Below are 115343 nucleotides of genomic sequence, written 5' to 3'. Positions count from 1 at the left end.
GCTCGGCGGCCTGCTTCGGGCTCGCCTTCAACACCAAGATGCTCCAGGGGTACATCGCGCTGCCCGCCGTGTTCGTGGTCCATCTGTACGCGGCGAAGCCGGCGGTGGTGAAGCGCATCGTCCATCTGCTCCTCGCCGGAGTGGTGCTGGCCGTCTCCAGCTTCTGGTGGGCCGCGGCCGTGTCGCTGGTCCCGGCCTCGGAACGGCCGTACATCGGCGGTTCGACGGACGGCACCGCCTGGAACCTGATCATGGGCTACAACGGCCTCGGCCGGATCCTCGGCGGCGAGGGCAACGGCGGGGGCGGCGGGGGCGGAGGCGGAGGCTTCTCCGGTACCGCGGGCCTCGGGCGGATGTTCAACGACATCCTCGGCGGCCAGATCTCCTGGCTGATCCCGTTCGCGGGCATCGCGCTCGTCGGCGGCCTGGTGCTGTGCGGCCGTGCCGCGCGTACGGACCTCACCCGGGCCGCGCTCGTGCTGTGGGGCGGCTGGACCGTGCTGCACTACCTGACCTTCGCCCTGGCGGAGGGCACCATGCACCCGTACTACACGACCGCGCTCGCCCCGGGCATCGCGGCGCTGTGCGGAGGCGGCGGGGTGCTGCTGCTGCGGGCGTTCCGAGCGGAACGGCGGTGGGTGTGGGTGCTGCCGCTCGCACTGGGCGTCACGGCCGTCTGGGCCGCGGTGCTGCTGCGGCGGGCCTCCGGCTGGAACTCCTGGCTGTGGCCTGCCGTTCTGGTCGTCATGGCGCTGGCCGTGGTGGGCCTGTTCGTCTTCCGCTCCGGCACCTCGGGGCTGCGGCTGCGGCTGCTGGCGGTGTCGGTGGCGGCTGCCGTCGTCGCGGCGGTGGCGGGCCCGGCGGCGTACGCCTGGTCGGTTCCGTCATCGGGAGCGAGCGGCGGCATGGGCGGTACGAACCCGACGGCGGGGCCGTCCACGGGCAGCGGCTTCGGCGGGCCCGGGGGCGGCCGGGGCTTCCCGGGAGGGGGCTCGGACAGTCCCGGCGAGGGCGGCCGGCAGGGCGGCGACGCCCGGGCCGGGGGCGGCTTCCCCGGGGGCGGGATGTCTTCCGGCGGGCAGGGCGGGCAGGCTCCCGAAGGCGCGGGCGCCCCTGGGGGCACGCCCCCGAACGGCGGCGGCACGTCCTCCGACGGCGACTCCGGCACCGGCCGGTCCGGCGGTGCGGGCGCTCAGCCCGGCGGTACGGGCGGGGGCCCCGGCGGCGGCATGGGCGGTGGCGCGAGCAACGAGCTGATCGCGTACCTGAAGAAGCACCAGGACGGCGCCGAGTGGCTGCTGGCGGTGTCGAGTTCGCAGGGCGCCGCCCAGCTCATCCTGAGCAGCGGTGAGCCCGTCATCTCGATGTGGGGCTGGTCCGGCAGCGACCGGGCGATGACGCTCGCCAGGCTCAAGGAGCTGGTGAAGAACGGCGAACTGCACTACATCCAGCTCGGCGGCGATGGGGGCGCCCCCGCGCGAGCGGATTCGAGCGTGGGGAAGGGCGGCGGCTCCAGCGTCAGCTCCGAGGTCACGGCGTGGGTGCGGAAGCACGGCACGGCGGTGAAGGGCAGCGACTACGGCGGGAGCACGAACTCGGACACCGGCTCCGGCTCCGGCTCCTCGGCGCAGTCGAGCCAGTCGGCCGTCTACCGTCTCGACCCGTCCGACGTCAGCTGATCCCGCACAACCACGCACGAACGGACGGCCCCCGACCCCTCGGTCCGGGGCCGTTCCCCCGTCCCGGATCATGGACACCGGTGTCCGGTGAACGGGTGAAGGGAAACGCAACGGTGGGCTACTGCCTGGAGATGAGCACCGGCGACATGAGAACGGTGGTGCGGCTGCTGACGGCGGTGGAGCGGACCGAACAGCAGGAGCGCACGCTCGCCCGTGTGCGCACGGAGTGCGAGCGGACCGACGCCCGTTTCCAGGAGCAGGGCATCGACCTCGACGTCTCCATCAGCCAGGCCCTGGACGAGCTGATCGACGGCACCCCGAGCACCGACCTCTGCCCCGCCTACAGCTACGCCTTCTACCAGGCCGTCGCGGCGCACTTCTCCGACCCCACCGACCTCGGCGCCTGGCGCCGCCCGGCGTGGTTCTACGCCATGGACGACGAACTGGCCCGGCACGGCGTACCGACCGACCTGCTCCCGGGCACGTTCCTGTTCAGCGGTCCGCCGTTGCGGCTGCCCCACCCCGGCGACGCGGTGCCCGCGATCGGCACGCTGCCCGCCCAGCGGGCCGCCGCCCTCGCCGACGCCTACACCCGTGTACTCGACCGCCTCGACCCCGAGTTCCGCGGCCCGGCCCGCCGGTTCGCCCACGCCATGCGGTTCGAGGCGGAGGAGTGGGAGAGCGCCCGGAAGCTCGGGACGAACCCTGACACGCTGCTCTTCTGGCTCCACTGACACCCGCTCGAACTCTTGACGCCGGCTTTCCCGCCGGAATACTTGCGGTCGACAGCGCGCCAACTGCCGTGTCGTTCAAAGGCTTTGCGTGAACGGCGGCAGCACTGTCCGAGATCCCGAACGTCGTGCGAAGTCTCGCAAGTTTCGTGACGACCACCCCCCACTGGAGGATCCGCACATGAGCCCACGCAAGGCACTCATAGCCGCTCTGACCGCCGCACTGCTGGCCGGCCCCGGCGTCGCCCAGGCCGCGACTCCCCAGGCTCCGCCCGCCCCCGCCCGGGAACGCGCCGCGGCGGCCACCATCACCTGGTCCCTCGTCCGCGCGAGCAACCCCACCGCGGACCAGCGATCGGCCTACGACCAGATCACCAAGGCCATGAACGCGGCGGTGGCCCGCTACAACAACCTCAGCGACCTGGGCAAGACCATCACGGTCCGCTACGAGCCGGGCGTCCCCACCGCCGACGGCAACATCAACGGCACCATCCGCTTCGGCAGCAACCGCAGCTACATGAACGAGCGGACGGCCCTGCACGAGATCGCCCACACCATCGGCGTGGGGACGAGCTCGGGCTGGTCCCGCCTGGGCGGCAGCGGCACCTGGACCGGCGGGCAGGCCACCGCGCTCGTCCGGCAGTACGACGGCTCCGGCGCCAAGATCTCCACCGGCGGCGGCCACTTCTGGCCCTACGGCCTGAACTACGACAACGAGTGGTCGGGCACGGCGGCCGACCGCCACGTCCACATCGTCGCCGCGATGGTCCGCGACGGCCTGTAGACCACCTCGCGGGGCCGGCCGGCGCTCAGTCCAGATGCGTCGGCGCGAACATCCGCAGCACGGCCGGGAGCAGGACCACCGAGGGCCCGGGCGCCTGGAGCGCCTTCGCCAGGTCCTGCTCCAGGTTCTCCGGGGTCGTCCGCACCCCGGGGACTCCGAAGGACTCCGCCAGGGCCACGTAGTCGGGCCGGGTCAGTTCCGTCGCGGTCGCCTCGCCGAACGCGTCGGTCATGTACTCGCGCAGGATGCCGTAGCCGCCGTCGTCGACGATCAGCCAGGTGACGTTCAGGTCGTACTGGCGGGCCGTCGCCAGCTCGGCGATGGAGTACAGCGCCCCGCCGTCGCCGGAGACGGCGAGGACCGGCCGGGTCGGGTCGGCCGCCGCCGCGCCGAGTGCCGCCGGGAAGGCGTAGCCGAGGCCGCCCGCGCCCTGCGCGGAGTGCATGTGGTTGGGGCCCTTGGCGTCGAAGGCCGACCAGGCCCAGTACGCGAGGATCGTCATGTCCCAGAAGGACGGGGAGTCGGCCGGCAGCGCCCTGCGGACGGACGCCAGCACGTCCTGCTCCAGGGTGAGTTCCTGGGCGGCGATGCGGCCGGCGACTTTGGCGAGCACCTCCCGGACCCGGTCCGCCGCCGCCGCGTCCTCGCGTGGCGACACCGTCTCCAGCAGGGCCATCAGCGCCAGCCGGGCGTCCGCGTGGATGCCCAGCGCCGGATGGTTGGACTCCAGCTTGCCGAGGTCGGCCTCGATCTGGACGACCCGGCCCCGAGGCTTGAACGTGTGGTAGTTCGAGGAGAGTTCACCGAGGCCCGAGCCGACGACCAGGAGGACGTCGGCGTCCTCCAGGAAGTCGGTGGTGTGCCGGTCCTCGATCCACGACTGGAGCGACAGCGGGTGCGTCCAGGGGAACGCGCCCTTGCCGCCCGGGGTGGTGACGACCGGCGCCCGGAGCCGCTCCGCAAGCTGCTTCAGCTTGCCGGAGGCGTCCGCGCGGACCACTCCCCCGCCCGCGATGATCGCCGGACGGGCGGCCCTGGACAGCAGGTCGGCGGCCACGGCCGTCAGTTCGGGGCGGGGCGGCAGTTCCTCGGGGAAGGCGTCGCCGCCCGTCACCACCGGGATCACCGTCGGCGCGAGCAGCACGTCCTGGGGGATCTCCACCCACACCGGGCCGTGCGGGGCCGTCAGCGCCGACTTCCAGGCCGCCTCGAGCGCGGAGGGGATCTGCGACTGGGTGCGGACGGTGTGGACGGACTTGACCACCCCCCGGAACGAGGCCGCCTGGTCCGGAAGTTCGTGAAGGTAGCCGTGCCGGCCGCCACCGAGGCCCGCCGTCGGGACCTGGCTGCTGATCGCCAGCACGGGCGCGGAGGCCGCCGCCGCCTCCTGGAGCGCGGCGAGCGAGGTCAGCGCCCCCGGCCCCGTCGACAGCAGCAGCGGCGCGGCCTCACCGGTGATCCGGCCGTACGCGTCCGCCGCGAAACCGGCGTTGTTCTCCACCCGCAGGCCGATGTACCTGAGGTCCGAGCGGCGCAGCGCGTCGAACATGCCGAGGGCGTGCTGGCCGGGCAGCCCGAAGACGGTCGTGGCGCCCAGCCCGGCCAGTGTCTCCACGACCAGGTCTCCGCCGGTGCGGCCGGGAGGAGGGTTCAGGGCGGCCTCCGTCTGGGCGGGCGTGGGGCGGAGCACCAGGTCGTGGTCGTGAGTCACTTCGCTTCCGAGTCCTTCCGGGCCGCGGCGATCTGGCGCGACATGATCGTGGTCAGTTCGTACGCCGTGTGGGACGCGGCCACCGACGTGATCTCGGCGTGATCGTACGCGGGGGCCACCTCGACGACGTCCGCGGAGACCAGGTTGCAGGACGCCAGGCCGCGCAGGATCTCCAGCAGTTCGCGCGAGGTCATGCCGCCGGCCTCGGGGGTGCCGGTGCCGGGGGCGTGGGCCGGGTCGAGGCAGTCGATGTCGATGGAGATGTACAGCGGCCGGTCGCCGATGCGCTGGCGGAGCTGGTCGGCGACCTCGTCGGCGCCCCGCCGGTAGACGTCGGCGGAGGTGACGATGCCGAAGCCCATCTTCTCGTCGTCGGTGAGGTCCTGCTTGCCGTAGAGCGGGCCGCGGGTGCCGACGTGGGACAGGGCGGAGGTGTCGAGGATGCCCTCCTCGACCGCGCGGCGGAACGGGGTGCCGTGCGTGTACTCGGCGCCGAAGTAGGTGTCCCAGGTGTCGAGGTGGGCGTCGAAGTGCAGCAGGGCGACCGGGCCGTGCTTCTTGGCGACCGAGCGCAGCAGGGGAAGCGCGATGGTGTGGTCGCCGCCGAGGGTCATCAGACGGGCGCCCGTGCCGAGCAGGTCGTCCGCCGCCGCCTCGACGGTCTCGACGGCCTCGTTGATGTTGAACGGGTTGACGGCGATGTCGCCGCCGTCCGCGACCTGGGCGAGGGCGAACGGGGAGGCGTCCTGCGCCGGGTTGTACGGGCGCAGCAGCCGGGACGCCTCACGGATCGCGTTGCCGCCGAAGCGGGCGCCCGGCCGGTACGAGACACCGGAGTCGAACGGCACGCCCACCACGGCGACATCGGCCCGGCCGACCTCGTCCAGCCGGGGCAGCCGGGCGAAGGTCGCCGGGCCCGCGTACCGCGGGACGCGGGAGGAGTCGACGGGCCCGCGCGGAGTCTCGTTGCTGCTCATGAAGAAATGCCTTCTTTCCTACGCTTCATCGCGTATGTACTGCTTGCTCTACGACTCTACTGGGGAGCCGCGACCGGTTCGGACGCGAGTTCGGGAGACCGTCCGGCGAGCCGCTCGCGCCAGGCGGCGAGGACGGCGGTGTCGGTGGCGGGGGTGGCCAGGGAGACGACCAGATAGGCGGCGAGGGAGGCGAGCAGGCCGTAGTAGACGGGCTCGTTGGCGAGGATGCCGTACGTCGCCATCAGCGTGATGACCGCGAGTCCGCCGACCACGACCGAGGCGAGGGCGCCATGGACCGTGCCGCGCTTCCAGACCAGCCCGCCGAGGATCGGCACCAGCAGGCCGCCGACGAGCAGGTTGTAGGCGACGGTCAGGGCCTGGACGACGTCGTCGATCGCGATGGCCGTGGCGATGACCGCGACGCCCATGAGCAGGATGAAGGCGCGGTTGCCCTTCACCTCGTCGTGCTCTGCCGAGGGCGCCGCCTTGCCGATGCGCCGCAGCCGGGACCAGATGTCGTTGTTGGCGACGGTGGCGCAGGCGATCAGCGCGCCGGAGGACGTCGACATCACGGCGGCGAGGGCGGCGGCCAGCACCAGTCCGCGCACACCGACGGGCAGTTCGTCCTTCACGATGGTCGCGAAGGCATCGTCGGGGCTGCCGAGCTTCGGGTACAGCACCTTGGCCGCGGTGCCGATGACGGCACCGGCGAGGGCGTAGACGAGGCAGTAGGTGCCGGCGACGGTGCCGCCCCACTTGGCGGTCCTGTCGCCGCGGGCGGTGAAGACGCGCTGCCAGATGTCCTGACCGATGAGCATGCCGAAGGTGTAGATCAGCACATAGGTGAAGATCGTTTCGCCGCCGATGCCGAGCGGGTCGAAGTACCCGGTGGGCAGCTGCGCCTTCATCTCGCCGAACCCGCCGGCCTTCACGACGGCGATGGGCAGCAGCAGGAGCAGCACGCCGATGGTCTTCACGACGAACTGCACCATGTCCGTCAGGGTGATCGACCACATGCCGCCGAGGGTGGAGTACGCGACGACGATGGAGCCGCCGAGGACGATCGCGACCGCGCGGTTCATGTCGAACAGGACGTCGAAGATCGTGGCGTACGCGATGGTCGAGGTGACCGCGAGCATCAGCGTGTAGGCCCACATGACGACACCGGAGATGATCCCGGCGCGGCCGCCGCCGTAACGCAGGTCGAGCATCTCGGAGACGGTGTAGACCTTCAGCCGGGCGATGCGGGCGGAGAAGAAGACGGACAGGGCGAGCAGGCCGAGGCCGATGGTGAAGACCATCCAGGCGCCGGACAGGCCGTACTGGTAGCCCAGGCCCACACCGCCGATGGTGGAGGCGCCGCCGAGGACGATCGCCGCCATGGTGCCGGAGTACATGGCCGGGCCGAGGCGGCGGCCGGCCACGAGGAACTCGCTCTTGGAGCGGGCGCGGCGCATGCCCCACCAGCCCATCGCCAGCATGCCGGCCAGGTACACGACGATGACGGTGTAGTCGACGGCCATGGGGCCCCCTTCGCTCGGTGTCGCCGGCGGGTGACTGAGTGACGAGGACTGACCTTAGGTGGCCGGAAAGCGACTGCGAAGTGTACGTTTCATCCATTCGAGCCGCTGCTTGATGGAGGGAACGCACACCATGCCGGACCCGGCGGCCCCGCCCACTCCACCCGTACCGCTGACCGCGCTGCTGGCCCGCGAGGACCTGGCGCTGCGGCAGATCGCGGGGCCGCCCGCCGGGGGCGTCGTCGTCCACTGGGTGCACACCTCGGAGATGGCGGACCCGTATCCGTATCTGCTGGGCGGGGAACTGCTGCTCACGGCCGGCGTGCACATTCCGGAGGCGGCGGGCCCGGGGGCGGCGTACTTCGACGACTACGTCTCCCGGATCGTGGCGGCGGGCGGCGCGGCCCTGGGCTTCGGGCTGGCGCCGGTCCACGACACGGTGCCGGAGGCGCTGGTCGCGGCCTGTGCGTCGCGGGGTCTGCCGCTGCTGGAGGTGCCGCCCCGGACCACCTTCTCGGGTGTGGCCCGCGCGGTCTGGCAGCTGATGGCCCGGGCCCGCCTCGCCGAACTCCGCCGCGTGACCGAGGCCCAGCAGAGCCTCGCCGCCGCCGCTTCCCGCCCCGACCCGGTCCCGTCGGTGCTCCGGCAACTGGCGCAGCGGCTGGGCGGGTGGGCGGTGCTGTACGGGCCGGAGGGGGCGGAGATCGCGGGGGCGGGACGCAGGCCCGGGGAGGAGGCCCGGGCGGCACTGACCCGGCTGACGGAGGTGGTACGACCGGTCCGGTCGACGCCGCGGGCCAGTGCGGCACCGGAGACGACCGGGGCCCGGCCGACCGGACCCGCGGCCCCGGCACGACCGGACCGCCCCACGCCACCGGCGAGCGCGACACCACGGACGGGCGCGGTCGGGGCCCGGCCGACCGGACCCACAGCCTCGGCACAACCCGACCGCCCCACGCCGCCGACGAGCGCGACACCATCCCCCGGCCCCACCTCACCAGCAGGCACGACCGCGCAGCCGGCCGAACCCGCGGACCCGGCACAACACCGCCCCACGCCACCGGCGAGCGCGGCGCCTCACCCCGACCCGACCTCACCAGCAGGCACGACCGAGGGGCAGCCGGCCGCACCCGCGGACCCGGCACAACCCGACCGCCCCACGGCGCGGGCGGGTGCGGCGCCACGGACGGGCGCGGTCGGGGCGTGGCCGGCCGGGAGCGGGGCGGTCCGCTCCGGCGTGTCCCCCCGGCCGGACGCGGGCCCCGATCGCTCCGCCCCGGCGTCGGTCACCGACCCCGACCGTCCCGCCCCCTCCTCCGCCACCGACTCCGTCGCCGGGCTCCACCTCGCCGCCTACAGCCTGGGCGCGGGCCACGGCTTCGTGCTCGGGGTCGCCACCCCGCAGCGGGCCCCGGGCGACCACACCGTCGCCTCCGTCGCGGCCGTGCTGCTGTCGCTGCTCACCGGCGAGCAGCAGAGCGGTACGGGTGCGGCCCGCTCCTCCGCGCTGGTGCGGCTGCTGCTGGGCGCGCCGCCCGAGGAGGTCGCGTCGCTGCTCGGCGACGGGCCGTGGATCGTCGTGCACGCCCGGCCGGACGGGGACGGCGCCCCCGACCCCGTGGCGGCCTCCGCGCTGGGCGCCGCGCTCGGGTCCGCGCTGGTCGACCCGGCCGGGGAGGTCGTACGGGTCCTGGTCCCGGCCGACCGGGCACCGGCCGCCCCGCTGCCCGGCTGGACCCTGGGCGTCAGCGCCGCCGTCGCCCCGTACGACTGGCCCGCAGCCGACACCCAGGCCGCCCGTGCCCTGGCCCGGGCCCGCGCCACCCGCGCCCCGCTGCTCGGGCACGCCGCCCGCCCCGCCCTCGCCGACCTGGTCCCGCCCGGTGAGGCGGCGGCCCACGCCCGTACCCTCCTCGCCCCCGTCACGGCCCACCCCGCGCTCACCGAGACCCTGCGCACCTGGCTCTCCCTGCACGGCGGCTGGGACCGCACGGCCGTCGCCCTGTCCGTGCACCGCAACACCGTGCGGCAGCGCATCGCCCGCTGCGCGACCCTGCTGGAGACGGACCTCGACGACCCGGACGTCCGCATGGAACTCTGGTTCGCGCTGCGGCAGCTCTGAGTATGTGAGCGGTGTCCCGCTGAGTACGTGACGCACATCCCAGCGTTCGATACGCCAGGGACGCCCACAGTCGGCTGCCTCACAATGGATGCCATGCCGATATCCGGGACACCCAGCCGCGCCGAACTCGTCGAACACCTCGTCAGGACGCGCATCGCGGGCGACGTCGCCACCCCCCGCGAGAACAACCTCTCCCACTACCGCAAGCTGGCGAACAGCGACCGCCACTACTGGTTCGGGCTGGAACTCGGCGACCGCTGGAGCGACGAGCAGGACGTCCTCGCGGTGATGGCGGAGCGGGTCGGTGTGAACGACGACCCCGAGTACCGGTACGGCCAGGACACCATCGACCCGGAACTGACCGTCGACGGTCTGGAGCGGATGGCCGGGCGGCTGCGCAAGGCGGCGGACGGGCAGCAGCGCGTCCTCTTCGCCACCGGCCACCCCGGCGGCCTCCTCGACGTCCACCGCGCGACCGCCTCCGCGCTGCGCGCGGCCGGCTGCGAGATCGTCGTCATCCCGGACGGGCTGACGACCGAGGAGGGCTACGTCATGCAGTTCGCGGACGTGGCGGTGCTGGAGCACGGCGCCACCCTGTGGCACACCCACTCGGGCGAACCGATGAAGGCGATCCTGACGGGCCTGGAGCGCGAGGGCCGCCCGCTGCCCGACCTGGTCGTCGCCGACCACGGCTGGGCGGGCTACGCCGGACAGCACGGCGTCGACTCCGTCGGCTACGCCGACTGCAACGACCCTGCCCTGTTCATCGCCGAGGCCGAGGGCACCGTACAGGTGACGGTGCCCCTCGACGACCACGTCATCAGCCCCCGCCACTACGACCCGATGACGGCGTACCTGCTGTCGGAGGCGGGCCTCAGCTAGTCCCCCGCTCGCGCGGGACGCGGACCACACCCTCCTGGATCACGGTGACGGCCAGCCGCCCGTCCTGCGTGTAGATGCGCGCCTGCCCCAGTCCCCGGCCGCCGTACGCGGACGGGGACTCCTGGTCGTACAGCAGCCACTCGTCGGCGCGGAACGGCCGGTGGAACCACATCGCGTGGTCGAGCGAGGCCCCCACGACGTCGCCGACGGCCCAGCCGCCGCGGCCGTGCGCGAGCAGCACGGAGTCGAGGAGCGTCATGTCGGACACGTACGTGGCGAGGACGACGTGCAGCAGCGGCTCGTCGGCCAGGCCGCCCAGTTTGCCGTTGGTCCGGAACCACACCTGCGAGTGCGGCTCGCGCGGCTCGCCGAACTTCCCGTACGGCGGCTCGTCGACGTAGCGCAGATCGACGGCGGCGCGGGCCTCCAGGAACTTCTCGACCACCGGGGGGTCGATGTGCGCGTACCCGCGCAGCCGTTCCTCGCCGGTCGGGAGGGTCGCGGGGTCGGGCGAGGCGGGCATCGGCTCCTGGTGATCCAGCCCGTCCTCGTACGTCTGGAAGGACGCCGACAGATGGAAGATCGGCTTGCCGTGCTGGACGGCGACGACCCTGCGGGTGGTGAAGGAGCGGCCGTCGCGGATCCGGTCGACGGTGTAGACGATGGGAGCGCCGGGGTCGCCCGGGCGCAGGAAGTACGCGTGCAGGGAGTGCGCGGGCCGGTCCTCGGGGACCGTGCGTCCGGCGGCGACGAGCGCCTGGGCCGCGACCTGCCCGCCGAAGACCCGGGGGACGACGGCGGAACGGGACCGGCCGCGGAAGATGTCCTCCTCGATCTGCTCGAGGTCGAGGAGATCGAGGAGGTCCTGTAGTGCCTGGCTCATGGGGTAGTTGTACCGGCCAGTGATCGCTTATCGGTGTCGGGGGCCTTACAGGCCCATGTCCTTGGCGATGATCGACTTCATGATCTCGCTGGTGCCGCCGTAGATGCGGTTGACGCGGTTGTCCGCGTACAGGCGGGCGATCGGGTACTCGTTCATGTAGCCGTAGCCGCCGTGCAGCTGGAGGCAGCGGTCGATGACGCGGTGGGCGACCTCGGTGCAGAACAGCTTCGCGGAGGCGGCCTCGGCGGGGGTGAGCTCGCCGGCGTCCAGGGCCTCGGTCGCGCGGTCGGCGACGGCCTCGGCGGCGTCCACCTCGGCCTGGCAGGCGGCCAGCTCGAACTTGGTGTTCTGGAAGTGCGCGACGGGCTTGCCGAAGACGGTGCGCTCCTGCACGTACTGCTTGGCGAACCGGACGGCGGCCTTGGCCTGGGCGTACGCGCCGAAGGCGATGCCCCAGCGCTCGGACGCCAGGTTGTGGCCGAGGTAGTAGAAGCCCTTGTTCTCCTCACCGAGGAGGTCCTCGACGGGCACCTTGACGTCGACGAACGCCAGCTCGGCGGTGTCCGAGGTCTTCAGGCCGAGCTTGTCGAGCTTGCGGCCGACCGAGTAGCCCTGGGACTTGGTGTCGACGGCGAACAGGGAGATGCCGTGGCGGCGGTCCTCGGCGGTCGGGGCGGAGGTGCGGGCGCAGACGATCACACGGTCGGCGTGCACACCGCCGGTGATGAAGGTCTTGGCGCCGTTGAGGACGTAGTGGGTCCCGTCCTCGCTCAGCTTGGCGGTGGACTTCATGCCCGCGAGGTCGGAACCGGTGCCCGGCTCCGTCATCGCGATGGCCCACATCTCCTCGCCGGAGACGAACTTCGGCAGGAACCGCTTCTTCTGCTCGTCGGTGGCGAGCATCTTGAGGTACGGCAGGGCGAGCAGCACGTGCACACCGGAGCCGCCGAACTGGACACCGGCGCGAGCGGTCTCTTCGTAGAGCACGGCCTCGAACTTGTGGCTCTCAAGGCCCGCGCCGCCGAACTCCTCGGGCACGTTGATGCCGAAGATGCCCAGCTCGCCGAGCTTGTAGTAGAAGTCGCGGGGCGCCTGGCCCGCCGCGAACCACTCGTCGTACACCGGTACGACCTCGGCCTCGATGAAGGCGCGGATGGTCTCCCGGAACGCCTCGTGATCCTCGTTGAACACCGTACGGCGCACGCCGCCACCTCCACGACTTCGCATGTCTAAGCGCTTGCTCAGCCAAAGATACCGGCGAGTATCGAGAGGCGTCCAGGGTGGGGGCGGGCCGGGTGGGGTAACGCTCGTCACGCCGGTCGCCCCGGCGGAGCGCCGAGGGTCTGCGCGTCAGCCCCCCGCCGCCGCGAACGCCCCCCGGGCCATCCGGTGCAGCAGCTCCGCCGTGGCCCCCCGCCCGGGCAACGACCCCGCCCTCCCCAGATGCGGCGTCGAGTTCAGCAGCCCGAACACCGAGTGCACAGCCGACCGGCCCGCAGGCTCCCCGAGCCCCGGGTACACCTCCCGCACGACCCCCACCCACAGCTCCACGTACTGCCGCTGCAACTGCCGCACCATCTTCCGGTCACTGTCCCGGAGGCGATCCAGCTCCCGGTCGTGCAGGGTGATCAGAGGCCGGTCATCGAGCGCGAAGTCGATATGCCCCTCGATCAGCGAGTCGAGCACCGCCTCCGCACCACCCCCGTCCGCCTCGGCCAGCCTCCGCTTCGCCCCCGTCAGCAACTGGCCGCTGATCCCCACCAGCAGCTCCGCGAGCATCGCGTCCTTGCCCGCGAAGTGCCGGTACAGCCCGGGCCCGCTGATCCCGACCGCGGCACCTATCTCGTCGACTCCGACCCCATGGAAGCCCCGCTCGGCGAACAGCCGCGCGGCCTCCTTGAGGATCTGCTCACGGCGGGTGGGGGCGTCGGTTCTGGTGGCCATGGAATCAATTCTAGACAGGGAGGTTAGCGGTCGTTAACCTGAAGGAAATGCGTTAACGCTCATTAACAAGGTGAGGGGACCCGCAGGATGCACGAGGCACCGGAGCTCACGAGCGCGGCAGACCCCGCGTCGGAGGCCTTTCGGGCCAACGAGGAGGCGCACCGCACCCTCGTCGAGGAGCTGCGCACCAAGCTCGCCGCAGCCGCACAGGGCGGCGGCGAGAAGGCCCGCGCCCGCCACACCGCGCGCGGCAAGCTGCTCCCCCGCGACCGGGTGGACACCCTCCTCGACCCGGGCTCGCCCTTCCTGGAGCTGGCCCCGCTCGCGGCCGACGGGATGTACGACGGCCAGGCCCCGGCCGCCGGCGTCATCGCCGGCATCGGCCGGGTCGGCGGCCGCGAAACCGTCGTCATCGCCAACGACGCCACGGTCAAGGGCGGCACCTACTACCCGATGACGGTCAAGAAGCACCTCCGCGCCCAGGAGGTCGCCCTCGACAACCGCCTCCCCTGCGTCTACCTGGTGGACTCGGGCGGCGCCTTCCTCCCCATGCAGGACGAGGTCTTCCCCGACCGCGACCACTTCGGCCGCATCTTCTACAACCAGGCCCGCATGTCCGGCGCCGGCATCCCCCAGATCGCCGCGGTCCTCGGCTCGTGCACGGCCGGCGGCGCGTACGTCCCGGCGATGAGCGACGAGGCGGTGATCGTCCGCAACCAGGGCACCATCTTCCTGGGCGGCCCGCCCCTGGTGAAGGCGGCCACCGGCGAGGTCGTCACCGCGGAGGAGCTCGGCGGCGGCGAGGTCCACTCCCGCGTCTCGGGCGTCACGGACCACCTCGCGGAGAACGACGCGCACGCCCTGCGCATCGTCCGCACCATCGTCTCCACCCTCCCCGCGCGCGGGGCGCTCCCCTGGGCGGTCACGGAGGCGACGGAACCCAAGGTCGACCCCCACAGCCTCTACGGCGCGGTCCCGGTCGACTCCCGCACCCCCTACGACGTACGCGAGATCATCGCCCGGGTCGTCGACGGCTCCCGCTTCGCCGAGTTCAAGTCCGAGTTCGGCCAGACCCTGGTCACCGGCTTCGCCCGGATCCACGGCCACCCCGTCGGCATCGTCGCCAACAACGGCATCCTGTTCTCCGAGTCCGCCCAGAAGGGCGCCCACTTCATCGAGCTGTGCGACCAGCGCGGCATCCCGCTGGTGTTCCTCCAGAACATCTCCGGGTTCATGGTCGGCAAGGACTACGAGGCGGGCGGCATCGCCAAGCACGGCGCCAAGATGGTCACGGCGGTGGCCTGCACCCGCGTCCCGAAGCTGACGGTCGTGGTCGGCGGCTCGTACGGCGCGGGCAACTACTCGATGTGCGGCAGGGCGTACTCCCCCCGCTTCCTGTGGATGTGGCCGAACGCCAAGATCTCGGTCATGGGCGGCGAGCAGGCCGCGTCGGTCCTCGCGACCGTCAAGCGGGACCAGCTCGAGGGGCGCGGCGAGTCCTGGCCGGCCGAGGACGAGGACGCCTTCAAGGCTCCGATCCGCGCCCAGTACGAGCGCCAGGGCAACGCCTACTACGCGTCGGCCCGCCTCTGGGACGACGGCGTGATCGACCCGCTGGACACCCGCCAGGTCCTGGGCCTGGCCCTGACCGCGTGCGCCAACGCGCCCCTGGGTGACCCCCAGTTCGGCGTCTTCCGGATGTGAGGGGACGGACGACGATGTTCGAGACAGTACTGGTGGCCAACCGCGGCGAGATCGCCGTACGCGTCATCCGGACGCTGCGGTCGATGGGCGTGCGCTCGGTGGCCGTCTTCTCCGACGCCGACGCCGACGCCCGGCACGTCCGCGAGGCGGACACTGCGGTACGGATCGGCCCGGCCCCGGCATCCGAGAGCTACCTGTCGGTGGAGCGCCTCCTGGAGGCCGCGGCCCGCACGGGCGCGCAGGCCGTCCACCCCGGCTACGGCTTCCTCGCCGAGAACGCGGCCTTCGCCCGCGCGTGCGCCGAGGCCGGCCTGGTCTTCATCGGCCCTCCGGCGGACGCGATCGCGCTCATGGGCGACAAGATCCGCGCCAAGGAGACGGTGCAGGCGGCCGGAGTCCCCGTGGTCCCCGGCGGCCGCGACCCCGACCTGGCCGAGGCGGCCCGCGGGCTGGGCGCGCCGGTGCTGCTGAAGCCGAGCGCGGGCGGCGGCGGCAAGGGTATGCGCCTGGTGCGGGACCTGACCCGGCTGGAGGAGGAGATCGCCTCCGCCCGCCGTGAGGCCCGGGCCTCCTTCGGCGACGACACGCTGCTCGTGGAGCGCTGGATCGACCGCCCCCGCCACATCGAGATCCAGGTCCTGGCGGACGGCCATGGCAACGTGGTCCACCTCGGGGAGCGCGAGTGCTCCCTCCAGCGCCGCCACCAGAAGATCATCGAGGAGGCGCCGAGCGTGCTCCTCGACGAGGAGACGCGTTCCGCGATGGGCGAGGCGGCGGTCCAGGCGGCCCGCTCCTGCGGCTACCGGGGCGCGGGCACGGTGGAGTTCATCGTGCCCGGCACCGATCCGTCGTCGTACTACTTCATGGAGATGAACACCCGCCTCCAGGTGGAGCACCCGGTCACGGAGCTGATCACCGGCCTGGACCTGGTCGAGTGGCAGCTGCGGGTGGCGGCCGGGGAGCCCCTGGCGTTCGCCCAGGAGGACGTACGGCTGACCGGCCACGCCGTGGAGGCCCGCATCTGCGCCGAGGACCCGGCCCGCGGCTTCCTCCCCTCCGGCGGCACGGTCCTGAGGCTGCGTGAGCCGCAGGGCGACGGTGTCCGCACCGACTCGGGCCTCACCGAGGGCACGGAGGTCGGCAGCCTCTACGACCCGATGCTCTCCAAGGTCATCGCCTACGGCCCCGACCGGGCGACCGCCCTGCGCAGACTCCGGGCGGCCCTGGCCGAGACGGTCACGCTCGGCGTGCAGACGAACGCCGGGTTCCTGCGCCGCCTGCTCGCCCACCCGGCGGTGGTGTCCGGCGACATGGACACCGGTCTGGTCGAGCGTGAGGTGGAGGACCTGGTCCCCACGGACGTACCGGAGGAGGTGTACGAGGCGGCGGCTGCCGTACGCCTGGAAGCCCTGAAGCCGGAGCCGGGCGGCTGGACGGACCCCTTCTCGGTACCGAGCGGCTGGCGGCTGGGCGGCGCCCCGAAGCCGCCCGCCTTCCACCTGCGGGTGCAGGAAGCCCTGGAGTACACCCCGCGCGGCACGGCCACGGTCAACGACGACCGGGTCGCGGTGACACTCGACGGCGTCCGCCACACCTTCCACCGCGCCGCCGGCTGGCTCGGCCGCGACGGCGACGCCTGGCACGTACGCGACCACGACCCGGTGGCCGCGTCCCTGACCCGGTCGGCGCACGCGGGCGCGGATTCCCTCACCGCGCCCATGCCCGGCACGGTGACAGTCGTCAAGGTCGCCGTCGGGGACGAGGTGAGCGCCGGTCAGAGCCTGCTGGTGGTGGAGGCGATGAAGATGGAGCACGTCATCTCCGCGCCGCACGCCGGCAAGGTCGCCGAGCTGGACGTGGCACCCGGCAGCACGGTCGCCATGGACCAGGTGCTGGCGGTCATCGCACCTCACGAGGAGGCGGAATGACAGTCCCAGGGCTCCCGATGGCCGTCCCGAGCAGGGACCTCCCCACCCGCGTCCGCATCCACGAGGTCGGTGCCCGTGACGGCCTGCAGAACGAGAAGGCGACGGTCCCCACGGAGATCAAGGCGGAGTTCATCCGCCGCCTGGCCGACGCGGGCCTGACCACGATCGAGGCGACGAGCTTCGTCCACCCCAAGTGGGTGCCGCAACTGGCGGACGCGGAGCAGCTGTTCCCTCTCGTCGGCGACCTCCCGGTGGCGCTCCCCGTCCTGGTCCCGAACGAGAAGGGCCTGGACCGCGCCCTGGCCCTGGGCGCCCGCCGGGTGGCGGTCTTCGCCAGCGCCACGGAGTCCTTCGCCAAGGCCAACCTCAACCGCACGGTGGACGAGGCCTTGGCGATGTTCGAGCCGGTGGTGGGCCGGGCGAAGACCGAGTCGGTCCACGTCCGCGGCTACCTCTCCATGTGTTTCGGCGACCCGTGGGAGGGCGCGGTCCCCCTCCCCCAGGTGGTGAAGGTCTGCCGGGCCCTGCTGGACATGGGCTGCGACGAACTGAGCCTGGGCGACACGATCGGCGTGGCGACCCCGGGCCACGTCGTCGCGCTCCTCGCGGCCCTGGACGAGGCGGGCGTCCCGCCCACCACCCTCGGCGTCCACTTCCACGACACCTACGGCCAGGCCCTCTCCAACACCCTCGCGGCCCTCCAGCAGGGCGTCACCACGGTCGACGCCTCCGCGGGCGGCCTGGGCGGCTGCCCGTACGCGAAGTCGGCCACGGGCAACCTCGCCACCGAAGACCTCGTGTGGATGCTGCGGGGCCTCGGCATCGACACCGGAATCGACCTCGGCCGCCTCGTCGCCACGAGCGCGTGGATGGCCACCCACCTGGGCCGACCCAGCCCGTCCCGCACCGTCCGAGCCCTGTCCCACGAGGACACCGAGGAGCACTGATCACCATGGACTACCGTCTCTCCCCCGAACTGGAGGAACTCCGCCGTACGGTCGAGGAGTTCGCGCACGAGGTGGTGGCGCCGAAGATCGGCGACTTCTACGAGCGGCACGAGTTCCCCTACGAGATCGTCCGGGAGATGGGCCGCATGGGCCTGTTCGGCCTGCCGTTCCCGGAGGAGTACGGCGGCATGGGCGGCGACTACCTGGCCCTGGGCGTGGCCCTGGAGGAACTGGCGAGGGTCGACTCCTCGGTGGCGATCACCCTGGAGGCCGGCGTCTCACTCGGCGCGATGCCGGTCTTCCGCTACGGCACCGAGGCCCAGAAGCAGGAGTGGCTCCCCCGCCTCTGCTCGGGCGAACTCCTGGGCGCGTTCGGCCTGACGGAGCCGGACGGCGGCAGCGACGCGGGCGCGACCCGCACGACGGCCCGCCTGGACGAGTCGACGAACGAGTGGGTCATCAACGGCACGAAGTGCTTCATCACCAACTCGGGCACGGACATCACGGGCCTGGTGACGGTCACGGCGGTGACAGGCCGCGCGCCCGACGGCAAACCGCGGATCTCGTCGATCATCGTCCCCTCCGGCACCCCCGGCTTCACGGTGGCGGCCCCCTACTCCAAGGTCGGCTGGAACGCCTCCGACACCCGCGAGTTGTCCTTCACGGACGTCCGGGTCCCGGCGGAGAACCTCCTGGGCGAGGAGGGCCGCGGCTACGCCCAGTTCCTCCGCATCCTCGACGAGGGCCGCATCGCCATCGCGGCCCTGGCGACGGGCCTTGCGCAGGGCTGCGTCGACGAATCGGTCAAGTACGCCCAGGAACGCCACGCCTTCGGCAAGCCGATCGCCGCCAACCAGGCCATCCAGTTCAAGATCGCGGACATGGAGATGAAGGCCCACACGTCCCGCCTCGCCTGGCGCGACGCGGCGGCGCGCCTGATCTCCGGCGCCCCCTTCAAGAAGGAAGCGGCCCTGGCGAAGCTCCACTCCTCCACGGTCGCGGTCGACAACGCCCGAGAGGCCACCCAGATCCACGGCGGCTACGGCTTCATGAACGAATACCCGGTCGCCCGCATGTGGCGAGACTCCAAGATCCTCGAAATCGGCGAGGGCACGAGCGAGGTCCAGCGGATGCTGATCGCACGGGAGTTGGGGCTGGCCGACTGAGGGACGGGAGCGGGGCCGCAGGCCCCCGGCCGCACGGGCGCGGTGACTCGGATCACTGCGCCCGTTCGCATGTCGTCGCCTCCGCCGGGCACGCCCCCGAGGGCCCTACTGGACACGACCTGAGGTTAGGCTAACCTAATCCTGATCCCAGCCAAGCGGCTGTCAGCCGTGCCCGCAGTGGCTCCGTACGCACGAAAGCAGACCCCGTCATGTCGAACGCCAGAACCGCCCGTTACTCCCGCCGCGGCCTGCTCGCCGCCGGTGGCGCTCTCGGGCTCGGCGCCCTCGTGACCGCGTGTGGCAGTGAAGACTCGAAGGACAGCGGCTCGGAGGCGAAGGGTGCCGCCAAGTCGGGCCCGTGGTCGTTCAAGGACGACCGCGGCAAGACCGTGAACCTCGACAAGGTCCCCACGAAGATCGTCGCGTTCACCGGTGTCGCCGCCGCCCTGTACGACTACGGCATCGACGTCAAGGGCGTCTTCGGTCCGACCAAGACCAAGGACGGCAAGGCCGACGTCCAGGCCGGCGACATGGACGTCAGCAAGCTGACCGTCTTCGGTAACCGGTTCGACCAGTTCAACGTGGAGCAGTACGCGGCTTTCCAGCCCGAGGTGCTCATCACCACCACCTTCGACACCGCCGGCACCCTCTGGTACGTCCCGGAGACGTCCAAGGACAAGATCGCCAAGCTCGCCCCGAGCGTCGCGATCTCGGTCTTCGACCGTCAGATGCCGAAGCCCCTGCAGCGCATGGCCGAGCTCGCCGAGTCGCTCGGCGCCGACCTGAAGGCCGCGAAGGTCGTCGAGGCGAAGAAGCGCTTCGAGGCCGCCTCCGAGCGGCTGCGCAAAGCCGCCAAGTCCCGCCCCGAGATCAAGGTGCTGGCCGGTTCCGCATCGGACGCCATCTTCTACGTCTCCGGCTCCAACTTCTCCATCGACCTGGAGTACTTCAAGGCCCTCGGCGTGAACCTCGTCGAGCCGCCGAAGAAGGCCATGGAGGCCAACGGCGGCTGGTTCGAGAACCTCAGCTGGGAGAACGTCGACAAGTACCCGGCGGACATCATCATGATGGACGACCGCGCCTCGACCATCCAGCCGGCCGACATCACCGAGGCGACCTGGAAGAAGCTGCCCGCGGTCAAGGCCGGTCAGGTCCTTTCGCGGTCGCCCGAGCCGATCCTGTCGTACGACAAGTGCACGCCTCTGGTGGAGAACCTCGCGAAGGCCATCGAGTCGGCCAAGAAGGTCGCCTGACCCCCTCTCACTTCCTGACGTCCAGGAGCCGCACGTGACTACCGCCGTAGCCGCCCCGTTCCGTTTCTTCTCCCTCCAGGTCGTGCGGACGAGGCGGCTCGGGCCGTCTCTGGTGCGGGTCACCTTCGGGGGGCCCGATCTGCACGCCTTTCGTTCCGACGGGCGGGACCAGTCCCTGTCGCTGTTCCTGCCGCACCCCGGGCAGCCCGAGCCGGTCGTCCCGCTCGAGCTCGGGGACGGATGGTGGCAGGGCTGGCGTGAACTCCCGGACGACGTACGGGCCGTGATGCGGTCGTACACCCTGCGCGGTCTGCGCCGGGACCCGGACGAGATCGACATCGACTTCGCCCTGCACGGCATCGAGCCGGGCGCCGCGGTCCAGGCCGGCCCGGCCTCCCGCTGGGCCGCCCGGGCCGCCGCCGGGGACCGGGTCCTGCTGCTCGGCCCGGCCGTCGCCGACAACCGGGCGATCCGCTTCCGGCCGCCCGAGGACACCGACCTCGTCGTCGTCTGGGGTGACGAGACCGCCGTACCGGCCGCCTCGGCCATCGTCGAGGCACTGCCGGCCGGCACCCGCGCCCGGGTCTGGCTGGAGGTCCCGCACGCCGGCGACATCCAGGAACTGGTGACCGGGGCCGACCTCGAGATCACCTGGCTCGTCAGGAAGGAGAGGAGCGGCGAGGGGTCACCCACGGCCCTCGACGCCCTCCGCGCGGCCCGGCTGCCGTCCGCCGAGCGGCCGTACGTCTGGATCGCCGGTGAGTCCGGGTGCGTGAAGGAGCTGCGCAGGCACTTCGTGCGCGAGCGCGGGATCGACCGCCGCAGCGTCACGTTCGTCGGCTACTGGCGCCGGGGCGTGAGCGAGGAGCAGCTGCGGGCCGAGGGATAGCCGCGGCACGGCCATCACCGAAGTGACACGAGTGACCACAGTCACGGCAGGGCCTGACTCCCTCACGATCAACTTAGGTTAGGCTTACCTAAGTTCTGGACGCCGGAGACCAGCCCATCCCGTCCCATACCGGACTGTCCCCACCGGAGGACCCCCACATGCGCTCGCACCTGCTCAACGACACCACCGCGGAGCAGTACCGCCGCTCCGTGACCGACGGAGTCGAGCGGGTGGCCGCCAAACTCGCCGCCACCGACCGGCCGTTCACCGGCATCACCGTCGACGCCCTCTCCCCGCGCATCGACGAGATCGACCTCGACCAGCCGCTGCACGACACCACCGCGGCGCTCGACGAACTGGAGGACGTCTACCTCCGGGACGCGATCTACTTCCACCACCCCCGCTACCTGGCCCACCTCAACTGCCCGGTCGTCATCCCGGCCGTGCTCGGCGAGGCCGTCCTGTCCGCCGTGAACTCCTCACTGGACACCTGGGACCAGTCGGCCGGCGGCACGCTCATCGAGCGCAAGCTCATCGACTGGACGACCACCCGGATCGGCCTCGGCGAGAACGCCGACGGCGTGTTCACCTCCGGCGGCACCCAGTCCAACCTCCAGGCACTCCTGCTCGCCCGCGAGGAGGCCAAGACCGACACGCTCGCCAAACTGCGCATCTTCGCCTCCGAGGTCAGCCACTTCAGCGTGAAGAAGTCCGCGAAGCTGCTCGGGCTCGGCCAGGACGCCGTGGTCTCCATACCCGTCGACCACGACAAGCGCATGCAGACCGTCGCCCTCGCCCGCGAGCTGGAGCGCTGCGAGCAGGACGGCCTCGTCCCCATGGCCGTCGTCGCCACCGCCGGCACCACCGACTTCGGGTCCATCGACCCGCTGCCCGAGATCGCCGAGCTGTGCGAGCAGTTCGGCACCTGGATGCACGTCGACGCCGCCTACGGCTGCGGCCTGCTCGCCTCCCTGAGGCACCGGGACCGCATCAGCGGCATCGAGCGCGCCGACTCGGTCACCGTCGACTACCACAAGTCCTTCTTCCAGCCGGTGAGTTCCTCGGCCGTGCTCGTGCGGGACGCCGCCACGCTGCGCCACGCCACCTACCACGCCGAGTACCTCAACCCGCGCCGCATGGTGGAGGAGCGCATCCCCAACCAGGTGGACAAGTCCCTCCAGACCACCCGCCGCTTCGACGCCCTGAAGCTGTGGATGACCCTGCGGACCATGGGCGCCGACGGCATCGGGCAGCTCTTCGACGAGGTGTGCGACCTGGCCCGGGAGGGCTGGCGGCTGATCGCCGCGGACCCGCGCTTCGACGTCGTCGTGGAGCCGAGCCTGTCCACCCTGGTCTTCCGCTACATCCCGGCGGCCGTCACCGACCCCGCCGAGATCGACCGCGCCAACCTCTACGCCCGCAAGGCCCTGTTCGCCTCCGGTGACGCCATCGTCGCGGGCACCAAGGTCGGCGGCCGCCACTACCTGAAGTTCACCCTGCTCAACCCCGAGACGCAGGCGTCCGACATCGCCGCCGTCCTCGACCTGATCGCCGGCCACGCCGAGCAGTACCTGGGAGAGTCTCTTGACCGCGCGTCCTGAAAACCCGACCAGAACCCATGACTTCGTGGGGATCGGACTCGGCCCCTTCAACCTCGGCCTGGCCTGCCTCACCGAACCCATCGACGAACTCGACGGCGTCTTCCTGGAGTCGAAGCCCGACTTCGAGTGGCACGCGGGCATGTTCCTCGACGGCGCCCACCTGCAGACCCCGTTCATGTCGGACCTGGTCACCCTCGCCGATCCCACGTCCCCGTACTCCTTCCTGAACTACCTGAAGGAGAAGGGCCGGCTCTACTCGTTCTACATCCGCGAGAACTTCTACCCGCTGCGCGTCGAGTACGACGACTACTGCCGCTGGGCCGCGAACAAACTGAGCAGCATCCGCTTCGGCACGACGGTCACCGAGGTGACGTACGAGGACGACGTCTACGTCGTGAAGACCACCGCCGGTGACTCCTACCGGGCCCGTCACCTGGTCCTCGGCACCGGCACCCCGCCCCACATACCCGAGGCCTGCCAGGGTCTGGGCGGCGACTTCCTGCACAACTCCCGCTACCTGGAGAACAAGGCCGCTCTGCAGAAGAAGGACTCGATCACGCTGGTCGGCTCGGGCCAGTCGGCCGCCGAGATCTACTACGACCTGCTCAGCGAGATCGACGTCCACGGCTACCGGCTGAACTGGGTCACCCGCTCCCCGCGCTTCTTCCCGCTGGAGTACACCAAGCTCACGCTGGAGATGACGTCCCCGGAGTACGTCGACTACTTCCGCGAGCTGCCGGAGGCCACCCGCTACCGCCTCACGGCCGAGCAGAAGGGCCTGTTCAAGGGCATCGACGGCGACCTCATCAACGAGATCTTCGACCTGCTCTACCAGAAGAACCTCGGCGGCCCCGTCCCCACCCGGCTGCTCACCAACTCCTCCCTGGACAGCGCGCACTACGAGAACGGCACGTACACGCTCGGCTTCCGCCAGGAGGAGCAGGGCAGGGAGTTCGAGCTGGACTCGCAGGGCCTGGTCCTGGCCACGGGCTACAAGTACGCCGAGCCGGAGTTCCTGGCCCCCGTCAAGGACCGCCTGGTCTACGACTCCCGGGGCAACTTCGACGTCGCCCGCAACTACGCGATCGACGTCACCGGCCGGGGGATCTTCCTCCAGAACGCCGGCGTCCACACGCACAGCATCACCAGCCCCGACCTGGGCATGGGCCCGTACCGGAACGCGTACATCATCCGTGAGCTGCTCGGCACCGAGTACTACCCGGTGGAGAAGTCGATCGCGTTCCAGGAGTTCGCCGTATGAGCGCCGCCACCGGCATCGGAACGCTCACGGTCCGCCCGCTCGACCCCCTGAAGGACGCGGAGCTGCTGCACTCCTGGGTCACCCACCCCAAGGCGGCCTACTGGATGATGCAGGACGCGAAACTCCAGGACGTCGAACGCGAGTACATGCGGATCGCGGCGCACGAGCACCACGACGCCTACATCGGCCTGCACGAGGGCCGGCCGGCGTTCCTGATGGAGAAGTACGACCCCCGGTACGTCGAGCTGGTCGGCCTGTACGACCCGGAGCCCGGCGACGTCGGCATGCACTTCCTGGTCGCGCCGACCGACCGGCCGATCCACGGTTTCACCAAGGCCGTCATCACCACCGTGATGGACGAGCTGTTCGCCGACCCGCGCACCCGCCGGGTCGTGGTGGAGCCCGATGTCAGCAACAAGGCAGTACACGCGCTCAACGAGGCCGTCGGCTTCGTGGCCGAGCGCGAGATCGACAAGCCGGAGAAGCGCGCGCTGCTGAGCTTCTGCACGCGTGCACAGTTCCTGGCCGCCCGAGGAGTAGCCGTATGACCCTGTCCGACGCCGTAGCGCATCTGTCCCCCCACCGCTGGGCGCGGGCCAACCGCCTCCTGATCCGCAAAGCCCTCGCCGAGTTCGCGCACGAGCGGCTGCTCACCCCCGAGCAGGACGGCGAGCAGTACGTCGTCCGCAGCGACGACGGCCAGACGAGCTACCGCTTCACCGCCGCCCGCCGGGCCCTGGACCACTGGCAGGTGGACGCCGACTCGATCACCCGCCACCGGGACGGCGCCGAACTCCCGCTCGCCGCGATGGACTTCTTCATCGAACTGCAGAAGTCCCTGGGCCTGAGCGACGACATCCTGCCGGTGTACCTGGAGGAGATCTCCTCCACCCTCTCCGGCACCTGCTACAAGCTCACCAAGCCGAAGAGCACGGCGGCCGAGCTCGCCCGCGGCGACTTCCAGGCCATCGAGACCGGCATGACCGAGGGCCACCCCTGCTTCGTCGCCAACAACGGGCGGCTGGGCTTCGGCATCCACGAGTACCTGTCGTACGCGCCGGAGACGGCGAGCCCGGTGCGTCTGGTGTGGCTGGCGGCGCACCGCTCGCGCGCGGCGTTCACGGCCGGGGTCGGCATCGAGTACGAGTCGTTCCTGCGCGAGGAGCTGGGCGGGGAGACCGTCGAGCGCTTCCACGGCATCCTGCACGACCAGAACCTCGACCCCGCCGACTACCTGCTGATCCCGGTCCACCCCTGGCAGTGGTGGAACAAGCTCGCCGTCACCTTCGCGGCCGAGGTGGCCCGCAAGCACCTGGTGTGCCTGGGCGAGGGCGACGACGAGTACCTGGCCCAGCAGTCCATCCGCACCTTCTTCAACAAGACCAGCCCCGAGAAGCACTACGTCAAAACGGCCCTGTCGGTCATCAACATGGGCTTCATGCGCGGTCTGTCGGCGGCCTACATGGAGGCCACCCCGGCGATCAACGACTGGCTGGCCCAGCTCATCGAGGGCGACCCGGTGCTGAGGTCCACGGGTCTGTCGATCATCCGGGAGCGCGCTGCGGTCGGCTACCGGCACCTGGAGTACGAGCAGGCGACGGACCGCTACTCGCCCTACCGCAAGATGCTCGCCGCGCTGTGGCGGGAGAGCCCGGTGCCGTCCCTCAAGGAGGGCGAGTCCCTGGCCACCATGGCGTCCCTGGTCCACGTCGACCACCAGGGGGCGTCCGTCGCGGGCGCACTGATCGAGCAATCGGGCCTCACCCCGAAGGAGTGGCTGCGCCGCTACCTGCGGGCCTACTTCACGCCCCTGCTCCACAGCTTCTACGCCTACGACCTGGTGTTCATGCCGCACGGCGAGAACGTCATCCTGGTGCTGAAGGACGGGGTCGTCGAGCGCGCGATCTACAAGGACATCGCCGAGGAGATCGCGGTCATGGACCCGGACGCGGTGCTGCCGCCGACGGTCGAGCGGCTGCGCGTGGAGGTCCCGGAGGACAAGAAGCTCCTGTCGATCTTCACGGACGTCTTCGACTGCTTCTTCCGCTTCCTCGCGGCGAACATCGCCGCCGAGGGCATTCTGGAGGAGGACGACTTCTGGCGCACGGTCGCCGAGGTCACCCGCGCCTACCAGGAGTCGAAGCCCGAACTCGCCGACAAGTTCAAGCGCTACGACATGTTCGCCCCCGAGTTCGCCCTCTCCTGCCTCAACCGCCTCCAGCTCCGCAACAACGAACAGATGGTCGACCTGTCGGACCCGTCCGGAGCCCTCCAGTTGGTGGGCACCCTGAGGAACCCGATAGCCGAGTTCTGACCAACCCACATACAGACGGGCACCCCGGAGTACGGTCCTCCGGGGTGCCCGTCCTCGTAGGAGCGCGGGGAACTGCGCGTCGTTCAGGGGCGCGGGGCTGTATCGACATGTCGGGAGGGACGGCGGTGAGGTTGGCCTTGAGCCGTTCGTGGTGTTGGTTGAAAGTCGTGGAAGGTGAAAGCGTCACCGGTCACTCTGATGGGTGATGTTGATCGAAGGCGCGCGCGGGAGGGGAACGGGGTGGCTAGGTTCGTGGCATGTCACGTTTCCGGATGTACCCGTCGCCTGTGCAGGTTGAGCGGATGCTCACGCACTGCGCGCACGCCCGGTACGTGTGGAATCTTGCCGTTGAGCAACACTCGCACCGGCGCCGGTGGCGTAGGAGCGCGCCCGGTTTCGCGGAGCAGTGCCGTCAGCTCACCGAGGCCCGGCGGGAGAACGAATGGCTCAGCTCGGGGAACGCGGATGTGCAGCAGCAGGCCTTGAAGGACTTCGCCAGGGCCATGAACGCCAGGTTCACGTCCGGGTTCGGTGAACCGACCTGGCGCAGGAAGCATGTGCACGAGGGCTTTCGGGTCATCGGCACCGACCGCGTACCGGAATATCACGCGGACGGGTCGCCGAAGCGGAACGCGAAGACCGGCAGGCAGGTCAGGGGCCGGTCGGTCGTGGTGCAGAGGCTCAACCGGCGGTGGGCTCAGGTCAGGGTGCCCGGCTGCGGCTGGGTCCGCTTCCGTCTCAGCGTCAAAGGCAAAGGTGGGAAGCTGCCCGAGGCGAAGTCGTTTCGAGTCACCTTCCGCAACGGGCAGTGGCACATCGCGTTCGCCCTCGTCCCTGAGCCGCTCCCGGTGCCCGGCACGGATACGGTAATCGGCATCGACCGGGGTGTCACGGTCACCGCTGCCCTGTCTGATGGCCGGAAGCTGAACTGCCCACAGCTCACCGCCAAGGAACGGGCCCGGATCCGAAAGCATCAGCGGCGGGCGGCCAGAGCCCCGAAAGGCAGCGCCGCCAAGGCGGCCGAGCACGCGAAGGTGGCCAGGCTCAAGGCGCGGGAGGCGAACCGGCGCAAGGACTGGTGCGAGAAGACCAGCACCATGCTCGCCCGCTGCTATGCCCCGCTCCGGTTCGAGAAACTGAACATCAAGAACATGACCCGCTCCGCGAAGGGAACCGTGGAGCAGCCCGGCCAGAACGTCGCCCAGAAGTCCGGCCTCAACCGGGCGATCCTCGCCCAGGGCTGGGGCCTGCTCCGGCAGCGCACCGGACACAAAGCCCCCGGCCGGGTCGAAGACGTTCCCGCCCCCTACACCAGCCTGCGGTGCAGCGCCTGCGGATGGATCGACAAGAACTCGCGCAAGAGCCAAGCCGAGTTCGTCTGTTCCTCCTGCGGCTTCACGTGCAACGCGGACACCAACGCCAGTATCAACGTCGCGGCAGGACAGGGCGGGATCCCCCGCCCCCGGCGCTCAGCCGGTGCCGGAGGGGTGACAACGGCCACCAGCCGTTCGAGCGCCCGTGAACCTCAACCCAAATAGGTTGGAATCTCGCTTTTTCAGAGGGGGAGGATGTCAACCCATGGCGGAAATCATCCAGAAGGACGGTACGTGGGCCTTCGACGGGGACGCGTTACGGCTGACTCCCGGACGGGACAAGAACGTCAGTCTGCTGCGCAGGGAGCTGGGTGAACTGGTCGTCCCGCTGGGGGCGTTGGCCGGTGTCTCCTTCGAGCAGGGCAAGAAGGCGGGACGGCTCAGGCTGCGGCTGCGCGACGGCGCCGACCCCCTGCTGCTCGCCACGGGCGGCCGGCTCACCGAGCCCCACGACCCGTACCAGCTGATCGTGGAGTCCGACCGTTACGGCGTCGCCGAGTACTTCACGGACGAGGTCCGCAACGCGCTGCTCCTGGACCAGGTGCCGAGTGAACCGGTCGACGCGTATCTGCTGCCGGGCCCCTCCGTCCCCCTGTCGGTCTCCGCCGGGGACGGCACCGCCGGTTTCGACGGCGAGCGCATACGCCTGGAGTGGAACTGGAAGACGGAGGACGCCAAGGCCGCCGCGGGCGCCCGCACGCTCGCGCTCGCCGACATCACGGGCGTGGAGTGGCACCCGGCGGCCGGTCTGGAGAACGGCCATCTGCGCTTCACCGTGCGGCACGCGCCCACCAAGGCCCCGCCCAAGTACGACCCCAACGCCGTGGAGCTGTGGGGCTTCAAGAAGGACCCGTTGATGGCGCTGGTCGCGGCGGCGGTCCAGGCCAGGCTTCCGCACCCGGCCCGGGCCGCCGCCGACGTGGTGGACGCGCGACCGGAGCCGCCTTCTGCTCCGGTCGCGTCCGCCGAGGACGACCACGACGCCCTGCTGCGCCGCCTGCGCGAGCTCGGTGAGCTGCACCGCACGGGCGTGCTGACGGACGAGGAGTTCGCCCTGGCCAAGCAGGCGGTCCTCAAGCGGATGTGACGCCCCGGGGCACCCGGAGGCGCTACTTCGCCCGGCGGGCCACCGTGAAGTGGTCGACCTGGTCACCGGTCTCGGCGATGCCGCGCACCGTGAGCGTGGCCAGGCGGCCCTTCGGCGCGGGGGTGACGTCCACGCGCAGGAAGGAGTAGTCGAGGTAGCGCACCCGGGACCAGGCCACGGTCTCGTTCTGCTTGCCGCCCTTGACGTTGACGAACGAGGCCACGGAGTCCACGTCGTGCTCGTTGCCCTCGTACGACAGCGGGGCGCTGAACGCGTAGAGGCTGCGGCCGGCCGCACCGGCTGTCACGTAGACCACGCCGTCGGTCTCGGGGTAGGCCGTGCCGCCGATCGGGAGCTTCTTGGTGACCTTGTCGCCCTTGATCACGTCGGTGCGCTCGTACTGGTGGTTGTGGCCGTTGATGACCAGGTCCACCGTGTACTTCTCGAACAGCGGCACCCACTCCTGCCGGACCCCGCCCTCGGAGGCGTGGGAGGTGGAGGTGCAGTAGGCGCAGTGATGGAAGAACACGACGATGAAGTCGATGTCGTGCGCGGCCCGGTACTTCTTGAGCTGCGCCTCCAGCCACGTGGTCTGGGTGCCGCCGGAGATGCCCAGGTTGGCCGGGATCTCGAAGGAGATGTCGTTGGCGTCGAGCGAGATGACCGCCGTGTTGCCGTGGACGAAGGAGTAGACGCCCGGGAGGTTCTTCTTGTCGGGGCCGTTGTCCGGGAGGGTCCAGCGGGCCTCCTCGCCGCCGTAGCCGTTGGGCGAGTACCAGGCCTCCATGTCGTGGTTGCCGTAAGCGGGCATCCACGGCACGGACTTGGCGACGGACTCGGTCTGGGCGAGGAACTGGTCCCACACGCGCGAGTCGAAGCCGGTGTCGTCGGTCCTGCCCTGGCCGGTCGGGTCGCCGTACGCGATGTCACCGGCGTGCAGGTGGAAGGCCGGGTTCTGGCCGAGCAGCAGGCTGTTGTTGGCGAGCGCGTGGTAGCTGACGCCCTCGTCGCCGAAGGCCGTGAAGGTGAACGGCGTCTTGTGCGCGGGGGCGGTGGTGAAGGTGCCGAGGGTGCCCAGCAGGTGCGGGTCGGCCGGGTCGAAGCCCTGGTGGCCGACGCCGTAGTAGTACGTCCGGCCCGGGCGCAGGTGGGTCAGCTTGGCGTGGAGGTAGTACTGGGTGTGGTTGCCGCTCGCGCCGACACCGGTCGGCGTGAAGAGGGTGCGGACCTCGGCTTCGATCTTGCGGGAGAGGTCCCAGGGGTGGGCGCCGATCCGGATGAACGGCTTCTTGACGGCGACCGGGACCTGCCAGGAGACGGTCATCTCCGTGCGCGGGTCGGTGCCGTAGGCGAGGTGGCGGCCGAAGGGGGCCACGTGGGCGCCGTCGACGGCCCCGGTGGCGGGGGCGGTGCGGGTGGCCGGTACGGCGGCCTGGGCGGTGGCGCCCGGTACGAACGCGCCACCCGCGACGGCACCGAGCGTGACGGCACCGCCTCTGATCATCGTGCGCCGGGAGAACCTGGCGCGCAGGTACTCGTGCTGCTCGGCCATGCTCATGCGCTCGGCGAGCCGCTCGGGTACGCCCATACGAGGAGTGTCCATGGCGTCCAAAAATCGACGCCCCGGGCAACGGGATGCCGGACATCCGGTGGACGCCTCACGAACAAGCCCTCATGACACGTTCAACGTTCCCCCAAAGAATTCCAACAGGCACCTGCCCGAAATCGGGCAGATTTCTTGCGAAAGCGCCGCCGGTACCCCAGGATCTAGCGAGTGCACGACGAACTCGTTGATCATCTGACGCGGTCCACCGCCCTCAGCCGGGGCGAGGCGCTGCGCGTGATCCAGGACGTGCTGGCCTACTTCGACGAGACGACCGAGGAGTACGTCCGTCGCCGCCACCGCGAGCTCCAGGCCCAGGGCCTGGTCAACGCTGCGATCTTCGAGCGGATCGAGGCGGACCTCAAATACCGCGCGGTGGCCCCGCCGGAGCTCTCGCTCCGGCAGCTGCGGCGCATCGTCTACGGCTAGGAATACGTATACATGTGCGGAATCGTCGGTTACATCGGGAAGCGTGACGTCGCGCCCCTCCTCCTGGAGGGCCTCCAGCGCCTGGAGTACCGCGGCTACGACTCGGCGGGCATCGTCGTCACGTCCCCGAAGACGTCCGGCCTGAAGATGGTCAAGGCCAAGGGCCGCGTCCGCGACCTGGAGGCCAAGGTCCCGGCCCGCTTCAAGGGCACGACCGGCATCGCCCACACCCGCTGGGCCACCCACGGCGCCCCCTCGGACGTCAACGCGCATCCGCACCTGGACGCCGAGGGCAAGGTCGCCGTCGTCCACAACGGCATCATCGACAACGCCTCCGACCTGCGCCGCAAGCTGGAGGCGGACGGCGTCGAGTTCCTCTCCGAGACCGACACCGAGGTCCTCGTCCACCTCATCGCCCGCTCGCAGGCGACCAAGCTGGAGGACAAGGTCCGCGAGACCCTCCGGCTGATCGAGGGCACCTACGGCATCGCCGTCATGCACGCCGACTTCCCCGACCGGATCGTCGTCGCCCGCAACGGCTCCCCGGTCGTCCTCGGTATCGGCGAGAAGGAGATGTTCGTCGCCTCGGACATCGCCGCGCTGGTCGCCCACACGCGACAGATCGTCACGCTGGACGACGGCGAGATGGCCACCCTCAAGGCCGACGACTTCCGCACGTACACCACCGAGGGCACCCGCACCACCGCCGAGCCCACCACGGTCGAGTGGGAGGCCGCCTCCTACGACATGGGCGGCCACGACACCTACATGCACAAGGAGATCCACGAGCAGGCCGACGCCGTGGACCGCGTGCTGCGCGGCCGCATCGACGACCGCTTCTCCACCGTGCACCTGGGCGGCCTGAACCTGGACGCCCGCGAGGCCCGGCGGATCCGCCGCGTGAAGATCCTCGGCTGCGGCACCTCGTACCACGCGGGCATGATCGGCGCCCAGATGATCGAGGAACTGGCCCGCATCCCCGCCGACGCCGAGCCCGCCTCCGAGTTCCGCTACCGCAACGCGGTCGTCGACCCCGACACCCTCTACGTCGCGGTCTCCCAGTCCGGTGAGACCTACGACGTGCTGGCCGCCGTGCAGGAGCTGAAGCGCAAGGGCGCCCGCGTCCTGGGCGTGGTGAACGTGGTCGGCTCCGCGATCGCCCGTGAGGCGGACGGCGGCATCTACGTCCACGCGGGCCCCGAGGTCTGCGTGGTCTCCACCAAGTGCTTCACCAACACCACGGTGGCCTTCGCCCTGCTCGCCCTGCACCTCGGCCGCACCCGTGACCTGTCGGTGCGCGACGGCAAGCGGATCATCGAGGGCCTGCGCAAGCTGCCCGCCCAGATCGCCGAGATCATGGAGCACGAGGAGGACGTCAAGAAGCTGGCCCTGCAGTTCGCCGAGGCCCGCTCGATGCTCTTCATCGGCCGTGTCCGGGGCTACCCGGTGGCCCGCGAGGCCTCCCTGAAGCTCAAGGAGGTCTCCTACATCCACGCCGAGGCCTACCCCGCCTCCGAGCTCAAGCACGGTCCGCTGGCCCTGATCGAGCCGGCCCTCCCGACGGTCGCGATCGTCCCCGACGACGACCTGCTGGAGAAGAACCGCGCCGCCATGGAGGAGATCAAGGCCCGCAGCGGCAAGATCCTCGCGGTGGCCCACCAGCACCAGGAGAAGGCCGACGAGACGATCGTCGTCCCGAAGAACGAGGACGAGCTGGACCCGATCCTGATGGGCATCCCGCTCCAACTCCTCGCCTACCACACGGCCCTGGCCCTTGGGCGGGACATCGACAAGCCGCGCAACCTCGCAAAGTCGGTAACGGTCGAGTAGTTGGCCTCTGGGGGCGCGGGGAACTGCGCGACAAGCCCCCACGCACCCGCACAGGCCACTCAAAGAAGACGGACCCCCATGTGCCGCCACAGCACAGGGGGTCCGTTTTCATCGCCGGGAAGCCGCCCAACTCCCCAGCCTGCGCAGCTAACCGGTGGCCGTCACGCCCCGGCCGGCAGCGCGTCGCGGAACAGCAGTGGGCCAGTGCGCCGGCGCCGCAGTCGCCGCATACCAAGCCACCGCACCCGCGGCGACAGCGAACCAGCCCCCCACCTTCGCCAGCCCGTCGTTCTCCGCGAACACGGCGATCGCGAGCAGCACCAACGACACGAAGAGCAACCCGTACACGCCCTGCCCGAGCCGATCCCCGCCCGCGAGCGTCAGAGACAGCGCGACGAGGGCGAACAACAGCAGGAACAACCCTGCCTCGTTGCCGGACGCACCCTCGGACACGGCCCACGTGAACCACAGCGCCCCGAGCACCGAGAACGCCGTACCACCGGCGCCATCGCCCTCCCGCAGGGCAACCAGCCCCGCGACGAAGAGTCCGATGCCGCCCACGTACTGGGCGATTGACACGGCGTCGGCAGCCGATACGCCGTCGATCACAGAGGTATGCCCCAGCCCGAAGGCCAACAGGGTGATTCCCAGGGCGAGTCGACCGGCCACGGTCGTGATTCCACTTCCCGCGGAGACGTCTTTGTCCACGGCGGGCTCCCTTCGTGCATGTGCAGTTGTGCGGTGTTCCGTATATGCCCTTCACAAGGGCACAAACACTTCTACGCGCGAGTAGATTCGCGCGGTGCACAAGGGAGTTGCTCCTGCGTGAACGTCAGGGAATGACGATGACGGGCCGCTGTGCCCGCTTGGCGAGCCGCCCCGCGACCGAGCCGAAGAGGCGCCCCACTATGCCGTGGGTGGACCCGACGACGATCGCGTCGGCCTCGTACTCCCGGCCGACCTCTTCGAGTTCGTGGCAGATGTCACCGCCGCGCTCGACCAGGATCCAGGGCACCTCGGCGAGGTAGTCCGCACAGGCCAGTTCGAGACCGAGCACCTCGGTGCGGTGGTCCGGCACATCCACGAACACGGGCGGCTCGCAGCCGGCCCACACCGTGGTCGGCAGCCGGTTGGCGACGTGGACGATGATCAGGCCCGACCCGGAGCGATGGGCCATGCCGATCGCGTACGCCAGGGCGCGCTCACTGGACGTGGAGCCGTCGAAGCCGACGACGACCCCGTGCTTGAAGGCGGGATCGCAGGAATGGCGTGGCTCTTCCGCCGCCAGGGGCTCGGCCGCCGTGGGATCGGCGACGGGCCGCTTGCGGTCCGCGGGTTCGAAGAATTCGTGACCGGCCATGGCTGTCTCGGCGTCGTGATCCTTATACGGGAGGGACAACAATGTGCGGCGGAGCTGTGTCCGGGAATGGTCTTCCCAACCCCATACCCTCAAGGGTACGGCTGCACGCCTCCTTAGCCCATATCCCGCTCACGGTGCGTGCGGGTTCCAGGGAGCATGCACGAGGCACCGCCCGTAACGCAATGGTTGCTGCGTTGTACAGGCGGTTTGCACGGGATTCACTGACCCGCGGGGATCCGGGCAGCCAGTGACCGACTCCCCCGCCACGCGTTGAACCCCGTGAGTCACGCCACAGGGAGCATCATGTCCGGACCCCGCACCGCCGCCGAGGCGGACCGCGCGACCCCGCCGCCGCGGGACACCGCGACGGATGTGGTTCGCTGGGCTGCCTTCAGCTGCCTGCTCGTCCCGGTGGTGCTCCTCGGCTACGGCACCTCTCCCGCCGGCGCCGCCGGCGCGGCCCTCGGCCTCGCGGCCGTCACGGGCGCCTGCCAGGTCCTGCTGCGCCAGTCCGAGCGCGGCGCGGCCCGGCTCGCGGCCGAGGACCGGGCACCCCACCGGGGGCGGCACCACCGCACCGGAACGGGGTCGCACCGTGGCGGACGGCACACCGGAGGAGATACACCGGTCGGCTGACCGGTTTCCGCGCACACGCACGTTGGTTTTCAGCCAACTTCTCGCACCTGTGCATCACCCGGTCCAACCACCCCCCAACCCCCGTTCGACCTGCACGGAAAGGGCCTCGGGGGACCTGCGCACCCTACGTGGATTGGCCACTGCGACAAGGCGCACTTCCCTGCACGCCCCACGAGTGCAACGCTTCGTGATCGAATGCTTCACGCCAAGTTGCCAAGTCGACAATGTGCCGAGTGCCGAACCGGCCACGTCGGCGCGACGGGACACAGTAGATTCGATCTTGACTGTCTACGGCGGGGGACTCGTGCAGGACCGAGGGGAAACGTGCAGGAGCGACACAACCGAGGAGCCGCGACCACCGAGGGGGGCTTAGCAGTATGAGCCACGACTCCACTGCCGCGCCGGAAGCCGCGGCCCGGAAACTTTCCGGGCGACGCCGCAAGGAGATCGTCGCGGTGCTGCTGTTCAGCGGCGGCCCCATCTTCGAGAGTTCCATACCGCTGTCGGTGTTCGGGGTTGACCGCCAGGACGCCGGCGTACCGCGCTACCGCCTGTTGGTGTGCGGCGGCGAGGACGGTCCGCTACGGACCACCGGGGGACTCGAACTCACCGCACCACATGGCCTGGAAGCGATCTCACGCGCGGGCACGGTCGTCGTACCGGCCTGGCGTTCGATCACTTCTCCGCCACCGGAGGAGGCGCTCGACGCGCTGCGCCGCGCCCACGAGGAGGGCGCCCGCATCGTCGGGCTGTGCACCGGCGCCTTCGTCCTGGCGGCGGCGGGCCTGCTGGACGGCCGCCCCGCGACGACACACTGGATGTACGCACCGACGCTGGCCAAGCGCTACCCGTCGGTGCACGTGGACCCGCGTGAGCTGTTCGTCGACGACGGCGACGTGCTGACATCGGCGGGCACCGCCGCGGGCATCGATCTGTGCCTGCACATCGTGCGCACGGACCACGGCAACGAGGCGGCCGGGGCCCTGGCCAGGCGGCTCGTCGTGCCGCCGCGCCGCAGCGGCGGGCAGGAGCGCTACCTCGACAGGTCTTTACCGGAGGAGATCGGCGCCGACCCGCTCGCCGAGGTCGTCGCCTGGGCGCTGGAGCACCTCCACGAACAGTTCGACGTGGAGACACTGGCGGCACGCGCGTACATGAGCCGGCGTACGTTCGACCGCCGCTTCCGCTCGCTGACCGGGAGCGCGCCGCTGCAGTGGCTGATCACGCAGCGGGTGCTCCAGGCGCAGCGCCTGCTGGAGACATCGGACTACTCGGTGGACGAGGTGGCGGGGCGCTGCGGCTTCCGGTCGCCGGTCGCCCTGCGCGGGCACTTCCGCCGCCAGCTGGGCTCGTCCCCGGCCGCGTACCGGGCGGCGTACCGCGCCCGGCGCCCGCAGGGCGAGCGGCCCCAGGACACCGAGAGCGCACCGGGCGGCCACGGGTCCGGCATGGCGGGCCATCCGGGCCACGCGGGGCACCACGGCCAGGCGCCTGCCCCGCTGCACCCGGAGCACCCGGTGCCGCTGCAGTCCCGCCGTACGGCGGCGGCGAGCGCGGTCGGCCAGTCCCCGGCCCTGTCGGCGAGCCTGCCCGGGCAGCGCAGCGCGCCATGATCCGGTAGCCGGTACCGGTGGCCGCAGGGCCCGCGAGGAGCACGCCTCCCCGCGGGCCCTGCGGCTTTCCCGGCACGGGCGGCCCGGCCGGTGGCGGCGGGCCGTAAGGTTAGACACATGAACGATCGCATGGTGTGGATCGACTGCGAGATGACCGGCCTCTCGCTGTCGGACGACGCGCTCATCGAGGTGGCCGCCCTCGTGACCGATTCCGAGCTGAACGTGCTCGGTGAGGGCGTGGACATCGTCATCCGGCCGCCGGAGCAGGCGCTGGAGACGATGCCGGATGTGGTGCGTCAGATGCACACCGCCTCCGGGCTGCTCACCGAGCTGGCCGAGGGCACGACGCTGAAGGACGCCGAGGACCAGGTCCTGACGTACGTGAGGGAGTTCGTCAAGGAGCCGGGCAAGGCCCCGCTGTGCGGGAACTCCGTCGGCACGGACCGCGGTTTCCTGCTGCGCGACATGCCGACGCTGGAGAACTACCTCCACTACCGGATCGTCGACGTGTCGTCGGTCAAGGAGCTGGCCCGGCGCTGGTACCCGCGGGCGTACTTCAACAGCCCGCAGAAGAGCGGCAACCACCGTGCCCTCGCCGACATCCGCGAGTCGATCGCGGAGCTGCGGTACTACCGCGAGGCCGTGTTCGTCCCGCAGCCCGGCCCCGACTCGGACACCGCGAGGACGATCGCCGCGAAGCACGTCCTGCCTGCTCAGTAGGCAGGACGGGGGCCCGGCGGGGGGCGCCGCGAAAGCCGGGCGCGAGCACCCCTTCGGACCCTGTACACTTTTTCTCGGCCGGTCGGGGACATCACTGATCTCCAAGCCGGTCATGGTGGGTGTAGCTCAGCTGGTAGAGCACCTGGTTGTGGTCCAGGATGCCGCGGGTTCGAGTCCCGTCACTCACCCTGAGTATTCAGCCGGTGGCTTCGAAAGAGGCCACCGGCTGAAGCGTTTCCAGCGTGCCGATCGAGGTGGCGTCCGCGGGCCGGGACTACCGTCGGCGGCATGGACGGTGGACGCCCGGGATGGCGCGCGTGTGTGCTCAGCGGAGCGGTCTTCGCCGTCTGTATGGCCGGCACCACGCTGCCGACCCCCCTCTATCCCCTCTACCAGGGCAAGTTCGGCTTCTCCGAGCTGACGGTCACCGTGGTGTACGCCCTGTACGCATTCGCCGTGATCGGTGTGCTGCTGCTGGTCGGCGACGCCTCGGACGCCGTGGGCAGGCGACCGGTACTGCTGTGCGGCCTGGGCTTCGCGGCGGTGAGCGCCGCCTGCTTCCTGAGCGCCACCGGGCTCGGCTGGCTCTACGCGGGGCGGCTGCTGTCGGGGCTGTCCGCCGGGCTGTTCACCGGGGCCGCCACGGCGTACGTCATGGAGCTGGCCCCTGAGGGCGGCGCCTCCCGGGCCACGTTCGTGGCGACGGCGGCCAACATGGGCGGGCTGGGCTGCGGTCCGCTGCTCTCCGGGCTTCTCGCCGAGTACGCTCCCTGGCCGCTGTACCTGCCGTTCGTCACCCATCTCGCCCTGGTGGCCGCCTCGGCCGCCGTCCTGCTGCGGCTCGCGGAGACGGTACGGGAGCGGCGGCCGCTGCGCACCGTGCGCCCGCAGCGGCCCGCACTGCCCCCGCAGGTGCGCGCGGTGTTCGGGCCCGCCGCCACCGCCTCCTTCGTCGGGTTCGCCCTGTTCGGGGTATTCACCTCGGTCAGCCCGGCCTTCCTCGCGGAGTCCCTGGGCGTGGACGACCACGCCGTGAGCGGTCTGATCGTCGCGCTGGCCTTCTTCTCCTCGACGGCCGGGCAACTGGCGGTCGGCCGGGTCGGCGTACGGCGCTCCCTCCCGCTGGGCTGCGCCGTCCTCCTCGCCGGGCTGGCACTGCTCGCCGGCGCGCTGCGATGGGACCAGATGTCCCTGCTGATCGCCAGCGCGCTCGTCGGCGGAGTCGGTCAGGGCCTGGCGTTCCGGGGCGCTCTGGCCGACGTGGCCGAGGCCTCTCCCGAGCGCCGGCGCGCGGCGGTGATCTCGACTCTGTTCGTGGTGGCCTACACGGGCATCTCCCTCCCCGTGATCGGCGTCGGCCTCCTGACCGGGCCGATCGGCCTGGAGGGCGCGGGGCTGGTGTTCATCGCGTGCATGGCCGTCCTGGTCGTGACGGCGGCGGTGTATCTGCTGCGCCGACCGGCACCGGCCCGGGTGTGAGGGCGTGCGATCGTGAGGCCATGGGCGAGCTGGTGGAGCGGGTCGACGAGCAGGACCGGGTGCTGGGCGTGGTCGACCGGGAGGAGGCGATCCGGAGCGGCTGGCTGCACCGGGTCGCCACGACCGTGTGCCGTGATCCGCAGGGGCGCGTGCTGGTGCACCGAAGGCCGGAGCACGTGTCCCGGTTCCCGGGCCGCTACGACTGGCTGATCGGCGGAGGCGTCGAGGCCGGGGAGTCCTACGAGGCGGCAGCGGCCCGGGAGATCGCGGAGGAACTGGGTGTCCGGGTGCCCGTGCGGTTCGTGTTCAAGTTCCTGTGCCCTGGGGCGATCAGCCCGTACTGGCTCGGGGTGCATGAGGCCGTCGTCACCCGGCCCCTCACCCCCGACCCGTCCGAGATCGCCTGGCACGGCTGGTTCAGTGAGGAGGAGCTGCATGCGGCGCTCCGGATCCGGCTGTTCGTGCCCGACGGTGTGGACGCCTTGCGGCGCCATCCCGGTTTCACCCCACCCCCCGCCGCCACGCCGCGGTCAACTCCCCCACCCCTGTGAACCGTTCATGCGGGTCGGTCCGGGTGGCCCGTCGTCACGAAGACGACCGGGACACCAGCTCCGTGGCCAGGACCATCTGGCGGCGCTCCAGGCCCCGGGACGCGAGCGGGCGGCGGTCGGCGACCTCCGTGAGCAGGAGGTCTATCATCCGGCGGCCCATCTCCTCTATGGGCTGGCGGACGCTGGTGAGGGGCGGTTCCATGTGGCGGGCGATGGCGGAGTCGTCGTAGCCGACGAGCGCCACGTCCTCCGGGATGCGGCGGCCCGCCTCGCGCAGCGCCCGGCGGGCGCCGGACGCGGTGACGTCGGAGGCGGCGAAGACAGCGTCCACGTCCGGGTGGCGCTCCAGCAGGGCGGTCATGGCCCGGTGTCCGCCCTCCTCGGTGAAGTCCCCCGCCTCGATCATCCCCTCGTCCACCGCGTGGCCGGCGTCGCGCATGGCCTCGCGGTAGCCGTCGACACGGCGCTGCGCACCGTAGACGTCGAGGCGGCCGGTGATGTGGGCTATCCGGCTGCGGCCCCGGGACAGCAGATGCTCCACGGCCTGGCGGGCGCCGCCGTAGTTGTCCGAGTCGACCGACGGCAGGGTCTCCGCCGACGAGCGCGGGCCACTGATCACCGCCGGTATCTCCAGCTGGGCCAGCAGATCGGGGAGCGGGTCGTCCGCGTGCACCGAGACCAGCAGGACACCGTCCACGCGGTGGGCCGCCAGGTACTGGGCGAGGCGGGCGCGTTCGCGGTCGCTGCCCGCGAAGATCAGCAGCAGCTGCATCTCCGTGTCGGACAGTGCCGCCCCGACACCCTTCAGCATGTCCGAGAAGTACGGCTCCGCGAAGAACCGGGTCTCGGGCTCGGGCACGACCAGCGCGATCGCGTCCGTACGGTTGGCGGCCAGGGCGCGGGCCGCGGTGTTGGGGACGTAGCCGAGCTCCGCGACCGCCGCCTCGACGGCCGCGCGGGTCGCGTCGCTGACGCGGGGCGAGCCGTTGATCACCCGCGAGACGGTGCCGCGGCCGACACCGGCGCGCGCCGCCACCTCTTCGAGGGTGGGCCGACCACCACTTCGGCCCCGCGCTCCGTGGGTTGCCATGGGCTCCGCCTTCCCGTCCACACCCGCACTCTGCGACTGGCCTGGAATTTAACAGGCCCGTCAGCCGGATGACCGCCGCCGAGGGCCCGCCGCCCCCGGCCTTCCGCTTCGCCCGGACGAGCCGGTACGACCGGCACCTGGCCGGCTCGGTACCACCGGCCCGGGCCCCAACCGGTCACGGTCCGGGTCCAGTTAACAGCCCGATAACTGAACGCATCTCCCCCTGTCCGGTCCCTTGACACCCCCGCCACGACCGGGGACTCTTCAACACATCATCGGTGGGAGCGCTCCCACACTACCTGACACATACACAACCCGCACGTTCCCCGCCCGAGCCTTAAGCGCGTAAAACGGTCCGACGATGCAGTTGGCCGGGGGGTCGGCACGTCAGGGCAACAGGAGGACGACATGCGAGCACGCATCCGAACCGCCCGCAAGGCGATGGTCGTCGCGGCCGTCGCGTCGCTGGGCGCCGGGCTGCTGGCCGGCTGTGCCGACGACGGCGGAGGCGACGGCTCCTCGTCGGGCGGCGGCAGCGGCGACAGCAGCGGCAAGACCACGATCTCGGTGGGTCTGTTCGGCACGATGGGCTTCAAGGAAGCCGGTCTCTACGCCGAGTACGAGAAGCTCAACCCGAAGATCAAGATCGCCGAGAACGTCGTCGAGCGGAACGAGAACTACTACCCGGCGCTGCTGAACCACCTCACCACCAACAGCGGCCTGCTGGACGTCCAGGCCGTCGAAGTGGCCAACATCGCCGAGGTCACGGCCACCCAGGCCGACAAGCTCGAGGACATGTCCAAGGCTCCGGGCGTGGACAAGAGCAAGTGGCTGGACTGGAAGTGGCAGCAGGCCACCACCAAGGACGGCAAGACCATCGGCCTCGGCACCGACGTCGGCCCGATGGCCATCTGTTACCGCACGGACCTCTTCAAGCAGGCCGGTCTGCCCACCGACCCGGCCGAGGTCGGCAAGCTGTGGGCCGGCGACTGGGCCAAGCTCGTCAGCGTAGGTGAGCGTTACAAGTCGAAGGCGCCCAAGGGGACCTTCTTCATGGACTCCCCCGGCGGTCTGATCCAGGCGATCCTGGGCAGCGAGAAGGAGAAGTTCTACGACGCCTCCGGCGAGGTCATCTACAAGACCAACCCGGCCGTCAAGGCCGCCTTCGACCTGACCGCGGAGGCCGCCAAGAAGGGCCTCGTCCAGTCGCAGACGCAGTTCCAGCCGGGCTGGAACTCCACGATCGCCAACAACAAGTTCGCCACCATCGCCTGCCCGCCCTGGATGCTCGGCACGATCAAGGGCAACTCCAAGCCGGACGCGGCCGGCAAGTGGGCCGTGGCCACCGCGCCCAAGGGCGCCAACTGGGGCGGCTCCTTCCTCACCGTGCCGAAGAGCGGCAAGAACGTGAAGGAGGCCCAGAAGTTCGTGGCCTGGCTGACCGCGCCGGAGCAGCAGGCGAAGCTGTTCAAGGTGCAGGGCAGCTTCCCGAGCACCCCGTCCGCGTACACCATGCCCGAAGTCACGGGCGCCAAGAACGAGATGACGGGTGACCAGGCGATCGGCGAGATCTTCGCCGAGGCCGCCAAGGGCGCTCCGGTCCAGGTGATCGGCCCGAAGGACCAGATCATCATGCAGGGCCTGACGGACAACGGCGTGATCCTGGCGACGAAGGGCAAGTCGGCCAAGGAGGCCTGGGACTCCGCCACCAAGACCATCGACAACAAGCTGGACCAGTGACCCGAATGGCCACCCGTCACGACACCACCGCGCCCCCCGTGAAGGGGGGCGCGGCCCCGGGCCGCCCGCCCGAAGACGCCGCAGAGAAGGAGCGGCGGCGCCGGGACCGGCTGTCCCGGCGCTGGCAGCGGGACATCCGCTGGAGCCCGTACGCGTTCGTGTCCCCGTTCTTCCTGTTGTTCGTCGCGTTCGGCCTGTTCCCGCTGATCTACACGGGCTGGGCCTCGCTGCACCAGGTGGAGCTGACCGCGCCCACCGACATGAACTGGGTCGGGCTGCGCAACTACACCCGGATCTTCGACGACGACTTCTTCTGGAACGCGGCGAAGAACACCCTGACCATCGGCATCATCTCCACCGTTCCGCAGCTGCTGATGGCGATGGGCATCGCCCACATCCTCAACTACAAGCTGCGGGCCTCGACGTTCTTCCGGGTCGCGATGCTCGCGCCGTACGCGACGTCGATCGCCGCCGCCTCACTGGTGTTCGTGCTGCTCTTCGGCCGTGACTACGGCATGATCAACTGGGGGCTCGACGCGGTCGGCATCAACCCGGTCGACTGGCAGAACGACAAGTGGCCCTCGCAGTTCGCCGTCTCGACGATCATCATCTGGCGCTGGACCGGCTACAACGCGCTGATCTACCTGGCAGCGATGCAGGCGATCCCCCAGGACCTCTACGAGTCGGCTGCCCTGGACGGGGCCAACCGCTGGCAGCAGTTCATCCATGTGACGCTGCCGGCGCTGCGCCCGACGATCCTGTTCACCGTGGTCGTGTCGACGATCGGGGCGAGCCAGGTCTTCGGCGAGCCGCTGCTGTTCGACGCCAACAAGGGCACCTCCGGCGGCGCGGAGCACCAGTTCCAGACGCTCGGCCTGTATCTGTACGAGCAGGGCTGGGTCGCCCAGCACCTGGGCCGTGCCTCGGCGATCGCCTGGACGATGTTCCTGATCCTGATCGTCATCGGCATCGTCAACTACGTCATCTCGCGCCGGCTGCGCGCCAGTAGTTAGGAGTTCGGCCGTGACGACGACTGTGACGCCACCCGACGCGAAACCCGCCACCCAGGGGCCCAAGCGCCCGCGCCGGCCGAAGTCCGCGCGGGCCGGCGGAACCCTGCACGGCGGCCCGATCGCCTACGCGATCCTCATCGTGTTCACGCTCGTTTCGCTGTTCCCGCTGGTGTGGACGGCGATCGCCGCCTCCCGCGACAACCAGCGGCTCGCCCAGACGCCGCCGCCGTTCTGGTTCGGCTCGGGCCTGTTCGACAAGCTGGAGATCGCCTGGAACGACGCCAATCTGGGCGAGGCGTTCTTCAACACCACGATCGTCGCGGGCACTTCGGCGCTGACCATCGTCTTCCTGTCGACGATCGCCGGTTTCGCCTTCGCCAAGCTGCGGTTCCGGGGCCGTGGCGCGCTGATGCTGATCGTGATCGGCACCATGATGGTGCCGCCGCAGCTGAGTGTGATCCCGCTGTACATGATGGTCGCCAAGCTCGACTGGACCGACCAGTTGCAGGCGGTGATCCTCCCGTCGCTGGTGAGCGCGTTCGGCGTGTTCTTCATGCGTCAGTACCTGATCCAGGCGCTGCCGGACGAGATCATCGAGGCGGCCCGCGTGGACGGCGCGAGCAGCTGGCGCGTGGTGTGGCACGTGGTGTTCCCGGCGGCCAGGCCTGCGATGGCCGTGCTCGGGATGCTGACGTTCGTGCAGACCTGGAACGACTTCATGTGGCCGTTCCTGGTCCTGACCCAGATGGGCAACCCGACCGTACAGGTCGCGGTCGCGGGCCTGGGCCGCGGCTACACCCCCGACCAGTCCCTGATCATGGCCGGCGCACTGCTGGGCACGCTGCCGCTCCTGATCGTCTTCGCGATCTTCGGCAAGCAGATCGTGGGCGGCATCATGCAGGGCGCCGTCAAGGGCTGATCTTCCCCGGGGGCCGGACCAGCGCCGCTCCGGCCCCTGTTCTCTCCTCCCCCTCCCCTCCACCATCGGTCTCGACGACCCCTTTGGGAGCGCTTCCATGCCTGACTCCGAGAACCCGGCCACTCCGGTGACCTTCCCGCCCGCCTTCCTGTGGGGCGCGGCGACGTCCGCGTACCAGATCGAGGGTGCGGTGCGGGAGGACGGTCGTACGCCGTCGATCTGGGACACCTTCAGCCATACGCCGGGCAAGACGGCCGGCGGCGAGACCGGTGACATCGCTGTCGACCACTACCACCGCTACCGCGACGACGTGGCTCTGATGGCGGAGCTGGGGCTGGGCGCCTACCGCTTCTCCATCTCCTGGTCGCGGGTGCAGCCGACCGGCCGGGGCCCTGCCGTGCAGAAGGGTCTGGACTTCTACCGGCGGCTGGTGGACGAGCTGCTGGCCAAGAACATCAAGCCGGCCGTCACCCTCTACCACTGGGACCTGCCGCAGGACCTGGAGGACGCGGGCGGCTGGCCGGAGCGCGACACGGCGTACCGGTTCGCGGAGTACGCGCAGATCGTCGGAGAGGCGCTGGGCGACCGGGTGGAGCAGTGGATCACGCTCAACGAGCCGTGGTGCAGCGCGTTCCTCGGCTATGCCTCCGGTGTGCACGCCCCGGGCCGTACGGACCCGGCGGCCTCGCTGCGTGCGGCGCACCACCTGAACCTGGCGCACGGGCTGGGCGCGTCCGCGCTGCGCTCGGTGATGCCGGCCCGCAACACGGTCGCGGTCAGCCTCAACTCGTCGGTGGTGCGGCCGCTTTCGCAGGACCCGGCGGATCTGTCGGCGGCCCGGCGGATCGACGACCTGGCCAACGGCGTGTTCCACGGGCCGATGCTGCACGGCTCCTACCCGGAGTCGCTGTACGTGGCGACGGCGGGTCTGACGGACTGGGACTACGTCCTCGACGGCGACCTGACGCTGATCAACCAGCCGCTGGACGCGCTGGGCCTCAACTACTACACGCCCGCGCTGGTCTCGGCGGCGGACGCGTCGGCGAAGGCGCCGCGCGCCGACGGCCACGGGGCGAGCGACCACTCGCCGTGGCCGGCCGCGGACGACGTCGCCTTCCACCAGACGCCGGGCGACCGCACGGAGATGGGCTGGACGATCGACCCGACCGGTCTGCACGAGCTGATCATGCGCTACACCCGGGAGGCGCCCGGCCTGCCGCTGTACATCACGGAGAACGGCGCGGCCTACGACGACAAGATCGACTCGGACGGCCGGGTGCACGACCCGGAGCGGGTGGCCTACCTCCACGGCCACCTGTCGGCGGTCCGCCGGGCGATCGCCGACGGCGCGGACGTCCGCGGCTACTACCTGTGGTCCCTGATGGACAACTTCGAGTGGTCGTACGGCTACGGCAAGCGCTTCGGCGCGGTCTACGTGGACTACGCGACGCTGGAACGCACCCCGAAGACGAGCGCCCACTGGTACGGCCGGGCGGCCCGGACCGGGGCGCTGCCCGAGGTCGAGGCGGTCTGACCGACGGGGGACCGGGGCGCGGCACGATTAGGGGAGTGCCGCGCCCCGCTCCGCCTCAGCGGTGGGTGCCCGACAGGAGCCGGCGGGTCGTCTCCACGCCCCACCGGTCCAGGGACAGCAGGCGGTCGCTGGAGGCCATGAGGCCCCCGGTGGACTCCACATGGGCGGCCCACCGTTCGCGGGTCTCGACCGCCGGGCGGGCCATCAGGCAGTCCGGGTCGTTGATCCAGAGACGGTGGTGCTGCCACTGGCGGGCCACTCCCGTGAACTCGGCCGGGTCCTGGCCGGGTTGGCTGTAGTCATCGGCCTCGGGGCGGCGGTGGGGGGCCGTGTCGGGGCTGACGCGCATCGCGTCGAACAGGCCGATGGAGGGCAGGACGGGCGCGCCGCAGCCCAGGAGGTAGGCGTCCTCGCCGATCGCCTCGCGGATCAGGGCGATGCCGGCGCGGTAGGCGGTGAGGGCGTCGGCGTCCGCGTGGCGTACGCCGTCCAGGGCGCCCGCGTAGAGGAAGTCGGTCTTGAAGTAGTCGTAGCCTTCCGCGCGCAGGGTCGTGAAGACCTCGGTCAGGTATGCCGCCGCATCCGGGTGGGTGGTGTCCAGGACGCGCAGGTCGTGGCCCCAGTTGCGGCCGGCGTGCGCGAAGCCGCCGGTGGTGTCGCGGACCAGCCAGTCGGGGTGCGCGGCGGCGAGTTCGCTCGCCGGGTCGACGAGGAACGGGGCTGTCCAGATGCCGGCGCGGCGGCCGCGGGAGCGGATCTTCTCGGCGATCCCGGCGCGGGAGCGGAAGCGGCCGGAGAGGGTGAGCCAGTCGCCGAGGGCCTGCTGGTAGCCGTCGTCGATCTGGACGACGTCGACGGGCAGGTCGAGGGTGTCCATCGCGCGGAGGTTCTCGTGGATGTCGTCCTCGGTGACGGCGGTGAAGTACTCGTACCAGGAGCACCAGACGGTCGGTTCCGGGCGGGGGGCGGCGAGGCCGAGGCCGGCGGCCCAGTCGCCCAGGACCGACGGGATGTCCGGGCCGGTCCACTCCTTCACCGGGCCGTCGGCGCTGATCTCGGCGGCCTGCCCGTCCTCGGTGGCCAGCCGGATCGACGGCACCTCACGGGTCGGCTCGGCCGCCGCCCAGAGCCGGACCGGTGAGCCGTCGCCGGGGTCGAGCGCGAGCAGGCCCTCACCCTGGAAGGTGCCGGCGGGGGCGGTGACCCCGGGGCGGTAACAGACCGTGGCCCAGTTGGCGTTGGCGGGGCGGTGGGGTGCCGCGTCCAGGGCGTAGGCGCCGCTGGGGCTCCAGGACTGCCAGCCCTCCTCGTGGACGCGTGCCCTGCGCGGGTTCACCGGCACGGAGGCGACCGGGGTGAAGGGGTGGACCACGGCGGTTCTCTTTCAGGGAACGGGCGTCAGCCCTTGTTGGCGCCCAGCGTGAGGCCGCTGACGAACTGGCGCTGGAGTGTGAAGTACACGATCAGGGTGGGGATCGCGGTGAGCAGGGCGCCGGCGGCGACCAGGTTGGGGTCGGTGAAGTACTGGCCGGAGAGGTTGTTCAGCGCCGAGGTGATCGGCATGTTCTCGCCGGTGGAGATCAGCACGATCGCCCAGAAGAAGTCGTTGTAGATCCAGATGGACAGCAGGGTGGCGAGGGCGGCCATCGCGGGCTTGCACAGCGGCAGCACGATCTGCCAGTACAGACGCCACACGGAGGCGCCGTCGACCAGGGCGGCCTCGGTGAGCTCGTGGGGCAGGGAGCGCATGTAGTTGCTCAGCACGAAGGCGCAGAATCCGGACTGGAACGCCACGTGGATGAGGACCAGGCCGAGCGCGGAGTCGTAGAGCTTGCCGCTCATGGTGATGCCGGGCAGGTCGATCAGCAGGTAGAGCCGGTACAGCGGGGTGATGATGACCTGCTGGGGCAGCAGGTTGCCGGCGGTGAACACCAGCAGCAGGAAGAGGTTGACCCGGAAGTCGAAGCGGCTGACGTAGAAGGCGACCATCGACGACAGCAGCAGCGTCAGCAGCACGGCCGGGACCGCGATGAGCAGCGTGGTCCCGAAGTAGTGCAGCATGTCCGACTGCTGGAAGGCGTTCGTGAAGTTGTCGAAGGTGAGCTTGTCGGGCCAGGAGACATAGCCCTTGTCGCTGGTCTCCGCATAAGGCCGCATCGCCGCGAGCAGGGCCCACAGCAGGGGCGCGAGCCAGGCCAGCGCCGTGACGACGAGGAAGGTGTGCAGCAGGATCCGGGCGGGGCGGATCGGGGTGCGCTGCTTGCGCGGGGCGCTCAGGGTACTCATGCGCGCCGCTCCTTCCGGAAGGTGGCGATCAGATACGGGATGATCACCGCGAGCGAGATCACCAGCAGGACGACGGCGATCGCGGAGCCGTATCCGATGCGGCTGGACTCGCCGATGATGTTGTTGGTCACCAGGATCGACAGCAGCTCGGTGCCCTGGGCGCCCTTGTTGAAGACGAAGACCAGGTCGAAGGCGCGCAGCGCCTCGATGATCGTGACGACCAGGACGACGGTGTTGGTGGGCCGCAGGGTCGGGAAGATGACGTTCTTGAACGTCTGCCACTCGCTGGCGCCGTCCAGGGCGGAGGCCTCGCGCAGGGCGGGGTCGACGCCCTTGAGGCCGGCCAGGTAGAGGATCATCATGTAGCCGGCGTGCCGCCAGGAGGCGGCCACGAGGATCGCCCAGAGGTTGAGGTCCGGGTCGCCGATCCAGTCGATGTAGTGGCCGGGCTTGTTGGCGCCGATCAGGCTGTTGATCAGGCCCGTGTCCGGGTTGTAGATCAGCTGCCAGACGAACCCGATGACCGCCAGCGACATCACGACCGGCAGGAAGAACGCGGTCTGGTAGACGCGGCTGAAGCGGATCTTCTTGTCCAGCTGCACGGCGAGGAACAGGCCGAAGGGCGTGGGCAGCAGGATGAGCACCACGAACCAGATCACGTTGTGCTCGACGGCGGGCCAGAACTGCGGGTTGCTGGTGAACAGTTCCCTGAAGTTCTGCAGCCCGACCCACTTGATGGAGTCGAAGCCGATGCCGTCCCAGGTGGTGAAGGCCAGCGCGATCGAGGCGAGGGCCGTCAGCCACACCAGGGTGACGTGCAGGATCGTCGGCACGCCCGCCATCAGGCCGAGCGTGATGCGGTCGCGGCGGGTGAGCAGACGCCGGTGGCCGTGGGGCGTCTTGGCGGGTCGGGACGTGGGGCCGGGCCCCGGAGCCGGCGGGGCGGCCGGCTCCGGAGCCTTCGCGGGGGTGGCAGTCATGTCAGGTCCGAGTCGTCGAGTCTCCGTTCGGTCAGGAGGAGGCGAAGATCGTCTTCTTCTGGCGTTCGATCGACGAGAGGATGCTGTCGATGTTCTTCGGGTTGCGGACGAAGTTCTGCAGCGCGGGCTGCATCACCGTGGCGGTGAAGTCCGGGCGGGAGTCGCGGTCCATGAACTGCGTCAGGCTCTTCGCGGCGGAGATCATCTCGTAGGACTTCTTCTGCAGCGCGGTGTAGGAGGAGGTGTCGGCCTTGGTGGAGGCGGCCACCACGCTGGAGTCGGCCTTGAGGTAGATCTGCTCGGCCTCGGGGGTGCCCAGGTACTCCAGGAGCTTGACGGCGCCGTCGCGGTTCTTCGGGGCCTTGGAGAGCATGAAGCCGTCGGTGGGCGCCTCGACGGTGTCCTGCCCGAACTGCGGGTCGATCTCCGGGAACGCGAAGAAGTCCAGGTCGTCCAGGTCGGCCTTGTTCGTGAACTGCTGGCCGACGAAGGTGCCCAGGAGGTACATGCCCGCCTTCTTGGCCACCAGTGTCTGCGCCGCGTCCTGCCAGGTGCGGCCCACCGCGCCCTCCTGGTGGTAGGGCAGGAGCTCCGTCCAGTGGTCGAAGACCTTGCGCACCTTGGGGTCGGTCCAGGAGGCCTTGCCGGCCATCAGCTCGACGTGGAAGTCGTAGCCGTTGGTGCGGAAGTTGATCTGGTCGAAGGTGCCCATCGCGGGCCAGGCGTCCTTGTCGCCGAAGGCGATCGGGACCAGCCCGTCCTTCTGCATGCGCTTGCACAGGGCGACGAAGTCGTCCCAGGTGGTGGGGACCTTGTAGCCGTGCTGGGCGAAGACGCTCTTGCGGTAGAACACCGCCCACGGGTACGTGTACAGCGGCACGAAGTAGTACTTGCCGTCCTCGCCCTTGCTGAGCTTCTGCATCGCCTCGGGGAAGTTGCCGCCGATCTTCTGCCACACGTCGTCGATGGGCGTGGCCAGCTTCTTCGAGGCGAAGAACTGCATGCGGTAGCCGGCGAACCAGGTGAACACGTCGTCGGGCGTGCCCTGCAGGTAGGAGTTGATCTGCTCCTGGAACGTGTTGTGGTCCTTGGTGTTCACGTCGACCTTGATGCCGGACTTCTTGGTGAAGGCGGCGTAGATCTCCGCGAACGCCTTCTTCGGCACGGCGTCGGACGAGTTGGAGCCGAGACTGACCGTCTTCGGGTCGGCGGAAGAGCCGCTGCCGCCGCAGGCGCTCAGCAGGGGTATGCCGGCGCCGAGCAGGGCCGCTCCGCCCACGCCGCGCAGCACGGTGCGGCGGCTGGGAACGGGGAGGGAGACACCGGTGGGAGAGAGGTCGTGCATGGACGGCTCCTGAAGGCAGGGTTCGGCCACGAGGGTGTGGCGTGAATTCCAGTCGCAATCGACCAGAAATCAACTTGACCGAACACGGTGGCGCAATGACAGCCGCATGTCCGGTCATGCGTCAAGAGCCGTTGCCTTCATTTGTCGAAACGTGACCGTCCCGTGAAGACGGCGTCATGGGAGCGCTCAGTGGGACCGGGAGCGGTTGTATACGGCGGCGAGCCTGCCGGGGCGGCGCCGCCGCAGTTGCCGGTGCCCGCTGCTCGCGGGGGAACGGCCGTCCAGCTGGATCCAGATCCGCACCTCGGTGCCGCCGAGCACCGAGGAGCCGATCCGCACGTCCCCGCCGGTGGACTCCGCGAGCCGGCGCACGATGTCCAGACCGAGCCCGGTGGAGCCGTCGCTGCCGGAGCCGCGGCCCCGCGCCATGGCGGCCTCCGGGTCGGGTATGCCGGGGCCCGCGTCGGAGACGAGGACGATCACCGCGTCCTCGCCGTTGTGCACGTCGACCGCGAAGGCGGTGCCCTCCGCGGTGTGCCGGAAGACGTTCCCCAGCAGCGCGTCGAGTGCGGCGGCCAGGTCGGCACGGGCCACGGGTATGCGCACCGGCCGGTCGGCCCCGGCCACCCGCCACTTGCGGCCCTCGTCCTCCGCGAGCGCCGACCAGAACGCCATCCGCTCCCGGACCACCTCGGCCGCGTCGCACCCGGCGCCCGGACCGGCCGCGGCCGTCTGCGGTTTGGCCTCCCGGGCCGTACGGATGATGGTGTCGACCTCGCGCTCCAGGTGCTCGACCGCGGTCCGGGTCTGGTCGGCGGCGGGCCCCTCACCGAGCGAGGCGGTGTTGAGCCGCAGCACGGTCAGGGGCGTGCGCAGCCGGTGGGACAGGTCGGCCGCGAGCTCCCGCTCGTTGGCCAGGAGCTGGACGACCTGGTCGGCCATCGCGTTGAAGGCGACCGCCGCGAGCCGCAGTTCGCTCGGGCCTTCCTCGGGCACGCGGGCGCCGAGCCGGCCCTCCCCCAGGTCGTGCGCCCCTTCGACCAGGCGCCGCGCGGGCCGGACCATGCGCACGCCCAGCCGGTCGGCGACCGCGACCGATCCGAGGATCAGCGCCACCCCGACCCCGGCGAGCACCGCCCAGGCGGTCCCCACGCCGTTGGTGACGTCGGACTCCGGCACGTACACCTCGACGACCGCGATCTCGCCGGTGCTGAGCGCGACCGGCTGGAGCAGCGTCGAGCCGCCGGTGACACCGGTGGTGGAGGCACGGCCCAGCTTCCGCACGGCCGCGATGTCCTCGTCGGCGGCGCGCCGGCGTCCGAGCTCCAGGGCCTCCCGGCCGTCGCCCGCCGGGAGGTGCACGGCCATCCCGGCGTCGGAACCGGCGGAGGCGACGACCCGCTCGAGCTGGTCGCGGTCGGTGGTGATGGACAGGGCGGGGGCAACGGCCGCGGCTTCCCGCTCGGCATTGGAGAAGGCCCGGTCGCGGGCCATCTCGCGGATGACGAGCCCGAGCGGCACCGCGAAGGCGACCACGACCATGGTGGTCACCGCCAGCGACACCTTGACCAGGGCCCACCTCATCGCGGAGCCTCCGCCCCGGGTGGTTCGAGCTTCACGCCGACGCCCCGCAGGGTGTGCAGATAGCGCGGGTTCGCCGCCGTCTCGCCCAGTTTCCTGCGCAGCCAGGACAGGTGGACGTCGATGGTCTGGTCGTCGCCGTAGGACTGCTGCCACACCTCGGCGAGGAGTTCCTTGCGGGGGACGACGACGCCGGGCCTGCGGGCCAGGAAGGCGAGCAGGTCGAACTCGCGGCGGGTGAGGTCGAGCCGCGCGCCGTCCAGCTCGGCCTGGCGGCGCAGTGGGTCGACGGTCAGGCCGCCGACCCGGATCACGGGGGACGGCTCCCCCGCTCCGGCGCCGGAGCGGGCGCGGCGCAGCACGGCCGCCATGCGGGCCGAGAGGTGCTCGACCGAGAAGGGCTTGGTCAGGTAGTCGTCCGCCCCGGCGTTCAGCAGCCGGACGATCTCCGTCTCGTCGTCCCGGGCGGTGGCGACGATCACCGGCACGTCCGTGATCCCGCGCAGCATCTTCAGGGCCTCGGACCCGTCGAGATCGGGCAGCCCGAGATCCAGGATCACCACGTCGAAGCGGACGTGGGCGACCTCGCGCAGCGCCTCCAGCGCCGTCCCGACACTGCGCACGGTGTGCGAGGCGTCGGTCAGGTGCCGGATCAGCGCCGAGCGTACGAACTGGTCGTCCTCGACCACGAGCACACTTGCCATGCGCCGCACCGTACGCCATCTCGAACAGCCGGGTGCGGGCCTGTGGACAACTCCCCGGCGGTGGGCAACGGGCCACGGTGGGACCCGGTTTGTGGACAACGCGTGGGACGCGTGAGGCAGTATGGCCCGCGATGCGCAGAGGACTCGTACACGTACTGGCCTGGCTGCTCGCCACGGGCGCGGCGGTCACGCTGTCGTGGTGGGGTGTCCACACCGTGATGGCGGGGACGGCCTACGACCCGCCGCGCGCCCTGCCCATCAAGGCCGCCGACGCGTTCACGCGGGAGCCCAGGGCGCCGGCCACGCCGACGGAACGAACGCCTGAGCCGAAGCGGCGGGAGCCTGGCACGCCCGCGGCGACCAGGAAACCGAGCCCCGCCACCACGCCGTCGGCCGGCACGGCTCCCGCCGCGTCCGGCCGGGTGAAGAGCTATGACACCGACGGCGGCCGGGCGGTCTTCGACCTCGGGAAGACCTCCGCCTCCCTCGTCTCGGCGACGCCCGGGGCGGGCTGGTCGATGCAGGTGTGGAAGACGGAGTCGTGGATCCGCGTGGAGTTCGCCTCGGGCGCGGACCGGGTGTCGGTGTTCTGCACCTGGCACGACGGCCCGCCCCGGGTGGAGATCGGGACCTACTGAGTGCCGTACGCGGTCATCTGAACACCGACGCGGGCGGCGCGGGCGACGCCACCGCCGCGAGGTCCGTGACGGGCACGGCCCCTCCGGTGAAGTCCGTGAGCGTCCTGCCGTGCTCGACGCGGGCGGGGTGCGGGTCGGAGGCGGCGAGGCGGGTCAGTTCGGCGACGGGCAGGGGATGGTCGGAGCCGACCAGGACGGCGTTGCCGAAGCGCTTGCCGCGCAGCACCGCCGGATCTGCGACCAGCGCGAGCTGCCCGAAGCGGGTGGCGGCGGTGGCGATCTGGCCACGCAGGTGCGCGAGCGGCGGTCCGTCGGCGAGGTTGGCGGCGTAGACACCGCCGGGCTTGAGGGCCCTGCGCACGTCGTCGAGGAACTCGGTCGAGGTCAGGTGGGCCGGTGTCCGGGCCCCGCTGAAGACGTCGGTGATGACCAGGTCCGCCCAGCCGTCCGGCACCTTGGCGAGGCCCTCGCGGGCGTCGGCGGACCGCACCCGGATGCGGGCGTTCGGATCCAACGGCAGCTCGCGGCGGACCAGTCGGACGAGGGCACCGTCCCGTTCGACGACCTGCTGGGTGGAGCGGGGCCGGGTGGCGGCGACGTAGCGGGCGAGGGTGAGGGCGCCGCCGCCGAGGTGCACGGCGTGCACGGGCCGGCCGGGCGGGGCGGCGAGGTCGATCACGTGGCCGAGGCGGCGCTGGTACTCGAAGGACAGGTACGCCGGGTCGTCCAGGTCGACGTGCGACTGGGGGGCTCCGTCGATCACCAGGGTCCAGGCCCGGGCCCGTTCGCGGTCGGGGATCAGCTCGGCGAGCCCGCCGTCGACACTCTCGACGACGGCCTCGACACCGGCCTGTCTGCGCCGGCCGCCGCCCTTGGACTTTCCCATGAGCTCATTATCAGGGCGGGCCGCTAAGCGGGGCGTACGCACCGGCGGCCCGGCATCCGGGGGCGCTTCAACGGCAGCTGTCCGCCGCCTTGATCATCCGGGCGGCCTCTCCCAGCGCCTCGCGCAGCACGGCGGGGTCCGTCGCGAGGTCCGCCTCGCCGGGCGGCAGCAGCCAGTCCGAGCCCGCCAGGGGAGGCTTGGGCGCCAGGGTCGGTCCGGGTCGGCCGGTCTCCGTGCAGGTGCTGCCCGGCATGTCCCACGCGGCGGCCGTCCCCGGGGGCACCAGGAAGCCCAGGGTGTCACCGCCGTCGTCGTGCAGTACGGGCCCCACCGCGTCCCCCGGCCCGCGCCGCAGGATGTCGACCGCCTCCAGCCCCTGCCGTGCCGGCACCGTGACCACATCGCACCCGACCGCCGGTGCACACGGCGGCGTACGAGGATCGTTGATCCGGCTGGTCTCCATCCGGGCCTCCACCACGAAAACCCCTGCTTGGACGAGCGGTCGGGAGTCGGGGGCCTCCCGGTCCGCAGGGTTCAACGCGGCAGTGCGTCAACGGCTACGGCGGAAGTCAGCCGCAAAGGATGGCACTTCATGGCAGATCACGGATGAGATATCCGGTTTGTAGCCAAACCCAGCGTGGTGGCTCCATCACAGCAGGTACGTTCTTGCCCGCCGGACACGGGGCAGACCATGCGGACGACTCGCACCAAGTCACCTCGGATCCGGCATGGTTCGACGGTTCGCACGGGAGGACCCGGCCATGGCGTCGTCAACGCTGACCTCGTCTCAACCCAACCGGCCGCCACGGCCGAACCTCGCCTTCCGGCGACTGCGTGGACAGCGCTCGCCGGCCGAGTTCGCCGCGGCGGTCCGCCGGGCCGGGCTCGAGATCGGCGAGCAGGTCAGCTGTGACGCGCGTTACATCGGCCGGGTCGAGGCGGGCGAGATCCGCTGCCCCAACTACGCGTACGAACGGGTGTTCCTGCACATGTTCCCAGGCCGCACACTCACCGACCTGGGATTCGCGCCCCGCTCGTCGGTACGCGGACGCCGGGCGCACGACATCGAGGACGCGCCCCTGGCACGCACCGCGAACCCGGCGAACGCCACGAGTGAGACCAGCGGGGCGTGCGAGCCGTATGAAACGCAGAACCCGTACGACCCGCACCACCCGCACGACACCTACGAGGAGAGCGACGTGCTACGTCGCGCGTTCATGACCGGCGGGGGCGCCACGGTGGCCGCCGCCTCACTGGGGCCTGTCGGCCTCGCCCTCGACGCCGCGGCGGCACAGCGCCCCGGGCACCGCGCCGGGGCGAGCGACGCGGGGGCCCTGGAAGAAGCCGTCCGCCGGATCCGGCTGCTCGACGACCGGCACGGGGCCGACGGCCTCTACCGTCGCGCCGCCGCCCCGCTGCGCGCCGCCTTCGCCTTGCTGGACGCCGGCACGACCCGGCAGACGACGGCGGACCGGCTCTACTCGGGCGCCGGTGAACTGGCCATCTCCGTGGGCTGGCTGGCCCACGACTCGGGGCGCTTCGACGACGCCCGCTCCCACTACGCGGAGGCGCTGGCGACCGCCCGGATGACCGGGGACCCGGGCCTGGAGGCGCACGCCTTCTGCAACACGGCGTTCCTCGCGCGCGACGCGGGCCGGCCGCGCGAGGCGGTCCGGGCGGCCCAGGCCGCACAGCGCGTCGCCCGGCCCGTGGGCTCGGCCCGGCTGATGTCGCTGCTCGCGCTGCGCGAGGCGGGCGGCTGGGCGGGGCTCGCCGACCGCGTCGGCTGCGAGCAGGCACTGGCCCGGGCGCAGGCCTTCTTCGAACGGGGCCCCTCGGACGCCGACCCCGAGTGGATGAGCTTCTACGGGGAGGCCGAACTGGAGGGCCTGGAGGCGCAGTGCTGGTCCACGCTCGGCGCCTGGCCCCGGGCGGCCCGCCACGCGCGCCGCGCGGCCGAGCTGCAGGATCCGCACTTCACGCGGAACATCGCCCTGTACACGGCGGAGCTGGCGGACGACCTCGCGCGCGGTGGCCGGCCGGACGAGGCGGCGATGGCGGGGACGCGGGTGCTGGATCTGCTGGAGGAGGTCCAGTCGTCCCGCGTCCAGACCATGCTGGCGGCGACGGCGCGGGTGCTGCTGCCCCATCGCAGGGCCTCCGGGGTGTCGGCGTTCCTGGAGAGGCACGCCTCGTCCCCGCGGATGACCTAGCGGATGACCCAGGGAGTCTCGCCGGCCGCCCTAGGCGAGGTGCCCCAGGTCGTTCCAGCTCTCGATCGCCGGCTCCCCGTAGGCCCAGCCCAGCACCGACAGCGACGTCGGGTTCAGCCGTATCCGGGCCGCGAAGTCGATCGGGAGGCCGAGCCACCGCGCCCCGATGGAGCGCAGGATGTGCCCGTGGGCGAAGACCAGGACGTCGCGGTCCTCGGAGCGGGCCCAGGAGACCACCTCGTCGGCCCGGTCCGTGACCTCGTCGAGCGACTCCCCGCCCGGGACGCCGTCGCGCCAGATCAGCCAGCCGGGCCGGACGGCCTGGATGTCCGCGGGGGTCATGCCCTCGTACGTCCCGTAGTCCCACTCCAGCAGCGCGTCCCAGGTCCGCGCGCGGTCGCCGAAGCCGGCCAGTTCGCAGGTCTCACGCGCGCGGGCCAGCGGGCTGGTGCGCACCTCGACACCGGCCAGGCCCTCGTACGGCGGCCGGTGCAGGCGCTCGCCGAGCTGCTTGGCGCCGCGCCGGCCCTCCTCCAGGAGCGGCACGTCCGTCCTGCCCGTGTGCTTGCCGGACAGGGACCACTCGGTCTGTCCGTGGCGGGCCAGCAGGATGCGCGCGGCCATGGGGCACCTTTCCGGAAGAACAACGCAAGAAGAACTCCTCCATCATCGCGCACGCGCGGTGTGGGCAACCCGGGGGGCGATCTCTGCGTCTTTGAGGGCCGGAGGCGCCCCCCGGGGCGGGCGCACACACCGTAAAGTGGCACGGCCGACCGGGCTACACGTGAGACTGAAGGGGGAGGACGATCGGATGCCGCACACCGAGACACCGGGCACCGAGGCGGCTCCCGCGCCCAGGCTGCGCTGGTGGACCGAGCTGCCGCTGATCCTGCTGGTGTACGCCTGCTACTCGGCCGGCCGGCTCCTCGCCCGCGGCGACGTCTCCGGCGCCGTCGACCACGGTCTGACGATCCTGCGTTTCGAGAAGGCGCTGTATCTCAACTTCGAGCACCCGCTCAACCGCCTCTTCACGCGCGAGGCGTGGATAGGCATACCCGCCGACTTCTGGTACGCGTCACTGCACTACCTGGTCACACCGGCCGTCCTGGTGTGGCTCTTCCGCTCCCGGGCCGTGCGCTACCGCGCCGCGCGGACCTGGCTGATGACGTCCACCCTCATCGGCCTGATCGGCTTCACCCTGCTGCCGACCTGCCCGCCCCGGCTCCTCGACGCGAGCCACGGCTTCGTGGACACGATGGCGCAGTACAGCTCCTACGGTTGGTGGGGCGGCGCGGCGAGCGCACCGCGCGGCATGGGGGACATGACCAACCAGTACGCGGCCATGCCGAGTCTGCACGTGGGCTGGGCCCTGTGGTGCGGAGTGATGCTGTGGCGTCATGGCGGTACGCGCGCGGCGAAGGCCGCCGGTGTCGCCTACCCCCTGATCACGACGATCGTGGTCATGGGCACCGCCAACCACTACTTCCTCGACGCGGTCGCGGGCGCGGCCGTCATGGGCGTCGGGCTGCTGCTGGCGCCCGTCGTGATGCGCAGCGCGGACCGGGTCAAGGCACGGTTCGTACCGTCTGCCGCACCGGTCGCGGCGGACTCTTCCGCCGCGGGTTCCTCGATTGTCAGTGCCGGATGCCAGACTTCCGCGGGTGAGCGAATTCCACGGCAGCGCGAGTCGCGGCTCGGAGCGGGAGCCGAGCCGGGTGCCTCCCCCAAGGACGCGGGGGACGGCGCTCCGGCACCGGCTCGCTGAGCTGCGCGGTCCCGACGTACCCGCGAAGGCACTGGACGCGCGCGCTCTGGCGGCGCTGGCCGCCAACCCCGGTTGTGCGCGGCGCGCGATCCTCGACGGCGCCGGGGTGGACAAGGCGGCGCTGGCGAGCGCGCTGGGCTCGCCGTCGGCCTTCGGGCAGTCGCAGTTCGCGCTCACCCGGGGCAACGCCTTCGAGGCGAAGGTCAAGGCAGACGGCGGCGCGGAGCTGCTGCGGCTGGTGCACGAGAAGCTCGACCGGTCCGCCGAGCCGCCCGCCGACGCGCGTGTACCGGACCTGACGGCGACCGGCCCCCGAGGGCGCACGGCCCGTACGGAGCTGGAGCTGCGGGAGGCCGCCGCGCACCAGGGCGCGTGGACGCTGCTCGACCATCCGATGCTCACGCTGGACGTCGCGGGCTCCCCCGCGTTCCTGGAGCCGGACGCGGTGGTGGTGCATCCGGACGGCAGTTGGACGGTGGTGGAGATCAAGTCCTTCCCCCTGCTGGACGGTTCGGCGGACCCGGCGAAGGTCGGGGCGGCGGCCCGGCAGGCGGCGGTGTACGTGCTGGCGCTGGAGGAGGTCGCGGCCCGTCTCGGCGCGGAGCCGGAGCCGGCCTCCGACACCGAGGGGGCGAGCGCGCGCACGCTCGAGGGGTCGGGCACTGCCGTCCCCTCGGCGCCGGCTGAAGCGCCCGGGACCCGGAGCGATCAGGCCGGGGCTCCCGCCCCGCGCGTACGCCACCGGATCCTGCTGGTCTGCCCCAGGGACTTCTCCAATCTGCCGGCCGCGTCCGCCGTGGACATCCGCAAGCAGCGCGCGGTGACGGCCCGCCAGCTGGCCCGGCTGACCCGCATCGAGGACATCGCCGGCGCGCTGCCCGAGGGCACGTGTTTCTCGCCGGAGCTGCCCGCCGAGGAGCTGACGGCGGCCGTGGAGTCGGTCCCGGCGGCGTACGCGCCCGAGTGCCTGTCCGCGTGCGAGCTGGCCTTCCACTGCCGGACCCGGTCCCGCCAGGAGGGAGCGGTGACCTCGCTCGGGCGTCCGGTACGGGCGGAGCTCGGCGGTCTGACGACCGTGGAGGAGGTCCTCGCGGCCGCGCGCGGCGAGGCCGGCGATCCCGACGACCCGGCCGTGGCGGCCCTGCGGCGGGCTGCCGCCCTGCGCGCCGAGGCGCTGGAGGCGGCGTGTCGCTGATCTCCACCCTGGCCCGCCTCGAAGCCGTCAGCACGGGCCGTGCCCAGCCCGCCGCCACCGTCCGGCACCGGCATCTCGGCGACCGCCCGCTGGTGTTCGTGCCGCTGACCACCGCCGGTGAGGCCGGCGCCCCGCTCGGCGCGCTGGTCGGCACCGACCGGGACGCGCCGCGTCTGCTGGCCGTCCCGCAGCCCCGCGACCGCGACCTGCGGTTCGCTTTCCTGGCCGAGCTGGCCGACGTCGTGCTGCCGTACGTCGACTCCTACGCCGAGACCGTGGAGGCCGCCGAGCGCACCGAGACCGACCCGGAGACCGGCAAGCGCGTCAAGGTCGAGGTCGACCTGTGCGCGGACGCGCCGCAGCTGATCGTGCCGAGCCGGGCGGGCATCGACCTGGTGCGGCTGCTGGGGCGCTCGATGCGGTTCCGGCGTACGGCGGAGCAGGATCCGCAGGCGCCCTATCCGGCGCCGCCGCGGGTGCCGCTGCTCGGGCGGTGGCTGACGCACTTCGGGGAGCGGGCCCGGGTGCCCGGCTCCTCGCTGCTGCTGGCGATGACCGACGTGCTGGGCCGGCACTGGGTGACCGGGCAGTCCACCCTGGAGGACCAGCATCTGGGGGCGCTGCTCGCCTGGATCGACCCGCCGGAGGGTGAAACCGGCGCGGAGGCCGCGCTGCGGGCCGAGCTGGAGCGGGACGCGCAGGGCCAGCTGACGTGCCCGCCGGCCGGTCCGGCCACCGACCCGGCGTTCGACAACAAGCTGCTCGCCCCGGCCATCGAGCGCTACGACCGTGCCCGCACCGCCCTCGCCGCCGCCGAGGACGGCCTGGAGGCCGACGACCGGTTCGGTGTGCTGACCGCCGCCGAGCGGGAGATCCGCGACCTGGTGCTCAGCCGCACCCGGCCCACCTGGGACGCGGTCTGGCGGGGCCTGGACCTGCTGCGGGCGCTGCCCGAGGGGGCGCGGGCCGAGGAGCGGTGGACCCGCGACCGCTGGTCGTTCACCGGCCACCGCGACCGGGTGCTGGCAGGCGAGCCCCCGCAGCCGCGCCGCGACGACGCGGTCACCGCGGCCAGCAAGCTGGCCACACGCGAGCGCGAACAGGCCCGGCTGGAGGCGCAGGAGGCCCTCGACGACCCGCTGGTGATGGCGGGACGGCGGCTGTCCGGGGAGGCGTTCGCGGGTGAGGTCACCGATGTCGTGATGGCGTACAGCGACGGCAAGCGGCCGAGCCCCCGCCCCCTGGTGACGGTGCGCACCGTCGACCGGCCGCATCTCGGCGAGCGGACGAAGGTGTACCGGTCGCTGGGCGGGAAGCCGCAGTCGGCGGAGTTCGTCGCGGACGAGGAGGACGGCGCGTGCGTCGTGCTGCGGATCCTCGACAAGATGGGCCGCGGCAAGGAGCCCGAGCCGGGCTCGGTGCCGGAGAAGGGCGACCGGGTCTGCTTCACGCTCTTCGAGCACGAGCAGCGGGGCGGCGCGAAGCTGCCCGACCCGGAGGAGACGCCGTGGACGCACGGCGGGCCGCCCGGTGAGGCGGCGCTGGAGGCCGCCGACCCGGTGACCGAGGAGGATGTGCTGTGACCACGGTGTTCGACCCCTCGGCCGCCGCGGCCCAGGCCACCCACGCGATCCTGCGCGACACGCTGCACGGCACCGCGCGCGGTGTCGTCGTGGACTCCCCGCCGGGCGCGGGCAAGTCCACACTGGTGGTCCGCGCGGCCCTGGAACTGGCGGAGGCGGGCCACCCGCTGATGGTGGTGGCGCAGACCAACGCCCAGGTCGACGACCTGGTCCTGCGGCTCGCCGGGAAGAACCCCGAGCTGCCGGTGGGCCGGCTGCACAGCAACGACTCCGACCCGTACGACAAGGCGCTCGACGGCCTGCCGAACGTACGCAAGTCGGCCAAGGCGGGCGACCTGGCCGGACTGGCGGTGGTGATCTCGACGGCGGCGAAGTGGGCGCACGTCAAGGTCGACGAGCCGTGGCGGCACGCGATCGTCGACGAGGCGTACCAGATGCGCTCGGACGCGCTGCTCGCGGTGGCCGGGCTGTTCGAGCGGGCGCTGTTCGTGGGCGACCCGGGGCAGCTCGACCCGTTCGCGATCGTGGGCGGCGAGCAGTGGGCGGGCCTGACGTACGACCCGTCGGCCTCGGCGGTGACGACCCTGCTCGCGCACAACCCGGACCTGCCCCAGCACCGCCTGCCGGTCTCCTGGCGGCTCCCGGCCTCCGCGGCGCCCCTGGTCTCGGACGCGTTCTACCCGTACACGCCGTTCCGCAGCGGCACCGGCCCGGGCGACCGGACCCTGGCCTTCGCCGTGCCGTCGGACGGCTCGGGCCCCGACCGGGTGATCGACGAGGCGGCCGAGTCGGGCTGGGGCCTGCTGGAACTGCCCGCCCGGCACACGCCGCGCACGGACCCGGAGGCGGTCCGGGCGGTGGCGACGGTCGTACGGCGCCTGCTGGACCGGGCGGGCGCGGCGAGCTCGGAGCTCCCCCACCCTTCTCCCCTCACCGCCGACCGGATCGCCGTCGGCACGGCCCACCGGGACCAGGCGGCCGCGGTCCGCGCGGCCCTGGCCGCCCTCGGCGTCACCGACGTGGTCGTGGACACGGCGAACCGGCTGCAGGGCCGCGAGTACGACGTCACGGTGGTCCTCCACCCCCTCTCCGGCCGCCCCGACGCCACGGCCTTCCACCTGGAGACGGGCCGCCTCTGCGTCCTGGCCTCCCGCCACCGGCACGCCTGCATCGTGGTCTGCCGAGCGGGGGTGACCGACCTCCTGGACGACTATCCGTCGACGGAGCCGGTACAGCTGGGGACGGTGGTGAAGTTTCCGGACGGGTGGGAGGCGAATCACGCCGTGCTGGCACATCTGGCGGAGCACCGAGTGACGTGGCGCCCGTGACCGGCACCACGAGACACCCCCTCCCCACCCACCTCCCCGCCCGCCGGAGGCGGCCGATGGACACAGCCCGGACGGATGGGAGGCGAATCACGCCGTGCCGGCACATCTGACGGAGCACCGGGTGACGTGGCGCCCGTGATCTGGCCGGAACCGGGCGCGTCCCGGACGCCGTGACGAACACCGGGTGGTGTGGCGGCCGTATCCACTACGGCGATGCCCACTTGCGCGCCCGCGAGACAATGGACGGTGGCCCACTCCACCGGGGAGTCCCCCGCCCGCGGGGGAGGGCCAGCGCGACGTACGAGGAGGAGAAGACATGGCGGAGCCCACGCCGCGTCGGAACGAACCGCGGCTACGCCCCGCGCCCCTGCTCTTCGAGCCTGCGGAGGCGGCCTCCGACCCTGAGCACTTCTTCGACCTCGAGTCGATCGACGACCCCCGGGCCCTCCTGGCCCGGGCGACGGAGCTGACGCTGGCGTTCCGGGCCGCGGCGGACCGGGCGGTGGAGTTCCAGGCGATGGCGGCGGCGCAGCTGGCCGATCCGCGGAGGTTCGACCGGCTGACGACCGCGGACATCGCCGAGCGGGCCGAGTGGACCGAGGACTACGCCAAGAAGATGGTCGAGTTCGGGCGGGATCTGATGCGGGGCGACACGGCCTGACACCGGCCCGTCCCGATCACATGGCATATGCCAGGCGGGCAAGATACCCCTCCCCGCACTCTCCTGTCCCGACTTCCCGCAACCCATGGGAATCGGGTGCTCACGGCGGGTACACCTGGATGCCATGAGCAACGCATGGAACGCCTCCGATGTCACCCCGGCCGGGGCCGCCTGGCTCGCCTCGGCAGGAACGTATCCGCGAAGCACACTCGCCCTCTGGGAGGAGCGGCCGGACGCACCGGTCGTGCTGCCCTGCGGGTCGGTCTTCGACGTGGTCAGCGCGCCCGCGATGTTCGGCAGGCGGATGCTCGACCGGCTGTGGGACGACGGCCCTGGCTCGGGCCCGGTCGCGGAGTTCCGGGGCCGGATCCTGCTGTTCGCCGCCCCGGGGACGGCTCAGCGGCTCCCCGCACTGCTGGAGTGGGAGGAGTGGGGCGCGCGGGGCAGCCGGGAGACCGCCCGTACGGACGCCGTGCCGCCGCTGCTGTGCCACGGCACCGGCGATGCGGTGACCGTCCCGGCGCCGTCGGAGAGCGCCTCCCCCACCGTCCCGGCGCCCGCCGGGACCACAGCCCCGACCCGCTCCGCCTCCCGCTGGCTCGTCGCCCCCGACACCCGTCAGCCCTGGCTCCCCGGGCCCGAGCTACTGCTGTGGGCGGCCGTGCGGGCGGCCCGCTCCGCCGTGCGGATTTCGATTTTTCCTCCCGCCGACCAGGATGCTAAGGTCTACGACGTCAGCAGGCGCCGCTAGCTCAGTTGGTTAGAGCAGCTGACTCTTAATCAGCGGGTCCGGGGTTCGAGTCCCTGGCGGCGCACAGACGGTGAAAGGCCCCTCGCGAGAGCGAGGGGCCTTTTCTCTTGTCCGCGACCCGTCAGCGTCCCACCGCGATCTTCACCGTCCACGCCCCCGAAGCCGTGCGCCCTTCCACCTTCACCCGCACCTCCTCCCCGGGGACCGTGAAGCTCTCGCCGATGCCGATCGGCGCGTCCGCGAGGGGCGGATAGACGGAGTCCTCCCAGCACGCCTCGCTGCGTGGGTGGGCGTCGATCACCTCGATGGGCCCGCCCCCGGACTGCGCCCCGCCCCGCACCCGGTACACGAGCACCCCCTGCCGGCACGCGGCCACATCGTTGCCCACCGGCCCCCGTACCTCGAAGGCGAGCACACTGTCGGGCCCCGTCCGCACCACCGCGAGCTTGGTGCCCCGCCCGAGACCGAAGGCCGGTGCCCCCGCGGCCCCGGTCGCCGGCAGCCCCGGCCCCGCCGCCAGTGGCTCCAGGGTCAGCCGGGCGGGCCCGGCGTCCTGCACGCACCGCACCTGCCGCGGATCCAGCCAGCCCAGCTTCCACTTGTGCCAGGCGAAGAGGTCCGGGGCGAGTCCGAACTGGCTGCCCATCAGGTCCCAGTCTCCGACGTGCGTGTCCCAGTCGCCCTTCCCGTCCACGGGCCGGTGGTACAGGTCGGGCAGATCGAACACGTGCCCGGTCTCATGGGCCAGGACGAGCCGGTCCGGTGGATGCTGCTCGAACACCGTGACGATCCGGCGCAGGTCGGTGCCGTCGGCCCGCAGCGGGCTCGTCAGGTTCACCACCTTGGTCGCGTCGGAGTCCACGCCGGGCGCGTCCGGGTCGGCGACGAAGTACACGATGTCGTAGCGCGAGAAGTCCACCTGCGGGTCGGCCACGGAGAGAGCGTCGCGCAGATAGGCGGCCCGGTGCTCGGGGCTCCAGTCGCGCTGTATGTCGTAGGCGGTGGAGGGCCGCGGCATCTGGATCCAGTGCCCGAGCGGGTGCGGGCGCAGGGTGAAACGGCCGTAGGAGGCGTGTTCGAAGAAGCGGGTGGTGGCCGGGAAGTGGTCGGCGGTCAGGTCCTGCGGCGTGGTCAGCGGGTGGGAGTCCGGGAAGGACAGGAAGACCATGACCGCGTCCAGGGACCGGGCCGGACGGGGGTAGGCCGCGTTCCAGGTGTCCAGGCCCTCCGAGTGGTGGGCGTCGGTGCGCGTCAGGGCGCAGGGCGCGGCCGAGTCGGGCCCCGCGGCCGAGGGGCTGGTGCCGAGGGAGGTGGCGGCGAGAGCCGACATGGTGGTGAACACGGCCGCGGTACTGCGCAGTCGGGCGCGCGGAAACGGACGCGGCACGGGTACCTCCGGGTACGGTTCGCGGGACACCGCACCCAGCCTGTGATGATTTGTCGTACTGCGTCCTGTTTGCCTGCACCGGTCGGGTGAAGGGGCCGAAAAATCACGGAAGCCGACACCCCCGAAGCACTCACAGAACGTCACAACTGGTCGAGGGCCTGAAGTAGCCGTCCAGGTGCGTGCAGAAACGATCTGGCAGAAGGGCCGGTTGGCCGAGGAGACTGGACACCGGCTGGAAGGCCCTGGGGCCAGCCTCTATGATCGGCACACTTTCCTGACCTTTCCTGCACGGACAGAGATCGAATACATGCGGGAGCGAGCGGTGAGCGGAACCTCCGAAGGGCCGGCGCCCGCCACAGACCTGGACCGGCCGGTCGTCACAGAGAGTGAGATCGACACGTCTCCTCGTACCGAGCCCCCGTCCCGGCTGCCCTACCGCTCCGTCTTCACGGCCGCCCCGCTCGCCATGGCCGTCGTGGACCGCGAGGGCACGGTCGTCAGCGCCAACGACTCGCTCGCCGCGCTGCTCGGTGGCAGCCCGGACGCGCTCGCCGGGTCCGTCGCCGCCGACCTGGTCGACCTCACCTCCGACGCCCGCACCTGGCACGCCTACCGCGAGGTGCTGCGCGGACGGCAGTCCCGGCTGCGCTGCACACGCCGGCTCAAGCACCCGGACGGGCACTCGCTGTGGGTGCAGGTGACGGTCGCTCCGCTGCCCGACGAGGACCTCGGCGTACTGCTGTCCGTCGCCGACATCAGTGCCCGCCGGGAACTCCAGGCCCGGCTGCGGCACTTGCAGATGCACGACCCGGTGACCCGGCTGCCCAACCGCACACTGTTCTTCGAACGCCTGTCGGCCGCGCTGGAGGCGGAGTCGTACGAGCAGAGCGGCACGGGCCGGATCGGGCTGTGCTACCTGGACCTGGACGGCTTCAAGGCCATCAACGACACCCTCGGCCACCGGGTCGGCGACCGGCTGCTGGCCGCCGTAGCCGAGCGGCTCACACGCTGCGCTGACGAGGCCGGCCACTCACGGACCAGCATCCCGCTGGTGGCCCGGCTCGGCGGGGACGAGTTCGCGCTGCTCGTCGAGGACTCCACGGGCACCGAACAGCTGGCCGAGCTGGCCGAGTCGGCGCTGCGGGCGGTCCAGGACCCGTTCGACATCTCCGGCCAGCGGCTGTCGGTCTCGGCGTCGATCGGCGTCGTGGAGCGGCACGCGGCGGGCACCACCCCCACCGCGCTGATGCAGGCGGCGGACACGACGCTGTACTGGGCGAAGGCCGACGGCAAGGCGCGCTGGACCCTGTTCGACCCGGAGCGCAACGCCCACCGCATGACCCGCCAGGCCCTCGCCTCCACGCTCCGGCCGGCCATCGACCGGGGCGAGTTCCGGCTGGAGTACCAGCCTCTGGTGGGCATGGAGGACGACCGGCTGCACGGGGTCGAGGCGCTCATCCGCTGGAACCATCCTCAGTTCGGCGTACTGACGCCGAATCGGTTCATCGGACTTGCGGAGGAGGACGGTTCGATCGTCCCGCTGGGCCGCTGGGTGCTGCGTACGGCCTGCGGGCAGGCCCGCCGGTGGCAGCTGGACCACCCGGACGAGCCGCCGATCTTCGTCAGCGTGAACGTGGCGGTGCGCCAGATCTGGGACTCGGACCTGGTGGCGGACGTGGCGGAGACCCTGGCCGAGACGGGCCTGGCGCCCCACCTGCTCCAGCTGGAGCTGACCGAGTCGGCCGTGATGGGCTCGGCCGGCCGCCCGCTGCAGACCCTGAAGGCCCTCAGCGACATGGGTGTGCGGATCGCCATCGACGACTTCGGCACCGGCTACTCGAACCTCGCGTACCTGAGCCGGCTGCCGGTGTCGGTGCTGAAGCTGGACGGATCGTTCGTGCGCGGCTTCCAGTACGACGACCGGGAGGCCGCCGCCCGCGCCAATCCGGCCGACGAGGTCGTCGTCGAGGCGATGATCCAGCTCGCGCACCGGCTCGGGCTGACCGTCACGGCCGAGTGCGTGGAGACCTCGGCCCAGGCGACCCGGCTGCGCAGCATCGGCTGCGACACCGGACAGGGCTGGCTCTACTCCCGTCCGGTGCCCCCGGATCGCATCTCCGAGCTGCTGGGCACGCCGGATGTTCAGGCGGGCGTCGGCAACCCGTAGGCGTCGGCGATGAGTTCGTAGGAGCGGACGCGGACGTCCCCACCGTGTGCGTTGGCCGTGATCATCAGCTCGTCGGCGCCGGTGCGCTTGGCGAGGTCGTCCAGGCCGGAGCGGACCTCGTCCGGGGTGCCGTGGATGACGTTGGCGTTCCAGGAGTCGACGAAGTCGCGCTCCACGGGGCTGAACTCGTGGGCCTCCGCCTCCTCCGGGCTGGGCACGAGGCCGGGGCGGCCGGTGCGCAGCCGGACCATGCTGAGGGCCGCGGCCAGCACCTGCCGGCGCGCCTCCTTCTCCTCGTCGGCGGCGAGCGCGGAGACGCCGATGAGGGCGTACGGCCGATCGAGCACGGCGGACGGCTGGAAGGACTCCCGGTACAGGTCCAGGGCCGGGACGGTGTTCTGCGCCGAGAAGTGGTGTGCGAAGGCGAAGGGCAGTCCGAGGGCACCGGCGAGGCGGGCGCTGAAGCCGGAGGAGCCGAGCAGCCAGACCGGCGGGCGGTGCGGGGACTGGACGCCGCCGGGGGACGTGGCCTGGACCGGGCCCGGTACGGCGTGGATGCGGCGGTAGGGGTGCCCGTCGGGGAAGTCGTCGTCGAGGAACCGGATCAGCTCGGCGAGCTGCTGCGGGAAGTCGTCGGCGCCCTCGTTGAGGCGTTCGGTGCGGCGCAGGGCGGCGGCCGTGGCGCCGTCCGTGCCGGGGGCGCGGCCGAGGCCGAGGTCGACGCGGCCCGGGGCCATGGCCTCCAGCGTCCCGAACTGCTCGGCGATCACGAGCGGGGCGTGGTTGGGCAGCATCACACCGCCCGAGCCGAGCCGGATGCGGTCGGTGTGGGCGGCGAGGTGGGCGAGGATCACGGCCGGGGACGAGGAGGCCACGCCCGGCATGGAGTGGTGCTCGGCGACCCAGTACCGGTGGAAGCCCCGGTTCTCCGCGAGACGGGCCAGGTCGACGCTGGTGCGCAGCGCGTCGGAGGCGGTGCGGCCGGCCCCTACGGTGACCAGGTCCAGTACGGAGAGGGGGACGGGGGCGCTGCCCTGTGCTGCGCCGCGTATCTCGTCTGCCGCCACGGTGGGGTGCCTCCTGCTGTGGGCCGTGTGCTGTCGTTCCGGCTCTAACAGGGGACTGTCTCCGGTTATTCCCGGGCTGCCGCTCCGAGGGCTGTCAGGCGGCCCGTTCCCAGTCGCCCCGCACGCTGTCGTGCGGGGGTGGGCGGTCGGCCTTCTCGCGGGCCCGCAGGACGCTCCACGCGAGGGCGGTCACGCCGGTGAGCCACCAGGGCAGCGGCCACACGACACCCCACCAGCGGGCCGGGGGTCCGAGGAAGGCGTCCACGGCGGCGGAGGCCATGGCTGCGGCCAGGCTCCAGCACAGCAGACGCCCGGACAGCCGGACAGCGCTTGCAGGGGATCTGAACGGGCCCGTTTCGGCCATCGGGGAGTCCTTCACGGCACGACTGGCTGCGGACGTGGCCAGTGTGCACGGGATGGACCCGTGAAAGGGAACGCGCTTTCGGTCAACCCAGGAGCCGTGCGAGGTGGCGGAGTTGAGCATTCCTCAGCTTTGGACGGGGTGTTGGTGAGCCTGTGCCCCGGTCTGTCCCGAAGAAGGGGTGGGACCGATTCCGGCCCGTATGGAAGGCGCGCTGGAGGGCACGGCGCCTTTTCGTCAGCTGCCCCGGGGTACCTGGGGCTCCATGACGACTGGGGGGAAGTGTCACGACGACGAGGGCGAGGCGAGTGAGGCGCCCCCGGCCTACCGTGTGGCGCGAGCGGCCACCTGCCTCAAGGCGGCGTTCGCGGTGGCCGTCGGCACGAACCTGGCCGAGGCCGTCTGGGACCCGGGCGGCGTCGCCTGGAGGGTGGCCCGGCCGGCAGCGAGCGTGATCTTCACCGTCGCCCTCGTCGCCTACGCCGCACTGCGGGTGCTTCGGTGGCGTCGCACGAGGAGCGAACGTCCATGAGCAGGAGCACCTGGCCTTGCCGGCCGGGGGACCAGCACGGAGGGCGTGAACAGGCCTCCTCGCCGTCCGCGGCGGCCGCCGCGGACGGCGAGGGTCGGGCCGCCGCTCTCACGCCTGGACGATCGGCTCCCTCGTGAACAGCGCCCCCAGCTCCGGCGCGTTCACCCGCCGGTCCGCCAGGCGCAGGGCCTCCCAGACCGTGACCTGGTTGGCGGTGAGGATCGGCTTGCCGAGTTCCTTCTCCAGGGCCGGGATGTGGGCCGCTGTGTGAAGGGCGGTGTCGGGCAGGAGGAGCGCCTCGGCGTCGGGGTGGTCGGAGTTCCGGGCCAGGGCGAGGAGTTCGCTCTCGCCCCATGTGCCGACCTCGGCGGCCGTGATGATGCCGGAGCTGTTGACCGACACGACCTCCACGCCGGCCGAGCGGAGGAACCCGGCGAAGAGCTGCGCCACGTCCTCCGGGTACGTCGCACCGATCGCGACCCTGCGCGCTCCCACCTCCCGCACCGCGTGCGCGAACGCGAAGGACGTGGACGAGGCGGGCATGCCGGCCGTCTGCGCCAGGGCGCGGACCTGCTCCTGCGCGCCGTCCCAGCCGTAGACGAAGCTGCCGCTCGTGCAGGCCCAGACCACGGCGTCCGCACCGGCGTGCCGCAGCTCCTGGACCCCCGCCGCCAGCCGCCCGGCGGAGCCCATCTCGAGCAGCGCGTCCACCCGGTGCGCGTCCTCACCGATGTCGGTGTGCACCAGCTCCACCCGGACGTCGCTGCCCAGCAACTGCTCGATGCGCGGGTAGTCGTCCTCGGCGGAGTGGCCCGGGTAGAGAAATCCCAGTGCTGTCATGTCCAGCCTTCCTGCTGCTGCTCTTCTTCCGGCACTACGGGACCGGGGTCCGCCCCCGGCGGTACGGGGCCGGAACGCGCCGCCGGATTGATCAGCGCTTGGTACGGCCCCACCGCACGGGTACCCAGTCGGCGCAGCGCCGCCCACATCGTCACTTGGTTGGCCGAGATCACGGGGATGCGCAGCTCGGCCTCCAACTGGGGGATCACGTCGTACGTGGGCAGGTTCGTGCAGCTGATGAACAGCGCGTCGGCGTCGTCGCGGACGGCCTGTCGCGCCATGTCCACCACCTCCCGGTAGGGGACCTTCCAGATGTGCCGGGTCAGCCCCATGAAGGCGCAGCCGGAGATCGTGACACCGGCCTGGGCGACGTACGCCTCCAGGGACTGCGTCACCGAGACCGTGTACGGCGTCACCAGCGCCACCCGCCGTACGTCCAGCTCGACCAGTGCCTCCAGCAGCGCGCCGGAGGTGGTGATCGCGGGTACGGCACCGGCCCGGCTCATCGCCTCGCACATCGCCCGCTCGCCCATCGTGCCGCCGACGAAGCTGCCGGACGTGCAGGCGTAGGCCACGACCTCGGGGGCGATCGCGTTGAGCGTGCGGACCGCCTCGCTCAGCGTTTCGTGCTCGCTGACCAGGCGGGCCAGGTCCAGACTCACCTCGACCGGCACGAACGGAGTGCGTGTCATATGGAGGGAGACCTCGTCCGGCACCCAGCGCCACAGCTCGCGGTCGAGGGCGAAGTCGAAGGGGGCGACGACGCCGACCCCGCGCTGCGGGCTGGGCCCGCCGAGAAATGAGACGTCCATGGCAGGCACCGGCCTCACGCTGGGCAACTAGTGTGCAACGGATCGTGGGAACGCCCGTGTTGACGACGGTAGGTTCGGGTGCGAGCGTGGTCAATCCGCCCGGATCACTCCTTGGTCAACACCGGGTTAACTCGTCGTCACCGGCGGCCGCACCAAGGCCGGCCGGGCCCGCCGAACGGCTGGAGAAACGGCTGCTCATGCCCACCCCCACCCTCCTCGTCCTGGACGCCGAGCCCCTCCCCCGCCTCGGACGCCTCACCGGTCACGCCCGTATCGAGCACACCGACGCGGCGGGTCTCGCCGAGCGCCTCCCGCGTGCGGATGTACTCCTGGTGTGGGACTTCACTTCGCGCGCCGTGCGGGACGCCTGGCCGGGCGAGGGCCCGCGGCCGCGCTGGGTGCACACGGCGAGCGCCGGCGTGGACCATCTGATGTGTCCGGAACTCGCCGCTTCCGACACGGTGGTGACGAACGCGCGCGGCATCTTCGACCAGCCGATCGCCGAGTACGTCGCCGCGCTCGTGCTCGCGATGGCCAAGGATCTGCCGCGGACGCTGGAGCTCCAGCGGGAGCGGACCTGGCGCCACCGCGAGTCGCACAAGATCGCCGGGAGCAGGGCCGTCGTGGTCGGCTCCGGGCCGATCGGCCGGGCGATCGCGCGCACGCTGGGGGCGCTGGGCATCACGACAGCGCTCGTGGGCCGTGCCGCGCGCTCCGGCGTGCACGGCCCTGAGGACCTGGACCGGCTGCTGGCCCGCGCCGACTGGGTGGTCGCGGCGGCGCCGCTCACGGACGAGACACACGGCATGTTCGACGCGCGCCGCTTCGGCCTGATGCAGCCGTCGGCGCGGTTCGTCAACATCGGCCGCGGCCAGCTGGTCGTCGAGGACGCGCTCGCCCAGGCCCTGGCCGAGCGCTGGATCGCGGGCGCCGCCCTGGACGTCTTCGAGGCCGAGCCCCTGCCCGCCCACAGCCCGTTGTGGCAGGCCCCGGACCTGATCGTGTCCCCGCACATGAGCGGCGACACCGTCGGCTGGCGCGACGAACTCGGCAAGCAGTTCGTGGAGTTGTACGAGCAGTGGGCTGCCGGTGAGCCACTGAGGAACGTGGTCGACAAGCAGCGTGGGTACGTACCGGGTCACTGACGTTCTTGGAGGTCTGATGACCGAGCTCACCGAGCTGACCGCCGTACGGCTCCTCGACGGGTACCGCGAGGGCGAGTGGAGTCCCGTGGAGGCGACCCGGGGGGCGCTGGAGCGGGCCGAGGCGATCCAGCCGGAGGTGAACGCCTTCGTCCGGCTGACCGCCGAGGACGCGCTGGAGCGGGCCCGGGAGTCGGAGGAGCGTTGGCGGCGCGGTGAGCCGCGGGGGCTGCTCGACGGGGTGCCGGTCACCGTGAAGGACATCCTGCTGCTGCGCGGGGCGCCGACCCTGCGCGGGTCGCGGGCCGTGGATCCGGCGGGGAGGTGGGACGAGGACGCGCCGTCCGTGGCCCGGCTGCGGGAGCACGGGGCGGTCTTCATCGGCAAGACGACGACGCCCGAGTACGGCTGGAAGGGCGTGACGGACTCGCCGCTCAGCGGTGTGACGCGCAACCCGCACGACCCGTCGCGCACCGCGGGCGGTTCGAGCGGCGGCAGCGCGGCGGCCGTGGCGCTCGGCGCCGGACCGCTGTCGCTGGGCACGGACGGCGGCGGCAGTGTCCGTATCCCGGCGTCGTTCTGCGGGATCTTCGCGCTGAAGCCGACGTACGGGCGGGTGCCGCTCTACCCGGCAAGCGCGTTCGGCACGCTGGCGCACGTCGGCCCGATGACCCGGGACGCGGCGGACGCGGCGCTGCTGATGGACGTCATCGGGCACCCGGACTCGCGCGACTGGTCGGCGCTCACGGCCCCGGCCGGTCCGTACACGGACGGCCTGGCGGGTGGGGTGCGCGGGCTGCGGGTGGCGTACTCGCCGTCGCTGGGCGGACAGGTGGCGGTGCAGCCGGCGGTCGCCGGGGCGGTGCGGCGGGCGGTGGAGCGGCTGGCGGAGCTCGGCGCGTACGTCACGGAGACCGACCCGGACCTCACCGACCCGGTGGAGGCCTTCCATACCCTGTGGTTCAGCGGGGCGGCCCGGGTGACGCAGCATCTGGGCCCCAAGCAGCGGGAGTCGCTGGACCCGGGCCTGCGGGAGATCTGCGCGCGGGGCGCACGCTACTCGGCGCTGGACTATCTGGCCGCGGTGGACGTCCGGATGGACCTGGGCCGCCGGATGGGCCGGTTCCACGACGCCTACGACCTGCTCGTCACGCCGACCATGCCGCTCACGGCGTTCGAGGCGGGCGTCGAGGTACCGAAAGGATCCGGCCACCGGCGCTGGACGGGCTGGACGCCGTTCACCTACCCGTTCAACATGACGCAGCAGCCCGCGGCGAGCGTGCCGGTCGGCGTCGACGGGGACGGTCTGCCGATCGGTCTGCAACTCGTGGCCGCCCGGCACCGGGACGATCTGGTGCTGCGGGCGGCACACGCGCTGTACGAGGCCGGGGTGGCCTCCGCCGGCCGGGCTACGCCCTCCGGAAGCTGAGCGACTCCCCCGCCGCTCCCGACCTCCACAGGTCGTTGCACGCCTCGGCCATGTTCTCCAGGCCGTCGACGATCTGGCCCCAGACGATGCCGGGGACCCAGCCGACATCGCCGTTCAGCAGCAGGTTGTTGCGCTCGTAGAACAGGGCCAGGTCGACGAGCGTGGTCCCGGCGCGGACCTCGCGGTCGTAGCCGTACGCCTTGGTCCCCAACTCCGCCCCGGCGAAGGTGAAATAACACAGGTCGCCGGGAATCGGAGTGATGGTCGGATTTTCCAGGGGCGGCTCGGTTTCGGCGAAAGGCGGGAAAAGGGCGTAGATCTCGTTGCGTGCGTACTTCGCGTGGTAGACGTCACCGGCCAGCGGAAGGGCATCCCAGACGGCCGCGCAGGTGATCGGCGCGCGGTCGTCCAGCAGCCTGGCCGTGCAGGTCACGTCGCGCTTGACCAGCGAGACTTCGATGTAGCGATCAGCCATGCCCCCATGGGAGTGCCCATCGGCCGTGGGGTCAAGGGCGCACGGGGAGAGTGCGGGGCTTGAAAAGACCGGCATAACTCGGATGGGGTCGGGTAGCTGCGCGCCCATGGCTCCACCACAGAGAAGCCCACACAGAAGCACATGGCGAAGTCCCGAACCCATATCCCGGTCCGTATCCGGGCCCACACGCCGGTCGCTGCTCGCGGGGGTGGCGGCGCTCGGCGCGCTGGGTGCCGCCGGATGCAGCCGGGTCGCCACAGCCTCGGACGTCAAGGGCGGTGAACTGCTCGACCGGCTCCGGGCCGCGGGGGTCGTCCGCCTCGGCATCGCGGGCGAGATCCCGTTCGGCTTCATCGACCGGAACGGCGAGCTGACCGGTGAGGCGCCGGAACTGGCCAAGGTGATCTTCAAGCGGCTCGGCGTCGACCGGGTGCAGCCCGTGCCGACCGAGTTCGGCTCGCTCATCCCGGGCCTGAACTCCCAGCAGTTCGACGTCGTGGCCGCCGGGATGTACGTGAACCCCGAGCGCTGCGAGCAGGTCATCTTCGCCGACCCCGACTACCAGATGCTCGACTCGTTCATCGTGCGCAAGGGCAACCCGAAGGGGCTGCACAGCTACAAGGACGTCGTCGAGAAGAAGGCGAAGTTCGCCACCGGGACGGGCTACGCCGAGATCCAGTACGCCGTCGAGGCGGGGTACGAGGAGAGCGAGATCCTGATCGTCCCGGACCAGGTCGCGGGCCTGAACGCGGTCGAGGCAGGGCGCGTGGACGTGTTCGCCGGTACGGCGCTGACCACCCGCGAGGTGGTGAAGAAGTCGTCCAAGGCGGAGTCGACCAAGCCGTTCGCGCCGCTCGTCGACGGCAAGCCGCACGTCGACGGGGGCGCCTTCGCGTTCCGGCCGACCGAGACCAACCTGCGGGACGCCTTCAACGTGGAGCTGCGCAAGCTCAAGAAGAGCGGTGAACTCTTCCGCATCCTTCAGCCCTTCGGTTTCACCCGGGCCGAGATGACGGACATGACCGCGAAGGAGCTCTGCGGCGGATGACCTCGGGACTCTGGGAACTCGTACTCAAGGGCGTCTGGGTCACGATCCAGCTGCTCGTCTGCAGCGCCCTGCTGGGCGCCGCCGTGTCCTTCGTCGTCGGCGTGGCGCGCACCCACCGGCTGTGGATCGTCCGCTTCCTCGCGGGCCTCTACACCGAGGTGTTCCGCGGCACTTCGGCGCTGGTGATGATCTTCTGGGTGTACTTCGTGCTGCCGATCGCCTTCGGCTGGCAACTGGTGCCGCTGTGGGCGGGCACCCTCGCACTCGGCCTGACCTACGGGGCGTACGGCTCCGAGATCGTGCGCGGCGCGCTGAACGCGGTCGACCCGGCACAGAAGGAGGGCGGGATCGCGCTCAGCTTCACGCCCTGGCAGCGGCTGCGGCTGATCCTGCTGCCGCAGGCGGTGCCGGAGATGATCCCGCCGTTCTCCAACCTGCTGGTCGAACTCCTCAAGGGCACCGCCCTGGTGTCGATCATGGGCATGGGTGACCTGGCGTTCAGCGGCAACCTGGTGCGCCTGGCGCTCCAGGAGAGCGCGGAGATCTACACGATCGTGCTGCTGATCTACTTCGTCATCGCCTTCCTGCTGACCCGCGGCATGCGCGGCCTGGAGCGCAAGCTCAAGGCCGGCACGGGCAAGCCGGTCGGGGGCACACCCGACCAGGAGCTGGACCGACCGCAGACGACCGGTGTGGGAGGTGCTGTCGCATGAAGTGGGACTGGAGCGCTGTCAGCGGCTTCATGCCGCACCTGTGGGACGGTCTGCTGGTCACCGTGCAGATCCTGGCCCTCGGTTCGCTGATCTCGTTCGCCCTGGGCCTGGTGTGGGCGCTGCTGATGCGGGCGCCCTCGCGCTGGGTGACCTGGCCGGTCGGCGTGGTCACGGAGTTCGTCCGCAACACCCCGCTGCTGGTGCAGCTGTTCTTCCTCTTCTACGTGCTGCCCGAGTGGGGCCTGACCTTCTCGGCGCTGACCACGGGTGTCTTCGCGATCGGGCTGCACTACTCGACGTACACGATGCAGGTCTACCGGGCCGGTATCGAGGCCGTGCCGGTCGGCCAGTGGGAGGCGGCGACGGCACTGAACCTGCCGCTGCGCCGGACGTGGACCGCGGTGATCCTGCCGCAGGCGGTGCGCCGGGTCGTCCCGGCCCTCGGCAACTACGTCATCTCCATGCTCAAGGACACACCGATGGTGATGGCGATCACCGTGCTGGAGATGCTCGGCCAGGCGCGCCTGTACTCGCAGGAGCACTTCCAGTTCACCGAGCCGCTGACGGTGATCGGCGTGGCCTTCATCGTCATTTCCTACCTGGCCTCCCTTGCCCTGCGAGCCCTGGAGCGACGCCTTGCCCACTGACACTCTCCCCAACCCCGAGAAGAATCCCGCCAGGAGCACCGGCGAGCTGATCCGGCTGGAGCAGGTCACCAAGCGGTTCGGGAGCAACACGGTCCTGGACCACCTGGACTTCTCGGTCGACGCCGGCAAGCACGTCACCCTGATCGGGCCGTCCGGATCCGGCAAGACCACGATCCTGCGGCTGCTGATGACCCTGCTCAAGCCCGACGAGGGCACGATCACGGTCGACGGGCAGCAGCTGTTCCCGGCCTCCGACAAGCAGGTCCGCGAGGTCCGCAAGAAGATCGGGATGGTGTTCCAGCAGTTCAACCTGTTCCCGAACATGACGGTGCTGCGGAACATCACCGAGGCGCCGGTCACCGTCCTCGGCATGTCCAAGGACGAGGCCGTGGAGCGGGCCAAGGGCCTGCTGGACCTGGTGGGCCTGGCCGACAAGTGCGACGCGCACCCGGCCCAGCTCTCCGGCGGCCAGCAGCAGCGGGTGGCGATCGCCCGGGCCCTGGCGATGCGCCCGCAGGTGCTGCTCCTGGACGAGGTGACGTCCGCGCTCGACCCCGAGCTGGTCGCGGGAGTCCTCGACGTCCTCCGGGACATCGCCCGCTCCACCGACATCACGATGCTCTGTGTGACCCACGAGATGAACTTCGCCCGGGACATCTCCGACCAGGTACTGATGTTCGACTCGGGCCGGATCATCGAGTCGGGAACGCCGGAAAAGATCTTCAGCGACCCGGAGCTGGACCGGACACGGGAGTTTCTCAGCGCAGTTCTGTGACTACGGCACGTGACCAGGCGGAACGCCACCCCCTCGGGCTGGGGCATGCTTCTGGCATATGCCAGTGAGCCATTGCCCCAGTCCGGGGCTCCGGGAATCTTGTCAACCCCCGCTCCCCGCAACGCCATTGCCGGATAGCCTGGAAAAGGTTCACTGACCGGATTACGGCCCTACAGCAAGCGCAGGGGGAGACCACCGTGGCGCTGAAGCACGAGCCGACCACCCCGTACCACTCGGCCCAGGAAGCCCTGCGCGTCCTGGAGACGGTGGCGCACGGTTCCAGCGGTGTCACCGACACCGAGATCGCCCGGCACACCGGCATCCCCCCGGAGCGGCTGACCGCGCTGCTGCGGATGCTGCGCCGCGAGGGCTACGTCGAGCAGATCGCCGACGGCGCGTACGTCACGGGCGAGACCCTGGCCCGCCTCGGTTCCGCCCGCCACCGCGAGCAGGCCGTCCGCGACAAGCTCCAGCGCGCCCTCGACCGGCTGCGCGACTCGGTCGGCGCCGCCGTCTACATGAGCCGGTACGTCGACGGCGAGATCAGCATCACCCAGTACGCCGACAGCCCGGCCGCACCCAAGGTCAACGAATGGGTCGACTTCCGCTCCTCGGCCCACGCCACCGCCATCGGCAAGAGCCTGCTCACCCAGCTCGACCACGCCGGCCGCCGCGACCACCTCGCCCGGCACAAGATGGCCCGCCTCACCTCGCGCACCATCACCAGCGACCGGCTCCTGCTCTCCCGCCTGGAGGCCCAGCCGCCCACCGTGCCCGTCCTGGACCTCCAGGAGTACGCGATCGGCACGGTCTGCGCGGCCGTCCCGATCACGGCCGGCTCCTCCGTCGGCTGCCTGGCCCTGTCCCTCCCCGTCGAACACGCCCACCGCCTGCGCCGGGCCGCGGACGCCCTCAACCGCCACGCGGCCCCGATGCTGCTCTCCATGGCGATCTAGGACGCCGCCGAGTGGTCCGGAGCACCCCTCGGCATTGGGTATTATTTTTCCCGTCGCCCGCCGCGGAACACGGTTCCAACAGCAGGCGAGAGTCATGCGCCGCTAGCTCAGTTGGTTAGAGCAGCTGACTCTTAATCAGCGGGTCCGGGGTTCGAGTCCCTGGCGGCGCACGGATGAGGGGCCTCTCGTGGGAGCGAGAGGCCCCTTCTCGTCATAGCGGGGCGTCGGGGGAGGGATCTTGACGAGACCCACGGTGTCGCAGGAGAACGCCGGAGCGAGGCGGTTACTGATCGCTGCCGGGACGCGTTCCTACCGCGAGCTCGGGGAACTGCCCCAGGCGCACGAGGACGTCCGGCGCGTCGCCACCCTGTTCGAGGGGATGGGATACGAGCGGATCCTGACCGAGGTGTCCCGCGACCCCGACGCGGCGGAGTTCGAGGACGCGGTGGCCGACTGGTGTGCGGGCGCCGACCTCACCCCCGACGACGTACTCGTCGTCTACTACGCGGGCCACGGCGACCGCCCGGACGCCGGCGGCTACCGTCTCGCCGGCTCCGACAGCACCGCACGGCGACCGCGCTCCTGGATCTCCCCGGAGAACCTCACCGCCACGCTCGCGGCATCGCCGCTGCGGAACGTGCTGATCATCATCGACGCCTGCCACGCCGGGAAGGGCGCCGCGAGGATCGGCGCCGTGGCCGACGCCCACGTGGCGGTACGGCCACGCGGTGACGCCGCCGGCTCCGGCACCTGGGTCATGGTGTCCGCGCGCCACCGCGACCTCGCCCGGGACGGCGTGTTCCCGGTCGAACTGGAACGGGCGTACGCCCTCGGCGACGGGCCCTCCCAGCGCTACCTCGCGCCCGCCAAGCTCGCCGACCGGATCACGCGGGCGTTCGAGCAGGCCGGGCGGCGCCAGCACTGCTCCTGCTCCGTGACCGACCAGACGGTCCAGGCACCGTTCTTCCCCAACCCACGCCACGACCCCCGTGCCGAGGTCCGATCCGCGGAGGAGCACGGCGGCGAGGCGGGCGACCTCACCTCCCACTTCAGCCCCCGCGGCCGGGGCGTGGAACAGGTCCACGACTCGGGCTCCTACTTCACCGGCCGCAAGCGGGCCCTGGACGCCCTGCGTGCCCGGCTGGCGGGCCCGGGCGGAACCGGGCCGCTCGTCGTCACCGCCGCGCCCGGCTCGGGCAAGTCGGCGGTGCTGGGGCGACTGGTCCTCGACGCGGCATCCGACGACGCGGACCACCGCATCGACGTGTCGATCAACGCCCGGCACCAGACGATCGACGACCTGGTGACCCGGCTGGCGGCCGCCGCCGACCTCACCGCGGCCGGCCCCACGGAGCTGCTCACCGGACTCGCCGACCGGGAGAACCCCTTCCGCGTCGTCATCGACTCCCTGGACGAGGCCGGCCCGGCCGGTGACAAGGCGGAGGCCCGCCGCATCGCCTGGGACCTGCTGCGCCACCTCGCCACCGTGCCGTGCGTCCGGCTGGTCGTCGGCGTACGCCGTGAACTGCTCCTCCACCTCGGCGACCGCGTCCCCGTCATCGACCTCGACAGCGCCGACTACAGCGAGGACACGAACACGGCCGAGTACGTCGAGCGCATCCTCACGGACGCCGGCTCCCCCTACCAGGCGGACCCCGCTGCCGCGCGCGTCGTCGCCGAGGGCGTGGCACAGCGCGCCGGCCGCTGCTTCCTGGTGGCCCGGATGACCGCGACCGCGCTGTGCCGGGGCAAGCCGGTCGACGTGACGGTGCCCGGGTGGGCACGGCAGTTGCCGTCGGACACGGCCAGCGCGTTCCAGGCGTACCTGGAGCGCATGCCCAGGGACGCGCGCACGAGCGCCTTGCCCCTCCTGACCACCCTGGCCTTCGGCGAGGGCCACGGCGTCCCCCGCACGGCCGTCTGGACACGGGTGGCGTCCCGCCTCTCCGGCATCACCCTCACGGAGTCCGATGTGGACGCGCTGCTGGAGGAGGACGGGTCGTACGTGACCGCGGTGGAGGTCGAGGGCCGGAAGTACTTCCGCCTGTACCACCAGGAGCTGGCCGATCACCTGAAGACGCGGGCGCTGCGGTACCGGGACCTGAGCAGTGTTCAGGAGTGTTTCGTCGGGACGCTCCTCGACTCGGTGCCGTCGGGTGCCGGTGGGCGGGACTGGGGTCGGGCCGACGCGTACACGCGCGACCATCTGGCGACGCACGCCGCTGCCGCGGGTGTGATCGACGACCTGATCGAGGATCCGTCCTTCGTGCTGGCCGCCGCTGCGGCGGGACTCGTGCCGGCGGTGCAGCACGCGAAGCGGAATCCGCTGCTGGCGATGGTGGTGGAACGGTGCGCGGACCTCCTGGCCGGCCGGCACGGACCGCATCCGGACCCGGCCGCCGAACTGGCCTTCGTGGCGCGCACCCACGGGGCGACGGACTTCGCGCGCCGGGCGGTCGGGGTGTCCGTGGGTGTGGACCGCATGTGGACCGAACCGCGTCGGGTGACGCCCCACCGGATCGTGGGCCGGCACGGGAAAGGCACGTACTCCACGACCTCGGTCTGGTACGGGTGGACCATCCAGGACCTGGTCACCGAGCAGGGCCGTCACCTGGTGGTGGCCGTCTCGTTCCAGTCGACCGAGGTACACGTGTGGCCGCTCGACGATCCCTCGCAGGCGATGGTGCTGCCGCACGCACGGCCCGTAGAGGGCCTGAGGGTGCTGTCCCACAACGGCCGTTCGCTGGCGGTGACCCTCGACGACGGGTCGGAGCTGCGCGTCTGGGATCTGTCGGACCTGTCCCTGGTGAGCCGGCATGAGATGCCGGGCTGCACGGGGTTCGGGGACGTGGGCGTCCTCTCCGACGGTACGGCGATTGCCGTCGCCCGGGGGCCGGGAAAGGTGGTCGTCCTCGATCTGGTCAGCGGGGAGCGGCTACTGGAGGTGACCTGTGCGAGGTCGGAGGGTGCGGAGTGGGAGAGCATCCCGAGCGCTCTCCTCGCACGCTGTGGCGGACCCGACAAGTGGCTGGTCGTATGTGATCGGGTCGGGGGGACGCTGTCCCTGCACGCACTGGAAAAGCAGGTGGGAGGCGGCGTACTGCTGGAAGGGCTGACCAGTCCCCGGCTGTCGGCCCAGGCGCAGGAACCGGACGGCACCTCGGTCGTCGCATTCTTCGAGCGGGGCACCGGCAGCACAGCGCACTGGGTTCGCCTCACACTGCTCAATGTCGCGAGCCAGGAGACGGCATCGGTGAGTCGTGACGACGACTGGCGACCGACCGGACGTTTCACAACCGACGCGGACCTCGGTGCCGTCTACGTGGCGGCCGGTCAGCGCACCCTGGTGACGCTTGCGACGGGAGCCGAACCGTGCGTGACCCATCTGGACTTCTCCGTCGGCAATTTCACCGTCGCTCCGCTCGCCCGGGAAGGACGGCCGTACGCGGTGGTGGCCGGACTCAGCAGCGAGGCCCGGGTGCTGGACTGTGCGGCCGGCCGGCTTGTCGGCATTCCGTTGCAGGGCCATGAAAGCGCGGTGTGCGCCATTCGTGTGCTCGGCACGTCGACCTCCGACGATCTCTACATCCTGACCGTCGGAAACGACGGCACCGCCCGTCTGTGGTGCTGGAACCGGGCTGCCACCCCGGCCGCCGAGAAGTCCGCGCACAGTTCCGACGCGGGACAGGACGGCATGGCCCACACCCAGTTGCTGCTCAGGTGGCCGGGGAGTGCCACGAGGGTGATCGCCAGCTCCTGGCGCGGCATCCGCACCCTCGACTCGCACCTGCTCGAGATGTCCGACGACGACGGCGCCTCTGCCCAGGCCACGCACGTGGCCGAGATGCCGCCGTGGACGGACCAGCACTGCCTCGAAGACGCTCGCGCCGAGGCGCTGCACGTCCTGTTGCGGGACGGAGAGCGCGGCGGTGACAAGGCGACCGGGACCATTTCCGTCGCCACGCTCCTTGGCAACGGAAAGATCGAGAAGTACGGTCACCCGGCCTTGCGGCAGGTCCCGGCGAGTACGGTCGCGCATCTGCTGCCCGCACCGAGCGGCAGTCCGTATCCCGGTGTCATCTCCTACGACCCGTCGAGCGGCTCCGTCATCCTCGTGACCGACCCTGCCCGGCCCGGCGACACCTCGGCCGCCCCGTGGCAGGCGGAGCAGGACGACACCGTCGTGACGGCCGGCTATGTCTCCACGGAAGGCCAGAGCGTTCTCATGGCCGCCCTGAGGAGGGCAGGACGTGGCGACACGAGGGTCGACGGCTCCTACGTGGGGCACGACACCCCCGTCGGTCCGGCATGTGACGCCAGCCGGACGTATCTGTGGGCCCCGGCCTCGAGGCGACTGCTCAGCGACGAGCCCCTGCTGCTGCCTCCGGAGGTCGACCAACTCGTGCCCCATCACAGCCCCCGGGGCACTTCGTACGTTGCCCTCACCACCCGGACCGGCTTGGCAGCCGTGCTAAACGTCGACACGGGGCAGCGATACACCGTTCACCTCGAACAACCTGACGAGCATCGCACCCTCAGTCTCCGCCTTCGTGAACTCACCAGTGGACGCGGTTACTTCGTCCGCTGGGCCGACACTCCGGAAGGCGAGCCCCTCCTCCTGTACATGGACCCCGCCGGAATGGACGACAACGTCCTGGCCTCCGTCACGCTCTGGAACTCCACGAGCCCGCACACCCCCCAGCGCCTCCCCGTCCAGGCGTCCCGCATCCTCTGGACGGGCCAGGCGCCGAACGGCGAAACCCTGGTGGCCGTGAGCGACCGTCATGGAGTGACCCTGTGTCACCTGCCCAGCTGCGAACCGGTCTGGAGCGCCCCGATCCCCGCCCTGGTCACCTCGCTCGTCGTGCTGCCCGGCTTCGACATCGCCGTCAGCACCCAGCAGGGCGTCGTACTGCTGCGCCCCCGCCTGTCACCCGCCTGGCAGCGGCTCACCCGCGCTGTCCAGGGCTAGCCGCCGGTACCGCGCCTCCCCCGGTGGCCGCCACCACACCGGATCGGCACACCGGAAGCCCTCCCTGCGCAAAGCCGCCCGGTGGATCTTGTTGGTGGCCGTGACCGGCATGCGGTCCGTCACCCGGACGAACCGGGGGGCCATCTTCGTCCCCAGGTCGGGCTGGGCCAGCAGGAACTTCGGGAACTCCTGGGGATCGAACGTGCCGGCGATCGTCGCCATCACCTGGTCCCCGGTCACCGGGTCCGGCACCGCGTAGACGCAGACCGCCTCCGCCCCCTCGTAGCGGGCCAGGATGTTCTCGATCATCGCGGCCGCCAGGTTCTCGCCGTCGACGCGGAGGCGGTCGTCGGTGCGGCCGGCGAAGTAGAGGTAGCCGTGGGTGTCGCGGTAGAAGAGGTCGCCCGTCCAGTACCAGCCGTCCTTGCGGCGTTCCGCCTCGGCCGCCGGGTTGCGCCAGTAGCCCTCGAAGGGGCTGGGCCCCTGGTTGACCAGTTCGCCGATCGCCTCGTCGCCGTTGAGCAGTCGGCCTGTCCCGTCGAAGAGGGCCGGCGGGCACTCCTCGCGGGTCTCCCGGTCGAGGACGACCAGCCCGGGTGCCGCCCGGCCGACGGCGCCCGGTGGTGTGCCCGGCGACCACGGGATCGCCGCCCCGCCTTCCGACGAGCCGTACCCCTCCACCAGCCGCACCCCGAACCGCCGCTCGAAAGCCGCCGCGTCCACCGCGCCCGCCTCCGTGCCGAAGCCCAGGCGGAGGGAGTTGTCGCGGTCGTCGGGCCGTGGCCCGGTCGCGAGGACGTACTGGATCGCCCGGCCCACGTAGGTGAAGTACGTCGCCCCGTACCGGCGTACGTCCGGCAGGAATCCGGACGCCGAGAAGCGGCGGCGCAGCGCCACCGTCGCACCGGTCACCAGCGCGGGTGCCCAGTCGGCGATCACCGCGTTGCCGTGGAACATCGGCATGCAGACGTAGTGGACGTCGTCCCGGGACAGGGAGAACTGCTCCGCCAGTGAGCGGCCGGCGGCGGCCAGCCGGCCCTGGGAGCACAGCGCGGCTTTGGGGGCACCGGTCGAGCCGGAGGTGAAGTAGAGCAGGTAACGGTCGCGTGGAGTGGCGCGGGAGGGGTCCGGGCGGGCGTCCGCGTACGGGGCGAGAAGCTCGGTGTAATCCGCCGTGTCCGTCACCAGCAGTCGTACGCCCGGCAGGTTCAGGTCCTCGAGCAGCGGCAGCCGGGACCGTTCGGTGATCAGTACGCGGCACTCGGTGTGCAGGATGTCGCGGGCGAGTTCGGCGCCGCGCCGGGTGGGGTTGATGCCCGCGACCGCCGCCCCGGCCAAGGCCGCGGCGCCCAGCCACAGGGGGAAGTCGGGGGTGTTGTCGAGCAGCACGCCGAGGTGGGGTTCGGCCGCCGGGGGGAGAAGGTCCTCGAAGAGCGCCGCCCGGGCCGCGGCGCCCGCCGCCACCTCGTGGTGGGTCAGCATCCGCCCCTCGCACCACAGCCCCGGCCGGTGGTCGCCCCACCGGGCGGCGACGAGTTCCGCGACCGTGCTCGCCCTGGAGTCCATGGGCGCGCACGGTAGTTGACGAATCGTCAGATGTGGAGGGTCACGGCCCTACGGCGGTCTCGAGCGGCCGGCGTGGAAGGAAGCGCCCACACCGGCCGCACCGGTGACCCGGGAGAATCTCGGAGGTTCAGAAGGTCACGTCCGAGCAGGCGTAGAACGCGTTGGCCGTGTCGGCGATCGTCCACACCGCCACGATGACGTGACGGCCGCTCAGCCCGGACGGCAGCCGGCCGCTGTGGGAGAGCGTGGACGGCGGTCGCTGCCCGTTGTACGGCACCGTGAAGAACGGGGTGAGGTTGAGGTCGGACCGGGCCAGGTTGTGGTTCTGGTTCCAGCCGGACTTGGTGAGGTAGTACTTGAAGTCGGTCGTGGCGTGCATGGCCGTGAACTGCCATCGGAACGTGTAGTTCTGGCCGCCCGTCACCTTCGTGGCGGGCCAGGCGCCGCCGGACGGGGTCCGCGGCGAGCTGAGCTGGCTGAAGTGGCCGAGGCCGGCGTTGCATATCTGCCCGTCGGCCGGGCCGGAGGCGGGGAAGCCCTTCGGGCCCTCGACGCTCTGCGGCTCCCACTGGATCGAGCCGCAGTTGGTCACGGTGCCGTTCTGGCAGAGCTTCTGCCGGCTGATGGGGAGGTCGGTGTAGCCGTGGCCGCTGGCGCCGCCGGAGGAGAGCACGAGGGCTCCGGTCGTGGCCAGTCCCACCGCGGCTGCGGACAACTTGGTCCTTGTGCGCATGCTGCCGCTCCTGGAGAACATGGGGGAGGTTCAGTGAGCCGTGCATGTAGGTCTAGACCAAGTTCGAGATTATGGGCGCTGGTTGAACATGTCCATACCAATCACGGAGCTGTTTCTCCCCGGCCGGCGCAGAACGCCACCGTCAGGTCCTTCACCAGCGCCTTCCGCTCGTAGTCGTCGAGTTCGACCAGCCCCCGCATGGTCAGCCGGGTCACCGTGTCCTCCACCGAGTCCACGACCGAGGTGAGCACGCTCGCCCGGTGCCGGGCGTCCAGCGCGGCGATCCGGCGGCGGTGCATCGCGGCGGCGACCTCGGGGGCGTACTCCGCACGGGCCGGCTGCACGGAGAACACCTCCAGGCCGACCGGGGCCGCGTCCGCCGCCACCAGCCGGGTCAGCGCCTCGGCCGCCGCATCCCCGGCTCCCCTCGGCCCGCCCGGCATCTCCACCGGCACCCGGGCCAGAGCCGCCTCGACGCACTCGCGCAGATACGCCTCGTGGTCCTCCACGCCCAGCGTGGCCCGGGCGGTGTCCCGCACCCGCCACACCACCAGGACGACCACCCGCAGCGCGATCCCGCCCCCGTCGGCCGCGGGCACGGGCTCGCTGCGCCAGTGCCGCAGCCGCACGTCCACCCGGCGGCGCAGCAGCAGCGGGTTGACCCACAGCAGGCCGGAGCGCCGGACTGTCCCCCGGTAGCGGCCGAACAGATCGAGCACCCAGGCCCGCCCGGTACGGCCCCGGGCCAGCCCGCCGAGCCCGAACAGCCCGAGCGCCCCGGCTCCCGCGTACGCCGCCCACTGGGCGGGACCGAGCCCGGCCCCGGCGTACGCGGGCAGCCGCAGTGCCTCCACCGCGAGCGGCGGCAGCACCCCGGCCCACCAGGAGGTGGCCGCGCACCCGGCCGCGCCGCAGGCCCCGGCCAGCACCCCAGCCGCGCCGGGCAGCACCCGCGCGGGCCGCTCCCCCAGGTCGGGATCGACCTGCGGCACCGGGCGCTTCGGGGCGACCGCCGGGCGCCTCAGACGCGGCTGCTCCCCGGTGCCCTGTCTGCGGCCGACGACCGCCGGTCTCAGCGGCACCGGCGCCGGGTCGGGGTCGTCGCGGAACAGCAGGTGCACGGGGATCTCGGTGGTGGCCTCGTTCTGGATGAGCCGGGCGGGCCGGGCCGGTCCGTCGGCCGGTCCGTCGGGCTCGGACGGGTGGGAAGTGGTCGTACTCATGCGTGCCTCCAGCCTCCGCGCCAGATGCGTCACAACAGTGGTTCCGGGTGAGGGCCCCGTCCGAGGGGCCCGACCGGGATTCGGGGCCCGCCCGGGAAGAGGGAGGGCCGAGGGGCCCTACGAGAAGAGGCGCCGCCAGGTCTCCGGCCCCGGGCAGCCGTCCGCCGCGCCGCCCCGCCAGCCCTGGGTGCGCTGGAAGGCCTCGACGGCGCGCCGGTCCGCCTCGCCCCAGCGCGGCCCCGGCCCGCCCCGGTAGAACCTGCCGAATCCCTTCCGCACGAGCTGCCTGCCCAGCTGGGTGACATAGGCGTTGTTCGCGCCGGAGCGGAACACCGCCCGTCCCGGGTAGCCGGGGACGCCGTGGGAGGCGGGCGGCGGGCCGACCCCCCCGTCCCGCACGTCCTTGCCCTCGCCGGTGACCAGCAGCTCCCAGGTGCGCGGGCCGGGCAGCCCGTCGGCGTCCGCGCCCGTCCAGCCCTGCGCCCGCTGGAACGCCCGGGTCGCCCGGCGGTCGGCGTCGGTCCAGCGCGGCCCCGGGCCCGACGCGTACGAGGCGCCGGCCCCGCGTGCGACGAGCATGCGGCCGAGCAGCGTGACGTACCTGTTGTTCGCGCCGGGGCCGAAATACGCCGCTCCCGGGTATGGCGCGGCGGCCGGGGCGCCCGGCTTGCCGCTGTCCGGTTCAAAGGCCGGCTCCTCCGGGGTGACGCCCTTGTAGCGGTAGGGGACGTACCGGTCGGAGTCGTTCCAGTAGGCGTACGGGGTGGACTGCCGGCGGGTGTGCGGGCGGGTCTGCTCGTAGGCGGTGTAGTGGGTGTGGGCGTCGTCCGTCCAGCCGCCGAAAATGGTGACGTGCGAGCCTTTTTCGGGGTCGGACGCATTGTGGAACAGCAGAATGTCACCCGGCTGGAGCTCCTCCTTGGTAATCCTCTCCGCGTACTGGGCGAGGCTGCCCGTCCATTCGTTTCCGGGCAGCTGCCAGGCCATCGAGACATAGCCGGAGCAGTCCTGCCGGTAACCGTCGGACCAGTAGGCGCTCATGCTGTACGGCACCTTCGCGGCGACCCAGGTCTTCGCCCGGTTGATGATCTCCCCGCGGGTGATGGCGGTGGGGCTGGGGTCGACGGACGGCTTCGCCGGACGGCCGTCGGGGCCGTGCAGCGGGGCCATGGCCCCCTGGGGGGTGTCGGGCTCGTCACCTGCGGAGACGCCCGGCCGGTGGGGTGCGTGCGAGGCGGCCGCGGCTGGCACGGCGTGGCCCGCGCCGACTGCGGCGGAGGCTACGGCGGCCAGGGCGAGAGCCCGGTGGGCGGCCGGGTGGCCGCTGGTCCGGCCGGCCCAGGAATGCGGCAGGGCGCGGCGCCAGTGGACGCAGCCGGGGCATTCGCAGTCGCTCGCGGGGTCGATTTCCTCGAATACCGGAGACTCCATGCGATTCCCCTCACACTTCCGGCGGAAAATGCGGCGCCCGTGCACCTCGGGACGCGCGTCGCCAGTTTCGCAACTGTCTTCCTTACGCGCATGCTGACGGTCCGAATGATGTACGCGGACGCCTTGCGGGGGGACCGTCCGGGGCCGGGCGGGTGGTCAGGAGCACCTCGCGACGTCCTGTAGAGTTACGCCGTCAGCGCGCGCCGCTAGCTCAGTTGGTTAGAGCAGCTGACTCTTAATCAGCGGGTCCGGGGTTCGAGTCCCTGGCGGCGCACCGACCGGAAGGCCTCTCGCGGAAGCGAGGGGCCTTCTCGCATGCCGGGAGGGCCCGGGACCGTCCCGCTCTCTCCGGCCTCTCTGGCCGGAACCCGGCCCCCCGCGCGATTGGCCGGATACCCTCTGGCCATGGCAGCGCGAGACCTACAGGAGCGGATCAAGAAGCTCATCATCGACCGCCGGCTGGCCTCCGGGGCCCCGCTGCCGACCGAGCCCGAGCTGATGGAGTACCTCGGCGCGAGCCGGAACTCGGTACGGGAGGCACTGAAGGCGCTCCAGGCGATGGGCATCGTGGAGATCCGGCACGGCTTCGGCACCTACGTCGGCCCGATGTCCCTGGCCCCGATGATCGAGGGCCTCGCCTTCCGCACGGTCGCCGGGCACTACCGGGGCGAGGACTCCCTGCTCCAGCTGCTGGAGCTGAGGGAGGCGGTGGAGACGGGCCTCGTGTCCCGGCTCGCCGGCCGGATGCCGGAAGCGGACCTCGTTGAACTGGACGCGCTCGCCGCCCGTATGGAAGAGCAGGCCGCGCGGGGAGCCGGCCTCGCCGAGACCGACCGGGCCTTCCACGCCACCCTCTACCGGGGGCTGGACAACGTGCTGCTGAGCGAGGTCCTGGAGGCGTTCTGGGACGCCTTCCACCGGGTCCGCACGGACCTCGGGGGCGAGCCGCAGGACCCGAAGGTGACCTGCCGGCAGCACCGGGAGATCCTCGACGCGGTGCGGTCCGGCGATTCGATGCAGGCGGAGGAGGCCATACGAGAGCACTTCGGCAACATCCGCGCCCGCCTGTCCACAACGGCTCCACAGGGTCCCCACACCCGCCACAATGAACGCGTTTGACCGGTAACCACCGTGTTTCGCATCTTGCGATCATGATGAACGCCGTAGAACCCTGGGTTTCTGGTTTTACAAGATGCTGCGGGTTCGCGGCAGTTGGGGGGCTTTCGAGCCGGTTGCGGGCTGAGCGGGGGTAGGGGCCCCGTTCGCGAACCGATGCCGAGGGGGGCATCATGCAACCGGAAGGTCGCGTTGCCGTGTCTATAGGGTGTGGATGACGTGGTGACCGCGATCCACCACTGGTACGTCTGTGAAGGTCGAGGGGGACCTGCAGCAGACGGTAGGAAGCTACGAAACACACGGTTGTCCGTGTGTGGGGGGAAGACTCATGACGTCGAGGCCCACGGGTGCCCGGCAGGACCACGACCCGTCCCAGACGACCCAGCTCAGGGTGCCGGGGCACCGGATGAGCACCACGGGGACGTTCCGGCGGATCAAGAAGGGCCTGCCGCGATACGACTACGAGCACTACAGCCGGCTCGCGGGTCCCCTCACCCAGCCGGATCCGAACAAGCCGTACAAGGTGCAGTACCGCTCGCTCATCTCGCAGGAACCGCACCGCATCCGCGTCGCCCTGATGCTGGCCGCGGCCCCGGTGCTGTCCCTGGTGCTGCTGTTCTGGCTGCTCCAGCCCGAGCACTGGACCGAGCGCGACTACCCGGCCTTCGACTGGCTGCCCGCGCTCGACATGGTGATGCTCGTCTCCATCGGGCTGATCGAGTTCTTCCGCTGCATGAACGTGCTGTCGAACGCGCACGCCACGCTGGTGGCACGTGACCCCATCCCGGTGGTGCCGGAGACCGGCACGAGAGTGGCCTTCCTCACCTCCTTCGTGCCCGGCAAGGAGCCGCTGGAGATGGTGACGAAGACCCTGGAGGCGGCCGTCAGGATCCGCCACCGGGGCCTGATGCACGTGTGGCTGCTCGACGAGGGCGACGACCCCGAGGTGAAGGCGGTCTGCGAGCGCCTCGGTGTGCACCACTTCTCCCGCAAGGGCGTCGCGAAGTGGAACCAGGCCAAGGGCCCGCACCGCGCCAAGACCAAGCACGGCAACTACAACGCCTGGCTCGAGGCGCACGGCGACAACTACGACTTCTTCGCCTCGGTCGACACCGACCACGTGCCGCTGCCCAACTACCTGGAGCGGATGCTCGGCTTCTTCCGCGACCCGGACGTCGGCTTCGTCATCGGCCCGCAGGTCTACGGCAACTACGACAACCCCATCACCAAGGCCGCCGAGTCGCAGCAGTTCCTGTTCCACGCGCTGATCCAGCGCGCGGGCAACCGCTACGGCTCCCCCATGTTCGTCGGCACGTCCAACGCCGTGCGCATCAAGGCGCTGAAGCAGATCGGCGGTCTGTACGACTCGATCACCGAGGACATGGCGACCGGCTTCGAGATGCACCGCCACAAGAACCCGGCCACGGGCCGCAAGTGGCGCTCGGTGTACACGCCGGACGTGCTCGCCGTCGGTGAGGGCCCCAGCGCCTGGACGGACTTCTTCACCCAGCAGATGCGCTGGTCGCGAGGGACGTACGAGACGATCATCGGGCAGTACTGGAAGGGCTGGTACTCGCTGCCGCCGAGCAAGCTCTTCAACTACACGATGATGATCATCTTCTACCCGATGTCGGCCCTGAACTGGATCCTGGCGGCGCTGAGCTGCTGCCTGTTCCTGGGCCTGGGCGCCTCGGGTGTGAACATCGACCCGGCGGTCTGGCTGATGCTCTACGGCAACGCCTCCGCCCTGCAGATCGGCCTGTACGTCTGGAACCGCCGGCACAACGTCTCGCCGCACGAGCCGGAGGGCTCCGGCGGTGTGGCCGGCATGGTGATGTCCGCGCTGTCGGCGCCGCTGTACGCGAAGGCGCTGATCGACTCCGTGCTGCGGCGCAAGAGCAAGTTCGTGGTCACGCCCAAGGGCGACTCGGCGAGCCCGGACCGCTGGTTCGGCACGTTCCGCTACCACTGGTACTTCGTCGCGATCTTCGGTGGGTCGATCGCCGCCGGCTTCGTCTTCGGGCACTCCCACCCCGCGATGATCATCTGGGCGACGTTCGCGCTGCTGATCACCGCCTCGCCGGTGTTCGCCTGGCGCTGGCAGCTGCGGCAGGAGGCGAAGAAGCCCGCCGCCCATGCCGCGGACCGGCCGCAGGACCCTGCGGGACCGCCCCGGACGCAGCCGCTGCCCATCCCGCAGCAGCCGTCGGGGCACACCCCGCAGCAGAAGCCCACATGGGCCGCCACCCCGGGCGCACACGGGGAGGTCGGGGGAACCGACCAGACCATGCAGATCGCCCTTGGTGGACTTGGGGGACGTAAGGAATGAACGACCGTGCAGGCCGCCGCCGGGCCCGTCGACTCGCGATCGGCACGGCGGTGGTACTCGCGCTGGCCGGGATGAACGGGCCGTGGCTCTACCGCTTCAGCACCGAGAAATACCACCAGTACACAATCAACAAGCCGGAGTACAAGGCCGCGAACGGCAAGTGGGAGATCATCGATTTCCCCGAGGAGTACCGGCAGAACACCATCCACGCGGCGCTGCTGCGCACCGGCAAGGTGCTGCTCGTCGCGGGGTCGGGCAACGACCAGGACAACTTCGACGCGAAGAAGTTCGACACCCGGATCTGGGACCCGGTCAAGGGCACCATCAAGAAGGTCCCCACGCCGGCCGACCTGTTCTGCACCGGCCACACCCAGCTCGCCAACGGCAATCTGCTGATCGCGGGCGGCACCAAGCGCTACGAGAAGCTCAAGGGTGACGTCACCAAGGCCGGCGGCCTGATGATCGTCCACAACGAGAACCCGGACAAGCCGATCACTCTGCCCGCCGGGACGAAGTTCACGGGCAAGGAGAACGGCAAGACCTTCGTCTCCAAGGACCCGGTGCTCGTGCCGCGCGCGAAGAAGGTCTTCGACAAGGCGACCGGCAAGTTCCTGCGCAACGACCCCGGCCTCGGCCGGATCTACGTCGAGGCGCAGAAGCGGGGCAAGAAGCACGAGACGGGCACGCAGGACAACTACCGCGTGCACGGCCTGAAGGGCGCCGACGCCAAGAACACCTACGGCATCGCGCAGAAGCTCGCCCTCGACAAGAAGGACTTCCAGGGCATCCGGGACGCCTTCGAGTTCGATCCCGTGGCCGAGAAGTACATCAAGGTCGACCCGATGAAGGAGGCCCGCTGGTACCCCACGCTCACCACCCTGAGCGACGGGAAGATCCTCAGCGTCTCCGGACTCGACGACATCGGCCAGCTGGTCCCGGGCAAGAACGAGGTCTTCGACCCGAAGACCAAGAAGTGGACCTACACCGACACGGTCCGGCAGTTCCCCACCTACCCGGCGCTGTTCCTCATGCAGAACGGCAAGATCTTCTACTCGGGCTCCAACGCGGGCTACGGGCCGGACGACGTGGGCCGTGAGCCGGGTGTGTGGGACGTGGACACCAACAAGTTCTCGAAGATACCCGGCCTGAGCGACCCCACACTGATGGAGACGTCCGGCACGGTGCTGCTGCCGCCGGCGCAGGACGAGAAGTACATGGTGGTCGGCGGCGGTGGCGTCGGCGAGTCCGAGGAGTCCAGCGAGAAGACGCGGATCGTCGACCTGAAGAAGACGAACCCGCGCTTCGTGGACGGCCCGTCCATGGACAAGGGCACGCGCTACCCGAACGCCTCGGTGCTGCCCGACGACAGCGTGCTGATCTCCGGCGGCTCGGAGGACTACCGCGGCCGCGGCGACTCCAACATATTCGAGGCGCGGCTCTACGACACGGAGAAGAACGAGCTCAAGCGCGTCGCCGACCCGCTCGTGGGTCGCAACTACCACTCCGGGTCGATCCTGCTGCCCGACGGCCGCGTGATGTTCTTCGGCTCCGACTCGCTGTACGCCGACAAGGCCAACACCAAGCCGGGCGAGTTCGAGCAGCGCATCGAGATCTACACGCCGCCCTACCTGTACGGCGACGGGGACCGGCCCTCGCTGGCGGGTGGCCCGCAGACCATCGAGCGCGGCGGCACGGGGACGTTCACCTCGTCGGACGCGGCGAAGGTCAAGAAGGTCCGGCTGATCCGGCCGAGCGCCGCCACGCATGTCACGGACGTCGACCAGCGGTCGATCGCCCTGGACTTCAAGGCGTCCGGTGACAAGCTGACCGTGACCATGCCGGAGAACCGGAACCTGGTCCAGGCGGGCTGGTACATGCTGTTCGTGACGGACGCCGACGGGACCCCGAGCAAGGCGCAGTGGGTCAAGGTGCCCTGAGAAGCAACCGAGAAGGGGCGCTCTCCCGCCGGGAGGGCGCCCCTTTTCGTCTTCGTCCGGGCCGGTCCGTCAGCCGGTGGCCCTCGCCAGCTTCAGCGCGTAGTCCGCCCACCACTGGCCGGCCTTGGGTCCGCCCTTGCACTCGCCGTCGGACTCGCCCGGCCGCTTCACCCACAGGTACGCGTCGACCAGCGGGTCCGCCGTCTTCGTCGTCGGGGTCTCGCCCAGGGAGCGGCCCGGCGGGTTGCACCAGCGCTCGTCGGGGTTGCCGTCGGTGTAGGGGCCCTTGCCGTTGCGGCTGGTGTCGATGACGAAGTGCTTGCCTGCGACCTTGGCGGAGAGCTTCTTGCCGTAGGCGATGGAGTCTTCGGTGGAGTAGAAGTTGGAGACGTTGACCGAGAAGCCGTCGGCCTCGGCGATGCCCGCGCGGTTCAGCGGCTCGAAGATCTGGTCGGGGTTCTGCCAGCCGGCGTTGCCCGCGTCGAGGTAGACCTTCGTGTTCTTCAGGGCCTTCAGCTTGGTGACGGCGCCCTTGAGGAGGTCGTAGCGCTCCTCGTGGAACTGCTCGGGCGTGCAGCCGTCGACGAGGTGGAGCAGCGCGTCCGGTTCCAGGATGACCGTGGCGGGCCGGTCGCCGATGCCCGCGGCCACGCCGTCGACCCAGTCACGGTAGGCGTTGCCGTCGGCGGCACCGCCCTGCGAGTACTGGCCGCAGTCGCGGTGCGGAATGTTGTAGAGGACCAGCAGGGCCGTGCGGCCGGCCTTGTCGGCGGCCTCGGTGAAGCCCCGGGTCTGCTCCTGCGGGTCGTCCGGGCCGACCCATTCGGCGACCGGCTGCTCGGCGATCTTGCGGATCTGCTCGGCGTCCTGCTTCTTGCCCGACTTCTCCAGGTCGGCGACCTGCTGGGCCGCCGTCCCGTCCGGATTGACCCAGAACGGGGCCTTTTCCTTGGGCTGTTGGGTGATCCCGGCGCCCGCGCCGTCGCGCTCGTCCGGTCCGTCTCCTCCGTCGGAGGAGGAACACCCCGTGATCAGCAGTGCCGCCCCCAGCACCACTGCGGACATCCGCCTCCCGGCGAACGTCCCGGCCCCCCTGCTGCCGTACATCCAACTCCCCCTTGGGTGCACCGTTCCAAGTCTCAATCCTGACATACGTCCCGCGGCACCCACGAGGCCGAACCCCACCTGCGCGGATGACGCAGAGCCACCGTATCGGGGCTTGGCGTATCCGGCTTCTGGGCCCGGACCGCCCTTCGGTCCTGGAGCCGTCTCAGCCGGGCCCGGCCTTCGGCCGGAGATTCACCCACCGGGGCCTTCACAGGCCGGTTCCCGTCAGGTACGCCGAGACGACCACGTTCGCCGTGTAGCTGCGGGTCGTAGGGTCGAAACTGCCTCCGCAGGTGACCAGCCGCAGTTCGGCCCGCCCCGACTCGCGGGGCCCGTAGGCCTGGTGGGCGTCGAAGCGGTCGCGGGTGAGGACCTGCACGGACTCGACGGTGAACTCGGCGACCTTGCCGTCGGCCCGGATCACCCGGATCGCCTCACCCGGCCGCATGGCACTGACCTTGTAGAAGACGGCGGGCCGGGTGTCGGTGTCGACGTGTCCGACCATCAGCGCCGTGCCGGGCGCCCCGGGCGCGACCCCGCCGGCGTACCAGCCGACCACGCCCGGCTGGTCGTACGGCGGCGGATCGAGCGCCCCGCGGGCGTCGAGGCCGCGTGCCACCACGGGGGCCTGGACACCGAGGCCGGGGATGTCGACGCGCTGCGGCAACGCGTCCCCCAGCGGGCGGTGCCCGGGCGGCAGCTTGATGTCCGGGGGCCGTCCGGCCGCCGCCATGTCACCCGTGGTGGGGGCGGATATGCCGTGTCGCATCTCGGTGACCTCGCGGCCCCACAGCCACAGTCCGAGCAGCAGCACGACCCAGGCCATACCGGTCAGCAGGCGGCCGGTGCCCGAGAGGCGTCGATGAATCCGATCGTGATCCCGCATGGTCAGTCCGTTCCGCGGCCCCGGCGGACACCGCGCAGCGCGACGACCACCGCGGCCGCACCCGCGAGCACCAGCCCGGTCACCCCTTGCGCCGTACCGGGACCGGTGCCGCGCTCCTCGGCTGCGACGAGACCGGCGGCGCCGCCACCGCCCGCCCGGACGGGGGCGACGGGCGAGGCCGGGGCACCGGGCCGGTGGGACAGGGGCGCCTCCTCGTCGGCGCCGGGTGCGGACGGCTGTCCGCCCTTTCCGGGTGCGGGCGGCTGGCCACCCGCCCCGGGCACGGAAGCCGGCGCTGCCCCGGAGCGCCGCGCCTCGCCGTCCTGGACGGTGAGCGTGCCGGTCCGTCGCGTGGCACCGCAGGTGACCTGCACAGCGTACGAACCGCTCTCCAGCGTGGAGCGGACGCGGCTCTCGCCGGTGAGCTCGCCTGCGCCGGTGACCGTCAGCCGTGCGTCCGCGACGAACGCCGCCGACGCGGCCACGGCCGTTCGCTGCGCGCAGCCGGTGACGCGGAGTGTGACGTCACTGCCGGGGGCGGGGGTCGCCGGCGTCGCCGAGACGCTCCCCGCGTCCGCCGCGTACGCCGCCGGGGCGAGGGCGACGGCCACCAGGACGCTCGTGCAGACAGTGACTCTCAGGGAACCCATCGTGAACCTCCAGACGCCTGGAGCCTCCCCCGCGCGACGGGCCGCCGCATCCGCAGGGACGCGGCGGCTGCTCCGTACGGGTGACGACGGGTTTGAGTCCCCTCGTGTGCCGCCGCCCGGGCTCAGACCCGGTCGACGAGATCCGCGATCGAGTCCACGACCTGCGACGGCCGGTACGGGAAGTCCTCGACCTGCTCGGGCCGCGTCAGGCCGGTGAGCACCAGGAACGTCTGCATCCCGGCCTCCATGCCCGCCAGCACGTCCGTGTCCATGCGGTCGCCGATCATCGCGCTGCTCTCGGAGTGCGCCCCGATGGCGTTCAGCCCGGTCCGCATCATCAGCGGGTTCGGCTTGCCCGCGAAGTACGGCTTCTTCCCGGTCGCCTGGGTGATCAGTGCGGCCACGGCACCGGTCGCGGGCAGCGGGCCCTCGGTGGACGGACCCGTCTCGTCGGGGTTCGTGCAGATGAAACGGGCGCCGCCCAGGATGAGCCGCACCGCCTTCGTCATGGCCTCGAAGGAGTACGTGCGGGTCTCGCCGAGGACGACGTAGTCCGGCTCGTGGTCGGTCAGGATGTAGCCGATGTCGTGCAGCGCGGTGGTCAGCCCGGCCTCGCCGATGGCGTATGCCGAGCCGCCCGGCCGCTGGTCGTCCAGGAACTGGGCGGTGGCCAGGGCCGAGGTCCAGATGCTCTCGACCGGCACCTCCAGGCCCATGCGGCGCAGCCGGGCGTGCAGGTCGCGCGGGGTGTACATCGAGTTGTTGGTGAGGACCAGGAAGGGCTTCCCGGACTCGCGGAGCTTCTTGAGGAAGGCGTCAGCGCCGGGGATCGGTACGCCCTCGTGGATGAGCACACCGTCCATGTCGGTGAGCCACGACTCGATGGGCTTGCGGTCTGCCATGTGCGGGATCTCCTGCCGTACGCGGTCCAGCGTGCGACCCAGCCTAGACAGTGCCGGGATCTTGCGGAATGGTCCGTGTGCGGCGTCCCGACTGGCGGGACGGCCTGCTCAGCGGCGGCGCCGTGCGACGAGCAGCGCCCCGCCCCCGGCGAGCAGCAGGACCGCGGCGGCCGCGGCGACCTGTGCGCCGGTCCCCGTCCGGGCCAGTTGCTCCGCGAAGGGGAACCGGTCCTCGCGGGGCGGGACGGAGGCGTCGGAGTCGGGGCGGGTCTCCGTACCCGTGTCGTCGCCGGTCCCCGCCTCACCGTCGTCGATCCCGAACCGGTAGTCGTTCGACTGCCCGACCCAGTCGCCGTCGTCGTCGTGCCGCTGCACCACCGCGGCGTTGGCCGTGACGTGGTTGGGCACGGCGTCCGAGGTGAGCATGAGCCGCATCTTCACGGTGACGGTCCTGCCGGGCCCGACGGTGAACCCGGCGAACCGGTCCTCCTCGTCGGTGAACGCCCCGACCAGTTCGTCCTCGCCGGTCTTCTCGAACCGTACGGGGTGGGCCCGCGTCCCCTCGAAGAACTCCAGGCGCGGCTGGGACGGTTCCAGGGCCCGCTTGTCGTCGACGAGCACGACGACCGGATGGATCCCGGTGCAGGTCCGGTCGGTCGTGTTGGTCAGGTCGACGTACCAGGTCCCGAACCCGCCCCCGGCCGTGTAGGAGTCCGGCCCGCCGTGGATGCGGGTGGTGAGCGGGAAGGTGTGGTCGTCGGGAGCGGCACAGGCGGGCGCCGGGGCGTCCGCGTGCGCCGGATGAGCACCGGGGAGCAGGACGGCGGCCGCCGCTGCCGCCGCCAGGCAGAGGTGAGCAGGGGTGCAGAGTCGCATGATGATGTGACATTCCGTGCGGCAAGGCTCCCGAGACGCCCCCGACGCGAACCGCCCCCGAACGGCGGCGCGGATCCGCCCGGTCGGCGGACAGGCCCTAGCGGCGCCCCAGGGCTTTCGCGCGCGAGTGGGCCCAGGCCGCCGCGGGGACGCCGACCGCGGTGAGAACCGCGTAGGTCAGCAGCAGCGGGACGAAACCGCCGGGCAGCCCGCCCAGCAGACCCCGCTCGCCGTCGACGAGCAGCCGGACGAGCCCCTGGACGCACACCGCCAGCAGCAGCAGAGCGAGAACCTGCAGGACGTCGTACTTCATGGTCTTCCTTTCCACGGAGAGTGACGTTACGAACGTATCAATCGGTGGAGGGGATTCGACCCTATAAGGGTCGCCATTTCCGGTTTACGTCACACTTTCTCAACGCGTTATCGTGAAGCTATGCGTGACGAAAAGATGCGGGCGTGCACGGTGTGCGGCAGGCCCCTGGCCCGTCCGAGCCGCGGCCGTCCGCCCGTCTACTGCTCCCGGAGCTGTCAGGCCCGGGCCTACCGGCGGCGCAGGCAGCCGCTGCCCGAGCCGGGCACGCCGCCCGCGCCCCGGCCGACGGACGCCGGAGTGCGGCAGCGGCGCCGGATCGCCGAGGCGGTGTGGCGGATCGCCGCCGGGCAGGGCCTGGACGCGGCCAGCATGCGCAGGATCGCGGCGGAGGCGGGGGTGTCACTGCGGGTCGTGCAGTATCACTTCGACTCCAAGCACGCCCTCCTGGTCGACGCGCTGCGCCTGCTGCACGAGGAGAACGAGCGGCTGGCCCGGGCGCGCATCCCGCACGACATGACCGACCCGCGCGAGTTGCTGCGGGCGCTGCTGAACGAATTCCTGCCGCTGGACGGGCAACGCGCCTTCGCACTGCGAGTGTTCACGGCGTACTACGCGCGCAGCCTGACCGATCCCGAGCTCGCGGCGGTCTTCCTGGCGGCCGAGCAGCCGCTGGAACGGCTCCTCGCGGACATCATCGCGGCCGGAGAGGCCGCGGGGCGCACGGCCCCGGGCATCGACCCGACTCATGAGGCCGACCTCCTGGTGTCGGGAGCGGTCGGGCTGGGCCTGGACGTCGTACACGAACGCCGTTCCCTCGCGGGCGTACGAACGGTGCTGGACTACCACCTGGCCAGGATCTTCCCCACGGAGACCACCAGGACCGCGGAGACCCCCAGGACCGCGGAGACCACCGGGGCCACCGACCCCGCTTCCCAGCCGCCGCCCGAGCCCACCGGCTGATCCCCTCCAGGGCCCGGCACCTCGGCCCCGCCGCCCCGCACCGGCCGGTGCACGAGCTGAACCGTCCCGGCCCTCACCTCAACCGTCACCGCCACCCCAGCCACCCCCGCGCCCGAGCACCGGCCCAGGCGGCACCCGACTCGTTCCGCCGCCGACTCCTCAGCGGCCCCCACGCCCGAACACCGGCCCCAGCACCAGCTGAGCCGCCCCCACCGCCACGGCCCCGTCTCCGCCGGCCGCGACGCGTACCGGTACGGCGGCCTGGCCCGTTCGCCGGGCCCGGGCCTCCAGTACCGCGCCGACCCCGGCCGTGAAGGCCTCTGGTGCCGCCGCCACCGTGCGGCCGCCCAGCAGGACGACGTCGATGTCGAGGAGCCCCACGAGGTTCGCCGCCCCGGCCCCCAGCACCCGCGCGGCCTCGTCCAGATCACCGCGGGCCACCGCTGCGAGGCACAGGGCCTCGACACAGCCCCGGTTCCCGCACGTGCAGGGCGGGCCGTCGAGCTGGATCACCTGATGGCCGAACTCCCCGGCCCCGGTCCTGGCCCCCCGGTGCACGCCGCCGCCGATGACCAGCCCGGCTCCCAGCCCCGTGCCGAGGTGCAGGTACGCGAAGGAGCCCCCCTGGCCCCCGGCGGCGAGGCCCAGCGCCGCCGCGTTGGTGTCCTTGTCGACCACGACCGGCACGCCGAGCCGCTCCGCCAGCGCCTCCCGCAGCGGGAAGCCGTCCCACTCGGGGAATCCGGTCACCCGGTGCAGCACCCCACGGGCATGATCGAGCGGCCCGGGCAAGGCGACACCCACCCCGAGCAGGGCCGGGTCCGGCCCGGCCGACCCCAGTCGAACTTCGCCGAGCCCGGCCGGCCCCTGCCCGGAGGCCCCGTCGGCCGGCCCCTCCCAGGAACCCCTGCCGAACCCGGCCGGCCCCTGCCGAGAAGCCTCGCCGAACCCGGCCGATCCGTGCGGGGAAACCCCGTCAGCCCCGGCCGACCCCTGCCGGGAAGCTTCGCCGAGCCCGGTCGGCAGCACCCCCGTCACCGCCTCCCGCACCGCCCCCAGCACGGCCTCCGCCCCCGCCCCCAGATCCAGCGCGGCCCGCCGCTCCCCCACCACGGTCCCCCGCAGATCCACGAGCACGACCCGCACCTCGTCCCGGTCCAGATGGACCCCGACCGCGTGCCCGGCCTCCGGCACCAGCCGCAGCACCGTGCGCGGCTTGCCCCCGGTCGACGCGCGGCGCCCCGCCTCCGCAGCGAGGCCGTCCTCCCGCAGCCGGCCGGTGATCTTGCTGACGGCCTGCGGGGTGAGCCCGGTGCGCTCGGCGAGTTCGAGCCGGCTGATGCCCTCGCCCCCGGCCGTGCGCAGCAGGTCGAGCACGAGCGCGGCGTTGTGGCTGCGCAGGGCGAGCAGATTGACTCCGCCGCCTCCTGCCCCGGCCGCCCCCGCCCCTGCCGCCCCGCGCATGCCGCCCACTCCGCCCGTACGGTCGTCCGCCCTGTTCACCCACCCATTGTCCCCGGCGCTTGCACTTAGGCAACAGCGTTGCGAAAGTGGAGGGCATGACTGGCACACCCCTCGGCACAGCCCCCGGCTCGCCCCTCCGCGTCGGCCTCGTCGGCTACGGCCTCGCCGGCTCCGTCTTCCACGCCCCGCTGATCGCCGCCACGGAGGGCCTCGCCCTCGACACGGTGGTCACCTCGAACCCGGAACGGCAGCAGCAGGCCCGCGCCGAGTTCCCGGACGTCCGCCTCGCCGCCACACCGGACGAGCTGTTCGACCGGGCGGCCGAGCTGGACCTGATCGTCGCGGCGTCCCCGAACAAGACGCACGTGCCGCTCGCGACGACCGCGCTGAAGGCCGGCCTTCCGGTCGTCGTCGACAAGCCCGTCGCGGGCACGGCGGCTGAGGCCCGCGAGCTCGCCGCCCTCGCCGAGGAGCGCGAGCTGCTCCTCTCCGTCTTCCAGAACCGCCGCTGGGACAACGACTTCCTCACCTTGCGCAAGCTGCTGAACGAGGGCGAGTTGGGCGACGTGTGGCGGTTCGAGTCGCGCTTCGAGCGCTGGCGTCCGAAGCCGAAGGGCGGCTGGCGGGAGTCCGGCGACCCCGCAGAGATCGGAGGTCTGCTCTACGACCTCGGCAGCCATGTCGTCGACCAGGCCCTGGTCCTGTTCGGCCCGGCAGCCTCCGTGTACGCGGAGACGGACATCCGCCGCCCGGGCGCCGAGACCGACGACGACACGTTCATCGCGATCACGCACACCGGCGGCGTCCGCTCCCACCTCTACGTCTCCGCGACGACCGCCCAGCTCGGCCCCCGCTTCCGCGTCCTGGGCTCCGCCGCCGGTTACGTCAAGTACGGCCTCGACCCCCAGGAGGCGGCGCTCCGGGACGGCCTGCGTCCCGGCCCCGGCTGGGGTGTGGAGCCCGAGTCGCTGTGGGGCCGGGTGGGCTCCGGCGAGTCCCCGGTGACCGGCGGCGGCCGCGCCGAACCCACCCTCCCGGGCGACTACCCCGCTTACTATGCGGCCGTGGCGAAGGCCCTGCTGGAGGGCGCCCCGAACCCGGTGACCGCACGGGAGGCCGCCGCCGCCCTGGACGTACTGGAGGCCGCCCGTCGTTCGGCCCGCGAGAAGGTGACGGTGACGCTGTGACCCACAAGAGCAACCCCTCCCACAGCCAGGGGCTCACCCCGAAGTTCCACCCGGAGCTCACCCCGAGCCTGGAGGAGCTGGAGAAGCAGGAACGCCTGCTGGTGTTCCGCCAGTTCACGTACGACGACGCCTGGGCGCTCGGCTCGCTCCTCGTCGAGCTGGCCCGGGAGCGGCAGGCCCCGGTCGCCATCGACATCCACCGCGCCGGCCAGCAGCTCTTCCACGCGGCGCTGCCCGGGTCCACGCCGGACAACGACGCCTGGATCGCCCGCAAGCGCCGGGTGGTCGAGCGCTACGGCTCCGCCTCCTACCTGGTCGGCGCCCGTTTCCGCGCCAAGGGCAGCACGTTCGAGGAGTCCTCGCGTCTCGACCCCGACACCTACGCGGCCCACGGCGGATCCTTTCCGATCACCGTCGAGGGCGTGGGCGTGATCGGCGCGGTGACGGTCTCCGGACTGCCGCAACTCCAGGACCACCGGCTCGTGGTCGAGGCACTGGAGCGGTTCCTGGACCGTTAGGTCCACGCCCGGAATGACCGGGGACCCTCTCCGGTTGGCACCTGCGTACGCGTGATCAAGCACGGCGCCCCAACCGGAGGGACCCCCACCGATGACCACCCCCCTGAAGGAGACCGTAGGCCGGTACGGCATCTGGAGCGTAGGCCTGCGCTCGGAGGACCCGGACCGGCGCGGCGAACTCGCCGAGGCCGCCGCCGAACTGGAGGAACTCGGCTACGGCGCCGTCTGGCTGGGCGGCAACAGCTCCGCGGCCAACGCCGCCCCGCTGATCGAGGCGACCTCGAGGCTCACGGTCGGCACCAGCATCCAGAGCATCTGGCAGCACGAGCCGGACGCCGCCGGCACGGCCTTCGCGGAGCTGGAGTCGGCCCACCCCGGGCGTTTCCTGCTGGGCCTCGGGGTGAGCCACGCCAAGCGGGTGGAGCAGTACGCCCGCCCCTACTCGGCCCTGGTCGGCCACCTCGACGGCCTGGACAGCGCCGGAGTGCCGGCGGAGCGCCGCCTGCTTGCCGCCCTGGGCCCGAAGTCGCTCCGGCTGGCCCGCGACCGGGCGGCGGGCTCGATCCCGTACCTCGTCACTCCGGAGCACACGGCGCACGCCCGCGAGATCCTGGGCGAGGCCCCGCTGCTGGCCCCGGAGCTGGGTGTCGTCCCGGAGACGGACCCGGTCCGCGCCCGCGCCCTGGCCCGCGAGTTCCTGGAGATCTACCTCCCCCTGCCGAACTACACCAACAACTTCCTCCGGCACGGCTTCACCGAGGACGACCTGAGGGACGGCGGCAGCGACCGCCTGGTCGACGCCCTGTTCGCCTGGGGTGACGACACGGCGATCCGCACCAAGATCGACACCTTCTTCGAGGCGGGCGCGGACCACATCGCCCTCCAGGTCCTGACCGGCGAGCCGCGCGACACCCTCCCCAGGAAGGCATGGCGCGACCTGGCCTCCGCACTGGCGTGACGGGAGCCCGCCCCAAGGGGCGCGGGGAACTGCGCGACCAGCCACGGACTGCCCGCAGCCGGAAACACACCGCAGTTCCCCACCCCTCCCAAACGCACGGCGCGACCTAACCTCCGCACCGGCGTAACGGGAGCGCCCCCTCAGGGGCGCGGGGAACTGCGCGACCAGCCACCGACTGCCCGCAGCCGGAAACACACCGCAGTTCCCCACCCCTCCCAGCGGAGCGTCTACGCGTCCTTGAACTCCTGCCGCTGCCGCCCGAGCCCCTCGATCTCCAGCTCCACGACATCCCCGGCCCGCAGGAACGGCTTGGGCTCAGGCGCCCCCAGCGCCACCCCCGCCGGCGTGCCGGTGTTGATCACATCGCCCGGGTACAGCGTCATGAACTGACTCAGATACCGCACGACCTCCCCCACCGAGAAGATCTGCTCGGCCGTCGTCCCGTCCTGTTTCAGCTGGCCGTTGACCCAGAGCTTCAGCGAGAGCTGCTGCGGATCGCGCACCTCGTCCGCCGTCACCAGCCACGGCCCCAGCGGATTGAACGTCTCGCAGTTCTTTCCCTTGTCCCAGGTCCCGCCCCGCTCGATCTGGAACTCCCGCTCGGACACGTCGTGCGCCACGGCGTACCCGGCGACATGTGCGAGACCCTCCTCCACGGACCCGAGATACCGGGCCGTACGCCCGATGACGACGGCCAGCTCGACCTCCCAGTCGGTCTTGAGGGACCGCCGCGGCACGAGGACCGTGTCGTTCGGCCCGACCACCGTGTCCGGCGCCTTCATGAAGACGACCGGCTCGGCGGGCGGCTCGGCACCGGTCTCGCGCGCGTGGTCGTGGTAGTTCAGCCCGATGCAGACGATCTTGCCGATCCGGGCGAGCGGCGGCCCGATCCGCAGTCCGGTGGCGTCCAGTACGGGCAGTTCACCGGCGTCGGCGGCGGCCCGGACCCGGCCGAGCGCCTCCTCGTCGGCGAGCAGCGCGCCGTCGATGTCCGCGACGACGCCCGACAGGTCCCGCAGGGTCCCGTCGGCGCCGAGCAGCGCGGGCCGCTCCGTCCCCGCCGTACCGACTCGCAGCAGCTTCATGATCAGTCTCCCTCGATCGCGGGCGCCCGGCCGATGCGCGCGACCCGGTGCGGCGGGGGCAGCCATCGGAGGACTGGTCGATCCTCCAAGCTGGGAGTGCACTCCGCAATACCCCGTTCACGTACTGGACCCCGGCGGCCCGGTCACCGGTACAGCACGGCCCGCTCGACGACACTCCACGTCGTACTGGTCACGACGTACAGCGCCGCGGCCAGCGGCACGACGGCCACGGTGACGAGCGTGAAGAACGACATGAACGGCATCACCTTCGTCACCGCCCCCAGCCCGGGCGGCTGCTCCCCGCCGACGGCCTGGGCGGCCGGGTTCGCGGCCATCATGCGCTTGCTGTGCCGGTAGCCGAACGCGGCGACGCAGGCCACGACCACGAACAGCCCGGCGTACACGAGCCCCGCGCCGCCGAGGACACCGCCCTGGAGCGCGTCCGTCCACCGCTCCCCGAGCGGCGCCGCGAACAACTGGTGGCCGAGCAGCCCGTTGGCCTCGCCGCCGATCGTGTCGCTGGAGAACAGGTGGTACAGCAGGAAGAACGCGGGGATCTGGAGCATCCCGGGCAGGCAGCCGGCCAGCGGCGACACCTTCTCCTCGGCGTGCAGCTCCAGCACGGCCTTCTGGAGCTTCTCGGGGTTCTTGCCGTGCTTCCTCCGCAGCTCGGCGATCTTCGGCTGGAGCGCGGTCCGGGCCTTCTGGCCGCGCGCGGCGGCCCGGGACAGCGGGTGGACGAGGAGTCGTACGAGCGCGGTGAACAGGACGATCGCCGCGGCGGCCGCCGAGGCGCCGAACAGCGGCTGGAGCAGGTCGGCAAGGTGCTCGACCAGGCTGGCGAAGACGGACATGGGTGAGCCCTCCGGGGGTCTCGTCGTGCCGGAACAGGTCAGGGCGGCATGACGACCCGCGCGGGGTCACTTCAGGTGTGGAGGTGCCCTACGCGACGGTCGCCGGGAGGGCGTGACCGGGTGCTCGGGGACGCGTACGCCCCCGGGCGTCGGGATCGCGCTGCGGCAGGAAGGCCGTACGCCGGTCCCGGTCGCGGATGGCCGTACGCACCCGCGTACGCGGCACGGTGGGCGCGCAGCGCGAGGCGACGACGGCGCAGAGCGCGAGGGCGGCCGAGGCCGCGGCGGTCGCGGCGAGGGCGACGGTGGCGGAGAGGCTGCCGGTGTCGAGCAGCGCCACCTCGACGAGCAGGAAGAGCAGCACGAGGGCGGGACGCAGCGTGGCCCAGCTCCGGTTCATCGGCTGCCCCTCCTCTCGTACGTGTGTATGCCCTGTTGTTCGTTATACAGGATCACCCTCACCAACGGGCCCGCGACTTCGTACACGGGTTTGAGGAAGGTTCGTCAGAACTCTCGACAACCCACCCGCCGCACCCGATGCTTCTCGTCACCGACAACGGGACACCCCTGCGGCGCCGGGCCGGGGACCGGCGCGCGCCCTCATCTCCCTTACGGAGGAGCCGTGATCCGACGCAGAAGTCTGCTGGCCGCAGCAGGCGGTACGTTCCTCGGCAGCGCCCTGGCGACGGGCACCGCGCACGCGGACGCCACGATCGCCGTCAACCCGTCGACGACGTACGGCACCTGGGAGGGCTGGGGCACCTCCCTCGCCTGGTGGGCCAACGTCTTCGGCGCCCGGGACGACTTCGCCGACCTGTTCTTCACCACCAAGTCCGTGACCTACAACGGCCGTTCCCTGCCCGGCCTGGGCCTCAACATCGCCCGCTACAACCTCGGCGCGTGCAGCTGGAACAGCGTCGGCGGCGAGACGATGGTCAAGTCGCCCAACATCCCCGCCTTCAAGCAGATCGAGGGCTTCTGGCAGGACTGGAACAACGAGGACCCCGCCTCCTCGGCCTGGAAGTGGACGGCGGACGCCAACCAGCGCGCGATGCTGGTGAAGGCGACGCAGCGGGGCGCGATCACCGAGCTGTTCGCCAACTCCCCGATGTGGTGGATGTGCGCCAACCACAACCCCTCGGGCGCGTCGGGCGGCGGCAACAACCTCCAGACCTGGAACTACCGCCAGCACGCGAGCCACTTGGCGGCGACGGCCCTGTACGCGAAGAACAACTGGGGCGTGAACTTCGCGACGGTCGACCCCTTCAACGAGCCGGCCTCCACCTGGTGGACCGCGACCGGCACCCAGGAGGGCTGCCACATGGACCCGGCCGTCCAGGCGGCCGTCCTCCCCTACATGCGCAGCGAGCTGGACAAGCGCGGACTCACGAACCTCCGCATAGCGGCCTCGGATGAGACGAACTACGACACGGCCCGCTCCACCTGGTCGTCCTTCAACTCGACGGCCAAGGGTCTGGTATCCCAGGTCAACGTGCACGGCTACCAGGGCTCGGGCGGCCGCCGCGACCTCCTCTACACGGACGTCGTGACCACCTCCCGCAAAAAACTGTGGAACTCCGAGACGGGCGACAGCGACGGCACCGGCCTGACCATGGCCTCCAACCTCTGCCTCGACTTCCGCTGGCTGCACCCCACCGCCTGGTGCTACTGGCAGGTCATGGACCCCTCGTCGGGCTGGGCGATGATCGCCTACGACGCGAACACCCTCCAGCCGACCACCGTGCAGACCAAGCACTACGTGATGGCCCAGTTCAGCCGCCACATCCGCCCCGGCATGACGATCCTGGACACGGGCGTCGGCTACGCGGTGGCGGCGTACGACGCGACGGCCCGCCGCCTGGTGATCGTGGCGGTCAACACCGCGGCATCGGCCCAGACCCTCACCTTCGACCTCTCCCGCTTCTCGACGGTCACGGGCGGCTCCGGAGGCGTGGTCCCCCGCTGGAACACGGTCACGACGGGCGGCGGCGACCTCTACACGCCCCGCTCCGACATCCGCCTGAACGGCAAATCGGTAAGCGTTCCATTCGCCGCAAAGTCGGTCCAAACCCTCCAAATAGACGGCGTGACGCTGTAGATCGACGACGGCCGGCGGTTCGGGGCGAACCACCGGCCCCGGGACGACGAGCGCGAGGAGTCCTTGGCGCCCTTGATATCGGGTCTGGCCTGCACATCTCTCACGCTCGTCACCTCCCGGCAGTACGGTGTCCCCCATGCGCCCCGACACGCCTGCCGAAAACGTCGACCACACCGCCGAGGCGGCACGCCTGGAGCGGACCGCCGGCCTGTATCCCGAGGACGCCGAGGCCCTTCTGCTGCGGGCAGCGGCCCACCTGGAGCTCTCCGGCGACCGCCCCACCGCGAGCACGCTCTACGACCGCCTGCTGTCCTCCCCCGACGGCCTGGAGAACCCCCACCTGGTACGGGCGCTCAAGGCCTCCAACCTCTGGGAGTACGGCCACGAGGCCGAGGCCCGCGCGATCATCGAGGGCGTCCGGGTGGCGTCCCCCAAGGACCCGGCCCCCTGGGTGATCGTCGCGGAGTCCCTGGAATCCCACGACGAACTGGAAGCGGCCCACGAGACGTTCACGGAGGCCGTGCACCGCCTCCTGACGGACGTCCCGGAGCCCCCCTACGCCACCCACCCCCTCCTCTTCGGCCGCCACCGCGTACGGCGCATGCTGGGCAAGTCGCACGACGAGTGGGACGCCCTGGCGGACACCGTCCACTCCCTCCCGATCACCCTGGACGAACTCCACGACCCCAAGCGCGTCTGGTCCCTGGGCTCGGAGAACCCCGCGGAACTGGAGGCCGAGATCCTCCGCCTCCGAGCGGAACTGGGCGCCTACCGGGCGGCCCTCTCCCGCCCGTTCCCAGTGGCGGTCCTGCACTGGCCGGCGGGCGAACTCACGGAACTCCTGGAGGCGTATCCGTCGCTGTCGACGGAGTACCCGACCCACGAGGAACACCTCGCGACCATAGAGACGGCCCTCCGCGAACTGTCTGCCTCCGGCACCCCCAACCTGGGCATCGTCACAGGCACGGTCCCGTCCTACGAGGCCTTCGCAGCCTCGGAACTCTCGTCTCCCAACGACGCGACACTCCTCCCCCAGTACGCGACGACGTTGGCGGCGAGGGGGCGGGCGGTGGCGTGGCCGCCGCAGCAGGGGGCGGCTTGCTGGTGTGGATCCGGCCGCTCGTATGGGGAGTGCCACGGCACCGTCACCGCCTGAAGCCCCGGCAGAGCCTCACCACCCGAGCTGTGAGTCGCCCAGGACCTCGCTGCCGACGTGCGCGGCGAGCTTCTGGGCCCGCGCCAGGTCACCGAACTTGGCCACGTGCACGAAGACGGTGTGGTGCTCGGCTCGCGGCCCCCACTGGGCGCGGTCGCCATGGAACACGACCTGAACCCCGTCGTACGTCACCGACCCGTAGTGACCCGCCTCCGGCTCATCCGGCCACACGCCGTGCCAGTCGATGCCGGCCACGCCCTGACCAAGAGCCGCCACGAAGCGTTCTTCCACACTCCCCCTGGGAGCTTCCACCATGACGTCCAGCGGCAGGTGCGGCTCCAGCGCGGCGTCATCCACCGAGGCGACATCGAGGTCGAACCAGAGGTCCTCACCCGCCGGACCGATCCGTGCCTCCGCATAAGAGAACTTCACCTCAGGCAGGACCACAGCCATCTGCCGCACATCCGCGACCGTGTGCAGCTCGGCGAAGAGCTCGACCTCGTCATCACACTTCTCCAACAGCTCACACAGCCGCTTGGCCTGCGCGTACGCCAGGGCCGCGTCGGTGGTCCGCAGAACGGGATAGGCCGTGGAATTCCCCATGGCCCAAACAATCACACCCTCTGACAGCCCCGCCACCATATTTCCCGGTCCACCACGGCCAGCCCTCCCCCTTCCCCCCTCACCACCGACCGGGCCTGACGCCGAGGTGCTGCCGCACCCCCGTCCCCGCGGAGTACATGAACAACCAACCCAGGCCGCCGCGACCGCCCGTTGACCCCCGCATTCGCCGGGCCGCCCGCTCGCTTCTCTCCCGTGCTGGAGCGGCCCGGGTCAAGGGTGGCCCGCAGGGCCATCGGCGCCAGCCGACGCGGAACGCAGCGCAGCGGAGTGAAGCAGAGTGAAGCAGAGTGAAGCGCCCTTTAGGCGGAACGCGGAAGCGCGACACTGGCCAGGAAGAGGGCGCCTCCAACCAGCACTTACACGGTCGGCCTCCCTTCAAAACGAAGCCAGCTCCCGAGCGATCCGTTTGGCGGGCCGATGTGCACAAAGCGGGATATTCGAGGAACATCCTTGGCCAAAGCCACTGAGAAATAAGGGACTTATCGCGCCGGTTCAGCATTCAACTCCCTCTATGTCCAACCTTTGCAGTACGGTCACACTCTCCATCTGTTGGATGTATGGGCCTACTACTTGGTGGAGCAGGCCCGGACCTGTGCATTCGAGGAAGCATGCCCTACGAGCCCGGTGCCGACTGGCAGTACGACGTCCCCACGACTGGCAGTACGCACTTGCCGCCAGACGCGGGTTACGGCAAAGCTCTGACCAATCAGGGCTACGGTTTCGAGGTCGCCGTCGCTGACCTCATCGACAACTCCATCGACGCCGGGGCCGACAAGATCGTCGTGCACTTCCTGCGGGACGCCGAGCGGATCCTCACGCTGTTGATCATCGACAACGGCAGAGGCATGGACGACGCCGGGCTGGACGCGGCGATGACCGTGGGACGCCGACGTGACTATGGCGAGAATGCCCTCGGCATGTACGGCACAGGCCTCAAGGCCGCTTCCCTCTCCCATGCTTCTTCGCTCACCGCGGTCAGCCGCACCAGGCGAAGCCGAGCTGCCGGTCGGCGCCTGACCACAGAGGGCATCGAGGACGGGTTCCGCTGCGACACCGTCGACCCCCGGTACGCCCAGGCTCTAGTCGACCGCTATGACGGAATCATCGAGTGGCAGGGAACCGTCGTGCGCTGGGATGGCGTGCGGGCTTTTGAGACGGTCGCACGCGGCCAGAGCGACCAGTTCCTGTCGAAAGCGATTTCCCGCCTCGAGTCTCACCTGGGCCTCTATCTGCACCGGTATCTGGAACGCGGCCTGCAGCTGGACATAGCGGTATGGGACGTGAGCAGTGGGGAGGGCGGCCTCGGCGAGGAAGTGGACCACATCGCCGTGGAAGCCCTGGATCCGTTCGGCTACAAGGTGCCGGGAAAGCCGGGTTACCCCCGGCAGTTCGTGGCCCCCGTGGAAGGTTTGGGAGAGCTGCACCTGACCGCGCACATCTGGCCTGCTAAGTCCAAGCAGGCGGGCTTCCGTCAGATCGGTTCACTCACCGAGAGACAAGGCTTCTACTTCTACCGGAACGACCGCTTGGTGCAGGCAGGAGGCTGGAACGGCTGGCGAAACCCTGAAGGGCACCACGTTCTCGCCCGGGTGGCCGTCGACCTACCGACTCGTGAGAACAACGTGCTAAGCCTCGATGTGAAGAAGGAGGGCGTCACCGTCACGCCGGCCTTCACCGACGGTCTTGATAAGGCGGTGGGCCACAAGGGGCATACATTGCGGAGCTACCTGCTGGACGCTGAAACAGCCTACAGAGACGGCTCGAGGCGGAACGAGATCGTCCGCAAGCCTGTCACTCTCCCAGGCAAGGGGCTGGACCCCAAGGTCAAGCGAGTCATCAAGGAAGAGCTACCTGAAAAGCCAGGCGAGGAGCCGATCAGCTTCACGTGGGGCGTGCTCCCGCCCACCCAGTTCTTCGACCTCGACCGCGAGCGCAACGCGGTCATCATCAACAAGGCCTACCGGGAAGACTTCAACGACGGGAGGCGTGGCGGTGCGAACGATGCCCCAGTCACCAAGACCTTGCTCTACCTGCTCCTTGAGGACTGCTTCGGACTGGGGCGCTGGGAGCGGAGTCGCCAAGACCGCCTGGACTACTGGAACACCATTCTCCTAGCCTCGGTGGACGCCCAACGCACGCGGCGTACACAGCAGCTGTCTTGAACCCCAACGGTCGCAATCATTCTTGTTCAACCTCTGAGCGGACTGAGGATTCCTGCACATGAGCGACACCCCAGCCAGCGTGCTGCTCGAGATTCACACCCATGCACTGGCCGGCATGCTGAACGTGCCCCGTCACTTTGCACGTTGGGCCGCTGTCGCAGCAGACGAGGACTACCCGGACGCCGACCTGAGCGAGGAACTGTTTTATAGGTACCTCGTCAATGGCGACGAGGCACTTAGAGCACTGTGGAGCCGTCACCTCACAGCCTGGGACTTCGGCGAAGATGCTCAGTGGACGTCAGGAATCCCCGCCCGCAGCGATGCACGGCGGGTAGCCGCGTACGAGCGGCTGCGCTTTGGGAGCGATCTGCGCAAGGCGCTGGATGACGCTGTGCCTGTGGCGAGCATTTCGGGGCCCACGGTGATCACGCGTGATTTCACCCCCTGGTACACCCCGAAGCGAGCTGCTGCTCGCGCCTTCTACTGGACGTCGTATGAGCGGAAGCTCCGCGCCAAAGGCTGGCCCGATACTGCGATCGCTAGCCTTGATGAGGCAAGCCGGGCAGTCGTCGAGCGCCTCAGTGATCCAGAGCAGTCGGCCGCTCGGCAGGCAAAGGGCCTGGTCGTCGGGTACGTGCAGTCAGGCAAGACTGCCAACTTCACCGGAGTAACTGCCAAGGCAATCGACGCCGGCTACCGCTTGGTTATCGTGCTGGGCGGCACGCTCAACCTGCTGCGCGCTCAGACGCAACGCCGCCTCGACATGGAGCTGATCGGGCAGGAGAACATCCTGCGAGGCGCTGATGTCTCGGACCTGGACTCCCTCGTTGGTGTGGACTATGTAGGTGACGACGAGGACTGGGACGACTTCGTCAAGCACGGTGCGCGCCCGTCCGCGCTCGGAGCGTTTGACATCGAACGCCTGACAACTCGCGACAAGGACTACAAGAGCCTGGCGCAAGGCATCCGGGCCCTTCAGTTCGAGAAGCACGAACCGACCCGCCCGCTACACGACCCCGCGAACCTCCACCATGCAGCGGCCCGGGTTCTGGTGGTGAAGAAGAACAAGTCTGTTCTGACCAAGCTCGTCAAGGACCTCAAGCAGATTCACGGGCTGCTCGGCGAGCTACCCGCTCTGATCATCGATGACGAGTCCGACCAGGCATCCGTGAACACCTTGGATCCCAAGAAGTGGGAACAAAACAGCACCGAGCGGACGGCCATCAACGGGCTGCTCTCCCAACTGCTGAGGCTGCTGCCGCGCGCTCAGTACGTCGGTTACACAGCGACCCCCTTCGCTAACGTCTTCATTGACCCCGGAGACCACGAGGACATCTTCCCCAGCGACTTCCTCATCTCACTGCCTCGCCCCTCTGGGTACATGGGCGCCCAAGACTTCCACGACTTGGACTTGGCAATACCTCAGGGCGAACGCTCCTACACCAACTCCCAGGAGCGGGCACACATCCGGGACGTCCAGGAGTCCACGGGTGACCGCCTTCAAGAAGCCATGGACGCTTTCGTCCTGTCTGGGGCGCTTAAGCTGTACCGGGCAGACCACGGTGTGGATGCTGGCCCCTTTCGGCACCATACGATGCTCGCGCATCAGTCGGTACGGAAGGACGATCACGCGGATCTTGCACTGCTGATCAATTCCATGTGGCATCAAGCGGCATACAGCTCGTCCGTCGGCCACCAACGCCTCGCTGGGCTCTGGACTTCTGACTTCTCGCCGGTCAGTGAAGCTAGGGCGTCGGACCTCCCCGCTCCCGCCTCTTATGACGAGCTCCGCCCCTACGTCAATGCCGCACGTCAGCGCATCGGCTCAGGCGGACAGCCCGTCATTGTCGTCAATGGTGACTCCGACCGCTACTTCGACCAGCTGGACCTCGACTTCGATCGGACACCACACGTCTGGAAGATCTTGGTAGGCGGAACGAAGCTGTCCCGTGGCTTCACCGTGGAAGGCCTGACCGTCACCTATTACCGACGCACGACCCAACAGGCAGACACTCTCATGCAGATGGGTCGCTGGTTTGGGTTCCGGCCCGGGTACCGAGACTTGGTTCGGCTCTATATCGGACGGGAGGAGCCTTTCGGACGCAACAGATACGCCGACCTGTACGAGGCCTACGAAGCGATCTGCCGCGACGAGGAGACGTTCCGGGAGCAGTTGACCCAGTACGCAGTGGTCGTCGATGGGCAGCCTCAGATAACCCCCATGCAAGTGCCTCCCTTGGTAGCACAGCACCTGCCGTGGATCAGGCCGTCGGCTCGGAACAAGATGTTCAACGCGGAGCTGGTGGAGATTCGGTCGCCTGGCCGCCCCATTGAGCCGGCGTCGTACCCACTCAGCAGCACGGCACTGAAGAGGAACACCGAGCGCTGGCGCCCCTTGCTGGACTCACTCAGTGCAACACCCGCTTCCTTCAGCAATCCGCCAGATCACTCCAGCTCACTCACTCGAACCTTCGAAGCGCTGACCGGCACCGTCTCTCACAGTGACCTCGTCAGCGTCCTGGCTCAGCTCGAATGGGAACGCGCAGGACATTTCGACCCTCATCTGACCTATCTCAGCCAGCTCGATGGCACGCTGGCCAAGGTGGACGACTGGCTGCTCCTTTCTCCTCGTCTTGCCAACGCCACACGCGCAGAGGCACGCGTGCTCGGTTCGTTGCCGTTGTCCCTCGTCCGCCGAAGCCGACAGGACGGCAAGGTTTCCTTCGGCCGCATCGCCAGCGTCGAACACCGAACGGCGGCTCAGCGTCTGATCGATGGAGCGCCAACGTTGACTGACGCACACCTGGGTGAAAACGTCAAGATCGGGCCTGCGACAGGGGTAGCGCTCCTGTACCCCGTCGTAGAGGGGCGAAGCCACTCCGACGTTCAGGCTGTCGTGCGGAACGGCTCGGCGGATCCCTCAAAGATCGTGATGGCCTTCACTCTGATTCCCCCGGCGTCAGCGGTTAGCGCCGATCGGCGCCTAGTACGTTTCCGAGCCAGAGATTCACGCCACAGGAACGAAGCTACTATCCCGATCAATTCACACTAAGGGGCCTCGATTTGCTGCCTTTCGACATCAGCGCTGCACAGAACATCGCTCTGTCCGAGGAGCTTAAGAACGACGCAGAGCTGCAGGCAGTTCGCAGGGAACTGATGTCCATCGATGCCACGGGGGAGCGGTTTTCCACCGTACTGCGGAACACAATCGATCAGCTGCTGAATGGTGAGATTACAGGGCGTTACGACTGGGCGAAGTTAAACAAGACTGAGCGCACCCATGCGGGAACTCTTGTCGAAATAAATCTCCAGCGCGAGTTCGATTTTGCAGACGGTCACGCAATGGACTACCGGATAGCCGGCATTGAGGTGGATTGCAAGTATTCTCAGAATTTCGGTGGCTGGATGATCCCGCCAGAGGCCAGGGGACACCTCTGTCTACTCGTTTGGGCTAACGACTACGAGAGCCGCTGGAGTGCCGGCCTCTTCCGCGTCAGGGAGGAATGGCTCAACAGAGGCAGCAACCGTGATGCGAAGCTGACCGTCAAGGCGATACACCGAGACAAGATCGACTGGCTGTGGCACGACTCAGCACTACCTGAAAACGTGCTTCTCCATATGGACCCCTGTGACCGCGACGCGGTCTTTGCTCTGAATTCAGGGCAGCAGCGCCTCAATGAGCTTTTCCGACGCGTACAGAGACGGCGCATCGGCCGTAACGTGGTTCGTACGGTCGCCCAGCAGAAGGACTACATGAAGCGGGTCAGAGGCAATGGAGGATCTCGTTCAGCTCTTAGAGCAGAAGGGATACTCATCATGGGCGACTACGACAGCCATCGCGCCGTGGCCGAACAACTCGGAGTCCTGCCACCGCGCGAGGGAGAGTTCGTCAGCGTGCGCGTTGCAGCAAAACGTTCACATCACGAGGACGCATCCTACGTAATCCTAGATGGGCAGCCCTGGGTGATCGCCACTCCGGACGACCCACCAGAAATGGCTCCGTCGCTCCCCTCTCACACGAGGTGAGGCGCACACATGATTGCATCTTTCGCCACCCAGCTCCTCGGGTGGAAAAAGCTGAAGGCATCAGGGAAACCAGTACCAAACAGCGCCGACAGCAACAGCAAGGCTTCCAAGGCGCTGGCAGCGAAAATTCTTGATCACCTGGGAGTGACGCCAGAGGTGATTCTGGAGGGGACACCGACGAGTCTTGGCCCCGCGCTGGAGCGACTCACGCAAAAGGATTTGGAAAAATCCCTACTTAAAAGCGATATTACCTTCCTATGGCACGTGTGCCATAGGAAGGTAATTGCAGACTTATCGCAGTACGCCCACTTAGGGAACCTCAAGAAGGTTGTTGGCAAGAATCCCGTCCTGAGTGCCGATCTCGGGCTCGACTACCTGATCAGGCCTGACGTTACTGTCGGTGTCACGCAGGATTCCCCTCCGGATTCTCGCCCATTTCTACACGCGGCCATCTCTTGCAAGTGGACGATCCGGTCCGACCGGGTGCAGAACATCCGCCACGAGTTCCTGCAGATGATCAGGCACAGGCGTGGTCGGCTTCCGCATCTTATCGCTGTGACTGCGGAGCCCATGCCTAGAGGTTGTCCCGTATGGGGCGTGGGTTATCGGGCGAGGGCCAGGTTGTGTAGCCGGGCGATGCCGAGCATGGCCTGGTGAACGCCGTTGCCCT

The 115343-nt window shown here is 70.7% G+C and carries 99 protein-coding genes and 4 tRNA genes (1 of these 103 running past the window's edge); 63 read left to right on the top strand and 40 right to left on the bottom strand.

Translation table 11 applies throughout. The annotated features are described in order from the left end of the window. The 3 genes from IO24_RS0100510 to IO24_RS0100500 all read left to right on the top strand — a co-directional run. Positions 1-1679: the 3' portion of an ArnT family glycosyltransferase gene (locus IO24_RS0100510; protein WP_031130538.1), read on the top strand. The gene continues 559 nt to the left of window position 1, outside the view; only the last 1679 of its 2238 coding nucleotides appear in the window; its start codon lies beyond the left edge, outside the window; the stop codon is at positions 1677-1679. Positions 1680-1774: 95 nt separating this feature from the next. Continuing rightward, positions 1775-2413, top strand: a complete 639-nt coding sequence (locus IO24_RS40290; RefSeq protein WP_234335141.1) for a DUF7691 family protein — start codon at positions 1775-1777, stop codon at positions 2411-2413. A 178-nt stretch (positions 2414-2591) separates the two neighbouring features. Beyond that, positions 2592-3194, top strand: coding sequence for a hypothetical protein (locus IO24_RS0100500; protein ID WP_031130534.1), 603 nt, complete (start codon positions 2592-2594; stop codon positions 3192-3194). A gap of 25 nt (positions 3195-3219) precedes the next feature. On the opposite strand, the gene IO24_RS0100495 is transcribed toward IO24_RS0100500, so the two are convergent. From IO24_RS0100495 to IO24_RS0100485, 3 genes are read right to left on the bottom strand one after another with little or no spacing between them, the layout of a single operon-like run. Beyond that, positions 3220-4905: a thiamine pyrophosphate-binding protein gene (locus tag IO24_RS0100495; protein WP_031130532.1), complete on the bottom strand. Its 1686-nt coding sequence runs from the start codon at positions 4903-4905 to the stop codon at positions 3220-3222. Continuing rightward, the gene (speB, locus tag IO24_RS0100490; protein ID WP_030838119.1) at positions 4902-5882 is read right to left on the bottom strand and encodes an agmatinase; all 981 of its coding nucleotides are present in this window, start codon (positions 5880-5882) and stop codon (positions 4902-4904) included. Before speB ends, IO24_RS0100495 begins: the two co-directional genes overlap by 4 nt. Positions 5883-5938: 56 nt before the next feature. Beyond that, complete coding sequence (locus IO24_RS0100485) at positions 5939-7405, bottom strand: sodium:solute symporter family protein (protein WP_031130529.1); 1467 nt, start codon at positions 7403-7405, stop codon at positions 5939-5941. A 130-nt stretch (positions 7406-7535) separates the two neighbouring features. Between IO24_RS0100485 and IO24_RS0100480 the strand changes: the two genes are divergently transcribed. Together IO24_RS0100480 and IO24_RS0100475 are read left to right on the top strand one after the other, a co-directional pair. Next, the gene (locus IO24_RS0100480; RefSeq protein WP_031130527.1) at positions 7536-9524 is read left to right on the top strand and encodes a PucR family transcriptional regulator; all 1989 of its coding nucleotides are present in this window, start codon (positions 7536-7538) and stop codon (positions 9522-9524) included. A gap of 93 nt (positions 9525-9617) precedes the next feature. Then, the gene (locus IO24_RS0100475; protein ID WP_031130525.1) at positions 9618-10406 is read left to right on the top strand and encodes a phosphatase; all 789 of its coding nucleotides are present in this window, start codon (positions 9618-9620) and stop codon (positions 10404-10406) included. On the opposite strand, the gene IO24_RS0100470 is transcribed toward IO24_RS0100475, so the two are convergent. The 3 genes from IO24_RS0100470 to IO24_RS0100460 form a co-directional block, all read right to left on the bottom strand. Further along, positions 10399-11289: an acyl-CoA thioesterase gene (locus IO24_RS0100470; protein ID WP_031130523.1), complete on the bottom strand. Its 891-nt coding sequence runs from the start codon at positions 11287-11289 to the stop codon at positions 10399-10401. The genes IO24_RS0100475 and IO24_RS0100470 overlap by 8 nt on opposite strands. A 45-nt stretch (positions 11290-11334) precedes the next feature. Beyond that, a complete protein-coding gene (locus IO24_RS0100465) occupies positions 11335-12492 on the bottom strand; it encodes an acyl-CoA dehydrogenase family protein (RefSeq protein ID WP_031130521.1) in 1158 nt (385 codons plus the stop codon). 147 nt (positions 12493-12639) lie between these two features. After that, positions 12640-13233: an SACE_7040 family transcriptional regulator gene (locus IO24_RS0100460; RefSeq protein WP_031130519.1), complete on the bottom strand. Its 594-nt coding sequence runs from the start codon at positions 13231-13233 to the stop codon at positions 12640-12642. A gap of 87 nt (positions 13234-13320) precedes the next feature. Between IO24_RS0100460 and IO24_RS0100455 the strand changes: the two genes are divergently transcribed. The 12 genes from IO24_RS0100455 to IO24_RS0100400 all read left to right on the top strand — a co-directional run bounded on the left by IO24_RS0100455 (position 13321) and on the right by IO24_RS0100400 (position 28756). Then, a complete protein-coding gene (locus tag IO24_RS0100455; RefSeq protein WP_031130517.1) occupies positions 13321-14937 on the top strand; it encodes a carboxyl transferase domain-containing protein in 1617 nt (538 codons plus the stop codon). 14 nt (positions 14938-14951) lie between these two features. After that, entirely contained in the window at positions 14952-16865 is a 1914-nt protein-coding gene (locus tag IO24_RS0100450) for an ATP-binding protein (RefSeq protein ID WP_031130514.1), read from the top strand. Next, complete coding sequence (locus tag IO24_RS0100445) at positions 16862-17812, top strand: hydroxymethylglutaryl-CoA lyase (RefSeq protein WP_031130512.1); 951 nt, start codon at positions 16862-16864, stop codon at positions 17810-17812. Before IO24_RS0100450 ends, IO24_RS0100445 begins: the two co-directional genes overlap by 4 nt. A gap of 5 nt (positions 17813-17817) precedes the next feature. Then, positions 17818-18978, top strand: coding sequence for an acyl-CoA dehydrogenase family protein (locus IO24_RS0100440; protein WP_031130509.1), 1161 nt, complete (start codon positions 17818-17820; stop codon positions 18976-18978). Positions 18979-19187: 209 nt separating this feature from the next. Then, positions 19188-20231, top strand: a complete 1044-nt coding sequence (locus IO24_RS0100435; protein WP_031130507.1) for an ABC transporter substrate-binding protein — start codon at positions 19188-19190, stop codon at positions 20229-20231. A 34-nt stretch (positions 20232-20265) separates the two neighbouring features. Beyond that, positions 20266-21120 carry a siderophore-interacting protein gene (locus IO24_RS0100430; protein WP_031130505.1) on the top strand — a complete coding sequence of 285 codons (855 nt, stop codon included), beginning with the start codon at positions 20266-20268 and terminating at the stop codon, positions 21118-21120. A 158-nt stretch (positions 21121-21278) separates the two neighbouring features. Beyond that, entirely contained in the window at positions 21279-22721 is a 1443-nt protein-coding gene (desA, locus tag IO24_RS0100425; protein WP_031130503.1) for a lysine decarboxylase DesA, read from the top strand. Beyond that, positions 22705-23982, top strand: a complete 1278-nt coding sequence (locus IO24_RS0100420) for a lysine N(6)-hydroxylase/L-ornithine N(5)-oxygenase family protein (RefSeq protein WP_031130501.1) — start codon at positions 22705-22707, stop codon at positions 23980-23982. The genes desA and IO24_RS0100420 overlap by 17 nt, the downstream gene beginning before the upstream one ends. Beyond that, on the top strand, positions 23979-24530 hold the full coding sequence (locus tag IO24_RS0100415; protein ID WP_031130500.1) for a GNAT family N-acetyltransferase: 552 nt from the start codon (positions 23979-23981) through the stop codon (positions 24528-24530). The genes IO24_RS0100420 and IO24_RS0100415 overlap by 4 nt, the downstream gene beginning before the upstream one ends. Further along, positions 24527-26296, top strand: a complete 1770-nt coding sequence (locus IO24_RS0100410) for an IucA/IucC family protein (RefSeq protein WP_031130498.1) — start codon at positions 24527-24529, stop codon at positions 26294-26296. The genes IO24_RS0100415 and IO24_RS0100410 overlap by 4 nt, the downstream gene beginning before the upstream one ends. A 257-nt stretch (positions 26297-26553) precedes the next feature. Then, on the top strand, positions 26554-27834 hold the full coding sequence (locus IO24_RS0100405) for an RNA-guided endonuclease InsQ/TnpB family protein (RefSeq protein ID WP_031130496.1): 1281 nt from the start codon (positions 26554-26556) through the stop codon (positions 27832-27834). 40 nt (positions 27835-27874) lie between these two features. Next, entirely contained in the window at positions 27875-28756 is an 882-nt protein-coding gene (locus IO24_RS0100400) for a DUF4429 domain-containing protein (RefSeq protein WP_031130494.1), read from the top strand. 22 nt (positions 28757-28778) lie between these two features. Here the strand turns inward: IO24_RS0100400 and IO24_RS0100395 are convergent, their stop codons facing one another. Next, entirely contained in the window at positions 28779-30344 is a 1566-nt protein-coding gene (locus tag IO24_RS0100395; protein ID WP_031130493.1) for a purple acid phosphatase family protein, read from the bottom strand. 186 nt (positions 30345-30530) lie between these two features. On the opposite strand from IO24_RS0100395, the gene IO24_RS0100390 reads away from it, so the two are divergent. Together IO24_RS0100390 and glmS are read left to right on the top strand one after the other, a co-directional pair. Further along, the gene (locus IO24_RS0100390) at positions 30531-30788 is read left to right on the top strand and encodes a hypothetical protein (protein ID WP_031130491.1); all 258 of its coding nucleotides are present in this window, start codon (positions 30531-30533) and stop codon (positions 30786-30788) included. Between the two features lie 12 nt (positions 30789-30800). After that, positions 30801-32618 (top strand): glutamine--fructose-6-phosphate transaminase (isomerizing), encoded by a 1818-nt coding sequence (gene glmS, locus IO24_RS0100385; RefSeq protein WP_031130489.1) that lies wholly within the window; start codon positions 30801-30803, stop codon positions 32616-32618. 147 nt (positions 32619-32765) lie between these two features. Here glmS and IO24_RS0100380 read toward each other — a convergent pair whose 3' ends face one another. After that, positions 32766-33326 carry a GPR1/FUN34/YaaH family transporter gene (locus IO24_RS0100380; protein WP_031130487.1) on the bottom strand — a complete coding sequence of 187 codons (561 nt, stop codon included), beginning with the start codon at positions 33324-33326 and terminating at the stop codon, positions 32766-32768. Positions 33327-33450: 124 nt separating this feature from the next. After that, positions 33451-33978 carry a universal stress protein gene (locus tag IO24_RS0100375; protein ID WP_031130484.1) on the bottom strand — a complete coding sequence of 176 codons (528 nt, stop codon included), beginning with the start codon at positions 33976-33978 and terminating at the stop codon, positions 33451-33453. A gap of 303 nt (positions 33979-34281) precedes the next feature. On the opposite strand from IO24_RS0100375, the gene IO24_RS0100370 reads away from it, so the two are divergent. The 6 genes from IO24_RS0100370 (at position 34282) to IO24_RS0100345 (ending at position 38977) form a co-directional block, all read left to right on the top strand. Continuing rightward, positions 34282-34614: a hypothetical protein gene (locus IO24_RS0100370; protein ID WP_031130482.1), complete on the top strand. Its 333-nt coding sequence runs from the start codon at positions 34282-34284 to the stop codon at positions 34612-34614. 377 nt (positions 34615-34991) lie between these two features. Further along, positions 34992-36227: a helix-turn-helix domain-containing protein gene (locus IO24_RS0100365; RefSeq protein ID WP_031130480.1), complete on the top strand. Its 1236-nt coding sequence runs from the start codon at positions 34992-34994 to the stop codon at positions 36225-36227. Between the two features lie 117 nt (positions 36228-36344). Continuing rightward, on the top strand, positions 36345-36947 hold the full coding sequence (gene orn, locus IO24_RS0100360; RefSeq protein ID WP_031130478.1) for an oligoribonuclease: 603 nt from the start codon (positions 36345-36347) through the stop codon (positions 36945-36947). Positions 36948-37062: 115 nt separating this feature from the next. Further along, a tRNA-His gene (locus tag IO24_RS0100355) sits at positions 37063-37135 on the top strand. A 100-nt stretch (positions 37136-37235) separates the two neighbouring features. Further along, positions 37236-38426, top strand: coding sequence for an MFS transporter (locus IO24_RS0100350; protein ID WP_031130475.1), 1191 nt, complete (start codon positions 37236-37238; stop codon positions 38424-38426). A 20-nt stretch (positions 38427-38446) separates the two neighbouring features. Beyond that, positions 38447-38977, top strand: a complete 531-nt coding sequence (locus tag IO24_RS0100345; protein WP_031130473.1) for an NUDIX hydrolase — start codon at positions 38447-38449, stop codon at positions 38975-38977. A gap of 34 nt (positions 38978-39011) precedes the next feature. Here IO24_RS0100345 and IO24_RS0100340 read toward each other — a convergent pair whose 3' ends face one another. Continuing rightward, positions 39012-40067, bottom strand: coding sequence for a LacI family DNA-binding transcriptional regulator (locus tag IO24_RS0100340; RefSeq protein WP_031130471.1), 1056 nt, complete (start codon positions 40065-40067; stop codon positions 39012-39014). Between the two features lie 408 nt (positions 40068-40475). Here IO24_RS0100340 and IO24_RS0100335 point away from each other — a divergent pair, with 408 nt between their 5' ends. The 4 genes from IO24_RS0100335 (at position 40476) to IO24_RS0100320 (ending at position 45273) form a co-directional block, all read left to right on the top strand. Continuing rightward, on the top strand, positions 40476-41807 hold the full coding sequence (locus IO24_RS0100335) for an ABC transporter substrate-binding protein (RefSeq protein ID WP_031130470.1): 1332 nt from the start codon (positions 40476-40478) through the stop codon (positions 41805-41807). A 5-nt stretch (positions 41808-41812) separates the two neighbouring features. Then, on the top strand, positions 41813-42820 hold the full coding sequence (locus IO24_RS0100330; RefSeq protein WP_031130468.1) for a carbohydrate ABC transporter permease: 1008 nt from the start codon (positions 41813-41815) through the stop codon (positions 42818-42820). A gap of 10 nt (positions 42821-42830) precedes the next feature. Beyond that, positions 42831-43739 carry a carbohydrate ABC transporter permease gene (locus IO24_RS0100325; RefSeq protein WP_031130466.1) on the top strand — a complete coding sequence of 303 codons (909 nt, stop codon included), beginning with the start codon at positions 42831-42833 and terminating at the stop codon, positions 43737-43739. 97 nt (positions 43740-43836) lie between these two features. Next, positions 43837-45273, top strand: a complete 1437-nt coding sequence (locus IO24_RS0100320; RefSeq protein ID WP_031130464.1) for a GH1 family beta-glucosidase — start codon at positions 43837-43839, stop codon at positions 45271-45273. A gap of 55 nt (positions 45274-45328) precedes the next feature. On the opposite strand, the gene IO24_RS0100315 is transcribed toward IO24_RS0100320, so the two are convergent. The 6 genes from IO24_RS0100315 to IO24_RS0100290 form a co-directional block, all read right to left on the bottom strand. Beyond that, entirely contained in the window at positions 45329-46645 is a 1317-nt protein-coding gene (locus IO24_RS0100315; RefSeq protein ID WP_031130463.1) for a glycoside hydrolase family 36 protein, read from the bottom strand. 26 nt (positions 46646-46671) lie between these two features. Then, positions 46672-47559 (bottom strand): carbohydrate ABC transporter permease, encoded by an 888-nt coding sequence (locus IO24_RS0100310; protein WP_031130461.1) that lies wholly within the window; start codon positions 47557-47559, stop codon positions 46672-46674. Beyond that, the gene (locus IO24_RS0100305; RefSeq protein WP_031130458.1) at positions 47556-48539 is read right to left on the bottom strand and encodes a carbohydrate ABC transporter permease; all 984 of its coding nucleotides are present in this window, start codon (positions 48537-48539) and stop codon (positions 47556-47558) included. Before IO24_RS0100305 ends, IO24_RS0100310 begins: the two co-directional genes overlap by 4 nt. A gap of 31 nt (positions 48540-48570) precedes the next feature. Next, the gene (locus IO24_RS0100300) at positions 48571-49884 is read right to left on the bottom strand and encodes an ABC transporter substrate-binding protein (RefSeq protein WP_031130456.1); all 1314 of its coding nucleotides are present in this window, start codon (positions 49882-49884) and stop codon (positions 48571-48573) included. Positions 49885-50070: 186 nt separating this feature from the next. Then, positions 50071-51468 (bottom strand): sensor histidine kinase, encoded by a 1398-nt coding sequence (locus tag IO24_RS0100295; protein ID WP_031130454.1) that lies wholly within the window; start codon positions 51466-51468, stop codon positions 50071-50073. After that, the gene (locus IO24_RS0100290) at positions 51465-52169 is read right to left on the bottom strand and encodes a response regulator transcription factor (RefSeq protein WP_031130452.1); all 705 of its coding nucleotides are present in this window, start codon (positions 52167-52169) and stop codon (positions 51465-51467) included. The genes IO24_RS0100295 and IO24_RS0100290 overlap by 4 nt, the downstream gene beginning before the upstream one ends. A gap of 131 nt (positions 52170-52300) precedes the next feature. On the opposite strand from IO24_RS0100290, the gene IO24_RS0100285 reads away from it, so the two are divergent. Then, on the top strand, positions 52301-52807 hold the full coding sequence (locus IO24_RS0100285; RefSeq protein ID WP_031130450.1) for a hypothetical protein: 507 nt from the start codon (positions 52301-52303) through the stop codon (positions 52805-52807). A 13-nt stretch (positions 52808-52820) separates the two neighbouring features. Here the strand turns inward: IO24_RS0100285 and IO24_RS0100280 are convergent, their stop codons facing one another. Both IO24_RS0100280 and IO24_RS0100275 read right to left on the bottom strand, forming a co-directional pair. Then, a complete protein-coding gene (locus IO24_RS0100280; protein ID WP_031130448.1) occupies positions 52821-53693 on the bottom strand; it encodes a spermidine synthase in 873 nt (290 codons plus the stop codon). A gap of 67 nt (positions 53694-53760) precedes the next feature. Then, positions 53761-54156 (bottom strand): hypothetical protein, encoded by a 396-nt coding sequence (locus IO24_RS0100275; protein ID WP_031130446.1) that lies wholly within the window; start codon positions 54154-54156, stop codon positions 53761-53763. Positions 54157-54454: 298 nt separating this feature from the next. Between IO24_RS0100275 and IO24_RS0100270 the strand changes: the two genes are divergently transcribed. Then, positions 54455-55906, top strand: a complete 1452-nt coding sequence (locus IO24_RS0100270) for an NsdA family TPR-like regulatory protein (RefSeq protein WP_031130444.1) — start codon at positions 54455-54457, stop codon at positions 55904-55906. A gap of 30 nt (positions 55907-55936) precedes the next feature. On the opposite strand, the gene IO24_RS0100265 is transcribed toward IO24_RS0100270, so the two are convergent. Further along, a complete protein-coding gene (locus IO24_RS0100265) occupies positions 55937-56530 on the bottom strand; it encodes a histidine phosphatase family protein (RefSeq protein WP_031130443.1) in 594 nt (197 codons plus the stop codon). Positions 56531-56717: 187 nt separating this feature from the next. Between IO24_RS0100265 and IO24_RS0100260 the strand changes: the two genes are divergently transcribed. The 7 genes from IO24_RS0100260 (at position 56718) to IO24_RS0100225 (ending at position 63253) form a co-directional block, all read left to right on the top strand. Further along, complete coding sequence (locus IO24_RS0100260; protein ID WP_031130442.1) at positions 56718-57671, top strand: phosphatase PAP2 family protein; 954 nt, start codon at positions 56718-56720, stop codon at positions 57669-57671. Further along, entirely contained in the window at positions 57622-58866 is a 1245-nt protein-coding gene (locus IO24_RS40285; protein WP_037667020.1) for a hypothetical protein, read from the top strand. Before IO24_RS0100260 ends, IO24_RS40285 begins: the two co-directional genes overlap by 50 nt. Continuing rightward, positions 58857-60449 carry a hypothetical protein gene (locus tag IO24_RS0100245; protein WP_031130441.1) on the top strand — a complete coding sequence of 531 codons (1593 nt, stop codon included), beginning with the start codon at positions 58857-58859 and terminating at the stop codon, positions 60447-60449. Before IO24_RS40285 ends, IO24_RS0100245 begins: the two co-directional genes overlap by 10 nt. Beyond that, the gene (locus IO24_RS0100240) at positions 60446-61777 is read left to right on the top strand and encodes an AAA family ATPase (protein ID WP_031130440.1); all 1332 of its coding nucleotides are present in this window, start codon (positions 60446-60448) and stop codon (positions 61775-61777) included. Before IO24_RS0100245 ends, IO24_RS0100240 begins: the two co-directional genes overlap by 4 nt. Before the next feature lie 316 nt (positions 61778-62093). After that, the gene (locus tag IO24_RS0100235; protein WP_031130437.1) at positions 62094-62438 is read left to right on the top strand and encodes a hypothetical protein; all 345 of its coding nucleotides are present in this window, start codon (positions 62094-62096) and stop codon (positions 62436-62438) included. 124 nt (positions 62439-62562) lie between these two features. Beyond that, complete coding sequence (locus IO24_RS42410; RefSeq protein ID WP_031130435.1) at positions 62563-63189, top strand: bifunctional DNA primase/polymerase; 627 nt, start codon at positions 62563-62565, stop codon at positions 63187-63189. Beyond that, a tRNA-Lys gene (locus IO24_RS0100225) sits at positions 63180-63253 on the top strand. The genes IO24_RS42410 and IO24_RS0100225 overlap by 10 nt, the downstream gene beginning before the upstream one ends. A gap of 57 nt (positions 63254-63310) precedes the next feature. On the opposite strand, the gene IO24_RS0100220 is transcribed toward IO24_RS0100225, so the two are convergent. Then, positions 63311-64606, bottom strand: a complete 1296-nt coding sequence (locus tag IO24_RS0100220; protein ID WP_234335142.1) for a M6 family metalloprotease domain-containing protein — start codon at positions 64604-64606, stop codon at positions 63311-63313. A gap of 277 nt (positions 64607-64883) precedes the next feature. On the opposite strand from IO24_RS0100220, the gene IO24_RS0100215 reads away from it, so the two are divergent. Further along, on the top strand, positions 64884-66743 hold the full coding sequence (locus IO24_RS0100215; protein ID WP_078898827.1) for a putative bifunctional diguanylate cyclase/phosphodiesterase: 1860 nt from the start codon (positions 64884-64886) through the stop codon (positions 66741-66743). Here the strand turns inward: IO24_RS0100215 and IO24_RS0100210 are convergent. After that, a complete protein-coding gene (locus IO24_RS0100210) occupies positions 66719-67810 on the bottom strand; it encodes an LLM class flavin-dependent oxidoreductase (protein ID WP_031130429.1) in 1092 nt (363 codons plus the stop codon). The genes IO24_RS0100215 and IO24_RS0100210 overlap by 25 nt on opposite strands. Positions 67811-67904: 94 nt before the next feature. Next, positions 67905-68174, bottom strand: a complete 270-nt coding sequence (locus tag IO24_RS0100205) for a hypothetical protein (RefSeq protein WP_031130427.1) — start codon at positions 68172-68174, stop codon at positions 67905-67907. A gap of 262 nt (positions 68175-68436) precedes the next feature. Here IO24_RS0100205 and IO24_RS0100200 point away from each other — a divergent pair, with 262 nt between their 5' ends. Further along, a complete protein-coding gene (locus IO24_RS0100200; RefSeq protein WP_157851226.1) occupies positions 68437-68703 on the top strand; it encodes a hypothetical protein in 267 nt (88 codons plus the stop codon). 108 nt (positions 68704-68811) lie between these two features. On the opposite strand, the gene IO24_RS0100195 is transcribed toward IO24_RS0100200, so the two are convergent. Then, positions 68812-69543, bottom strand: coding sequence for a maleate cis-trans isomerase family protein (locus IO24_RS0100195; RefSeq protein ID WP_031130423.1), 732 nt, complete (start codon positions 69541-69543; stop codon positions 68812-68814). After that, entirely contained in the window at positions 69540-70355 is an 816-nt protein-coding gene (locus IO24_RS0100190) for a maleate cis-trans isomerase family protein (RefSeq protein WP_031130421.1), read from the bottom strand. Before IO24_RS0100190 ends, IO24_RS0100195 begins: the two co-directional genes overlap by 4 nt. Before the next feature lie 197 nt (positions 70356-70552). Between IO24_RS0100190 and IO24_RS0100185 the strand changes: the two genes are divergently transcribed. Continuing rightward, positions 70553-71500, top strand: a complete 948-nt coding sequence (locus tag IO24_RS0100185) for a D-2-hydroxyacid dehydrogenase (RefSeq protein WP_031130418.1) — start codon at positions 70553-70555, stop codon at positions 71498-71500. A gap of 16 nt (positions 71501-71516) precedes the next feature. Continuing rightward, positions 71517-72926 (top strand): amidase, encoded by a 1410-nt coding sequence (locus tag IO24_RS0100180; protein ID WP_031130416.1) that lies wholly within the window; start codon positions 71517-71519, stop codon positions 72924-72926. Here the strand turns inward: IO24_RS0100180 and IO24_RS0100175 are convergent. After that, positions 72907-73401 carry a DUF3830 family protein gene (locus tag IO24_RS0100175; RefSeq protein WP_031130414.1) on the bottom strand — a complete coding sequence of 165 codons (495 nt, stop codon included), beginning with the start codon at positions 73399-73401 and terminating at the stop codon, positions 72907-72909. The genes IO24_RS0100180 and IO24_RS0100175 overlap by 20 nt on opposite strands. A 106-nt stretch (positions 73402-73507) precedes the next feature. On the opposite strand from IO24_RS0100175, the gene ehuB reads away from it, so the two are divergent. From ehuB to IO24_RS45505, 7 genes are all read left to right on the top strand, one after another. After that, entirely contained in the window at positions 73508-74449 is a 942-nt protein-coding gene (gene ehuB / locus IO24_RS0100170; RefSeq protein ID WP_107062875.1) for an ectoine/hydroxyectoine ABC transporter substrate-binding protein EhuB, read from the top strand. Beyond that, positions 74446-75162, top strand: a complete 717-nt coding sequence (ehuC, locus tag IO24_RS0100165) for an ectoine/hydroxyectoine ABC transporter permease subunit EhuC (RefSeq protein WP_031130410.1) — start codon at positions 74446-74448, stop codon at positions 75160-75162. The genes ehuB and ehuC overlap by 4 nt, the downstream gene beginning before the upstream one ends. Then, a complete protein-coding gene (gene ehuD, locus IO24_RS0100160; protein ID WP_031130408.1) occupies positions 75159-75809 on the top strand; it encodes an ectoine/hydroxyectoine ABC transporter permease subunit EhuD in 651 nt (216 codons plus the stop codon). Before ehuC ends, ehuD begins: the two co-directional genes overlap by 4 nt. Beyond that, positions 75799-76584, top strand: a complete 786-nt coding sequence (ehuA, locus tag IO24_RS0100155; protein WP_031130406.1) for an ectoine/hydroxyectoine ABC transporter ATP-binding protein EhuA — start codon at positions 75799-75801, stop codon at positions 76582-76584. Before ehuD ends, ehuA begins: the two co-directional genes overlap by 11 nt. A 197-nt stretch (positions 76585-76781) precedes the next feature. Continuing rightward, positions 76782-77540, top strand: a complete 759-nt coding sequence (locus tag IO24_RS0100150) for an IclR family transcriptional regulator (protein ID WP_031130404.1) — start codon at positions 76782-76784, stop codon at positions 77538-77540. Positions 77541-77636: 96 nt separating this feature from the next. After that, positions 77637-77710 (top strand) — tRNA-Lys (locus IO24_RS0100145). 68 nt (positions 77711-77778) lie between these two features. Continuing rightward, a complete protein-coding gene (locus tag IO24_RS45505) occupies positions 77779-82512 on the top strand; it encodes a caspase family protein (protein ID WP_078898829.1) in 4734 nt (1577 codons plus the stop codon). On the opposite strand, the gene IO24_RS0100135 is transcribed toward IO24_RS45505, so the two are convergent. The 4 genes from IO24_RS0100135 to IO24_RS0100120 all read right to left on the bottom strand — a co-directional run bounded on the left by IO24_RS0100135 (position 82471) and on the right by IO24_RS0100120 (position 87465). Continuing rightward, entirely contained in the window at positions 82471-84078 is a 1608-nt protein-coding gene (locus IO24_RS0100135) for a long-chain-fatty-acid--CoA ligase (protein ID WP_037667013.1), read from the bottom strand. The genes IO24_RS45505 and IO24_RS0100135 overlap by 42 nt on opposite strands. A 127-nt stretch (positions 84079-84205) precedes the next feature. After that, positions 84206-84811, bottom strand: a complete 606-nt coding sequence (locus tag IO24_RS0100130) for a lytic polysaccharide monooxygenase auxiliary activity family 9 protein (RefSeq protein WP_031130398.1) — start codon at positions 84809-84811, stop codon at positions 84206-84208. A gap of 101 nt (positions 84812-84912) precedes the next feature. Next, positions 84913-86034: an SPFH domain-containing protein gene (locus IO24_RS0100125; RefSeq protein WP_031130396.1), complete on the bottom strand. Its 1122-nt coding sequence runs from the start codon at positions 86032-86034 to the stop codon at positions 84913-84915. A 117-nt stretch (positions 86035-86151) separates the two neighbouring features. Then, the gene (locus IO24_RS0100120; protein WP_031130394.1) at positions 86152-87465 is read right to left on the bottom strand and encodes a peptidoglycan-binding protein; all 1314 of its coding nucleotides are present in this window, start codon (positions 87463-87465) and stop codon (positions 86152-86154) included. A gap of 200 nt (positions 87466-87665) precedes the next feature. On the opposite strand from IO24_RS0100120, the gene IO24_RS0100115 reads away from it, so the two are divergent. The 4 genes from IO24_RS0100115 to glxA all read left to right on the top strand — a co-directional run bounded on the left by IO24_RS0100115 (position 87666) and on the right by glxA (position 92847). Beyond that, positions 87666-87739, top strand: a tRNA-Lys gene (locus IO24_RS0100115). Positions 87740-87870: 131 nt separating this feature from the next. After that, entirely contained in the window at positions 87871-88584 is a 714-nt protein-coding gene (locus tag IO24_RS0100110; RefSeq protein ID WP_031130392.1) for a FadR/GntR family transcriptional regulator, read from the top strand. A gap of 325 nt (positions 88585-88909) precedes the next feature. After that, positions 88910-90910 carry a glycosyltransferase family 2 protein gene (locus IO24_RS0100105; RefSeq protein ID WP_031130389.1) on the top strand — a complete coding sequence of 667 codons (2001 nt, stop codon included), beginning with the start codon at positions 88910-88912 and terminating at the stop codon, positions 90908-90910. Continuing rightward, complete coding sequence (glxA, locus tag IO24_RS0100100; RefSeq protein ID WP_031130387.1) at positions 90907-92847, top strand: radical copper oxidase GlxA; 1941 nt, start codon at positions 90907-90909, stop codon at positions 92845-92847. The genes IO24_RS0100105 and glxA overlap by 4 nt, the downstream gene beginning before the upstream one ends. 69 nt (positions 92848-92916) lie before the next feature. On the opposite strand, the gene IO24_RS0100095 is transcribed toward glxA, so the two are convergent. The 6 genes from IO24_RS0100095 to IO24_RS0100070 form a co-directional block, all read right to left on the bottom strand. Then, entirely contained in the window at positions 92917-93954 is a 1038-nt protein-coding gene (locus IO24_RS0100095) for a glycoside hydrolase family 6 protein (protein ID WP_031130384.1), read from the bottom strand. A gap of 208 nt (positions 93955-94162) precedes the next feature. After that, positions 94163-94840 (bottom strand): class F sortase, encoded by a 678-nt coding sequence (locus IO24_RS0100090; protein WP_031130383.1) that lies wholly within the window; start codon positions 94838-94840, stop codon positions 94163-94165. 2 nt (positions 94841-94842) lie between these two features. Further along, entirely contained in the window at positions 94843-95490 is a 648-nt protein-coding gene (locus tag IO24_RS0100085) for a hypothetical protein (protein WP_031130381.1), read from the bottom strand. A 122-nt stretch (positions 95491-95612) separates the two neighbouring features. Next, a complete protein-coding gene (locus IO24_RS0100080; protein ID WP_031130379.1) occupies positions 95613-96392 on the bottom strand; it encodes an HAD-IIA family hydrolase in 780 nt (259 codons plus the stop codon). Between the two features lie 108 nt (positions 96393-96500). Continuing rightward, positions 96501-97268 carry an LPXTG cell wall anchor domain-containing protein gene (locus IO24_RS0100075; RefSeq protein WP_031130377.1) on the bottom strand — a complete coding sequence of 256 codons (768 nt, stop codon included), beginning with the start codon at positions 97266-97268 and terminating at the stop codon, positions 96501-96503. Positions 97269-97365: 97 nt separating this feature from the next. Further along, positions 97366-97581 (bottom strand): hypothetical protein, encoded by a 216-nt coding sequence (locus IO24_RS0100070; RefSeq protein WP_031130376.1) that lies wholly within the window; start codon positions 97579-97581, stop codon positions 97366-97368. Between the two features lie 120 nt (positions 97582-97701). On the opposite strand from IO24_RS0100070, the gene IO24_RS40275 reads away from it, so the two are divergent. Further along, positions 97702-98541: a TetR/AcrR family transcriptional regulator gene (locus IO24_RS40275; RefSeq protein WP_234335143.1), complete on the top strand. Its 840-nt coding sequence runs from the start codon at positions 97702-97704 to the stop codon at positions 98539-98541. A 159-nt stretch (positions 98542-98700) separates the two neighbouring features. Here IO24_RS40275 and IO24_RS0100060 read toward each other — a convergent pair whose 3' ends face one another. Further along, positions 98701-100005, bottom strand: coding sequence for an ROK family transcriptional regulator (locus IO24_RS0100060; RefSeq protein WP_031130372.1), 1305 nt, complete (start codon positions 100003-100005; stop codon positions 98701-98703). Between the two features lie 95 nt (positions 100006-100100). On the opposite strand from IO24_RS0100060, the gene IO24_RS0100055 reads away from it, so the two are divergent. The 3 genes from IO24_RS0100055 to IO24_RS0100045 all read left to right on the top strand — a co-directional run bounded on the left by IO24_RS0100055 (position 100101) and on the right by IO24_RS0100045 (position 102668). Beyond that, the gene (locus tag IO24_RS0100055) at positions 100101-101192 is read left to right on the top strand and encodes a Gfo/Idh/MocA family oxidoreductase (protein WP_031130370.1); all 1092 of its coding nucleotides are present in this window, start codon (positions 100101-100103) and stop codon (positions 101190-101192) included. Beyond that, positions 101189-101710 carry a heme-degrading domain-containing protein gene (locus IO24_RS0100050; RefSeq protein ID WP_031130368.1) on the top strand — a complete coding sequence of 174 codons (522 nt, stop codon included), beginning with the start codon at positions 101189-101191 and terminating at the stop codon, positions 101708-101710. Before IO24_RS0100055 ends, IO24_RS0100050 begins: the two co-directional genes overlap by 4 nt. A 91-nt stretch (positions 101711-101801) precedes the next feature. Continuing rightward, positions 101802-102668 carry an LLM class F420-dependent oxidoreductase gene (locus IO24_RS0100045; protein ID WP_031130366.1) on the top strand — a complete coding sequence of 289 codons (867 nt, stop codon included), beginning with the start codon at positions 101802-101804 and terminating at the stop codon, positions 102666-102668. A gap of 227 nt (positions 102669-102895) precedes the next feature. Here the strand turns inward: IO24_RS0100045 and IO24_RS0100040 are convergent, their stop codons facing one another. The 3 genes from IO24_RS0100040 to IO24_RS0100030 form a co-directional block, all read right to left on the bottom strand. Continuing rightward, entirely contained in the window at positions 102896-103753 is an 858-nt protein-coding gene (locus IO24_RS0100040; RefSeq protein ID WP_031130364.1) for a fumarylacetoacetate hydrolase family protein, read from the bottom strand. A 143-nt stretch (positions 103754-103896) separates the two neighbouring features. Next, positions 103897-104607 (bottom strand): YidC/Oxa1 family membrane protein insertase, encoded by a 711-nt coding sequence (locus tag IO24_RS0100035; protein ID WP_031130362.1) that lies wholly within the window; start codon positions 104605-104607, stop codon positions 103897-103899. Positions 104608-104695: 88 nt separating this feature from the next. Continuing rightward, entirely contained in the window at positions 104696-105007 is a 312-nt protein-coding gene (locus IO24_RS0100030) for a DUF6412 domain-containing protein (RefSeq protein ID WP_031130360.1), read from the bottom strand. Positions 105008-105229: 222 nt separating this feature from the next. Here IO24_RS0100030 and IO24_RS0100025 point away from each other — a divergent pair, with 222 nt between their 5' ends. Then, positions 105230-106705, top strand: a complete 1476-nt coding sequence (locus IO24_RS0100025; protein WP_031130358.1) for a glycoside hydrolase — start codon at positions 105230-105232, stop codon at positions 106703-106705. A gap of 136 nt (positions 106706-106841) precedes the next feature. Beyond that, on the top strand, positions 106842-107861 hold the full coding sequence (locus IO24_RS0100020; RefSeq protein WP_031130356.1) for an SEC-C domain-containing protein: 1020 nt from the start codon (positions 106842-106844) through the stop codon (positions 107859-107861). Between the two features lie 15 nt (positions 107862-107876). On the opposite strand, the gene IO24_RS0100015 is transcribed toward IO24_RS0100020, so the two are convergent. Then, positions 107877-108464 carry a hypothetical protein gene (locus IO24_RS0100015; RefSeq protein ID WP_031130354.1) on the bottom strand — a complete coding sequence of 196 codons (588 nt, stop codon included), beginning with the start codon at positions 108462-108464 and terminating at the stop codon, positions 107877-107879. A gap of 629 nt (positions 108465-109093) precedes the next feature. Here IO24_RS0100015 and IO24_RS0100010 point away from each other — a divergent pair. Genes IO24_RS0100010 through IO24_RS42530 form a run of 4 tightly spaced genes read left to right on the top strand, consistent with a single transcriptional unit; the run spans position 109094 to position 115330 of the window. After that, the gene (locus IO24_RS0100010; protein WP_031130352.1) at positions 109094-110647 is read left to right on the top strand and encodes an ATP-binding protein; all 1554 of its coding nucleotides are present in this window, start codon (positions 109094-109096) and stop codon (positions 110645-110647) included. A gap of 58 nt (positions 110648-110705) precedes the next feature. Then, positions 110706-113699: a Z1 domain-containing protein gene (locus tag IO24_RS0100005; protein ID WP_031130350.1), complete on the top strand. Its 2994-nt coding sequence runs from the start codon at positions 110706-110708 to the stop codon at positions 113697-113699. A gap of 11 nt (positions 113700-113710) precedes the next feature. Further along, a complete protein-coding gene (locus tag IO24_RS42535) occupies positions 113711-114673 on the top strand; it encodes a NaeI family type II restriction endonuclease (RefSeq protein WP_078898832.1) in 963 nt (320 codons plus the stop codon). Between the two features lie 9 nt (positions 114674-114682). Next, the gene (locus IO24_RS42530) at positions 114683-115330 is read left to right on the top strand and encodes an NgoMIV family type II restriction endonuclease (RefSeq protein WP_078898833.1); all 648 of its coding nucleotides are present in this window, start codon (positions 114683-114685) and stop codon (positions 115328-115330) included. The last annotated feature ends 13 nt before the right edge of the window (positions 115331-115343 follow it).

Origin of the sequence: Streptomyces flavovariabilis, assembly GCF_000725785.1 — a bacterium.
In the GTDB taxonomy this organism is placed as follows: Bacteria; Actinomycetota; Actinomycetes; order Streptomycetales; family Streptomycetaceae; genus Streptomyces; species Streptomyces hawaiiensis.
The sequence above is the reverse complement of the archived record's forward strand: the minus strand, read 5'-3'. Positions and strand labels throughout refer to the sequence as shown.

Bases quoted from the DNA above. Each gene is read 5' to 3' on its own strand.
- IO24_RS0100130 (WP_031130398.1), bottom strand. From the start codon at position 84,811: ATGCGCACAAGGACCAAGTTGTCCGCAGCCGCGGTGGGACTGGCCACG.
- IO24_RS0100075 (WP_031130377.1), bottom strand. From the start codon at position 97,268: ATGCGACTCTGCACCCCTGCTCACCTCTGCCTGGCGGCGGCAGCGGCG.
- IO24_RS0100035 (WP_031130362.1), bottom strand. From the start codon at position 104,607: ATGTCCGTCTTCGCCAGCCTGGTCGAGCACCTTGCCGACCTGCTCCAG.
- IO24_RS0100320 (WP_031130464.1), top strand. From the start codon at position 43,837: ATGCCTGACTCCGAGAACCCGGCCACTCCGGTGACCTTCCCGCCCGCC.
- IO24_RS0100260 (WP_031130442.1), top strand. From the start codon at position 56,718: ATGCCGCACACCGAGACACCGGGCACCGAGGCGGCTCCCGCGCCCAGG.
- IO24_RS0100485 (WP_031130529.1), bottom strand. From the start codon at position 7,405: ATGGCCGTCGACTACACCGTCATCGTCGTGTACCTGGCCGGCATGCTG.
- IO24_RS0100410 (WP_031130498.1), top strand. From the start codon at position 24,527: ATGACCCTGTCCGACGCCGTAGCGCATCTGTCCCCCCACCGCTGGGCG.
- IO24_RS0100120 (WP_031130394.1), bottom strand. From the start codon at position 87,465: ATGGAGTCTCCGGTATTCGAGGAAATCGACCCCGCGAGCGACTGCGAA.
- IO24_RS0100040 (WP_031130364.1), bottom strand. From the start codon at position 103,753: ATGAAGCTGCTGCGAGTCGGTACGGCGGGGACGGAGCGGCCCGCGCTG.
- IO24_RS0100375 (WP_031130484.1), bottom strand. From the start codon at position 33,978: ATGGCCGGTCACGAATTCTTCGAACCCGCGGACCGCAAGCGGCCCGTC.
- IO24_RS0100460 (WP_031130519.1), bottom strand. From the start codon at position 13,233: ATGGCCACCAGAACCGACGCCCCCACCCGCCGTGAGCAGATCCTCAAG.
- IO24_RS0100010 (WP_031130352.1), top strand. From the start codon at position 109,094: ATGCCCTACGAGCCCGGTGCCGACTGGCAGTACGACGTCCCCACGACT.
- IO24_RS0100475 (WP_031130525.1), top strand. From the start codon at position 9,618: ATGCCGATATCCGGGACACCCAGCCGCGCCGAACTCGTCGAACACCTC.
- IO24_RS0100470 (WP_031130523.1), bottom strand. From the start codon at position 11,289: ATGAGCCAGGCACTACAGGACCTCCTCGATCTCCTCGACCTCGAGCAG.
- IO24_RS0100200 (WP_157851226.1), top strand. From the start codon at position 68,437: ATGACGACTGGGGGGAAGTGTCACGACGACGAGGGCGAGGCGAGTGAG.
- IO24_RS0100350 (WP_031130475.1), top strand. From the start codon at position 37,236: ATGGACGGTGGACGCCCGGGATGGCGCGCGTGTGTGCTCAGCGGAGCG.
- IO24_RS0100340 (WP_031130471.1), bottom strand. From the start codon at position 40,067: ATGGCAACCCACGGAGCGCGGGGCCGAAGTGGTGGTCGGCCCACCCTC.
- IO24_RS0100480 (WP_031130527.1), top strand. From the start codon at position 7,536: ATGCCGGACCCGGCGGCCCCGCCCACTCCACCCGTACCGCTGACCGCG.
- IO24_RS0100060 (WP_031130372.1), bottom strand. From the start codon at position 100,005: ATGCGCGGGGCGGCAGGGGCGGGGGCGGCCGGGGCAGGAGGCGGCGGA.
- IO24_RS0100435 (WP_031130507.1), top strand. From the start codon at position 19,188: ATGTCGAACGCCAGAACCGCCCGTTACTCCCGCCGCGGCCTGCTCGCC.
- speB (WP_030838119.1), bottom strand. From the start codon at position 5,882: ATGAGCAGCAACGAGACTCCGCGCGGGCCCGTCGACTCCTCCCGCGTC.
- IO24_RS42410 (WP_031130435.1), top strand. From the start codon at position 62,563: ATGAGCAACGCATGGAACGCCTCCGATGTCACCCCGGCCGGGGCCGCC.
- glmS (WP_031130489.1), top strand. From the start codon at position 30,801: ATGTGCGGAATCGTCGGTTACATCGGGAAGCGTGACGTCGCGCCCCTC.
- IO24_RS40275 (WP_234335143.1), top strand. From the start codon at position 97,702: ATGCGTGACGAAAAGATGCGGGCGTGCACGGTGTGCGGCAGGCCCCTG.
- IO24_RS0100450 (WP_031130514.1), top strand. From the start codon at position 14,952: ATGTTCGAGACAGTACTGGTGGCCAACCGCGGCGAGATCGCCGTACGC.
- IO24_RS0100015 (WP_031130354.1), bottom strand. From the start codon at position 108,464: ATGGGGAATTCCACGGCCTATCCCGTTCTGCGGACCACCGACGCGGCC.
- ehuB (WP_107062875.1), top strand. From the start codon at position 73,508: ATGGCTCCACCACAGAGAAGCCCACACAGAAGCACATGGCGAAGTCCC.
- IO24_RS0100185 (WP_031130418.1), top strand. From the start codon at position 70,553: ATGCCCACCCCCACCCTCCTCGTCCTGGACGCCGAGCCCCTCCCCCGC.
- IO24_RS0100195 (WP_031130423.1), bottom strand. From the start codon at position 69,543: ATGACAGCACTGGGATTTCTCTACCCGGGCCACTCCGCCGAGGACGAC.
- IO24_RS0100175 (WP_031130414.1), bottom strand. From the start codon at position 73,401: ATGGCTGATCGCTACATCGAAGTCTCGCTGGTCAAGCGCGACGTGACC.
- IO24_RS0100215 (WP_078898827.1), top strand. From the start codon at position 64,884: ATGCGGGAGCGAGCGGTGAGCGGAACCTCCGAAGGGCCGGCGCCCGCC.
- IO24_RS0100405 (WP_031130496.1), top strand. From the start codon at position 26,554: ATGTCACGTTTCCGGATGTACCCGTCGCCTGTGCAGGTTGAGCGGATG.
- IO24_RS0100455 (WP_031130517.1), top strand. From the start codon at position 13,321: ATGCACGAGGCACCGGAGCTCACGAGCGCGGCAGACCCCGCGTCGGAG.
- IO24_RS0100440 (WP_031130509.1), top strand. From the start codon at position 17,818: ATGGACTACCGTCTCTCCCCCGAACTGGAGGAACTCCGCCGTACGGTC.
- IO24_RS0100055 (WP_031130370.1), top strand. From the start codon at position 100,101: ATGACTGGCACACCCCTCGGCACAGCCCCCGGCTCGCCCCTCCGCGTC.
- IO24_RS0100090 (WP_031130383.1), bottom strand. From the start codon at position 94,840: ATGCGGGATCACGATCGGATTCATCGACGCCTCTCGGGCACCGGCCGC.
- desA (WP_031130503.1), top strand. From the start codon at position 21,279: ATGCGCTCGCACCTGCTCAACGACACCACCGCGGAGCAGTACCGCCGC.
- IO24_RS0100205 (WP_031130427.1), bottom strand. From the start codon at position 68,174: ATGGCCGAAACGGGCCCGTTCAGATCCCCTGCAAGCGCTGTCCGGCTG.
- IO24_RS0100095 (WP_031130384.1), bottom strand. From the start codon at position 93,954: ATGTACGGCAGCAGGGGGGCCGGGACGTTCGCCGGGAGGCGGATGTCC.
- ehuC (WP_031130410.1), top strand. From the start codon at position 74,446: ATGACCTCGGGACTCTGGGAACTCGTACTCAAGGGCGTCTGGGTCACG.
- ehuD (WP_031130408.1), top strand. From the start codon at position 75,159: ATGAAGTGGGACTGGAGCGCTGTCAGCGGCTTCATGCCGCACCTGTGG.
- IO24_RS0100005 (WP_031130350.1), top strand. From the start codon at position 110,706: ATGAGCGACACCCCAGCCAGCGTGCTGCTCGAGATTCACACCCATGCA.
- IO24_RS0100400 (WP_031130494.1), top strand. From the start codon at position 27,875: ATGGCGGAAATCATCCAGAAGGACGGTACGTGGGCCTTCGACGGGGAC.
- IO24_RS0100310 (WP_031130461.1), bottom strand. From the start codon at position 47,559: ATGAGTACCCTGAGCGCCCCGCGCAAGCAGCGCACCCCGATCCGCCCC.
- IO24_RS0100265 (WP_031130443.1), bottom strand. From the start codon at position 56,530: ATGGCCGCGCGCATCCTGCTGGCCCGCCACGGACAGACCGAGTGGTCC.
- IO24_RS0100300 (WP_031130456.1), bottom strand. From the start codon at position 49,884: ATGCACGACCTCTCTCCCACCGGTGTCTCCCTCCCCGTTCCCAGCCGC.
- IO24_RS0100070 (WP_031130376.1), bottom strand. From the start codon at position 97,581: ATGAAGTACGACGTCCTGCAGGTTCTCGCTCTGCTGCTGCTGGCGGTG.
- IO24_RS0100125 (WP_031130396.1), bottom strand. From the start codon at position 86,034: ATGAGTACGACCACTTCCCACCCGTCCGAGCCCGACGGACCGGCCGAC.
- IO24_RS0100445 (WP_031130512.1), top strand. From the start codon at position 16,862: ATGACAGTCCCAGGGCTCCCGATGGCCGTCCCGAGCAGGGACCTCCCC.
- IO24_RS0100270 (WP_031130444.1), top strand. From the start codon at position 54,455: ATGGCGTCGTCAACGCTGACCTCGTCTCAACCCAACCGGCCGCCACGG.
- IO24_RS0100080 (WP_031130379.1), bottom strand. From the start codon at position 96,392: ATGGCAGACCGCAAGCCCATCGAGTCGTGGCTCACCGACATGGACGGT.
- IO24_RS0100365 (WP_031130480.1), top strand. From the start codon at position 34,992: ATGAGCCACGACTCCACTGCCGCGCCGGAAGCCGCGGCCCGGAAACTT.
- IO24_RS0100295 (WP_031130454.1), bottom strand. From the start codon at position 51,468: ATGAGGTGGGCCCTGGTCAAGGTGTCGCTGGCGGTGACCACCATGGTC.
- IO24_RS0100020 (WP_031130356.1), top strand. From the start codon at position 106,842: ATGCGCCCCGACACGCCTGCCGAAAACGTCGACCACACCGCCGAGGCG.
- IO24_RS42530 (WP_078898833.1), top strand. From the start codon at position 114,683: ATGATTGCATCTTTCGCCACCCAGCTCCTCGGGTGGAAAAAGCTGAAG.
- orn (WP_031130478.1), top strand. From the start codon at position 36,345: ATGAACGATCGCATGGTGTGGATCGACTGCGAGATGACCGGCCTCTCG.
- IO24_RS0100345 (WP_031130473.1), top strand. From the start codon at position 38,447: ATGGGCGAGCTGGTGGAGCGGGTCGACGAGCAGGACCGGGTGCTGGGC.
- IO24_RS0100305 (WP_031130458.1), bottom strand. From the start codon at position 48,539: ATGACTGCCACCCCCGCGAAGGCTCCGGAGCCGGCCGCCCCGCCGGCT.
- IO24_RS0100135 (WP_037667013.1), bottom strand. From the start codon at position 84,078: ATGGACTCCAGGGCGAGCACGGTCGCGGAACTCGTCGCCGCCCGGTGG.
- IO24_RS0100395 (WP_031130493.1), bottom strand. From the start codon at position 30,344: ATGGGCGTACCCGAGCGGCTCGCCGAGCGCATGAGCATGGCCGAGCAG.
- IO24_RS0100045 (WP_031130366.1), top strand. From the start codon at position 101,802: ATGACCACCCCCCTGAAGGAGACCGTAGGCCGGTACGGCATCTGGAGC.
- IO24_RS0100370 (WP_031130482.1), top strand. From the start codon at position 34,282: ATGTCCGGACCCCGCACCGCCGCCGAGGCGGACCGCGCGACCCCGCCG.
- IO24_RS0100190 (WP_031130421.1), bottom strand. From the start codon at position 70,355: ATGGACGTCTCATTTCTCGGCGGGCCCAGCCCGCAGCGCGGGGTCGGC.
- IO24_RS0100335 (WP_031130470.1), top strand. From the start codon at position 40,476: ATGCGAGCACGCATCCGAACCGCCCGCAAGGCGATGGTCGTCGCGGCC.
- IO24_RS0100235 (WP_031130437.1), top strand. From the start codon at position 62,094: ATGGCGGAGCCCACGCCGCGTCGGAACGAACCGCGGCTACGCCCCGCG.
- IO24_RS0100275 (WP_031130446.1), bottom strand. From the start codon at position 54,156: ATGGAGACCAGCCGGATCAACGATCCTCGTACGCCGCCGTGTGCACCG.
- glxA (WP_031130387.1), top strand. From the start codon at position 90,907: ATGAACGACCGTGCAGGCCGCCGCCGGGCCCGTCGACTCGCGATCGGC.
- IO24_RS0100280 (WP_031130448.1), bottom strand. From the start codon at position 53,693: ATGGGAAAGTCCAAGGGCGGCGGCCGGCGCAGACAGGCCGGTGTCGAG.
- IO24_RS0100500 (WP_031130534.1), top strand. From the start codon at position 2,592: ATGAGCCCACGCAAGGCACTCATAGCCGCTCTGACCGCCGCACTGCTG.
- IO24_RS0100330 (WP_031130468.1), top strand. From the start codon at position 41,813: ATGGCCACCCGTCACGACACCACCGCGCCCCCCGTGAAGGGGGGCGCG.
- IO24_RS0100180 (WP_031130416.1), top strand. From the start codon at position 71,517: ATGACCGAGCTCACCGAGCTGACCGCCGTACGGCTCCTCGACGGGTAC.
- IO24_RS0100415 (WP_031130500.1), top strand. From the start codon at position 23,979: ATGAGCGCCGCCACCGGCATCGGAACGCTCACGGTCCGCCCGCTCGAC.
- IO24_RS0100290 (WP_031130452.1), bottom strand. From the start codon at position 52,169: ATGGCAAGTGTGCTCGTGGTCGAGGACGACCAGTTCGTACGCTCGGCG.
- IO24_RS0100030 (WP_031130360.1), bottom strand. From the start codon at position 105,007: ATGAACCGGAGCTGGGCCACGCTGCGTCCCGCCCTCGTGCTGCTCTTC.
- IO24_RS0100110 (WP_031130392.1), top strand. From the start codon at position 87,871: ATGGCAGCGCGAGACCTACAGGAGCGGATCAAGAAGCTCATCATCGAC.
- IO24_RS0100085 (WP_031130381.1), bottom strand. From the start codon at position 95,490: ATGGGTTCCCTGAGAGTCACTGTCTGCACGAGCGTCCTGGTGGCCGTC.
- IO24_RS0100285 (WP_031130450.1), top strand. From the start codon at position 52,301: ATGCGCAGAGGACTCGTACACGTACTGGCCTGGCTGCTCGCCACGGGC.
- IO24_RS0100105 (WP_031130389.1), top strand. From the start codon at position 88,910: ATGACGTCGAGGCCCACGGGTGCCCGGCAGGACCACGACCCGTCCCAG.